We start from the raw sequence: 112,130 nt of genomic DNA on the forward strand, positions 1-112,130 counted from the left end.
GATCGATTTCGTCGATGAGTCGGTTCCGGGCTGGAGCACCGCCGCCCAGAACAGGATGCCCCATTCCTGGAAGGCCGGCAGCCAGACCCAGCTTTTGAAAGCCCAGATCGAGGCGATGCCCGAGGGCGGTCTTTTTGCCATGGTGGCACCGCCCAACCCGTTCCGTTGCCCACCCGGACCATACGAGCGTATCTCGATGGTCGCCCATGTCCTGCGCGACAGGAACCCGACCGCCAAGATCCTGGTGCTGGACCCAAAGAGCAGTTTCTCGAAACAGGCCCTGTTCGAGGAAGGCTGGGAAAAACACTATCCCGGCATGATCGAACGCATCGGCCCGGATTTCGGCGGCGCGAATGTGTCGGTCGATCCTGACGCGATGACCGTCACCGTGGATGGCAGCGTCGAAAAAGTCGATGTCTGCAATGTGATCCCCGCGCAAAAGGCCGGCCATATCGCACAGGTGGCGGGGCTGACCGACGGGTCGGGCTTTTGCCCCATCGTTCCGGCCACGATGCAAAGCCGCATCGACGAGACCGTTCATATCCTGGGCGATGCGACCATTGCCGGCGACATGCCCAAGTCGGCATTCTCGGCCAATAGTCAGGCCAAGGTGGCGGCCATGGCGGTGCGTGCCGCGCTGACCGGTAGCCGCGCGTTTCCGGCCAAGTTCTCGAATACCTGCTGGTCGTTGATCGATACAGATGACGGGGTCAAGGTCGGCGCCTCTTATCAGGCGACCGAGGAAAAGATCGCCAAGGTCGACGGCTTCGTTAGCCAGACCGGCGAGGATGCGGGCCTGCGCAAGGCGACCTACGAGGAATCGTTGGGCTGGTATGCGGGAATTACGGCCGATATCTTCGGCTGAGTTGGCGTATGTCAAACGACCCCGGCTGAAAGGCCGGGGTCAGATGTCCGCGCGGCGCTTTTGCTGAGGGGTGAATGCGCCATAGTTGCCGGATGCGAAAACCAGGGGCGGGCCTGAACGGCGGGCCGCCTCTTCGACCAGACCGACCACTATAGCGTGGTCGCCGCCGTCGTGGTGCGCGACCCTGCGGCAAAGAAAGCGCGCGATCCAGCCCTGCGCCAGCAGCGGCGGCGCGCCCTCTGTCGTCTCGGTTTCCAACCCCGTGAAATCCAGCCCCGAACAGGCAAATCGCGTCGCCAGTTCCTGGTCCTGCGCACCCAGAACATGGATTGCGAACCGGTCCGCGCCGGTCATCGCTTCAAAACGTCCAGAGGCGCGGGCGGGTGACCATAACACCAGTGGCGGGTTCAGCGAAACCGAGGCAAAGCTGTTCGCGGTCATGCCGACGGGGCCGTCTGGGCCGGTGACCGTCACGACCGTGATACCCGTGGCAAAGGCTCCCAGCGTATCACGGTATTGTCGTTCGGTGTCCGGGCCCGGGATGAAACGCTCCATCTCTCGATCTCCTGCATTTGCGTCGGGCGGGCACAACCGCCTCGCCGGGGGGGCAAGATGGGCCAGAACTGCCCCATCGGCAACCATTCCCCGCGTCATAAAAGGTTCAAGCAACCTTAACAAACCCGTCGCGGGGCACCGGTAGGCACCACCACGTCTGAAAAGGGGGTGGCATGCTTCTGAGCGTTGAAAACGTATCGAAGGTCTTTGGCGGGAACGTGGCCGTGGATTCGGTCAGTTTCAGTATCGAAAAGCCTGCCTTTGTCGGGATCATCGGCCGTTCTGGCGCGGGCAAGTCGACCTTGTTGCGCATGGTCAACCGTCTGACCGATGCCAGTTCGGGCGCGATCCGTTTCGAGGGGCGCGATGTGCTGTCGCTTGGCGGAAGTGCCAAGCGCGCTTGGCAATCGGATTGCGCAATGATCTTTCAGCAGTTCAACCTCGTGCCGCGGATGGACGTGGTGTCGAACGTGTTGCACGGCACGCTCAACCGGCATTCGGCTTTCGCGACCTTCTTCAACCTCTATCCGACCGCCGACATTCACCGCGCCATCGATATCCTTGACCGGCTGGGCATTGCCGAACAGGCCGCGAAACGTGCCGAGGCCCTGTCTGGCGGCCAGCAACAGCGCGTCGCCATCGCCCGCGCGCTGATGCAGGATCCCAGGATCATCCTGGCCGACGAACCCATCGCCAGCCTCGACCCGATGAATGCGCAAGTGGTGATGGATGCACTGCGCCGTATCCACGAGGAAGACGGTCGTATGGTCGTTGCCAACCTGCACACGCTGGACACCGCGCGACGCTATTGCGACCGGGTAATCGGGATGCGCGCGGGCCGGATCGTATTCGACGGCACGCCCGGACAACTGACCACCGGCGTGGCGCGTGACATCTACGGCGCCGACGCCTCGTTCAGCGAAAGCGCGACCTCTACCTCCATCGAGGCGCTGGATGCCAATGCCCGTGCAATGATGGAAGAGGCCGAGCTTCTCTGACCCGTCACGAGTTTTCCTGCCCTCGCGTCTGACCGGGGGCTCAATCCAACCGGAGAGTAGACGATGAAAACCCTGCTTGCGGCCCTCGTGGCCACCACCGCCCTTGCCGCCCCGGCACTTGCCCAGGATATCAAGGAATTCCGTATCGGCATCCTGGGCGGCGAGAATGCCCAGGACCGCCTGAACTCGAACGAGTGCCTGCGCCAAAAGACCGAAGACCTGCTGGGCGTCGAGACCAAGCTGTTCGCTCCGGCCGATTACAACGGCGTGATCCAGGGCCTGTTGGGCGGCACCATCGACATGGCCTGGCTGGGTGCGTCGGGCTATGCCAAGACCTATCTCGAAGATCCCGAGGCGGTCGAGCCGGTGCTGGTCAAGGTCAATGTCGACGGTGGCTACGGCTATCACTCGATCGGTTTTGCCCGCAAGGATAGCGGCATCACCTCGCTGGCCGACATGAAGGGCAAGAAATTCGGCTTCGGCGATCCGAACTCGACAAGTGGCTACCTGATCCCGTCGATCGAGATCCCGCAAGCCACCGGCGCAAGCATGGAGTCGGGTGATTATTTCGGCGAGGTGGTTTTCACCGGCGGTCACGAACAGACCATCGTCGCGGTCAATAACGGCGATGTGGATGCCGGCGTGACCTGGGCCGACGGTCTGGGCGCCTGGGAAGACGGTTATAATTCCGGCGCTTTGCGCAAGGCGGTTGATGCGGGTCTCGTCGACATGAACGACCTGGTCGAGATCTGGAAATCCAAGCCGATCCCCGAGGGCCCGATTGTGCTGCGCAAGGCGCTGCCCGAAGACGTGAAAGTAAAGATGACCGCGCTGATGGCCTCGATGCCGTCGATGGATTACGACTGCTATTACGCGGTCGCGGCCGGTGACTCCAAGGGCTTCATGCCGATCGGCCACGACGCCTATACCTCGATCGTCGAGGCCCGCAAGGCCAAGTCGAATTAAGGCGCCGATCTTTCGCACGGGCCCGGGGCGCTACCCCCGGGCCCGTCGCGCATATCCAGGGGATATCCCAGATGGCAGATACCGTGACCCAGGGTGCGCCCGGCGCCCTTGACATGCGTGAACACTACATGGCGCTGACGCGTCGCCGCCGCCTCTATTCCGGGGTGATGCTGATCGTGTTCGTGGCGTTGATGGCCTCGGGCTTCGTGGTAGCCAACGATCGCAATGCCGGCGGGTTCTGGGATGGCATCCACAATATTTTCGCCTTCCCTGCGATGGTGATCGCCGAGACGAGCGGGAAATTGATGCTCTTGCCTGCCCACCTGGCGCATTTCTTTCCCTCCCTGGTCGAGACGATCAACATCGCGGCCGTTTCCACGCTGGTGGGCGGGGGGCTTGGGATGATCCTGTCGCTTTTGTCGACGCGCGGCCTGGCCCGGTTCCCGCTCCTCATCCCGTTATTCCGCCGGATCATGGATATCATGCGCGCGGTGCCCGAGATCGTGATCGCGCTGGTCCTGATCTTTATCCTGGGCGGTGGCCCGGTGCCCGCGATGATCGCCATCGCGTTCCACACCGGCGGCGCTCTGGGCAAGCTGTTTTCCGAGGTCAACGAAAACGCGGACACGAAGCCGCTGGACGGGCTTGAATCGGTTGGCGCCACCTGGATGCAGAGGATGTATCTCGGCGTGATGCCGCAGGTCGCCCCCAATTACCTCAGCTACGCGCTCCTGCGCTTCGAGGTCAACATCCGCGCCTCGGCGATCCTGGGCTTTGTCGGCGCGGGCGGCATCGGCTACGAGTTGAAGAATGCCATGTCCTGGGGGCAGGGGAAATTCGACGAGGCTGCCGCAATTTTCTTGCTGCTCTTTGGCGCGATCGTCTTTTTCGACCAGGTATCCAGCCATTTCCGTAACCGCCTGACGCAGGGGAGGCCCGTGTCGTGACTCAAACCGCTGCCCTCAAGATACAGGCTGCGGGGCTGATCTCGCGCAAGCGCATGCTCGCCATTGCCCTGCCTGTCGCGATCCTTGCCTATCTCGCCTATATCGCGGTCGCCTTCGATGTCCCCGGTCTTGCCGAACGGGCCCGCCTCGACAATGCCCGCACCCTGGTCGCCGACAGCTACAGCTATAAGACCCATGTCAGCCGCGACAACCGCTCGGGCGAGGTCACCGTCGCCATCGAGGGCGAGCGCAAGGGGACCTACGCTCCCGATGCGCCGCCCGCCTGGGTATCGCGCGAGGGCGACATGACCGTTATCGACCTTGGCCACGGCCATGTCGTGACCTATACGCCCGACGGTCTGACCTATGCCGTGCCCGGATACGGGCTGATCGAGGCCACGATCAGCCGTGCGCGTGGCGTTCAGGCCAACCTGGGCGACGATCTGCCCGACTGGATCAGCCTGTCGAAAAACCGTTTGGCCATCACGACGGATGCCGGCCGCGTCAGCCTCACCCGGAACCGGACCGAGGTGTTCCGCTACTTCATGGGATGGGAACTTTTCTTTTTCACCCTCGACAGCCCTTACCACGGGCATTCCCTTGCCGAGATCGCCTTCGGCCAGCGCCTCGATCCCGACCGTGACAACCTCGTGGGCGCCTGGCAGGACTTCTGGGCCAACCCGATGTGGCGTCATGCCGAGGTCGCCTGGGCAATCTTCGAGACGATCCTGATGGCCTTCCTTGGCACGATGGGCGCGGCCCTTGTGGCCTTGCCGATGGCCTTCCTCGCGGCCCGGAACTTCACGCCGATCGGCACGCTGCGCTTTGGCATACGCCGGATTTTCGATTTCCTGCGCGGGGTGGACGGGCTGATCTGGACGATCGTGCTGTCGCGCGCTTTCGGCCCCGGCCCGATGACCGGCGCGCTGGCGATCCTGACCACCGATACCGGGAGCTTCGGCAAGATGTTTTCCGAGGCACTGGAAAACGTCGACGGCAAACAGATCGAGGGCGTGCAATCCACCGGCGCGCCGGTGCTCAGCCGGTACCGGTTCGGTGTGATCCCGCAGATCACGCCGGTGCTGTTGTCCCAGGTTCTTTATTACCTGGAATCGAACACACGCAGCGCCACGATCATCGGTGCGATCACCGGGGGCGGGATCGGCCTGCTTCTGACCCAGGCCATCATCACCCAGAAAGATTGGGAAGAAGTGACCTATTACGTCGTTCTGATCCTGCTGATGGTCATGCTGATGGACTGGCTTTCGGGCCTGTTGCGCCGCCAACTGATCCGCGGCGGCAGGAGCTGACGCCGTGCCCTTCTTCTTGGTGAAAATACCCCCGCCGGAGGCATGAAATCCTTGTCGCAACGAAAGCCGTCCCAATGCCCAGACTGAACGCCGACACCCCGGTTCTGCATCCCGACTGCACGGTCTCGAATTGCCGGTTCGGTCGCTATGTCGAGATCGGCCAGGGATCGCGCCTGCTCAATTCCGAGATCGGCGACTATTCCTATTGCGACCGCTATGCCGACATTGCCAATACCACGGTCGGCAAGTTCGCCAATATCGCCAGCTTTGCCCGGATCGGGCCCACCGATCACCCGATGCAGCGCGCCAGCCTGCACCACTTCCTGTATCGTTCGGCCGACTACTGGGATGATGCCGAGGACGATAGCGCCTTTTTCGCCCATCGCGCCGGCCGCCGCGCCCATATCGGGCATGACACATGGATCGGGCATGGCGCGGTGATCCGGCCCGAGGTGTGCGTGGGCGACGGGGCGGTCGTGGCCGCGGGCGCGGTGGTCACCCGCGACGTGCCGCCTTACATGATCGTGGCCGGTATGCCGGCCCGGCCCCTGCGAGAGCGCTTTCCCGCGCCGGTGGCAGAGCGTCTGATCACGCTGGCATGGTGGAACTGGGACCATGCCCGCCTGCGCGCCGCGCTTGCAGATTTCCGAAGCCTCGATATCGAGGCCTTTCTTGAAAAGCACGACGGTTGACGCAATAGGCGCGCCGCAGTCAAGCGATCCGCGGGATGATGAACAACGTCAAGTGCTCGCGGTGCCGGGTGTGCGGCATGTGGGGGCCGAACTACCCCTCGCGCAGGGTCACGGCGCCAGGTCGACCTGCATCATTCCGCGGCCATGTCCAGGCTGTGGATGCGATGGGCGAAACGATGCGCGGCCTCGCCGGCTAGATAGGTCAGCCGCCCGCCCGATATCGTCATCTCGACCGCACGGGTTTCGGCGTTGACCACGCAAAGATCGGCCCGGCGTCCGAGATCAAGCCGCCCCCTATCGGGCAGGCGCAGGATTTCCGCCGGTTTCTCGGAGATCATCGCCCAGGCCCGCGGCAGCGAGGCCAGCCCGAGATCAACAAGCGTCCAGGCGGCATGGGGCAGGGCGGGATAATAATAATCCGACACCAGCGCATCGCAAAGGCCCTGCGCGATCAGGTCCGCCGCGCAGGCATTGCCCGCTTGCGATCCGCCGCGCAACACGTTGGGCGCCCCCAGCAGCACGGGGTCGTTCATCGCCTTGGCCGCCGCCGCCGCCCGGCGTGTGGTCGGGAATTCCGCTATCCGCGCACCGATCATCGAGAACCGCTCGCGGGTCTCGCCATCGGGGTCGTCATGACTGCCATACAACACGCCCATTTCGTCGAACGCATCGGCGAGCCGGCACAGGTGGCGGGGGACTTCCGGGGCGCGGGCCTGCGCCTCGGCCACTTGCGCGAGGTAGTCTTCGGGGCTACGCCCGGCCTGCCGGGCCCAATGATGCAGCAGGTCGGGGCGGGTGCGGGCAAGTTCTGCAACCTCGTCGAGATGATTGTTGAACACGACATAGCCGATCGCGTGCCGGCGTACCGCGTCAAGCAGCCGGGCACCGGACTCGACCATGTGGGTTTCACAGCGGATTTGCAGGCGCAGGTCGGTTAGCATTCGGGGACGGTAATCGTCGAGTGCGGCCATGACCGCTTCGGCATGATCGGGGCCGCGATGTCCGCCCTCCCATGACCAACCTTGGGCCAGCCATGCGGTGGTCACGCCGTTGGCCGCGGCTTCGCGGTCGGTGGCGGCCAGGCCGACGGCCAGGTCGAAAAGGGCGCCCGGTCGCGGCGAGACGTGCCGTTCGAACGCATCGCCATGCAGGTCGACGATACCAGGCAATATCAGATAGCCCGACAGGTCCACCTCGGGCAATGGGCCCTTGGTGATGCGTCCCTCGGCAACGGAAAGCGAGCGGCGCTGCATCTCGCCGTCACGAAGGATTTGTGCGCCCGTAAAGCGCAGGGGCTGCAAGAGCTGGGGCATTCACGCTGCTCGGAAGTTGATTTTCATTGTGGATAACGCGACTCTGTATCGCCGATGTGACACCAGGTCCGGTGTCGCGACTATCCACTCAGTCCGGCGTCACGACCAGGCTGACGCGATCGCCTGCAAACCAGGTGTGACCATATTCGACGGGCCGGCCTTCGGGGTCGATGTTGATGCTGACGGCGCGCAGGATCGGGGCGCCTTCGCGCAGGGCGAGGTGCAGCGCTTGCGTCGGGGTGGCGTGTTTCGCCGTCAGCCGGGTCGAGGCGCGGGTATAATCGGCAATACCGAAGCGAGCCAGCGCGGCGGTCACCGAGCGGGTTTCGGAAAGCGCCTGGGGGAGGCCGGCAAAGCGGTCGGCGGGGAACACGCTTCGGAAAAGGGCCAGCGGTGCGCCATCGGCCAGCGAAACGCCCTCGTAGACATGGACGGCTTTTCCGGGAGAAAGGGCGAGAGCCTCTGACTCGCGCGCGTCGGCACTGCGCGTTTGTATGGAAAGTATATTTTTATCAGGCGCCTGTCCGGCGGCTTTGAGGTTTTGGTGAAACCGGACGCGTCGCCCTAGCGGATAGTCGGTGGGCCGAGCGGCAACGAACGCGCCCGCCCCCCGGCGCGCATGTACCAGCCCGGCCTCGGCCAAGTCTGCCAAGGCTCGGCGTACCGTGTGCCGGTTAACCCCGTAACGGCGGGAAAACTCCGCCTCGGTCGGCAGCTTGTCCCCGTGGCGGTAACGTCCGGCGGCGATATCGGCGCGCAGGTCATTGGCGATCGAGATCCAGAGGGCGGTGCGTCCCATGTCATCAAATCTTCACGAGGGTCGGGCTTGTGCGACTCGCGGGCCGGGCGTATGGATTTGTCTAGTTGTATATAAATCTGGACAAATCGGCAAGGTGTCTATGATGGAACTCGACACGCGGCAGGGCTGGATGGGCCTTCTGGCCCGGGCCCCGGCGGATCGGCTGGAAAGCCTGTGGATAAATCTGGGTATGGACTTGCCGGACTTCGCGTGGTTGCGGGCGCCGGAAACCGGCGGTGTGATGGTGCGCGGGCGCATGGGGGGCACCGGGGCGCCCTTCAACCTGGGCGAAATGACTGTCACCCGATGCGCGATCCGCCTGGAGCCGGGCAATGTCATCGGCCACGCCTATGTGCAGGGGCGCGACAAGTCCAAGGCGCGGCTGGCCGCAGTGATAGATGCGCTGATGCAGACATCCAGCGGGCCCGACCTGCGCGCGCGCCTGCTGGTGCCGCTGGCCCAAGAGATGGCCGCCCGCGCCCAGGGCCGCGCCGAGCGGGCCGAGGCGACCAAGGTTACCTTTTTCACCATGGTTCGCGGAGAGGATTGAGGTATGGACGACGTAACGAACCAGGCCTTGGCAGGCGGCTTTCAGGATGCCCCGTGCGAGGCTGCGCGCGCCTTTCGTGCAATTCTCGACGCCATGGCCCGGCCGGGGCGTATTCACCCGGTGACGGGGGTGCGTCCGCCCGCGCCGTTATCGGTGGCGGCAGGAACGGTTTTGCTGGTGCTGGCCGACGGCACCACGCCGGTTCACCTGGCGGGTGCGTGCGATACGCCACAGCTTCGCCAGTGGTTGACCTTCCACACCGGCGCACCGATCGTGCGCCGAGAAGAGGCCGCCTTTGCGGTGGGCCGATGGGCGGAACTGATGCCGCTTGAGAGCTACCGCATTGGCGTGCCGGATTATCCCGACCGTTCCGCCACGCTGATCGTGGAACTCGATGCGCTGGCCGATACCGGTGCCCGGCTGACTGGCCCCGGCATCAGGACCGAGCACCGCCTCGACCTGCCCGAGACATCCGCATTGCGTGCCAATGCCGCCCTGTTCCCGCTGGGGGTTGATTTCATCTTTACCGCCGGGGGCCGACTTGCCGCGCTTCCCCGCACCACATGCGTGGAGGATGCCTGATGTATGTGGCGGTCAAGGGAGGCGAGCGCGCCATCGACAATGCCCATGCCTGGCTGGCCGAGGAAAGGCGCGGCGATCAAGCTGTTCCCGAACTGGGCGTGGCGCAAATCCGCGCGCAATTGGCGCTGGCGGTCAACCGGGTGATGGCCGAGGGATCGCTTTACGATCCCGATCTCGCGGCGCTGGCGATAAAGCAGGCGCGCGGCGACCTGATCGAGGCGATCTTTCTCATCCGGGCCTACCGCACGACCCTGCCCCGGTTGGGGGAATCGCGCCCAGTCGATACCGGGGCGATGGCCTGCGACCGGCGCATTTCCGCGACATTCAAGGATGCACCGGGGGGACAGGTCCTGGGGCCGACCTTCGACTATACACACCGTTTGCTGGATTTCGAACTGGCCGCCGAGGGCGCGGCGCCCCGCGCACGGACTGCTCCCGCGACCTCCGAGCCCATGCCGCGCATTACCGATTTCCTCAACCGTGACGGGTTGATCCAGCCCGAGACGGTATCGGACGCGGCCCCGCCCGACCTGACCCGCGAGCCGCTTGAATTCCCCGCCAACCGCGCGCTTCGGCTTCAGGCGCTGGCGCGAGGCGACGAGGGGTTCTTGCTGGGAATGGCCTATTCGACACAGCGTGGATACGGGCGCAACCATCCCTTTGTGGGCGAGCTGCGCGTGGGTCGCGTCAAGGTCGAGATGGATATTCCCGAACTCGGTCTTGCCTGCGAGATCGGTGAGATCGAGCTGACCGAATGCGAGACCGTGAACCAGTTCAATGGCTCCAAGACAGAGCCGCCTCAATTCACGCGCGGCTATGGGCTGAGTTTTGGCCATACCGAGCGCAAGGCGATCTCTATGGCGTTGGTGGACCGCGCTTTGCGCTGGGAGGAGCTGGGCGAGGAGGATACTGGCGCGGCGGCGCAGGATGCCGAGTTCGTGCTTTACCACGCCGACAATATCCAGGCATCGGGTTTCCTGGAGCATATCAAGCTGCCGCATTACGTGGATTTCCAGTCCGAGCTGGAACTGGTGCGCCGCATCCGTGCCGAGGCCGAAGCCCATGCCGACACGGAGGCCGCACGATGAAGGTCTCAGTCCTGTCCGGTATCCACCAGCCAGCCGCCCGGACCGGCCACCTCATCGGGCAGCAGTGCCACGAGCCCCGCGCGCAAAAGGCCAACCGTCAGCAGGCTGAGGGCGATCTGGTCGAAGGTCACGGTGACGATCCACGCCATCGGGTATTCTCCTCGGCTTTTGTGCTTCTGGAATCCCATGAGAAACGGGCCGAAAAATGACGCAAAGCGATCAATACAATTTCGCCTACCTAGATGAGCAGACAAAGCGGATGATCCGCCGCGCCTTGTTGAAGGCCCTGGCGGTCCCCGGCTATCAGGTGCCGTTTGCCAGCCGCGAAATGCCCATGCCCTATGGTTGGGGCACCGGTGGCGTGCAGGTTTCGGCGGCTGTCCTGACCCCCGAAGACAGGTTGAAGGTGATCGACCAGGGCGCGGATGACACCACGAACGCGGTCTCGATCCGCAAGTTTTTTGAAAAGACGGCGCGCGTGGAAACAACCGGTCATACGGTCGAGGCAACGGTCATCCAGACCCGTCACCGCATCCCCGAAGAACCGCTGGGCGAAGGGCAGATCCTCGTCTATCAGGTGCCGATCCCCGAACCACTGCGCTTTCTTGAACCGCGCGAGACCGAGACGCGCAAGATGCATGCGCTGGAGGAGTACGGGCTGATGCATGTCAAGCTTTACGAGGATATCGCGCGGCACGGCGAAATTGCCACCGCCTATGCCTACCCGGTGAAGGTCGAGGGGCGCTATGTCATGGACCCCTCGCCGATACCGAAATTCGACAACCCCAAGATGGAAATGGCCGCGATACAGTTGTTCGGGGCCGGGCGGGAACAGCGTATCTATGCGGTGCCGCCCTACAGCCGGGTCGAGAGCCTCGATTTCGAGGATCATCCCTTTTGCGCCAGCAAGGCCGACCACCCCTGTGCGCTGTGCGGGGCGTTGGACAGCTACCTGGACGAGGTCATCATGGATGATGACGGTGGGCGCATGTTTGTATGTTCGGATACCGATTACTGTGCCGCAAGGCAGGCCGCGGGGCATCTGGGCGCGATGGCCGCGTCCGATGGACAGGAGGAACGGAGATGAGCACGGCGAGGTCTTTCGACGAGGTCGGCCAAGAGGTTTCCGAAAAGTCCTGGCACCGGGCCAAACCGCTGTTGTCCGTCCGGGGGGTTGCGAAATCCTACGATGGACGGGTCGGTTGCGCAGATGTCAGCTTTGACCTCTACCCGGGCGAGGTGATGGGCATCGTCGGCGAGAGCGGCTCTGGAAAGTCCACGCTGTTGAATTGCCTGGCTGGGCATTTGACGCCCGACCGCGGAGAGATCCTGTTCGATAGCCGCGCCGGGGGGCTCAGGGACACGCAGGCGATGAGCGAGCCCGAGCGTCGCATGCTGGCACGAACGGAGTGGGCCTTTGTCCACCAGAACCCCCGCGACGGGCTGCGCATGGGCGTCAGCGCGGGTGGCAATGTGGGCGAGCGGCTGATGGCTGTGGGGGCGCGCCATTACGGTCGAATCCGGGCCTCTGCGATCGATTGGCTGGACCGGGTCGAGATTGCGGCCGACCGGGTGGACGATAGGCCCTCGGCCTTTTCCGGTGGCATGCAGCAACGCTTGCAGATCGCGCGCAACCTGGTGACCGGGCCGCGGCTGGTGTTCATGGACGAACCCACGGGTGGGCTGGATGTCAGCGTGCAGGCGCGGCTGCTGGACCTGGTGCGCGGTCTGGTGCGGGAAATGGGGCTGTCGGCGATCGTGGTCACCCATGATCTTGCGGTGGTGCGCTTGCTGGCCGACCGGCTGATGGTGATGAAGTCGGGCCAGGTGATCGAGGCCGGGCTGACCGACCAGGTGCTTGACGATCCCCAGCACGCTTATACCCAGCTTCTGGTCAGCTCAGTTTTGCAGGTCTGAGGGCGGGGCCCGTGTCACGGCCGGGGCCGTGGGTATTTGGACCAAGAAGAAGGAGAGGGCCATGATCGAAATCGACGGCGTGGGCAAGAGTTTCATCCTGCACAACCAGGGCGGTGCGGTAATCCCGGTGATGGCGGGCGCCCACCTGGTGGTCGCGCCGGGCGAATGCGTTGCGTTGACGGGCAGTTCGGGGGCGGGCAAGTCGACATTGATGCGGATGATCTATGGCAATTATCGCGCGGCGCAGGGGCGGATCACCGTGGGCGGCGTTGTCGTGACCGGGGCTGAGCCGCGCACGATCATCGCGTTGCGGCGTCACGTGTTGGGCCATGTCAGCCAGTTCTTGCGGGTCGTGCCGCGTGTGCCCACCATCGAGGTAGTGGCCGAACCGTTGCGTTTGGTGGGGGTGGATGCGCGCGCGGCGCACGACCGAGCCGCCGACCTGCTGGCACGGCTCAACATCCCCGAGGCGCTTTGGGGGCTCAGCCCAACGACCTTTTCGGGGGGGGAGCAACAGCGGGTGAATATCGCGCGCGGATTTGCCCATGATTTTCCCGCGCTGTTGCTGGACGAGCCAACTGCAAGCCTGGATCCTGTCAACCGCGCCGTGGTGCTGGACCTGATCGAGGGCGCCAAGGCCCGGGGCGCGGCGATCGTGGGCATCTTTCACGATGCGGCGGCGCGCGCGCAGGTTTGTGACCGCGAGGTGGATGTATCCGCCTTCGCGGTGCGGGCTGCGTGATGGCGGGGCGTCTTTTCGCGGTTGTCGGGCCATCGGGGGCGGGCAAGGACACGCTGATGGAGGCGGTCCATGCGCGTCGGCCCGATCTGCGGCTGGTCCGGCGGGTGATCACGCGTGCTGTGGAGGCAGGTGGAGAGTGCTTTGAGCCGGTCAGCGAGGCGGTTTTTTTCCAACGGCTGGCGGCGGGGGATTTCGCGTTGCATTGGCGGGCACATGGCCTGTTCTATGGTATCCCGGCCCGGATCGACGATTGGCTGGCACGTGGGGAGGACGTGGTGTTCAACGGCTCGCGCGCGGTTCTGGGTGCGGCGGCGGCGCGCTATCCCGAACTGCGCGTCGTGCATGTTACCGCGCGGCCCGAGACATTGGCCCGTCGCCTGAAGGGGCGCGGACGCGAAAGCGCGGCGGATATTGCCGCTCGCCTGACCCGGGCCGATTACGCATTGCCCGAAGGGCTGTGCATCGTCGAGATCGCCAATGACGGAGCGTTGGCGCAGGCGGTCGAGGCGTTCGCCGCCGCGTTTCAGCCCGACAGGGTATAACGATGCAGATTATGGAAACGCCCGGTCTTGTCCTCGCCGAACAGGCACAGGCTTGCGATCCGCAGGGGGCTTTCGATGAGCGGCGCCAGCACCGGGGCAAGCACGCCGCGCGTGGCCTCGGCCTCGTCTTCGCGCAACGGGCCTGTCAGCGTCATGTGAAAGCGGAACTCCTCCATCACGTAGGGGTAGCCCCAGCGTTCCAGAAGGCGCTGTTGCCTTGTGCTCAGCCGATCGGGATTGCGTTTCGCGATCTCGTCGGGGGTGGGGGCGGCGCGAAATCCATCCAGCGCCTCGACCACGCTTCCTGCCAGCGCGCCCAGCCGTGTCATGTCCCCGCGCGGGGTCAGCGCCAGGAACCCGCCAAGCCGCGACAGGTGCAAACCGTCCAGAAGGACAGGGTGCAACTGTGCCGCCAGCGCCGCGGCAGACCGGTGCAGCACGCCGATATCACTGCCTTGTGCCAGGTGGAAAGGGGCCTTGAGTGTACCGTGGAAGCCGTAGCGGCGCGGCGTCTCGGTCAGTTCCGAAACGGGGCGTGGCAAGCCCTGGATCGCGAGATGGGGCCGTGCCTTGCCCGTTTCGGCATCCCAACCCAGCCAAGCCGCGCCGAAATCGGCCAGCGGGCCGGGCTCGGGTGCGTAATAGATCGCGTAACGCCTGTAACCTTCCATCGGATGCCTTACCTCCCGCATGCGCCCCGGCGCTGTTCCTGTCCTGCCGCAATCCGTACCTCGCATCAAGGAGTAGCTTATGTCTGACCTCGTGCTCGCCAATGCCCGGCTGGTGCTGCCCGGCGAAGTCGTGACCGGATCGGTCCATGTCCGCGCGGGTCGGATCGCCGGGATCGCGATAGGTGCCGCGCTGCCTGGGGGGGCGGTGGATTGTGGCGGCGACATGGTGATGCCGGGCCTGGTCGAGTTGCATACCGATAACCTGGAACGCCATATCCAGCCCCGGCCCGGTGTCGACTGGCCCCATGCGAGCGCCATCGTGGCCCATGACGCGGAATTGGCCAGCGTCGGCATAACCACCGTATTCGACGCGATGCGTGTGGGTTCGATCCCCTCGGGCAAGAGCCGCTATGCGCCTTATGCCCGCCAATTGGCGAGCGAATTGCTTGAATTGCGGACGCGATCGGCGCTGAGGATCAGTCATTTCCTGCACCTGCGCGCCGAGGTCTGTTCCGAGACACTGATCGACGAGATGGCCGGGTTCGGCCCCGAGGATCGGGTCGGCATCGTCAGCCTGATGGACCACACCCCCGGTCAGCGGCAGTTTCGCGACCTGTCCAAGCTCAAGGCCTACGTGATGGGCAAGAACAACCTCACCGAGGCCGAGTTCATCGAGCATGTCGCCAACTTGCAGGAACTGCGCGACCGCCACGGCGCGGCGCACGAACGCGCCGCTGTCGCCGAGGCGCGGCGCTATGGCGCGATCCTGGCCAGCCACGACGACACCTCGGCCGAGCATGTGGCGGTCTCGGCCGCCCACGGCATCCGGCTGGCCGAGTTTCCCACCACCATCGAGGCCGCGCGTGCCTGCCATACCCACGGGATCGCGGTGATGATGGGGGCGCCGAACCTGATCCGGGGAGGATCGCATTCGGGCAACGTTGCCGCGCGAGATCTGGCCGAGGTGGGGTTGCTGGACATCCTGTCATCCGATTACGTGCCCTCGGCGCTCTTGCTTGCGGCGGTGCGGCTGGGCGATCTTTGGGGGGACATGGCGCGCGGCATCGCCACAGTGACCCGCGCACCGGCCGATGCTGTCGGGCTGAGCGACCGAGGACGCCTGGAAGAGGGCGCGCGCGCCGACCTGATCCGCGTGGCGCGGCTTGCCGGGGCGCCGGTGGTGCGGGCAAGCTGGGTGCAGGGCCGACGCGTGGCCTGATCGATACCGCGCTCCGGCCCGAGGGCTCGGGCCGGAAGCTCTCTCAGGCCAACGGTTCGCGTGGCAGGGCCCGGCCCTCTTGGGAGAGTGCCTCTTCGAGTCGCGTCAGCCGGCGGCGAAACCGAGGTGCATTCTTTTCGCGAACGGTGTGGCGGCAGACCAGCGCCGCACGCCAGGTCTGCCCGTCCGCCTCGAGACGGGCGGAAAGGGCACGCAGGTAGGGCATGTGACAGCGGCGTGCGCGAAACAGCCGGTAAAAGACCATAGGGGTCAACTGTCCCTCGCCCGCGGCATCGATGAGTTCGGGCAAAACGCCCATTTCCATCAGTTGGGCCTCGATCGCGGGGCCGGTCAGCGGGGCACGCAGGCGCGTGACGTTCGTTCCATCGAACAGGGCCGAATGCATCGCATCGAGTGTTTCCGACGGATCATGTATCACATAGACGTGGTCCGCGGCCTCGGCCATTGCCGGACCATAGCCATAGCGCGAGGTGAAATCCAGCCGCCGCGCCGTGCGATACCGGCCATCCCATCCCGCCCGTTCCGGGTCCAGCGTGGCCTGCGGGGCCAGTGCGATTACGGTCGAGCCGGGCGCAGTCACGGAAAAGGCCGCGGCTGCATAGCCGCACATGCCCGCGCCATAGAATATCACGCGGTCGTACTCGTCGAAGAACCCTTCATCCACCAGCCTGTCGAAATAGGCATAGACCGCGGGATCGCGAAACCAGGTTTCGTTTGCCGCCACCAGTGTCAGGCGCGACCAGCCCGCAGCTTCGGCCAGTGTTTCGGCAAGTGGCACGGGGCGGGGGCGGGTATCGCGGATCTGCCTGGCCCGTTCGAACGTGACCAGCAGGATCGCGTCATCGGCAACATGGATTGCGGCGTAGTCCGGGCCAAGAGGCTCCAGCGTGGCACCCTGCGGCAGGTCGGCAAGACAATCATACCAATTGTCCTGCACCCTTTCGATCCCGGCCTGGTCTTTCATGCGTTCTCCATCCTGCGCAACCATTCTAGCGTTCCCTTGGACGCGATGAAAGCTGAGACTGTTCCCGCCATCTTCCTGCCGGGTCATTGGGGCGGAATTTCGGTCCGGGCATGGGAATTTCGGGAAATCCCGCGCGGCGGTCAGCCGCGCGCAGTGCTTGCTGTAAGCCCTGCCATGCCGATCAGCGCACCACCGCCTGCCCGGCTCATGGCTCGCAAAACGCCGGGGCGACGTATCCGTGCCCGCAGGCGATCGGCCAATAGCGCATAGGCCAGCGCGTTCAGCGCCGCGAGCGAGACGAAGCTGCCGATCAGTACCGCGAATTGCAGACCAAGCGGTGCCTCGGGCCTCAGGAATTGCGGCACGAACGCAATGAAGAAGGCAATGGATTTCGGATTAAGCGCGGTGACCGCGGCGGCATGGCCAAAGACCGCCCGCGCCGGGCGTTGCGCGGGGTTCACCTCCTGCGGCAGGACCGGCGGGCTGCGCCAGAGCTTGATGCCAAGATACAGCAGGTAAAGCGCGCCGCCCCATTTCAAAACGGAAAACAGCGTGGCCGAGGCCAGCACAAGCGCCCCAAGCCCCGCCAGCGACGCGCTCATCGCGACCAGGTCGCCCAAGGCCACACCCAAGGCCATCGCCACCGCCACACGTCGACCCTGGCTCAGCGAATAGGATATCACAAGCAGGATCGTCGGGCCCGGAATGATCAGCAAGACCATGGATGCGACGCCGAAGGCCAACCAGAGATCCAGGGGCATGGGCATCTCTCCTCTCGTCGCCATTCATCCATGCTGGCGCGCTCCGCGCAAGACCCAAAGCTTGACCACGCGCCCCCTTCGTGCAGTTCTTCTCATGGGGAGGATCGGACATGGATGACAGGATCGGCTCGATCGATGCCGTGCAGGCCCTGTTGGCGAAACAGGATTACGTCTGCGGGCGCGCGCTGGCGACCGTGACCTTCCTGTCGATCCGCCTCGGAAAGCCGCTCTTTCTAGAGGGCGAGCCCGGCACCGGCAAGACCGAGATCGCCAAGGCCATCGCCGCCGCGTTGGGCCGCCGGCTGATCCGGCTGCAATGCTACGAGGGGCTTGATTCCGCCAGCGCGGTCTACGAATGGAATTTCGCCGAACAGATGATCGCGATCCGTACCGCCGAGGCCATGGGCTTCGAAGGCGCGGGCGCGGACCGCCAGGCGCTCAAGGACGAACTCTTCTCGACCGAATACCTCATCGAACGCCCGCTGCTGCAAGCGATTCGCCCCCAGGTCGAGGGCCCGCCGGTGCTGCTGATCGACGAGATTGACCGCACCGACGAACCCTTCGAGGCCTTCCTGCTCGAGGCGCTCAGCGACTTCCAGGTCACGATCCCAGAGCTCGGCACCATCCGCGCGGAACATCCCCCCATCGTGATCCTGACTTCGAACCGCACCCGCGAGGTGCATGACGCGCTGAAACGCCGGTGTCTCTACCACTGGGTCGACTACCCCAGCTTCGACCGCGAACTCGACATCCTGCACGCCCGCGCCCCCGAGGCCGCCGATACCCTCTCGCGCGAGATCGTGGCCTTCGTCCAGAAGCTCCGCGTTCAGGATCTTTTCAAGAAACCGGGCGTGGCGGAAACCATCGACTGGGCCAAGTGCCTGCTCGCGCTCGACGTGATCGACCTCTCGCCGCAGGTCATCGCCGACACGATCGGCGCGCTTCTGAAATACCAGGACGACATCCAGCGGATCGAGGGCTCCGAGGCCAAGCGCCTGCTCGACGAGATCCGCGCCGAACTTGCCCCTGCCTGATCCTTCTTCTTGGTGAAAATACCCTCGGGGGGTCCGGGGGGCAGACAGCCCCCCGGCCTCCCCGCCAAAGCCCGAGGCCCGAATGGCAGACCTCCCCGCGCTCCAGATACCCGAGGATGGCAAGCTTGCCCATAACGTCCTCCATTTCGCGCGGGCCCTGCGCCTGGCAGGGCTTCCCGTCGGTCCGGGCCGGGTGATCGACGCGATCCGTGCGGTCGAGGCGGCAGGATTTTCTGAAAGGGGCGATTTCTACCATACGCTCGCGGCATGCTTTCTCTCGCGCCCCGAGCACCGGCAGGTCTACGACCAGGTGTTCCGGCTCTACTGGCGCGACCCGCGCTTTCTCGAACATATGATGAGCCTGATGCTGCCCGCGATGCGTGGTGTTGCCGAGGATCGCAAGGCGCGTGCGGCCGAGAAACGTGCCGCCGAGGCGTTGCTCGACGGGGCGGGCAGGCCACCCGACCTGCCGGTGCCCGATGAGAGTGGCCAGCAGGTGGAAATCGACGCGCGCCAGACGCAATCCGCGCGCGAGCGGCTGAAAACGCTTGATTTCGAACAGATGAGTCTGACCGAGATCGCCGAGGCCAGGCGAATGCTGACAGATCTGCGTTTGCCCGTGCCGCCGATCCGCACCCGCCGCACCCGCCCGGCATCGCACGGACAATTGCCCGATTGGCGCGCCACGATGCGCATGGCGCTGCGGCATGGGGGGGAGTTACGCGATCTTTCGTTCAAAAATCGGCGTGTCCGCTGGCCAAACCTGGTTGTCCTTTGCGATATCTCCGGCTCGATGTCGCAATATTCGCGCATGGTGCTGCATTTCGTGCACGCCGTCGCAAACAACCGCGGCGCGGGTTGGGACAGGGTTCATGCCTTCACCTTCGGCACGCGTCTGACCAACATTACCCGTACCTTGGCCAACCGCGACGTTGATGCGGCCCTGGCCGCGGCCGGCGCACAGGCGCCCGACTGGGAAGGGGGGACGCGGATCGCCGCTGCACTGCATGCCTTCAACCGCGACTGGTCGCGCCGGGTTCTTGGGTCGGGCGCGGTTGTCCTGCTGATCACGGACGGTCTTGACCGGGATGCCGGTGATCGGCTGTGCGCCGAGATGGAGCGGCTGCACCTGTCCTGCCAGCGCCTGATCTGGATCAACCCGCTGTTGCGTTGGGAGGGGTTTGCACCCAGGGCGTGTGGCATTCGCGCGATGCTTCCCCATGTGGATTGCTTTCGCGCGGGCCATTCTATCCGGGCGCTTGAGGATCTGGCCGCGGCGCTATCAAGTGCCCGTGACAGTGGCGAGCGCGACAGGATGTTGGCGCTGATGCGGAATTCCTGACCTGTTTGATCTGGATCAAGGTGACGTCTTCATAAAATATGCATCTGAAATACATGCTTTGTGGAAGTGCAGGGTTTCCCGTCCTGTCGAATGCTTCTGCGGGCGATCCCTGTGCCTTTTCCCAGCACAGGCGTCATGGCGCCAAGGGCCCTCCCTCCCGCGGTGCCGCTTGTTTGAAACGCCGTGGGACCTCCCTCCCACGGCGTTTTTTCATTTTTGGTCAGTGTCGCCGTGACTCGGCCAGGGACAGCGCCAGCGATGCAAGGATGCATCCGGTAAGAAGGTAAAGCCCCCAGGCGGTTTCGACTCTCGCAAGCCCGATCCCCTTGACCAGAACGATGTAGAGGGCAATCAGGAATATCTCGGCCATTGCCAGCTTGCCCAACAGGTGCAACGCAGGCAGCAATCTCGGCGAGGCGAGTCCGAACTGGATCAAGGCCAGCCCAAGGGTTTTCATGTAAGGCGCGAACAGCGCGAACAGCGTCACCAGCAGGGCCAGTGCCACATCGGTGTCCCAAAGTGCTTGCAGCCCCGAGATGACCGAGATTTCCGCCAGTCCGAACAGCGGTAACACACCTGCACGCAACAGCGGCGCGAACCAGGCGACTGGAAACAGGATCAGCAGGGCCAGGTTGGCCAGTCGCGGGTCCAGCAGGGGGCGAAGACGCCCTGCAAACCTCCTGCGCGGCTCCGGTCCGTTCACCGCACTGCCTCGATCGGCCCCGTGGCTCGGCCATGGATGAACTGGTCGACATAGGGGTCGCCGCTGGCATCCATCCGGCCTACCGGTCCGGTCCACTGGATCACCCCGTCATGCAGCATCGCCACGTCGTCCGCGATCGCGCGCACAGAGCTCATGTCATGGGTTATGGTGACGGCGGTCGCGCCCATTTCGACCACGATCTCGCGGATCAGTTCGTTGATGACGCCTGCCATGATCGGGTCCAGCCCGGTTGTTGGCTCGTCGAAAAAGATGATTTCGGGTTCGGCGGCGATGGCGCGCGCCAGGCCGACGCGTTTTTGCATGCCCCCCGACAATTCCGCGGGGTAAAGCTCGGCAACCTCGGGTTTTAGCCCGACGCGCCGCAATTTCTCGATTGCGATCTCGCGCGCCTCGGCGCGCGGGCGTTTCCGGGCTCCGCGCAACAGGCGAAAGGCAACATTTTGCCAGACGGAAAGCGAATCGAACAGTGCGGCCCCCTGGAACAACATCCCGAAGCGCGCGAGAAAGGCATCGTGGTCACCTTCGGCCACGTTGCGTCCATCGACCCTGATCTGGCCCGAATCGGGGGTCACAAGCCCCAGGATGCATTTCAGCAGGACGGACTTGCCGGTGCCCGAACCGCCGATGATCACCATGCTTTCGCCTCTTGGCACGCTCAGCGTCACCCCCCGCAGGACGTGGTTGGCACCAAAAGCCTTGTGAACGTTGGCCAGCTCGATCATGCGGTAAAGAACAACTCCGTCAAAAGGTAGTTGGCTGCCAGGATCAGGACAGAGGCCGTAACCACCGCCGATTTGGTCGCCCGGCCCACGCCCTGTGCGCCCCGGCCCGAATTCATACCGAAATAACAGCCGACCAGCGCCACCAGAAAGCCGAAGACCGCCCCCTTGATCAGGCCCGAGGTCACGTCCCAGAGTTCAAGAAAATCGGCGGTGTTTTCCAGGTAGGCGGCCGGGTTGAATCCAAGCCGCCCGGTGCCGACAAGGTAGCCGCCGAAAATTCCGATGGAATCGCCTACCGCCACCAGAACCGGAACCGAAATCGTGGCGGCCAGGACACGCGGCACGGTCAGATAACGCATCGGATCGGTCGATAGCGTCACCAGCGCGTCGATCTGCTCGGTCACTTTCATCGTGCCGATCTCGGCGGCGATGCTGCTGGCCACCCGCGCGGCGACCATCAGCCCGCCCAGCACGGGCCCCAGTTCGCGGGCCATACCGATCGCAACGATAGAGGGAACAACCTGTTCGGCATTGAAGCGTGACCCGCCGGCATAGATCTGCAAGGCCAGAGCCGCCCCTGTAAACAGCGCGGTCAACCCAACAACCGGCAAGCTGTTATAGCCGATGGTCCAGGCCGCGTTCAGGAATTCGCGGATATAGAAAGGCGGGCGCAGCGCTGCTGCAAGGGTGGCGACACAGAACAGGCCGATCCGCCCCAGCGCGGAAAGCCCGCCCAGCGTCGAGCGACCCAGCGCGGCGACCGGCGCCAGGATCATGCGACGCCGCCTCCCGTATAGCGCCGCTTGTAACGCGCGCCCAACGAGGTCAGGATTTCATAGCCGATGGTGCCTGCGGCCGCCGCCACGTCATCGACGCTCTGGTCCTTGCCGAGAATGTCCAGCGCCAGCGGCCTTGTGGACAGATGCGAGATGTCGACGGTGATCAGGTCCATCGAGACACGCCCGACGATGGGGCAGGGCACACCTTCGTGGAACATGTGGCCGCGATTTCCCATCGCCCGGATCAGCCCGTCGGCGTATCCGGCTGCGACCGTGGCGATGGTACAGGTCTCGTCCACCGTCCAGGTACAGCCATAACCGACCGACTCGCCCGGTTCGATCTCGCGGATCTGGATCACCGGCAGCGACAGGTGTACCACCGCTTGCGCCCGGTTAAAGGGCTGGCCGCCGTAAAGCCCCACGCCGGGACGGGTGATGTCGAAATGATACTCCGTTCCCAGCAGAATGCCGCCCGTTGCCGCCAGCGATCGCGGCACGCCGCAGCCGTCGGTCAACTCGCGAAAGACCTTGAGTTGGGTCGCGTTCATCGCGCTGCCTGGTTCGTCGGCGCAGGCGAGGTGACTCATGATCAGGGCGGGACTGGCCTGCAAGGCGATGTCAGATACGGCCACCCATTCGGCAGGCTCCATCCCGAGACGGTTCATGCCGGTGTCAAGCTGGATGCCGAACCGATGGCCCGGCAATGTTTCCATGTGGCGGGTAAGTTGCTCGACCGAGTTCAGCATCGGAATCAGTTCGAGATCACCGATCATGTCGGCATCGCCAGCCATATGGCCGGAAAAGACGAAAATCTCGGGTCCTCGCCCCAGCGCCTGTCGGATCGCCGCGCCTTCTTCGGCGGCGGCGACGAAAAACCGCCGCGCGCCGGCCTGCGCCAATGCGCGCGCGACCTGCGCCGCACCCAGGCCATAGCCATCGGCCTTGACCACGGCGCCGCTTTCGACGCCCGCGCCGCTGACGCGGTCGAGTGCTGTCCAGTTGCGCACCAGCGCATCGAGATCGATGGTAAGAGAGCCTGTTGCCATGGCTCGGGTTTCGACCGCCATGCGCCCAAGGTCAAGCGGGATTTACGCGAAACCCTCGGCGTCACTGCCCTGTTGCCAAGGGCGCACGAGATTTCCAAACCTTGTAAAGCGGCCCTCGAAACTCAGTTCCACCGTGCCGATCGGCCCGTGACGTTGCTTGCCGATGATGACCTCGGCCTTGCCGTGACATCGTTCCATGACCTCCTGCCACTTGGCCATGGCCTCTAGATTGTCCTCGCCGGGTTTTTCGCGTTCCTTGTAATACTCGTCGCGGTAAACGAACATGACTACGTCGGCATCCTGCTCGATCGAGCCGGATTCGCGCAGGTCGGAGAGTTGCGGGCGCTTGTCCTCGCGGCTCTCGACCTGGCGCGACAGCTGCGACAGGGCGACCACCGGGATATCCAGTTCCTTGGCAATGGCCTTAAGGCCCTGCGTGATCTCGCTGACCTCGTTGACCCGGCTATCCTTGGCTGTCGCCGGGCGGACAAGCTGAAGGTAGTCGACGAAAAGCGCATCCAGCCCGTGCGTGCGTTTCAGCCGGCGCGCGCGCGCGGCAAGTTGGCTGATCGGTAGGGCGGGCGTGTCGTCGATGTAGAGTGGGCAAGCCTCGAGCGCCTTGGCGGCCTCGACAAAGCGGCGAAACTCTGCTTCGGTCATGTCGCCGCGGCGGATCTGTTCGCTGGGCACTTCCGATGCCTCGGACAGAATCCGCGCGGCAAGCTGCTCGGCGCTCATCTCGAGGCTGAAAAAGCCGACGACCCCGCCCTCGACCGCCCCTTCAGAGCCATCGGGCAGGGCGCCGCGCCGATAGGCCTTCGCGATGTTGAAGGCAACATTGGTGGCCAGGGATGTCTTGCCCATAGAGGGTCGTCCGGCCAGGATCAGCAAGTCCGAGCGGTGAAGCCCGCCCAGTTTCTTGTCGAGGTCGATCAGCCCCGTCGATACGCCCGCCAGGCCGCCCTCGCGCTGGTAGGCGGCATTCGCCACGTTCACTGCATCGGTCACCGCGCGCAGGAAAGACTGGAACCCGCTTTCGGTCTGCCCCTGCTCGCCCAGCTTGTAGAGCGCCTGCTCGGCCTCGACGATCTGGGCCTTGGGTTCCGAAGAGATGTCGATCTTGGCCGCCTTGTCCGAAATATCGCGCCCCAGCAGGATCAGCTCGCGTCGGATCGCGAAATCATAGATCATCTGCGCGTAATCGCGCGCCGCGAATGACGAGATCGCCGCCCCCGCCAGACGGGCAAGATAGGCCGGGCCGCCGAGTTCCCTGAGACCCTCGTCATCCTTGAGAAAGGCCTTCAGCGTGACCGGCGAGGCCAGCGCATTGCGCTGGATGCGCGCCGCTGCGATCTCGTAGATGCGCTGATGCACCGGTTCGTAGAAATGATGCGACTGGATGATCGAGGCGATCCGATCGAAGATGTCGTTATTCGTCAGGATAGCGCCCAGCAATTGCTGCTCTGCCTCTATCGAATGAGGCATGGTCTGGCCCGACTCATCGTCCCCGCCCCCGGGCTGGATCGCTGAAATCTCGTTCATCGCATGTCCGATTCTGCCGCTAGGCCGCTGGTATGGGCCGGGACGACGGCCCGTTCAATCTGGATAAGCTGTGGACGTATTGTGGATAGTTTCGCCGCCACATATTGCGCCGATGAGGGCCGATGCGTCAATATTCTGGGTGAGCTGTGGCGCAAAGGGCACGCGCGGCCGGGCAAATTTCCCTAGTCCCTGCGCCGGGCCTCCTGCCAGGCGCGCGGGGCCCGCAAAAAGCAATCGACTTCGCGCAATGTATTTTCATCGAAACTGCCCTGCGCGCGGGCCTCTTCCAGCACGTCCCACCAGGTGCACAGGTGATGCAGCCTGACCCCATGATCGCCGAGAGTTTTCTCGGTTTCACTGAAGATGCCGTAGTAGAAGATCACGGCGGTATGCGCACAACTGGCCCCGGTCTCGCGGATCGCGTCGACGAAGGACAGTTTCGATCCGCCATCGGTGGTCAGATCCTCGACCAGAAGCACCCGCTGACCTTCACGCATTACGCCCTCGATCCGGGCATTTCGGCCGTAACCCTTGGGTTTCTTGCGGATATAGGTCATCGGCAGCGCCAACCTTTCGGCAACCAGCGCGGCAAAGGGAATACCTGCGGTCTCGCCGCCCGCGACGTTGTCGAAGGCTTCGAAACCGGCCTCGCGCATCACGGTCACGGACAGGAAATCCATTAGCGTGGCGCGGATGCGCGGATAGGAAATCAGTTTGCGGCAATCGATATACGTAGGTGAGGGCAGGCCGGAGGCCAGCGTGAAGGGCTCGTCCGCGTTGAAGTGGACCGCGCCGATTTCCAGCAGCATCCGGGCAGAGAGGCGCGCGATCTCGGTCTTGTCGGGGTAGGAGGTAGGAATCATGGCTGGTCCTGCTTTGGTCCAAATATCCTCGCCGAAGGCGTCATGCCCGAGGCCGCCCAAAGGCGGCACGGTTGGAATTTGGGTATTTTTTCCAAGAAGAAGGGCCCATCAGGGCATTTCCACCCGCCAGTGCAGCGGGAAACCGGGGTCGAACAGGGTCACCGGACCCGCGCCGGTCTCGATCCTGGGCGGGTAGTCGACCGGGGGCCCCTTGATCAGCGTGATCGCCTGTTCGTTCGGTGCCATGCCATAGAAGGCGGGGCCGTTCAGCGATGCGAAGGCCTCGAGCCGGTCAAGTGCGCCCTCGCGTTCGAACACCTCGGCAAGGCAAGACAGCGTGTTGGTCGCCGAGAAGATGCCGGCACAGCCGCAGGCGCATTCCTTGGTCGGGTCGGTGTGAGGCGCGCTGTCGGTGCCCAGGAAGAATCGCGCATCGCCCGAGGTCGCCGCGGCCACCAGGGCGTCGCGGTGGCGGGCGCGCTTGGCGACCGGAAGGCAGTAATAGTGAGGCTTGATCCCGCCCACCAAGATGTGGTTGCGGGTGATGACCAGGTGATGGGTCGTGATCGTCGCGCCGAGACCTGTCTCGTTCGCCTTTACATATTCCACGCCATCGGTTGTCGTGACATGTTCCATGACCACGCGCAGGCCCGGCGTTGCGCGCCGGATCGGATCGAGAACGCGGTCGATGAACACCGCCTCGCGGTCGAAAATGTCGACCTCGGGATCGACCACCTCGCCATGCACGCAGAGCGGGCAGCCGATCTCGGCCATTTTTTCGAGGACTTCTCGGACCTTGTCGAAATCGGATACGCCGCTTGCCGAGTTGGTCGTGGCGCCTGCCGGGTAGAGTTTCACCGCCGCGATCAGACCGCTTGCATGGGCCGCGGCCACGTCCGCCGGGTCGGTCTCCTCGGTCAGGTAGAGCGTCATCAGGGGCGTGAAATCCGCCCCCTCGGGCAGGGCGGCGAGGATGCGGTCGCGATAGGCGGTGGCGTCGGTGGCGGTCACCACCGGCGGGACCAGGTTCGGCATGACGATTGCGCGGGCGAAGTGCCGCGCGCTTTCGGGCAGTACGCCCTGCATCATTGCGCCGTCGCGCAGGTGCAGGTGCCAGTCGTCGGGGCGACGGAGGGTCAGGATTTGTGTCATGGACAGGGCGATAGCCGATCGGGGCGCGGCGGGCCAGTCCCAATGCGCCGCAAGAATCCGGTGCGCGGAAGGCCGCGCACCGGTATTGGGATCACTTCAAGATCGAGCGGCCGGCATAGACCGCCGTCTCGGCCAGCATTTCCTCGATGCGGATCAACTGGTTGTATTTTGCCAGCCGGTCCGAGCGCGACAGCGAGCCGGTCTTGATCTGCCCGCAATTGGTGGCCACGGCCAGATCGGCGATGGTGGCGTCCTCGGTCTCGCCCGAGCGGTGGGACATCACGTTGGTATAGCGCGCGCGATGGGCCATATCGACGGCGGCCAGGGTTTCGGTCAGGGTGCCGATCTGGTTGACCTTGACCAGCATCGAATTGCCCACGCCCTGCGCGATCCCATCCGCCAGGCGCGCCGGGTTGGTCACGAACAGGTCGTCGCCCACCAGCTGGACCTTGTCGCCGAGTTTTTCGGTCAGCAGTTTCCAGCCGTCCCAATCATCCTCGGAACAACCATCCTCGATCGAGATGATCGGGTAATCGGCGCAGAGTTTCGCCAGGTAGTCGACATTTTCGGCGGCATTCAGCGACAGGCCCTCGCCCTTCATCTCGTATTTGCCGTCCTTGAAATACTCGGTCGAGGCGCAGTCGAGGGCCAGGTAGATGTCCTCGCCTGGCTTGTAGCCGGCCTTTTCGATGCTTGTCAGGATGAAATCCAGCGCCTCACGGGTCGAGGACAGGTTGGGGGCAAAGCCGCCCTCGTCCCCGATGCCGGTATTGTGGCCCGCGGCCGCCAGTTCCTTTTTCAGGGTGTGGAACACCTCGGAGCCCATGCGCACCGCATCGCGGATATTGCCGGCGCTGACCGGCATGATCATGAATTCCTGGATGTCGATCGGGTTATCTGCATGTTCGCCGCCGTTGATGATGTTCATCATCGGCACCGGCAGGGTGCGCGCCGAGGTGCCGCCGACATAGCGGTAAAGTGGCTGGGCGGTGAAGTCGGCGGCCGCCTTGGCGCAGGCCAGCGACACGCCGAGGATCGCGTTGGCGCCCAGCCGGCCCTTGTTGGGGGTGCCGTCCAGGTCGATCATGGCCTGGTCGATGGCGACCTGTTCGGTCGCGTCCATGCCCACCAGTTCCTCGGCGATCTCGCCGTTGACGGCGGCCACGGCCTGCAAGACACCCTTGCCGAGATAGCGGGCCTCGTCGCCGTCGCGCTTTTCCACGGCCTCATGCGCGCCGGTGGAGGCGCCCGAGGGCACGGCGGCGCGGCCCAGGGTGCCGTCCTCCAGGATCACGTCCACCTCGACGGTGGGGTTGCCCCGGCTGTCCAGGATTTCGCGGCCGACGATATCGATGATGGTGCTCATGGGGGGCTGTCCCTTCATTGCTGCACTTGCACGGTTGACGCCCTTCTAGCGCCGGGGAGGGGCGAGGAAAAGAGGCAGGGCAGCGCAGTCAGCGACCATGCGCCTTGCGCGACAGGCGTGCTTCGCGCCACAGCGTGTAAAGTCCCGATCCGATGATGATCGCAGCGCCCGCCAAGGTCAGTGCGTCGGGTCGTTCACCAAATACAAGAACACCGATGACCAGCGCAAAGATCAGCCTAGTATAACGAAATGGCGTAACCACCGCGACCTCGCCCACGCGCATCGCCTCGACGATGGCATAATAGCCCGCCACCCCCATCACCAGCGCACCGGCAAGCTGGACCCAGGTGGCGGTGTCGATCGGCGCGGGGCCGTCGCCGAAAGCCATAAGCACCAGCCCAAGCGGTATCAGCATGCAAAAGGCATAGGTCGCCAGCTGTAGCGAGCCCACACTGCGCGGCGTGGCCCGGGTGGCAAGGTCGCGCAGCGCCAGGCCCATCACGCCCATCACCGCGAAAAGCGAGGCAGGGTCGAAGCCCGCAAGCCCCGGCCGCACGATCAGCAAGACCCCGAAAAAACCGATGCCGATCGCGCTCCACCTTCGCCATCCGACCTGTGCGCCAAGAAACACCGCCGCCCCCAACGTCACGGCCAGAGGCGTTGCCTGGAGGATCGACGAGGCCACAGACAAGGGGGTAAGTGCCAGCGCGTAGACGAAACCCAGCGTTCCCATCACCTCGCCCGCGTTTCGAAGGATTACCGGGCGGGTCAGCAGCGCGCGCGACCAAAGGCGCTGGCCCCTTGCCAATGCCATCGCCGCGAAGGCAAGCCCGCCGCCGGTTCCCAGAATCGCCAGGATCTGGCCGACGGGCAACTGGTCGGCGACGCGCTTGACGAACATGTCCTCCAGCGCAAAGCCGGCCATCGCCGCGACCATCAGCGCAATGCCGCGCAGGTTTTCCATCTCGGGAATCCTCAAGGGTTGTACTCCCGCTTAGCCCGCGTGCCAAGCGGGGGGAAGGGGGATCAGCCCTTTTTCAACGGCAGGCCGTAAAGCTCTAGCCGATGACCTTTCAAGGCATAGCCCAGCCTGGCGGCGATACGTTCCTGCAGCGCCTCGATCTCGGGATCGTAAAACTCGATTACCGCGCCGGAATTAAGGTCGATCAGGTGATCGTGGTGGTCGCGCTCGGCATCTTCATAGCGGGCGCGGCCATCGCCGAATTCGTGTTTTTCAAGAATGCCCGATTCTTCGAACAGCTTGACGGTACGATAGACCGTGGCGATCGATATCTTCGGGTCCACCGCCGAGGCGCGGGCATAGAGTTCCTCGACATCGGGATGATCGGCGCTGTCTTGCAAGACGCGCGCGATAACCCTGCGCTGGTCGGTCATGCGCAGGCCCTGGGCCTCGCAGCGGGAAATGATCGTATCCGGCATCGCGTCTCTCGTTTTGGGCCGCTGGTTTAGCCCTTGCGGGCCTCTGGTGCCAGCCCCAACAGCCCCGGTCAGGTGCCGCAAAAAGTCTGGCGCACCACTTGTTCGGGTCGTGGCGGTGCGCGAAAGTCTATCCGGTCGGGCCGATCCGCGTAAGGGGTGGCCAGCAGGTCGAGCAGCGTCTCGAATGGTTTGAAATCGTCCTCCATCGCGGCTGCGATCGCCTCCTCGATCCTGTGGTTGCGCGGAATATAGGCGGGGTTTGCGGCGCGCATCCGGCCATCTTGGACATGCCGCCTGTCGCTCTCGCGCGCAAGCCGTGTCTGCCAGCGCATGGCCCAGTCCGCGCCCGCCGGGGTGTTGGAAAAGGGGGGCTTTCCCTCGGCAATGGCGCGGAAGCCGTTGGTGAAATCGGTGCCTTGCGCAGCCATCAGGTCCAGGAACCCGTGGATCAGCGACGCATCGTCATCCTCGGCACGCGCAAGCCCGAATTTAGGACGAAAGACGCTGAGCCATGCATCACGAAAGACATCGCCAAAGCCCTCGATCGCGGCGGTGGCAAATGCGATCGCACGTTCCTGGTCGGTGTCGATCAGCGGCAGCAGGCAGGTGGCAAGCTGGGCCAGGTTCCAGACCGCCATATCCGCCTGGCGCGCATAGGCGTAGCGGCCCATGTGGTCGATGGAACTAAACACCGTGTCGGGATGATAGCCGTCCATGAAGGCGCAAGGACCGAAATCTATCGTCTCGCCCGACACCGCCATGTTGTCGGTATTCATAACGCCGTGGATAAAGCCCACGCCCATCCATTGCGCGATCAGCCGCGCCTGCGCGCCGATCACAGCGTTCAACAGGTCCAACCCGGTTTCGGCCTCGGGGTAATGGCGGGTGATGACATGATCGGCCAGCACGCGCAGGGCGTCGGTGTCGCCGCGCACGGCGAAGTACTGGAAGGTGCCCACGCGGATATGGCTGGCCGCCACGCGGGTCAGCACCGCGCCGGGCAGGCGGGTGTTGCGCCAGACATCCTCGCCCGTCGTCACCGCGGCCAAGGCCCGGGTGGTGGGGATGCCAAGGGCATGCATGGCCTCGGACACGATGTATTCCCGCAGCACCGGACCCAGCGCCGCGCGACCGTCCCCCGCGCGGGAAAACGGCGTCCGGCCCGCGCCCTTCAACTGGATGTCGCGGCGGCGTCCCTGCCGGTCCAGGACCTCGCCCAGCAGGATGGCGCGGCCGTCGCCCAGTTGCGGCACGAAATTGCCGAACTGGTGGCCCGCATAGGCCTGCGCCAGGGGGGCTGCGCCCTCCGGCACATGATTGCCGGCCAGCATCGCCACGCCATCCTCGGAGGCGAGGTGGTCGGGGTCGAGGCCCAGTTCCTCGGCCAGTGTGGTGTTCAGCCGGATCAGACGCGGCGCGCGGACCGGCTGCGGCGCCTGCCGGGCGTAAAACGTCTCGGGCAGGCGGGCATAACTGTTGTCGAAGGGGATCTGCAGGGTCATGGGGCAGAGATAGGGGCGCGCTGGCAATTTGCGAAGGGAGGGGCGAGGTTTCGCGCCTTGATCCTGTGCGCGCGGCACCTGCCCGGGCGGGCGCATCGCGTGGGACGGAGCCAGATGGAGACCGGTTCGGGAGAATGACCAGCGGTTCACGCTGGTCCGCGTTGCAGAGGCGCCCACGTTGGACAGGCAGGCGGCGTCGGGGGAGAGACGGGCAGGAGAGGTTTGCTATCCGGGTGGGAGAGGCTTGCTATCGGCTCAGCACGTCGCCCAACGCCTGCAGCATGTCCAGGCACTGGTCCAACTGGTCGAAGGTCACGAATTCATCGGGTTTGTGGGCCTGCGCGATAGAGCCCGGCCCGCAGACTGCCGCGGCACAGCCCAGCCCCTGGAACAGCCCCGCCTCGGTCGAGAACGGGACCGTTTCGGCATGGTCCTGCCCGGTCAGGTCCATCAGCAGTGCGCGCGCGGCGCTGTCTTCCATCGGCTCCAGCCCCGCGACCTCGCCGATCACCTCTGTCAGGATCTCTGCCTCGGGCATCACGCGGCGCATCGCGGGCAGCAGGGTTTCCGTGACATGCCGGTCCATCTCCTCTTTGACGAACCTTATGTCAGAGGCTTGCACGGGCCGCATTTCCCATTCCACCTCGGCGCGGCCCGGGATCACGTTATGGGCGTGCCCGCCGGCGATCCGGCCCAGGTTTACCGTCGTCCAGGGCGGGGTGAAGCGGCTGTTGTCCGGCGCGCGGGTCTTCAGCGCCTCGGCCAGCTCCATCAGGCGGGTGACGTAACGCACGGCGGCCTCGGCGGCGTTGACGCCCGCCTCGGGGTTGGATCCGTGCCCCTCTTGCCCGTGAAACCGCACGGTGTATTCGCAACAGCCCTTGTGCGCCTCGACGATCCGCATCTCGGTCGGCTCGCCGATCAGGGCGATGTCGGGGCGGATGCCGCGCGCGGCCAGTTCCGCCACCAGCGCCTGACCGCCCAGGCAGCCGACCTCTTCGTCATGGGTGAAGGCGAAATGCAGGGGTTTTTTCAGGTCCAGCGCCGCATAGGTCGGCGCCATCGCCAGCGTGGCCGCGATGAACCCCTTCATGTCGGAGGTGCCGCGCCCGTAAAGCCGTCCCTCGGCCTCGTGCAACCGGAACGGATCGGTGGACCAGTCCTGGTCGGTCACCGGCACAACATCCGTATGGCCCGACAGCACGATCCCGCCGCCGGCCTCGCGCGGGCCCAAGGTGGCGAACAGGTTGGCCTTGTGCCCGCCCTTGTCATGAAACAGGTCCACATGCGCCCCCAGATCGCCCAGCATCGCGGCGATATGGACGATCATTTCCAGGTTCGACTCGCTCGAAACGGTGGGAAAGGCCACCAGGTCGGCCAGGATCGCGCGGGTCTGTTCCAGCGTGGGCATCAGGTCTTCACGTACAGCTTGCGGGGCCGGTCGCACAGGCATTCGGCCGGGCCATCCTCGCGGATCAGGATCGGCTCGGTAATCTCCAGCCCCCAGTTTTCCATCCAGAGCCCGGGCATGAAATGAAAGGTCATACCGGGTTCCAACTCGGTTTCATCCTCTGGGCGCAGGGAAATCGTGCGCTCGCCCCAGTCGGGCGGGTAGCTGATGCCGATGGGATAGCCGCAGCGCGCGCCCCGCTCGATCCCGGCCCGTTCCAGGGGTGCGGCCAGCGCATTGGCCACGTCGCAGGCCCGGTTGCCCGAACGCGCGGCGTCCAGCCCCGCCTCGATACCCTCGATCAGCGCGGCCTCGGCGGCGCGGATGTGATCGGGTGGCGTGCCCAGAAACACGGTCCGGCAAAAGGGTGCGTGATAACGACGATAACAGCCCGAGATTTCAAAGAAGGTCGCTTCTCCCGACGCGAACTTGCGCCCGTCCCAGGTCAGGTGCGAGGCCGCCGCATCCGCCCCCGAGGGCAACAGCGGCACGATGGCCGGGTAATCGCCCCAGTCGCCATCCAGCCCGGTCAGCGCGTCGCGGTAGATATCGGCGACGAGTTCGTTCTTGGGCAGGCCGGGTTCGATCCGTGCGACCACACCGTCGATGATCTTTTCCGAGATCTTCGCCGCGCGGCGGATGAAATCGAGTTCCTCGTCGGATTTCACCGTGCGCTGCCAGTTGACCAGTGCGGTTGCATCGACCAGCTCGGCCTCTGGCAGCGACTCGCGCAGGGTGAGATAGGCTTTGGCGGAAAAATAGTAATTGTCCATCTCCACGCCGATCCGTTTCGCCCCGTAGCCCAGATCGCGAATGATCGAGGCCAGGTGCTGCATCGGGTGACGTGTCGCGGATTGCACGTAATCGTCGGAGTAATGCGTGATATGGACGCCGGCCATCCAGACTGTGCGCACCGCTCCGTTCGCGTCCATCCGCCGACCCCACCACATCGGGTCCGCATCATGAAAGATCAAAACCCCCTGGTGAACGTAGAAGGACCAGCCGTCATAGCCCGTCAGCCAGGCCATGTTCGACGGGTCCTCGACGAAAAGAAGGTCTATGCCGCGCACGTCCATTGCGCGTCGTACCAGCCCCAGGCGCCGCTCGTACTCGGCCAGGGAAAACGGTGCGCGGCCCTCGCTTGCGTAGCCGAACTGGACGATTTCCTCTGTCATGGGCGGGCTTGCTCCTGCTGGGCGTGACGGTGGCCATCGCGAATTCGCTCATCTGAAGAGGGCGACGCTGTCCCGTCAAGGCCGGAAGAAACGGACGGGGGTAGAGAGGTCTGCCGATCTGCGATATGTGTGGCACGACGGCCCCGCGCGAGCGCGCCGGCCCAGATTCTGGGGAAACCGGCCCGTTTTGCGGGGGCGGAGCGAAACCCGCCTTGCGGGGCGGAAAGCGGTGCGGGCGGTCAGGATGTTGGGGGCTGCCAGCCCGGCAATACAGAAAGGATGCGCCATGCTGAAAAACGACATGCTGGAACAGTGGGACCGGGAGAATTTCTTTCATCCCTCCACCCACCTGGCGCAATTTGCCCGCGGCGAGGCCCCGCAGCGGATCATCAGGGGCGGCGAGGGCGTGTTTATCGAGGACCGGGAGGGTAACCGGCTGTTGGATGCGTTCGCGGGGCTTTACTGTGTGAACGTGGGCTATGGCCGCCCCGAGATCGCCGAGGCCATTGCCGCGCAAGCGCGCGAGCTGGCCTATTACCATGCCTATGTCGGCCACGGCACCGAGGCCTCCATCACCTTGTCAAAGATGGTGATGGACCGCGCCCCGGCGCATATGTCCAAAGTCTATTTCGGCCTCAGCGGGTCGGATGCGAATGAAACCAACATCAAACTTGTCTGGTATTACAACAACATCCTCGGCCGGCCGGAAAAGAAGAAGATCATCTCGCGCTGGCGCGGCTATCATGGTTCCGGCCTGATGACAGGGTCGCTGACGGGGCTGCACCTGTTCCACAACAAGTTCGACCTGCCGCTGGATCGGGTATTGCATACCGAACCGGCCTATTTCTATCGTCGCCCCGATCCCGACATGTCCGAGGCCGATTTCGTAGCCTTCTGCGCGGCCGAGCTTGAGGCGCTGATCGAACGCGAGGGCGCGGATACCATCGCGGCGTTTATCGGCGAGCCGGTCATGGGGACGGGCGGGATCGTGCCGCCACCTGCAGGCTATTGGGAAGCGATCCAGCCGATCCTTGACGCACATGACATCGTCCTGATCGCTGATGAGGTGGTGACGGGGTTCGGGCGTTTGGGCAGCATGTTCGGTTCGGACCATTACGGGCTAAAGCCCGATCTCATCACCATCGCAAAGGGTCTGACCTCGGCCTACGCGCCTTTGTCTGGATCGATCGTGTCAGACAGACTGTGGAAAGTCCTGGAACAGGGCACCGACGAAAACGGCCCGATCGGCCATGGATGGACCTATTCGGCGCATCCGATCGGGGCTGCGGCGGGGGTGGCCAACCTCGGGCTGATCGACGACTTGGGGCTGGTCGCGAACGCGGCCGAGACAGGCGGCTACTTGACTGCGGCGATGCGCGATGCAGTGGCCGGGCACGACCATGTGGGCGAGGTGCGCGGCGAGGGGATGCTCTGTGCGGTCGAGTTGGTTGCCAACAAGGATGCGCGGACCTTTTACGAGACACCGGGCAAGCTTGCCGGCGCGGTGGTCGCTGAAATGGCCAAGCACGGGGTGATCGCGCGGGCCATGCCGCAGGGCGATATCCTCGGATTCGCCCCGCCGCTCTGCCTGACCCGCGCAGAGGCCGAGCAGGTGGTTGCCGCAACGGCCAGGGCGATCCGTGCGGTGCTGGACTAAGAAAATTAACATGCCCCCGGCAAAAGGGCCGGGGGCATGTCGCGATGCCATTCAGTCCGAGCAGAGCCGCGCGACCAGCATAAGCGGCCAGTTTTTCCTTGAAAGATCGGGAATGCGGAAGGCCGCGCCCATGTGTTCTTCTTCGTCGGTATAGAGGCTGGGCGTGACGACCACCGGAAGGCCCGCGCCCATTGCCGAGTGCAGCCCGATCCGGCTGTCCTCGAAGGCGACGCAATCGCGCGGTGGCAGGCCGAGCCGTTTGAGCGCCAACAGGTAGATTTCAGGATCGGGTTTCTTGCGCGCGACCTCGTCGCCCGAGGCGATCACCGGGAACAGATCCGCCGCTGCCTTGCCCCAGCAGGCCTGCGTCAGGGCCTCGACATTGGGCCGCGAGGTCGTGGTGGCCAACGCCAGCCGCATGCCGGCCTCGCGCGCCTTTTCCACCAGGTCGGCGATGCCGGGGCGCAGCGTAACATGGCCCTGCGCAATCAGATGACCATAGCGCGCGGTCTTGTCCTTGTGCAGCGCCCTGATCTCGTCATCGGTCAGCTTGCGCGCCGTGTCGGCCAAGCTGAACTGGAAGGCGGCAATACGTTCCTTGCCGCCGCCAGTTTTCAGAAGAACGCGATAGTCGTCCTGGCTCCAGTTCCAATCGAGGCCCCACTCGGCGAAGGTTTCGTTGAACGCCCGCCGGTGGATTTCCTCGGTCTCGGCGAGTGTTCCGTCGACATCGAAGATCAGTGCGTTCAGGGTCATCGCAACTCGTCCGCCAGGCGTGCCACGATGGCCACCAGGACGTCGAAATCCGAGAAACGCGCATCCTGGGGAATGTCGTCCACGTCCTCGGCCTTGTGATATCCTTCGGTGAACAGGGCAAAGCGCATCTTGGCCTTCCAGGCGCATTCGGCGTCGATCTCGCTGTCGCCGACATAGACCGCGGCATCGGCACCCAGCTGGTCCTTGACGGCCAGTGCCATCGCCGGGTCGGGCTTGTTGACCTCCAGCGTGTCGCCGCCGACGACAGAACCGAAGAAATGGTCGATGCCGAAGGCCTTCAGGATGTCGCGGCTGGGGCCTTCGGGCTTGTTGGTGCACACGCCCATGGCCCAGCCCTCGTCCCTGAACTGTTCCAGCGCGTCCTCGACCCCCGGATACAGCGTGGTCAGCGTGGCCGGGTCGGCCTCGTAGTGCCGCAGGAAGGTTTCCAGCATCGCGCCGTGGCGCGACTGGTCCAGACCGCGCGCCTCGATGACCCGCTCGATCAGAACGGACACGCCATTTCCGATAAAGCTGCGAATGGTGGCGAGGTCCAACTCGCCGTCGCCGGTTTCGGCCAGGGTCTTGTTCACGGCGGCATGGATATCGGGCGCGCTGTCGATCAGCGTGCCGTCGAGGTCGAAGATGATGGCCTTCTTCACGCGGCGTCCTTCCATTTGATCGAGCATCCCATCGACGGGATCTGCTCTTGCGGTCCATGGCCGGTTTCGGCCACCTGTTTCATCGCCTCGAACAGATCGCGGCGCAGGTCCGGCGGGCCGGCCTGCTTGCGCGAGGCATCCAGCCGGCCGCGATATTGCAGGCCCAGCCCGGCGTCGAAGCCGAAGAAGTCCGGGGTGCAAACCGCGTCATAGGCCTTCGCCACCGACTGATCCTCGTCATAGAGATAGGGGAAGGGGAGGTCCAGTTCCCGCGCGACCTCCTTCATCCTGTCAAAGCTGTCTTCGGGATAGGCGTCGGCATCGTTGGAACTGATCGCTGCGACACCGATGCCCATGGCCTGCAATTCCTTCGCGTCGCGGATGATCCGGTCGCGCACCGCGATCACGTAGGGGCAATGGTTGCAGATGAACATGATCAGCGTGCCCTTCGGCCCGCGCACATCCTCCCGTGTCCAGGTTTTCCCGTCCGTGCCGGGCAACGCGAAATCCGGGGCCTTCCAGCCGAAATCGCAGATGGGGGTCGAAACGGCCATTATTCGAACTCCATTTCCGTATAGACGACGCCCGCGTTCTTGGTCGCCAGTTCCTCGAACGTGTCCAGGTGGGCATAGGGGCTTTGGTCGACATAATAGGCATCGTCCAGCGATCCGCCAGCGTCCAGGTGTTCGCCGATCTTGCCCCGCAGGTAGGTCAGGTAATCATGGGTGTAACGCCGCACCTGGGCCATGTTGGTCGGGTGCCCGTGGCCGGGGATGACGTAAAGCGCGCCCAGCGGCTCGAACGCCTCGTTCCAGGTCTCGATCCAGCAGGACGTGCAGGTTTCGGCAAAGATCGGCGGCATGCGTTGGTGGAACGCCACGTCGCCCGCGATGATCAGCTTCTGTTCGGGCAGCCAGACGGAAATGTCGCCCTCGGAATGGGCCGGGCCCAGGTACAGCACCTCGATCTTCATCCCGCCCATCTCGATATCGTAGCGGTCGGTGAAGGTGATGTTGGGGCCGACCGCCTCGGTGCCCTCGGCATTCTCGCGGGCGTATCGTTTCATCCCTTCGAGGATCTGAAAGGCGTTGTCCTCGAACACTTTCTTGGCCTCTTCATGGGCGAGGATATCGACGCCCTGTGCCGCCCAATAGCTGTTGCCTAGCATCGCGTGGCCCTGGCCGTTTTCGTTGATCACCAGTTTCACCGGCTGATCGGTGACGGCCTTGATCTCGTCGTGCAGGGCCTCGGCGAGCCTTGCATTGGCGCCGCCATTCACGACGATCACCCCGTCGCCGGTCACGATGAAGGACAGGTTGTTGTTGTGGCCCGCGTTTTCATAGGTCGGCGGGGCGGTCGCGCCGATCGCCGAAAAGACATGCGGGATCACCTCGACCGGCTTTTCGTACAGCACGGATTGGGGATACTGGTCTGGGATGTCCTCGCTGGCAAACGCAGGGGCGGCCAGCAAGGCACAGAAAAGTGCTTTGCGGATCATGGTTGAACTCCTCCCTTATGCGGCAAGCATAGACGCATTCATATTTGTGAGGCTAGGGGGAAGAGACGCCGCCGAGGTACCCGAGGGCGGCTTGTCGGCTGGCCGGCGTAAATCCGCAGCATCGCAAAGGGACGCTGCGGATGTTTGGGTCTGGCCACGTCGTGCATGTTGCGCGGCCGGTCCGCGCCCGGGCGTCGGGCGCGGTCGTCGGTTCGCGTCTTAGGTGGTTTTCTGCGCGGCCTCGGCCGCCTCGCGGATGGCGCGAATGTTCTGGCCATAGACCTCGGGATTGTCGACCGACCCGCCCTTGAACACCGCCGAACCCGCGACGAAGCAATCCGCCCCGGCCGCGACCAGCGGGCCCACCGTCGTGGGGTCGACCCCGCCATCCACCTGGATGTGGATCTCGCGATCCCCGATCATCTCGCGGATCTGGGCCACCTTTTGCACGCTGGAGGGGATGAACTTCTGCCCGCCGAAGCCGGGGTTCACGCTCATCACCAGAACCATGTCCACCAGGTCCAGGAGTTCGGAAATCACGTTCGCAGGGGTGCCTGGGTTGAGGCTGATGCCGCATTTCGTGCCGGTCGCCTTGATCGCCTGCAAGGTCCGGTGCGGGTGCGGCCCTGCCTCCCAGTGTGCGACGATCATGTCGGCGCCGGCCTCGGCATAGGCCTCGATATAGGGATCCACCGGCGCGATCATCAGGTGAACGTCCATGAAGGTCTTCACATGGGGACGGAACGCCTTCACCGCGGGCGGGCCGAAGGTGAGGTTCGGGACGAAATGCCCGTCCATCACGTCCACATGCACCCAATCGGCGCCTTGCGCCTCGATGGCCTGAATCTCCTGCCCGAAATTGGCGAAATCTGCCGACAGGATCGAGGGGGCGATCTTGATGGAGCGGTCAAACATCCTTGGGGTCCTCCCGAAGTGGTCATGGGGTGCGTGGGCCGGAAGGGAAGGGAAAACCACCCGGCCCACGCCTGGAAAACTGGGCGCCTGCTTACGCGGCGACGCCCAGCTTTTCGCGCCAGCCCGGGTAGAGCTTGTCGGCGTCGTTCTGGAAGCTCTCAAACGCGCGGGCCAGTTCCTTGTGATCCTTGGCGTAATCCACCAGGTTCACGCCGGCCTTCCACGCGTCATGCGCCTGGCCCAGCGACTTGGCCCCGGCGGTGCCGCCATCCACGTGACCGAAGGCGCCGCCGCCCGAGGTCTGGATGATGTTCGAATGGCCCAGGTTGTCGAAAAAGCCCGGCAGGCGCAGCGCGTTCATGCCGCCCGAGATGATCGGGGTGGTCGGCTTCATGCCCTGCCAGCCCTGCTTGTAGAACGGGCCCTGCGCCTCGTCCTGCTCCAGCATGAAGGCGATGGCCTTGTCGGCGGCGTCGCCTTCCATCTTGCCAAAGCCCATGGTGCCGGTGTGGATGCCCGAGGCACCCGACAGGCGGCTCATCTTGCAGTGCACGAAGGCGGTGTAGCCGCGCTTGGACTGGGGCGAGGTCACGGCGCCGTGGCCGGCGCGGTGGTAGTGCAGGAACTGGCCGGGGAAGTTGCGGCGGGCGACCGTCACGGCGGTCGGGCCGGCAACATAGCCGTCCACCAGGAAGGCCACGTGATCGGCGTCGGGGCCGAAGGCTTCGAGGATGAATTCGCCGCGGGCGATCATCTCGGCCGGGTCGTCGGCGGTGATGTTGGCCGAGAACAGCTTGGCCTGGCCGGTTTCATCCTGCGCGCGCTTCATCGCGTCGGCGACCAGGGTGATCGTGTCCTTCAGCGGGGCGAAGACCTGGTTGCCCTGGGGTTCGTCGTTCTTGATGAAATCGCCGCCCAGCCAGAATTCATAGCAGGCATCGGCGAAGGGCTGCGGGCGCAGGCCGAGCTTCGGCTTGATGATGGTGCCCACGACCATGCCGCCATTGGTGACGTCGCGGTCCAGCACGCGCCACATGTCCTGGATGTTCATCGACGGGCCGTCGAACAGGCGCAGATAGGCGGGCGGCACGTAGAAATCGTGCATCTTGGCGTATTCGACGTCGCCCATGCCCTGGTTGTTGCCGATGGTCAGCGTCAGGAAGGAGGCCAGCATCGCGCGGCCATCGATGATGTTGCGATCGAACAATTCGATGGGATAGGCGATCTTCATCAGTTCCTTGTCGGGGTCGATTTCATACACAAGGGCGTCCACGCCCTTGGTGAAATCGTCCGTGGTGCAGACCTCGACATTGGTGCCGGTGGAGCTTTCGGCGGCGAAGTGGGCGGCGACGGACAGGTAGTCGCCAAAGCCTTCTTTCGGCTTCATGATATAGGCGCAAAGAACGTGGCGCCCGCCTGCGATGAGCGATTTTTCGTCAAGGTCAAGACGCGCGTAGCGATTTGACTGGTCCATGTTGAGTCCTCCCGGGGGGTTCAGATTCCTGTGGTCGCGCGTTTCCGTGTGGATCGGGCGACCCGGCGGTTTCCGGCGCCGGGTCGCCCTCCCTTGTCAGTTAACCTTGGGGTCAAGGCTGCCGTCTGCGTAACGCTTGGCCATGTCGTCCATCGAGATCACGTCGATTTTCGAGGCATTTCCGGCGGTGCCGAACCGCTCGAAACGGTCGAGGCACAGCTTGGTCATCTCTTCCATTGCCGGGATCATGAACTTGCGCGGGTCGAACTCGGTGGGCTTGTCCTTGGCGACCTTGCGGAACTGGCCGGTCAGCGCCATCCGGTTGTCGGTGTCGATATTGACCTTGCGAACGCCCGACTTGATGCCGCGCTCGATTTCCTCGACCGGCACGCCATAGGTCTGGGGCATCTCACCGCCCGACTCGTTGATCAGGTCTTGCAGGTATTGCGGCACGCTTGATGAGCCGTGCATCACCAGGTGCACGTTCGGGATCTTGGCGTGGATCTTCTCGATCTGGCTGATGGCCAAGGTCTCGCCCGTCGGCTTCTGGCTGAACTTGTAGGCGCCATGGCTGGTGCCGCAGGCAATGGCCAGCGCGTCGACCTTGGTCAGCTTGACGAATTCGGCGGCCTCATCGGGATCGGTCAGCAACTGCTCTTTCGAGAGCTTGCCTTCCGCGCCCGAGCCGTCCTCTTTCGCGGCTTCACCGGTTTCCAGGTTACCCAGAACGCCCAGCTCGCCCTCGACCGAGGCGCCGACCCAGTGGGCCATGTCCGCCACCGCCTTGGTGATGGCCACGTTGTAATCCCAGTCGGCCGGGGTCTTCATGTCTTCCTTCAGCGAACCGTCCATCATCACCGAGGTGAACCCATGCTTGATCGCGCTCAGGCAGGTCGCCTCGTTATTGCCATGGTCCTGGTGCATGCAGAGCGGGATCTTGGGGAACATTTCGCTCAGCGCCTGGATCATGTGGCGCAGCATGATGTCGCCCGCATAAGAGCGCGCGCCGCGGCTGGCCTGCATAATCACGGGGGCGTCGCATTTTTCCGCCGCTTTCATGATCGCAAGGCCTTGCTCCATGTTGTTGATGTTGAAGGCCGGGACGCCGTAGCCATGTTCGGCCGCGTGATCCAGGAGTTGCCGCAGGGTAATAAGAGCCATCGATGTCCTCCGTCAGGCTGCGTGTTCTTTGCGTTCCAGTGCTGAAAGACCCGGCAGGGGCCGGCCCTCCAGCCATTCGAGGAATGCCCCACCGGCGGTGGAGACATGGGTGAAATCATTCATGACGCCGGCTGCGTTCAGCGCAGCCATGGTATCCGCGCCGCCCGCGACCGAGACACACAGGCCTGCGCGACTTTGTTCGGCTACGGTCTGCGCCAGGGCGTTGGTGCCAGCGTCGAAAGGCGGGGTTTCATAGGTGCCCATCGGTCCGTTCCACAGGATCGTGCGCGCACCGCGCAGGATTTCCCGGTAACGCGCCACCGTGTTGGGGCCTATATCGAGAATGCGTCGGTTCGCGCGAATACCACCCAGTGGCACCGGATAGGCGTTTACCCCCCGCCGCTGAAATGCGGCGACGACGAAATCCTCGGGCAGCATGATCTCGCAACCCGCCACCATGGCCAATGCCGAGATTTCAAGAATTTCCTCGGCGTGTTCGGGTTCGATGAACGAGCGGCCTATGGAATAGCCACGGGCGAACAGAAAGGCATTTGCCAGCCCGCCGCCCAGCAGGATCGTGTCGATCTTGGGCACAAGCCGTTTCAGCACGCCCAGGCGCGGTGCCACGCTGCCACCGCCGATCAGCGCGACCGAAGGGTATTGCGGATCGGTCAGCGCCCCGCCAAGCGCGCTGAGTTCCTGCATGAACAACGGTCCCGCGGCCACACGGTCGGCTGCGAGGACAGCGGATGTCGTCGAGGCATGCCCCCGGTGACAGCAGGAAAAGGCGTCGTTGACATAGACATCGCCCAGCCGTGCCAGTTGTGCCCCGAGCGATGGGTCGTTGCGTTCCTCGCCCCGTTCGAACCGCAGGTTCTCGCACAGCATCACCTCGCCCGGCTCCATCAATTCGCTGGTCCGTTCCACGAGAGGCCCGGCGCAGGTGTCGTTGAAAATCACCGGACGCCTCAGCGCCCGCTCAAGCGCGGGTTTCAGCCGCTCTGTGGTCAGCCGGGGTGTCAACTCGCCCTCTGGGCGCCCCAGATGCGTCAACACCACGATGCGCGCGCCTTGGTCCAGAAGCGGTTTCATGCCCTCGGCGAAGCGGGCGATACGCGTGGTATCGCCCAGCCCCTCATGCGTCAGCGGCACGTTCAAATCGGCCCGCACCGCAAGGCGCTTGCCCGCAACATCCAGCGATGTCAGGGGCGTCGGCGCCATCAGATCAGCGCCCCCATCGCGACGGCGGTGTCCGACATGCGGTTGGAGAAGCCCCACTCGTTGTCGTACCAGGTCAGGATGCGCACCATGGTGCCGTCCATGACCTTGGTCTGGTCCATGTGGAAGATCGAGGAATGCGGATCATGGTTGAAGTCCATGCTGACCAGCGATTCCTCGGTATAGCCCAGAACGCCCTTCATCGGGCCGTCGGCGGCGGCCTTGATCGCGGCGTTCACTTCCGCGACGGTGGTGTCGCGGTTGGCCTCGAACACCAGGTCCACGACCGACACGTTCGGGGTGGGCACGCGGATGGCGACGCCGTCCAGCTTGCCGTTCAGTTCCGGCAGCACCAGGCCCACGGCCTTGGCGGCCCCGGTCGAGGTCGGGATCATGCTCATCGCCGCGGCGCGGGCGCGGTACAGGTCCTTGTGCATCGTGTCCAGCGTCGGCTGGTCGCCGGTATAGCTGTGCGTGGTGGTCATGAAGCCGCGCTTGATGCCGATGGCGTCGTTCAGAACCTTCGCCACCGGCGACAGGCAGTTGGTGGTGCAGGACGCGTTCGACACGACCACGTCATCCTTGGTCAGGGTGCCATGGTTCACGCCGTAAACGATGGTCTTGTCGGCACCGTCTGCAGGCGCCGAGACCAGAACGCGCTTGGACCCGTTTTCCAGGTGCATCGCGGCCTTTTCGCGCGCGGTGAAGATACCGGTGCATTCCATCGCGATGTCCACGTCGCCCCAAGGCAGGTCCTTGGGGTCGCGGATCGCGGTGACCTTGATCGGGCCGCGGCCGACGTCGATGGTGTCGCCGTTCACCGTCACGGTGCCGGGGAAACGGCCATGAACGCTGTCATAGCGCACCAGGTGGGCATTGGTTTCCACCGGGCCCAGGTCGTTGATCGCGACCACCTCGATATCGGTGCGGCCCGATTCCACGATGGCCCGCAGCACGTTGCGGCCGATACGGCCGAAACCGTTGATAGCAACTTTCACAGTCATGTTAGACCCTTCTTACTTGATCAGGTTCTTGGCGGCATCCGCCACGGCCTCGGCAGTGATGCCGAAATGCTTGTATAGGTCCCCCGCCGGTGCCGATGCACCGAAGGAGGTCATGCCGACGAAGGCAGAGTTCTGGCCCAAGAGCGGTGCCCAGCCCTGTTCGATCGCGGCTTCCACGCCCACGCGGGGCGCATCGCCCAGCACGGATGCCTTGTAGGCGTCATCCTGCGCGGCGAAAAGCTCGAAACACGGGGCGGAAATCACCGCAGCCTTGATGCCAGACTGGGCCAACAGGTCGGCCGCCTTCATCGCGATCTCGACCTCGGAGCCAGTGCCGATAAGTGTCACGTCACGCGCACCATCGGCCTCGCGCAGGACATAGGCGCCCTTGGCCACCATGTTTTCCGTCACATGCGCGGTTCGCAGACAGGGCAGGTTCTGGCGAGACAGCGACAGCATCGAGGGGGTGGCCTTCATTCCCAGCGCCGCCTGCCATGCCTCGGCTGTTTCGACCACGTCGGCGGGACGGAAAACGTTAAGGTTGGGCATCGCGCGATACGAGGCCAGCACCTCGACCGGCTGGTGCGTCGGGCCATCCTCACCCAGACCGATGGAATCGTGGGTCAGCACGTAGATCACCCGAATGCCCATCAGCGCGGCCAGGCGGATCGCGCCGCGGCCGTAATCGGCGAAGATCAGGAAGGTGCCGCCATAGGGAATGAAGCCCCCGTGCAGCGCGATCCCGTTCATGATCGCGTTCATGCCATGCTCGCGCACGCCGTAACGGATGTAGTCACCCGAGAAGTCGGCGGCCGTGACATCTCTCATGCCGCCGGTCTTGGTCAGGTTCGACCCCGTCAGGTCGGCCGAGCCGCCCGCGGTGTTGGGCAGGGTGGTGTTGATCACCTCCAGCGCCATCTGGCTGGCCTTGCGGGTGGCCACCTTGGGGGCATCCGCCGACAGCTTGGCCTTGTAGGCGTCGATGGCCGCATCCAGCGTCGCGGCATCGGGATCTGCCATCGAGGTCTCGAATGCTTCCTTGCCTGCATTCGCAGCCAAGCGAGCCTCCCATGCTTCGCGCGCGGCACGGCCGCGGGCCGATACCGCATGCCAGGCGTCATAGACATCTTGCGGCACGGTGAAGGGCTCGTGCGGCCAATCCAGCGCCTTGCGCGCGGCGGCGATTTCTTCGTCGCCGAGGGGGGCGCCATGCACGTCATGGGTGCCCTGCTTGTTGGGCGCGCCAAAACCGATGATGGTGCGACAGGCGATCATCGAGGGTTTGTCGGTCACCGCGCGGGCGGCTTCGATTGCTGCGGCGACGGCTTCCTTGTCGTGGCCGTCGACCGATTGCACATGCCAGCCGGCGGCCTCGAAGCGCATCTTCTGGTTCATCGAAGTGGACACATCGGTAGAGCCGTCGATGGTGATCTGGTTGTCGTCCCACAGCACGATCAAGCGCCCCAGCCCGTGATGGCCGGCAAAGTCAATCACCTCGTGGCTGACGCCCTCCATCAGGCAGCCGTCCCCGGCGATCACGTAGGTATAATGGTCAACGAGGTCATCACCAAAGCGGGCATTGTGCATCCGCTCAGCCAGCGCCATGCCGACGGCCGCCGAAAAACCCTGGCCCAGCGGGCCGGTGGTCACCTCGATGCCCTTGGCGTGGCCGTATTCCGGGTGACCGGCGGTGCGATAGCCCATCTGGCGGAAGTTGCGCAACTGGTCCATGTCCATGTCGTCATAGCCCAGCAGGTGGTTGATCGCGTAGACCAGCATCGAGCCGTGGCCCGCGCTCATCACGAAGCGGTCGCGGTCGGCCCATTTGTCGGCGCTGGGGTCGATCTTCATGAAGCGGTTGAACAGTACCGCGGCGATGTCCGCGGTGCCCATTGGCGCGCCCGGATGGCCGGAATTGGCCGCCTGGACGGCATCCATGGACAGGGCCCGGATGGCATTGGCCATCAGGTCTTCGGCAGAGGTGTCGATCTGGGTGGGGGCGTTCATTGTCGGTGCCTCCTCAGGCGCGCTTTGATTCAGAGACGAGACGCTCGATCATCGGCGTCAGGATAAGCTGCATCGCGAGGTCGAGCTTGCCGCCGGGGATCACGATGGAGTTGGCGCGGCTCATCCAGGAGCCGTCGATCATCGACACGAGATACGAAAAGTCGATACCGCGCGGATTCTTGAAGCGGATCACCACCAGACTCTCGTCCGGGGTCGGGATCCAGCGGGCAACCAGCGGGTTCGAGGTATCAACCACCGGCACGCGCTGGAAGTTGATGTCGGTCTCGGTGAATTGCGGGATGATGCAATGCACGTAGGAATGCATCCGGCGCAGGATCACGTCGGTCACCGCCTCGGTGGTATAGCCGCGCTTTGCCTTGTCGCGGTGGATCTTCTGGATCCATTCGAGGTTCACGACCGGCACCACGCCGATCTTGAGATCTGCATATTTGGCGATATTGACCTCGTCATTGACCACCGCGCCATGCAGACCCTCGTAAAACAAAAGGTCAGAGCCATCCTCGAACGGCGCCCACTCGGTAAAGTGCCCCGGCGGTACGCCGTATTTCTCGGCCTCTTCGTCATCATGTACGTAATGGCGCGTGCGCCCCTTGCCGGTATCGCCATATTCGCGAAAGACACGCTCCAGTTCGGCCAGCTCGTTGGCGTCGTAGCTGAAATGGCTGAAACCTGTATTGCCGGCCGCGTATTGCCGGTCGAGTTCTGCCTTCATGTCCTTGCGGTTGAACTTGTGAAAGGCATCGCCTTCGATCGAGACAGCGTTCACGCCTTCGCGGCGGAAAATCTGGTCGAACGTATGCTTGACGGTCGAGGTGCCGGCCCCGGAGGAGCCCACGACGGAAATGATCGGATGTTTCTTGCTCATGACTGTCCTCCCGGGAACATTTAGGCGCGGAACAGGCCGCGGTTGCCGAACAGGGCGTTGACCTCTTGCTCGGGCAGGTCGTGATAGGCGGCCACGCGGCTGACCTTGTCCTTGGAACCGAAAACGAAGGGCGTGCGCGCGTGCAGCTTGTCTGCGGTCTTGGACAGGATCGGGTCCTGCGCATCCGTTGCGCTGCCCCCGGCTTGTTCGATGACGAAACCGATCGGGGCGCATTCATAGATCATCCGCAGGCGCCCGCGCTCGTATCCCTTGCGCGAGTCGCCGGGGTAGAGGAACACGCCGCCGCGGGTCAGGATGCGGTGGGTTTCGGCCACCAGCGACGCCACCCAGCGCATGTTGAAATTACCCTCGCGCGGGCCATCCTCACCTGCAAGACAGTCGTCGATATAGGCGCGGATCGGCTTTGGCCAGTGGCGGTAGTTCGAGGCGTTGATCGCGAATTCACGCGATGTCTCTGGGACTTTGACCGCTTCTTCGACCAGCACGAACTGTTTGGAGTCTGGGTCGAGCAAGTATTCCTGAGTGCCCTTGCCGAAGGTGACGACCAGCATGGTCTGGGGGCCATAGATGATATAACCTCCGCCGATCTGTTCGCTGGCCGGACGCAAGAAAGAGGCGTTACCGTCCTCTTTGGCGTCAAAGATCGAAAAGATGGTGCCGATCGACACGTTGACGTCGATATTGGAGGACCCGTCCAGCGGGTCGATGGCAAGGGCGAACCGGCCATTGGGGTCGAGTTCAACCACGTCATCCTGTTCTTCCGAGGCGTACCAGCGCACGTCAGCGGTCTTGAGCTTTTCAGCAAAGGCGTCATCGGCCATCACGTCCAGCGCTTTTTGCGTATCGCCGCCAAGGTTCTCGCCCACCGACGCGGCGAGCGCGCCGCCGAGCGGGCCGCGCTGGATCGTGCGGGCCAGTTCGGTGCCGACCTCGCAAAGTGCGTTCATCAGGGGCAGAAGCTCTGTGGGGATATGCTGCAAATCCCGGATCGGGTTTTCGTTTTGCATAATTTCCTCCCGAATCTGACGGCAGGTTGCCGCTACGGGTTGCTAGTTGAAAACGACGAATGTAGAGAATTTAAAAACCCCGAAGATGACGTAAGAAAAATTTAATACGCGTGCCATGCCCCGTCCCGAAGCCGTAACTTTCAAGCAACTCAGGGCCTTGCAGGCGGTGGCCGAACATGGCTCGATCACCGCCGCGGCTGAGGCAATCCGTCTCACCCCGCCCGCGGTGCATTCCCAACTGCGTCAGCTTGAGACCAATTTCAACGCCCGCCTGATCGAACGCGGTGCCCAGGGCGGCACGAGGCTGACGAGCCAGGGCGAGGCGGTGCTGGTGGGCGCGCGCGCCGTCGAGACAGCCCTGATCGCTTGTGCCGATCATGTTCGGGCGATCAACGAGGGCAAGGAGGGGATGGTGACCCTTGGTGTCGTGTCGACCGGTAAATACTTCGCCCCGCATCTCGTGGCCGAGTTACAGCGCGTCTATCCCACGGTCGACGTGATCCTGCGGGTGGGTAATCGCGATGCCATCGTCAACGCCTTGCAGACTTCCAGTGTCGATCTTGCGATCATGGGCCGTCCGCCGCGCGCACCCGAGGTGCAAGCCACCGTTCTGGGCCCCCATCCCCATGTTCTGATCGCGCCGCCCGGTCACCCGCTTGCCGGGCAGGGGCGGGTCACGCCCGAGGCGATCCTGGCGCAGACCTTTCTTGCCCGCGAGGAAGGATCGGGTACGCGCATCCTGATGGAGCGGTTTGTCGAGCGGCTGGCACGCGGTCGCCCGGCGCGGATCGTCGAACTGGAAACCAACGAAACGATCAAGCAGGCGGTGATGGCGGGGCTGGGTGTCGCCTTTATTTCGCGCCACACGGTGACCGACGAGCTGCACCTTGGCAGGTTGGCGGAACTTGAGGCCGACATGCTGCCCCTGGTGCGCCAATGGTTCCTTGTCCACCGCAGCGACACACCGCTCAGCCCGGCGGCCCGGCGCATCCATGGTTATATCGTGGAGAAACAGGGCGCGTTCCTGCCGCGCTGACAGGACGGGGAGCGCATCTTCTTGGTCGCGTTGGGCAACATGGTCCCGGCGCGGCACGAGGATGCCGGCGCCGGCAAGCCGTGCGGAAAGACTGCCGAGAGAGGTGAAAACGCGGGTGCCCTGGCGCCCGCGTTCCGTGCCCGTGTCGGGTCAGCCGTCGAAATCGACCTCTTCGACCAACCGCAACGCATCGCCGCGTCGTCCAGCCAGGTCCATGAGGTTGACGTCGTCGGGTACAAAACTGCCCCAGCTTGCCACCAGGTCCGAAGGGGTGGTGCCCGGCGCGACGGGGTATTCAAAGACCTCGGAGGCATAGATCTCCTGGGCCTGTTGCGAGGCGAGGAACTCCATGAAGGCCAGCGCATCCTCGCGGTTTGGCGCGGCGCTGGTCATGGCCACACCCGAGACGTTCACATGGGTGCCGCCACCCTCGAAACTCGGGAACAGGACGTTGATGCTTTCGGCCCAGGCCTTTTGTTCCTCATCGGCCAGCATCTGGCCCATGTAATAGGTATTGCCCAGGCTGATATCGCATTCGCCGGCCCATATTGCCTTGACCTGCGCCCGGTCATTGCCTTGTGGCTTGCGTGCAAGGTTCGCCTTCACCCCTTCCAGCCAGCTGCGGGTCTGGTCCTCGCCATGGTGGTGCAGCATCGCGGCCACCAGCGCCAACGTATAGCTATGCGTCCCCGAGCGGGTGCAGATGCGGCCCTTCCATTTCGGATCGGCCAGGTCCTCGTAGGTCGTCACCTCTGCGGGGTCCACCCGGTCGCGAGACGCATAGACGATCCGTGCGCGGGTCGTCACGCCGAACCAGTTCAGGCCAGGGTCACGAAAGGCGGCGGGGATGTTTTCGTTCAGCACCTTGCTTTCGACGGGTTGGGTGACGCCGGCCGCTACCGCCTCTGCAAGGCGCGAGATATCGGTTGTGAGTATGATGTCGGCGGGGCTGCGCGTACCCTCGGCTTGCAGCCGTTCGACCATGCCCTTGCTGAGAAAGGCGACGTTGGTCTTGATGCCGGTCGCCTCGGTGAAGGCCTCGAGCACAGGATTGATCAGTTCGGGCTGGCGATAGGAGTAGATGTTCACATCGGCCCGGGCCGCTGGAGCGAGTGTCGCGGCTGCAAGGCAGGCAAGAAGCGTCGTACGAGGGCTCATCGTTGATTCCTGTTCTTGAAGTTTGCATTTCCGAACACAAGAAAGCCGACAAAAATAGTCAGGTCAATACATGATTGTTTCAGTCGGAATGATTTTGCCTCGACCCACGCCTCACGCGAAACTGCGGGCGGTAGTTTGCGTGGCCAGCATGTAACACATGATCTGCCGGGGATCGTCGTGGCGGCTGTGCGCCGGTACCTGTTCCTGCCTAGAGTCCGCGGCTCGAGGTGCGAGCCTGGTCCGGCTCTGGTTCGAGCCCGTAAATGTCATGGTGCTTGTAGACAGTGCCATCCGCGGCGGGAAAAACCCGCAAGTAGCGGATCAACACCGGGATCGCGGGCGCCTGAACCTCCTTGGAGGGCGGCGTTTCGGCCATCGCGCGCACCCAGTCCAGATCACGCTCAACGATCCAGGCGATCAGCTCGTCCCAGCGCTGCACCCGGATACAGCCATGCGACAACGCCCGTCCGTCGCGTGCAAAAAGGCCGCGCTGGTTGGTATCGTGCAGGTAGACCAGCATTCCGGGGTCCAGTCGCACCGCGGCCAGGCCAAGCGGGTTGTTGCGCCCGGGCGGCCAGACCTTGTCCTCGTAATTCTCGAATTCGATCATGTCAGGTGTCGGACGCCATGTCGGCCGAAACGTCACCCGGCTGACATGAGTATCGACAAGCGGAGTCGGGTTGCGGGGCGAGCCAACGATGATCCGGCTGCGCATCACGGGTACCCCGTCCTCGAAGGCGACCAGTTCATAGGCGGGGACGTTGACAAGGATAGCCTTGCCGGAAGGCAGGACCAGCGGCGAACCGAGCCGTTTCATAAGCTGTTCGAACTCGGACAGCGCGCGCGAGGGCGGTTCGTCCATGGCGGAGACGCCAGGTTGCAGGGGCGTGCAGGCCGCCGTCAGCCCCAGCATGACGAGCAGGAGAAACCTGTAGGTAAAACGTAACGGCACGCGCATCCCCCACGGAAAACCGTGGTCAAACAGTAGGGGCAGAGCAAAGACACGGCAAGCTGGCAAAGGGGCGGGCCTGGGTCGGATGCGCCCCGCCGTCATCGTCCTCGCGTGGCAGGACCAGCCCTCAGGGTATCTTGCCGGCTTTTTCCTCGGCCTTCGCCTCGTTCCACAAGGCGTCCATCTCGGCGAGGTTCGAATCCTCGGGCCGCTTGCCGAGTGTGGCAAGCTTTGCCTCGATCACGCGGAACCGGCGGGTGAACTTGGCATTGGTTGCGCGCAGGGCGTCCTCGGGTTCTATGTCTAGATGCCGGGCGAGGTTGGCCACCGCAAACAGCATGTCGCCGAATTCCTCGACCATCTCGGCCCGTGTCAAGCTATCGCGCGCCTCGGCCAATTCGCGCGCCTCTTCGGCGATCTTGTCAACGACCTGTGCCACCTCGGGCCAGTCGAAGCCCACGCGCGCCGCGCGCTTTTGCAGCTTTACCGCACGCGTCAGCGCGGGCAGGGCGAGCGCGACATCCTCCAGCACGCCCCGCGCCTTTCTTGCCGCGCGTTCGTGTGCCTTGATCGTTTCCCAATCGCGAGTCTGCTGGGCGGCGGACTTGTCGCGGCTTTCATCGCCAAAGACATGGGGATGGCGAGCGACCATCTTGTCGGCAATTGCGGTGGCGACGGTGTGAAAGCTGAACAGGCCCGCCTCTTCACCCATCTGGGCGTGATAGACAGTCTGCAACAGCAAATCGCCCAACTCGCCCTCCAGCTCGTCCCAGGCCTCTCGTTCGATCGCGTCGGCGACCTCGTAGGCCTCTTCGATCGTGTAGGGCGCAATCGAGGCGAAATCCTGTTCTATGTCCCAGGGACACCCTGTTTGCGGGTCGCGCAGACGGCGCATGATTTCCAGCAGGCGCGGCAGTCCGCCTTGCGGATCGTGGACCAGGGCATCGGATTCTTCTGGTGTCATCGTGGGCCTCCGTTTCGTGATTGCCCGGACTTGGGCAAATAGGCAGGCCGATGTAAAGGCGGGGCTGGCCTTTGCCTGTGCGACGGGTATCGTGCGGATCAAACGGAGGGTTGAATGGCACTGGAAGATGCAAAAAGCCAGGTCGACACCGCGATCACCCGCAAGGGACGGCGCGGCATGGCCTACGAAAATGCCTTTGGCGGGGTGACCTCGTTTATGCGCCGCAGCCTGAGCAAGGACTTGCTTGGCGTCGACCTGGCCGTGACCGGTATTCCCTTCGACCAGGCGGTGACCAACCGCCCCGGCGCGCGGCTGGGGCCTCGCGCGATCCGCGAGGCCAGCAGTTTGCAGGCTTTCGATGCGCCCTATGGCTGGGACTACAATCCGTTCGAGGTCTTCGACATCGTCGATTACGGCGATCTGGCCTTCGATTACGCTGCGGTGGCCGATTTCCCGGCCACGTTGCAGGCCCATATCGCCGGCATTCTGTCGACGGGCGCGGGGTGTATCGCGCTTGGGGGTGATCATTCGATTTCCTTGCCGATCCTGCGGGCCCATGCGGCCAGGCACGGGCCGCTCGCCCTGGTCCAGTTCGATGCCCATACCGATACCTGGGCCGATGACGACCCGGCCCGCATCGATCATGGGACGATGTTCGGCAAGGCGGTGCGCGAGGGTTTGATCGACCCGGCGCGCTCGGTCCAGGTGGGGATCCGCACCGACAATCCCGACCCGATGGGGATCGCCATCCTCGATGCGCCATTCGTCCATGAAAACGGGCCTGCCGCCTGTGCAGCGCGCATCAAGACAATCATCGGCGATGCCCCGGTTTACCTCAGCTTTGACATCGACGCGCTGGACCCCGCTTTTGCACCAGGCACCGGCACGCCGGTCTGGGGCGGACTGGCAAGCTGGCAGGTGGCGGCGATATTGCGCGCTCTGGCGGGGCTGGACATCGTGGGCGGCGATATCGTCGAGGTATCTCCGCCCTATGACACATCCGCGATCACCGCGATTGCCGGGGCGCATGTGGCGGTTGAGCTGATCTGCCTCTGGGGCTGGACGCGTCGGCCTGTAAATGGAGAAAAGCAATGAAAATCGTCTGGATTCTGGGCATTCTCGTGCTCATCGCGGCGCTGGTCAGCCTGTCGGGCGCGCTCTATTTTCGGCGGGTGGCCGATGATCCGACGACCTGGCATGTCGACCCGCTGACAGCGGTCAAGCCCGGCAGCCCCAACGCGGCGCTGATCCGTCCGCAAGGGGGGGATGCGGCGGCCCCTGTCTATCCGGTGACGCCGCAGGCGCTGGCCGAGGCGCTGGACGAGGTGGCGCTGGCTGAGATGCGCACGCGGCGCATCGCTGGCGAGGCAGATGCGCTTTGGGCGACCTATGTCCAGCGTTCCGCCCTCTGGGGCTTTCCCGATTACATCTCGGTCAAGGTCTTTGCCACCAATGGCGGGGCCAGCTATGCCGCTTTTTCCCGCGCCCGCTTTGGCCGGTCGGATCTGGGGGTTAATGCAAGGCGCCTCGCGCGCTGGCAGGCGGCGCTGGATGTCCGCCTGGCCCCTTGACCACGCCGCGCCTTCGGGCGAGGAAGCGCCATGGTTCCCCTTGAGAAACTCGATCAGATCACCCAACGCTTCGAATACCTCGAGGCACGCCTCGCTCAGGGGACTGCGGGGGGCGATTTCGCGCGTCTCGGCCGCGAATATGCCGAACTCAAACCGGTCGCAGAACAAATCGCCGCCTATCGCGGCCTGCTGGAAGACATCGCCGAGGCCGAGGCCATGTTGTCCGACCCCGAGATGCGCGCCCTTGCAGAAGAGGAATTGCCTAAGCTCAAGGCCAGCCTGCCCATGATGGAGCAGGCTTTGCGCGTGGCGCTTTTGCCAAGGGACGCGGCAGATGCGCGACCGGCGATGGTGGAAATCCGGCCCGGCACCGGTGGCGAAGAGGCGGCGCTGTTCGCGGGTGACCTGTTGCGCATGTATCAGCGTTATGCCGAGGCGCGCGGCTGGAAATTCACCATCCTTGAGGAAACCCAGACCGAGCTTGGCGGCATCAAGGAAGTGGTCGCCAACGTGCAGGGCGAGGGCGTCTTTGCCCGGCTGAAATACGAATCGGGCGTTCATCGTGTTCAACGGGTTCCCGAAACCGAATCCGGCGGGCGTATCCACACCTCGGCGGCGACCGTCGCCGTGTTGCCCGAGGCCGAGGATGTCGATATCGATATCCCCGCCGCCGACATCCGCATCGACACGATGCGCGCCAGCGGGGCAGGCGGACAGCACGTCAACACCACCGATTCCGCGGTGCGTATCACCCACCTGCCCACCGGCATCGTGGTGACCAGTTCCGAGAAATCTCAGCATCAGAATCGCGCCATCGCGATGTCGGTCCTGCGCGCGCGACTCTACGACATGGAACGCCAGAAGGCCGCCGCCGAGCGTGCTGCAACCCGCAAGTCGCAGGTCGGCTCAGGCGACCGCTCCGAGCGCATCCGCACATACAACTTTCCCCAGGGCCGGATGACCGATCACCGTATCAACCTGACGCTTTACAAGCTCGACCAGGTGATGGCGGGCGATCTCGACGAGGTGATCGACGCCCTGATCGCCGACGACCAGGCCACCATGCTGGCCGAGATGGAGGCATGACCGGGTCACAGGCGCTGGCCCGCGCGGTCGCCCGTCTTCGGGCCGCGGGTGTTCCCGATGCGCCGCGCGACGCGCGCCGCCTTTTGGCCCATGCCCTGGCTATCGACCCTGGCCGACTGACGCTGGTTCTGCCCGATCCGCTGGAGGAGGGGGCGGCGAACCGGTTCGCGGCCGCGACCCTGCGCCGGGCCGCGCGCGAACCCGTGTCCCATATCATTGGCTCCCGCGCCTTTTATGGGCGGGATTTCGGCGTGACGCGCGATGTTCTCGACCCGCGCCCGGAAACCGAAACCCTGATCGCGGCGGCCCTGAGCGCGCCGTTCGAGACGGTTCTCGACCTGGGCACTGGATCGGGGTGCATCCTGCTGACGCTGCTGGCCGAACGGCCCGGCGCCACCGGCCTCGGCGTCGACATCTCCGAGGCTGCGCTGGCGGTTGCGCGAGACAACGCGGCGCGGCTGGAGGTCGGGAGGGCGGATTTTCATCGGGCGGACTGGTTCGCGGGCATCACCGGGCGGTTCGACCTGATCGTATCCAATCCGCCTTATATCGCGCGTGACGAAATGCAGGGCCTTGCCCCCGACCTCTTGCATGAACCGCGCGGCGCGCTGACCGACGAGGCGGACGGGCTGAACGCCTATCGCGCCATCGCCGGGGGTGTCGGCCATCATCTTGCGCCGGCCGGTCGGCTGCTGGTCGAAATCGGTGCGGGCCAGGCCGCGGGGGTCGGTGCGATCTTTGTGGCGGCCGGGCTTGAAATCCGGGCCGTCCACCCCGACCTCGATGGCAGGGACCGCGTGGTCGAGGCCGCCATGCCGCGGCCAGGAGAGTAGCAGAAATGCGACGGCTTCGCCGTACGGCTCGGCAAATGGCCGCAGGTGGCGTATTTTACACTTGTCAGCGTCGGGCGGCCATGCTTAGTCAGAAGCGCGCTTGGAGGGGCCGGGGTGGCCCGCAGCGCAACAAAAGCCAGACACAAGTCGGCACTTGAACACCGGACAGGGCACCTTTTCCGCCCGCGCGCGCCGCGGCTCCTGTCGGACAACGTCAAGACAAGGCTGGAAACCAGACTGAACATGAGATCATCCAAGTCACGTTCGCGCTCCAAGTCGAACCGTTCGCGGTCGATGGGCAATATCGTCAACCGCGTCTTCGACAGCTCCGGCCCGGAGGGCAAGGTGCGCGGCACCCCGCAACAGATCATCGACAAGTACAACCAGCTTGCCCGAGATGCGCAATTGTCCAACGACCGGGTCGCTGCCGAGAACTTCCAGCAGCATGCCGAGCATTACCTGCGCCTTCTCGGCGAGGCCCTGCGCGAGCAGGAAGCGCGCCGCGAACAGCAAGAGGCCCAGCAGGGCCGCGAACGTGGCCGCGCGCGCGAAAACGGCCCCGAGGACGATCAGCCCGCCCCTGAAACCCGGCGTGCCGACGATCCCGACACCGCCCCCGCCGTCCAGGACATGGCCGAGGGCGCAGAGGTGATCGAGTTCGCCGAAGGCGAAGAAGACAGCACGCTCGTCGACACGCCCGAGGAAAAACCCGCCCCCAAGGCCCGCCGCCCGCGCAAGCCGCGCAGCCCGGCAAGACCGGCCAGGGAAAGCGTTCGTGCCGAGGACCAGCCGACAGAGGCCGAAACCCCGGCCGCTGAATAGCGCGGCCGCGGGACTAGCCCGCCAACATCCGCGCCAGCGCACAGAATTGCGCGATCGAAATCTGTTCTGCCCGGTCGGTCGGTGCGATCCCCGCAGCTTCCAGAAGTCCCTCGATCTCCGGCGAAAGTCCCTTCAGGCTGGCCCGCAACATCTTGCGCCTCTGCCCGAAGGCGGCTGCAACCACCCGCTCCAGCACTTCCGGATCGGCCGGGTAGCGCGGGGCGGGCAGGGCGGTCAGGTGAACCACCGCCGAGGCCACCTTGGGTGGCGGCGTGAATGCTTCGGGCGGTAGCCGCATCACGATCTTCGCATCGCTTCGCCATTGCGCCAGCACCGCCAACCGTCCATAGGCCTTCGATCCGGGCAGGGCCACGATCCTCTCGGCCACCTCGCGCTGGAACATCAGCGTCAGGCTTTCCCAGAAAGGTGGCCAATGCGCGGGTGTCAGCCAACGCACCAGCAATTCCGTGCCCACGTTATAGGGCAGGTTGGCAACGACCTTGATCGGCGGGCATAAATGGGCTGTCACGTCCAGTCTCAGCGCATCGGCGTTGATCACCTCCAGCCGCCCGGGATAGGCGGCCGCGATCTCGGCCAGCGCGGGCAGGCAGCGCGCATCCTTTTCCACCGCGAGCACCCGGCGTGCGCCCTCGGCCAAAAGCCCCCGCGTCAAACCGCCCGGTCCCGGCCCCACCTCCAGCACATCCGCGCCGGCCAGTTCTCCGGCCGACCGGGCGATCTTGGCGGTCAGGTTCAGGTCCAGCAGGAAATTCTGCCCCAGTGCCTTCTTGGCGCTCAGCTCATGCGCCGCGATCACCGCGCGCAAGGGGGGAAGGCCGTCGATCGCGCTCATGGCTGTCCTTCTTCTTGGCTGAAATACCCGCCGGGGGTCCGGGGGTGGCAAACCCCCGGCGTCCTGCCAGGGGCGACGACCACTCATCCGGCGCGCGCCCGCGCCATACGCGCCGCCATCTCCAGGGCGGCGATCAGACTTGACGGATCGGCGCGTCCCGTCCCCGCGATATCAAAGGCGGTGCCGTGATCTGGCGAGGTACGGATAAAGGGCAGGCCCAGCGTCACGTTTACGCCACCCGCGAAATCCAGCGTCTTGATCGGGATCAGCGCCTGGTCGTGATACATGCAGATCGCTGCGTCATAACCCGCGCGCGCGGCCGGGTGGAACATGGTGTCGGCCGAAAGCGGCCCGTCAATGCACAGTCCATCTGCGCGCAACCGTTCCAGCGCCGGGACGATCAGGTCGATCTCTTCGCGTCCCATCGCGCCGCCTTCGCCTGCATGCGGGTTCAGGCCTGCCACGGCCAGCCGCGGCGCCGCGATGCCGAAATCTCGGATCAGCGCGGCATGGGTTATGCGGATTGTTTCGTTCAAAGCCCGCTCGGTCAGCGCGCCCGGCACATCCCGTATCGCGATATGGATCGTCACCGGCACCACCCGGAGTGCCTCGCAGGCCAGCATCATCACCACCCGGTCCACGCCTGCCAGGTGCGCCAGGTACTCGGTATGGCCGGGATAGGAAAAGCCCGCACCGTCCTGAAGCGCCTTCTTGTGGATCGGCGCGGTGCACAGCGCGCCCGCGCGTCCCGATTGTACAAGGTCCACTCCGCGGGCAATGGCCTCGATCACGCCGGCCGCGTTCTCGGGGGCAGGGCGGCCCGGCCTTGCCGGGGCGGGGAAATGCAATGGCAGCACCGGCAGCGCGCTCGCTGTGACATGCAGCGCCTCGGCGGGGTCGTGGATCTCGGCATGTGCGGTCCCCTCGGGCAGGTGTCGCGGATCACCGATCCATGCAAAGGGCAGACGCGCACCAAGGGTTTTCCAGGCCTTTACGGCGATCTCGGGGCCGATGCCCGAGGGTTCGCCACAGCTCATCACGATGGGACGTCCGGTCATGGTTCGCGGATGATCGCGGCGGCGCGCAGCTCTGCAAGATAGCTGTCGGCGTAGGATACGAGGCGCTGGTTTTGCAGCATCTGGCGAACCTGCCGACGGTCCACGTCGCCCTCGCCCAGGTCCGGTGTGCGCGCGCACATCATGAGCAGCACCGTGGTTTCGGGCGTGCTGAGCCCCAGCGAGGTCTCGCCCTCGTCCAGGCGGGCGATCTCGCGCGCGATCGCCTCGGGCACCTCGCCCACGGCCCGTGTTTCGCGGATAAGCCTGTCCTCGGGCTGGCCGAGGGCCACGCCGAACAGGTCGTCGCAGGTGTCGATCTCGTGGCGCAGCTTTTCGGCGGCCGCGCGGGAGTTTCCGGGCATGAAGTAGCGTGCGTATTCCACCGCAACCGCGCGGTTTCCCGCGTTGTCCGATCCCTGGGCGGCCTGTGCGATCGCGCGGTCGATCTCGGCCTCTGTGATCTGCAGCCGGGGCGCAAAGCGGGCCTGTACCGCCTGCCGCCATGCAATGCCCGAGCCCACGAAGTCGCGAAAGGTCTCTGGAGATATCCCCTGCTGGCCCAGCAATTCGATCAGTTTTTCGGTGGGCAGATTCCCGCGCGCGGCGAACTCGTCCATCCCGGCGCGCACCGCCTCATCATCCGGTATCGTGCCTGTCGCGCGTGCTGCCTGCATGCGCAGGCGGTCGTCGACAAGGAGGTCGAGTGACTTGTTCACCAATTCCTCGGGCGCGCCCAGCACGCGCATGAACCGTATCCGCTGGTCCAGCTCATAACCGGTGATAATGGTGTCGTTGACGATAAGACGCGGCGCGAAAAGGCCGCCCTGCTGCGCCGTGCCTGGACCGGCCGTGATCAGGGCGAGGCCCGCCGCCGCCAGCCATAGCGTCACTCGCGTCATGCTCTTCCTCCGTTCTGTCCCGGCATCAGGGTGTGCAGCGCCGGGTATATTGGCCCGTGCCAGCCCCCGCGCCGAACCCGCCAAGCGAGACCGTCAGGCCGAAATCGGTTGATGGGTCCACAGTAGTGGATGAGGTAAAGCGGCGCGAGAGGGAAAGATCGACCGTGATGCACTCGTTGCGGTATTCAAGGCCCAAGCTCGCACTTGCGGTATCGCCTGCCACGAAATCATAGCGCCAGTCGGTCTTGCCGGTCCAGTTGTCGCGAAAACGATAGGCCGCGTCCAGCACCCATTCCGAGCGGTCCTCGGGGCGATTTTCCGCCAGGTTTGCCTCGGCCCAGAGAAGGCTTGAGCCAAGCTCCAGCCTGTCGGAAAACCAATCCACGCGCAGGTCGTTTCGCGTCACCCCATTCCCGTCCAGCAGCATGCGATTGGCGAGGATCAGGTTGCCTGGAAGGTCGAGTTCGACCGCGGCCAGCCAATCCGAGTGAAGACCATCAAGCCCCGAACCGGGGGCAAACTGGCCGAGGTCCGCCTCGCGCCAGACCCGCCCGACGAGCAGCGCCAGAGACCAGCCGGAGGGATCGTGCCGGGTCCAGCCAATACCAAGATTGGCACGCAGGCCCGCCTCGCGCGCGTCTTCTCCGGCAAAGCGCGTCAGGGAAAACAGGTTCGCGTCGTCGAACTCCACCAGCACGCTGTCCTCGTTCGGGATGGTGCCGTCATCCTCGCGGCTCCAGGCCAATTGTACGACCGGTTCCAGCACATGGATTGCGCCGTCGCGCCCGGTCCGCGCCAGGGGCCAGCGCAACTCGACCGCGGCGGCCGGCGTCAGCCGCGTGGTCTCACCTGCAAGCAGGACATCGTCGGCCACTTTGACATGGTCAAGCGACAGTTCGGCAAGCCCGCCCAGAACCAGCCCCGGACCGATGACGCGCCGTCCTTCCCAATCGACGACGGCCGAGATGCGGCCGATATCGATCCCCTGTCCATAGGGATCGCCGTCGCCAAAGGGGACGCCGAGTGGCAGGTCGAACGCATCCTCCGAGCTGCGCCAGGCCCCATGCGCCGACAGTGTCAGCCCCGCGATTCCCCCCAGCCCCCGCGGTACGAAGCGGCGCCGGTAGACGAGATCGCCTACCAGCGCGGGTATCGTGGCGTTGGTTTCGGAATCGCGCAATGTCTTGAAATGCACGATATCGGCCGTGATCAACTCGTCCCTCCGGGCGCGGGTCAGCGATAGCGCGCTATCCAGCCGGTCCTTGTCGGAATAGTCGTAATCCAGCAGGTAGGCCGAGTCGGAACTAGCCTCGATGTCATAGCTCAGCTTGAAATCTCGGGGCAGGTTGAACACGCCGTCCGCAAACAGGTAATAGCGCGTTTCTCCGTCCAGCAGGTCGTCGCGACTGATCGCGCCCTCGACGCGAAGATCGCCGCTTGCAAGCGCCTGACGGTAGCGCAATTCCAGCGTTCGGGTATTTCCGGTCGACAGGTATGGGGTAAGCGTGAGGTCTCGGTGCGGCCCGAGCTTGAGAAAGAAAGGTATCTTGAGCCCGGTGCCAAGCTGGTTGGTCGCGCGCAATTCGGGCACCAGAAACCCCGTGGCCCGCTTTAGCGTCGGATCGGGCAGGCGAAGGCGCGGCAGGTAAAAGACAGGCATGCCGGCAAGTTCGAGGCGTGCATGATCGAAATAGAGCTGTCTTTCTTCCTGGTCGTGGATGATCCGTCTGGCGCGGATCTGCCAAAGCGGAGTTTCCTGCATCGCGCAGACCCGGCAGGACGAGGCAACCGTCCGATCCAGCAGGGTGTATCGGCCGGCAACGCGCTGGATATCGGCGGCGGCGAGTTGCAACTGCTGGCGTAGAACCATCCTGGCAGAGTACAGGATTCCCTCGGTCAAATCGGTGGTTAGCGCAGCGCTATCGGCCAGCAATACCGTGTCCTTGCCGGTGATCAGAGCGATCGGTCCCTCGATGGACAGCGTTTCCGCGTTTCGGTCATAGACCAGGCGGGCGGCGCGCAGCCGGGTGCCCTTGTAGACGATCTCGACATCGCCTTCGGCCACGAGCGTGGACATATCGCCCACGCTGATCCGGTCTGCGACAAGTGTGGCGGGTTCTGGCATCTCCTGCCCGGTGACGGGCAGAGCCAGCGCGCAGAGCGCCGCCAACATGAGCAACAGCCGCCGCATCAACCGTCCTCCAGTTGCAGCAGCACGCCAAGCGACATCAGGATACCGGCGGCAGGCGGGCTCCATGCGGCCAGCACGACCGGGATCTGTCCGATCTCTCCCAGCACCTGCGCGAAGTTGCGCAGGAAGAACAGCCCAAGCCCCAGCCCGAGCGCCAGCATCACCATCGTCCCGGTGCGCCCGAACCGGGTGTGGCGCATGGTGAAACTGGCCCCCAGCAGAACCATCGCCGCAAGCAACGCAGGTTGTGCGATTTCCATGTGCAACCAGACCTGGTGCATTCGCGCCGAGAAACCCGCGCGTTGTAGCCCCTCGATAAAGCCAGGCAATTCCCAGACCGGGATCGCGGCAGGGCTGGCAAAGCTGTCCCTGATCCTTTCGCGGGTCAGATCAGAGGGCAGCGCAAGACGACCATGCAGGCCTGCCGCGGCCTCGGGGTTGGGAATGCCTGGGCCAAAATCCCAGCGTTTCGCATCCCGGATATCCCAGCCTTCGTCTGTCAGGGCGGCTCGGGCAGCCTCGATCCTCAGCCTCGGGCTGCCGTCGGGGGAAAAGCCAAGGAAGGTGACATCGGTGAATTCGGTGCCATCCGCGTTGGAGCGTGCGGCGCGGATCACCATCTGTCCGCGCGCACTTCCCTGTCTTAGCCACAGCCCCTCTGGGCTGACCGAAAGGACCGAGGCATCTGAGCGGGCATAGCGGTTGGACACGACGTCATATTTCTTGGCGGTCGCCGCGACGATCGGGTTGACAACCGCGACCGCGACCGTGCCCAGCACCAGCGCGGCCACCAGAGGCGCGGCAAGGCTGCGCAGGGCCGAGCGGCCCGCGGCGCGCGTGACCACCAGTTCCGAGGTGCGCGCGAGATCGAGAAACAGCGCCACCGTCGCCAGCAGGACGATCAGAGGCAAAAGCGCGTAAAGATCGCCTGGAACCTTGAGCGCCGAAAGGTGTAGCGCCTCTGCTGGCCCAATGACGCCGATCTCGAACCGGCGGAGCTGTTCGACCATGTCGATCAGCAAGAACAGGATCGCGAAAACGCCGCTCACCCCCAGAAACACGAGGGCGAACTTGCGCGCGAAATAGAGGTGTAAGGTCATGCCCGGGTCTCCCCCGGCAGGCGCCGCCGCCGGCCTGAGAGCGTGATCAGCAAGGCGCCCATCGCGATACCTAGGCCCGGTGCGAGGTAGCTGACCATCCACAGGCTTGCATCGCGCCTGGCCATATCGGCCGCAGAGTTGTCGACGAGGTGGACCCCGATCAACAGCACCACCGCCAGCGCGATCTGCCGTCCGACGCCAAACCGTGAAAACCCGCCCAGCAAGAGCGCCCCATAACCGATCAACGCCCCTGCCACTGCGAGAAGAGGTGCGGAAAAGCGGGCATGGGCCTCTTGCAGAGCTTCGGCGCGCGTCGCCCCGGTCGCCCGCAGCAAGGCGTGTGGCGGATCAAGAAGCGTAAGCGTGGACTGGACCCTGAGCCGCTGTGGCTGGGGTACGCGGGCGGCCAGCAGAGCGCCAATATCATAGGTGAAATCGTCAAAACCCGCAGTCGACAGACGCCGCGTCTCATGGATGAGGACCTGCGCCATTCCGTCGAACATTACCAGCTTGGGGCCGGTCTCGCTCTCGACGAGCAGGGCGCGCTTGGCGGTGTAGGTGGTACGCCGGTCCTCGCGCCGCGCATCCGACAGGAACATGTCGCGCAATTCGCCCGCCGGGGTAATTTCGCGGATGTAAAACGTGATGCCGGGGGCGGGGTGGAGGAACTGCCCTTCTGACATGAACCGGGCGGTGATATCGCGAGAAATCTCGTTGCTTCGCTCGGAAAGCTGGGCCTGGCTGGCCGGCACCAAGGCATGGGTCAGAACCGAGGCGATCAGCGCCACGATCGCCCCGAAGACCAGCACTGGCCGCGCGAGCCGCCAGGGGCCGCAGCCGACCGCCTGCATCACAACCAGTTCGCTTTCGTTGGTCAAGCGGTTCATCACCTGGATCGTCCCGGCAAAGGCGGCCAGCGGTAGAACCAGGCGGATTATATTGGGCAGGCCGAGCGCGGTGAATTCAAGGAATACAAGCGCCGATTGCCCGTCGCCGATCAGTTGTTCAAACAGTTTGACCGCCTGGTTGAGCCAGTAGATCGACACCAGGACAAGCGCGAAGAAGCTGAACAAGATGGTCAGCTGCGACAGCATATATCTGTCGAATCTGGGCACTTATCCCCCCAAGGATAGCGGTTTCGCGAGACACTAGAACAATCGGCAGTGGTCGAAAACTGCTATCTGGTCAAGTTCGGGACAGAACACTAGGTAGAGGGCAACCAACCGGAATACGGAGCCAGCCATGACCACGCCCATCGCCATCACCTTTGCCGAAACCGATCTAGACGCGATCCAGGCATCGCCGGGCCGGGTCGCGGTTCTGGTCGATGGCGAGGGGCGGCTTGATCCCGGTGCGCGGCGGGTCAATCGGCTCATGCGCGGGGCACTTGCGCGCTTTGTCGAAAGTGAGGCGTTTTCCAAGTTGAAACCGGGCGAGGCGGTCGCGCTGGCCTATCCGGCGGGCATGGCTGCGCAGGCAGTTGACGTGGTCAGGTTGGACCGGCGCCCCGCGCTGGACGAGGCCCGCAAGGCGGGCGCAGCACTGGCCCGTGCGCAGGGCAAGGCCGATCTCCTGGTGCTGGCCGGATCGAATTCCCGCGCCGGCGACATCGCCTTTGGCTTGGCATTGCGCGGCTACAGTTTCGATGCGCACAAGACCGGCGAAAAGGTCGTTCCGGGTGCCGTCAGGGTGATGGCCGCCAAGCCCGAAGAAATCGCGGCCAAGGCCGGTCCCATGGCGGCAGTGGCCGAAGGCGTGTTCTTTACGCGCGACCTTGTGAACGAGCCTGCGAACATCCTGACCACCGACGATTTCGCAGCGCGTCTGGCCGCGATGCAGGAACTGGGGCTGGAGGTCGAAATCCTCGAAGAGGAAGATCTGGCAAAGCTCGGGATGCGGGCGTTGTTGGCGGTGGGCCAAGGTTCGGAGAGCCCCTCCAAGGTCGTGGTGATGCAGTGGCGCGGCGGTCCGGCCGACCAGGCGCCACTGGCGCTGGTCGGAAAGGGCGTTGTGTTCGATACCGGCGGCATCTCGATCAAGCCCGCGCAAGGCATGGAAGAGATGACCATGGACATGGGCGGCGCCGGTGTCGTGGCCGGGGTGATGCGCGCGCTGGCGCTGCGCAAGGCACGGGCCAACGTGGTGGGGCTGGTCGGATTGGTAGAAAACATGCCCGACGGTCGCGCGCAGCGCCCCGGCGATGTCGTCAGGACGATGAAGGGCGACACGGTCGAGGTCATCAATACCGACGCCGAGGGCCGGTTGGTGCTGTGCGACGTTCTTTGGTACGCGCAGGAACGTTTTGCGCCGGCGGGGGTGATCGATCTTGCCACGCTGACCGGCGCGATCATCGTCGGGCTGGGGCACCACAATGCCGGTGTATTTTCCAACGACGACACGCTCTGCGCCGCGTTCCTCAAGGCCGCCGGGGCCGAGGGCGAAGGCGCATGGCGGATGCCGTTGGGCGCGGCCTATGATCGACAGCTTTCTTCGCAGATCGCCGATATGAAGAACGTGGGCGGGCGCAGCGCCGGCTCGATCACCGCCGCGCAGTTCCTGCAACGCTTCGTCAAGGAGGGGTGCCCCTGGATTCATCTCGACATCGCGGGTGTTGCCCGCGTGAGCGAGGAGACGACGCTGGCGCCCAAGGGGGCGACAGGCTGGGGCGTGCTGGCCCTGAACCGCCTCGTGGCGGAACGATTCGAGATGTGATGTACTGGCGACCCGGTGCGTCCACGCGTGGTATGGCTCTCCGCCTGGCCATGCCGAATTCGTTCCGCTGATCCGTCACCGCAAGGATGCTGCCCATGGGCACCGCGCTGTTCTATCACCTGACCCGCCGCCCGCTTGAAGCGACCCTGCCAGTGCTTTTGGAGAAATCCCTTGCGGCAGGTTGGCGCGTGGCGGTGCGGGGAACGGATGAGAACCGGCTGGATTGGCTGGACGAGCGCCTCTGGATGGACGACGGGTTCCTGCCGCACGGCCGGGCGGGCACTGGTTTCGATGCCGATCAGCCCATTTTGCTCACCACCGGGCCGGAAATGTCTAATGATCCGGTCTGCCTGATGGCCATTGACGGAGCAGAGATCGAGCCAGAGCTGGCCAGGACGCTGGAGCGGGTCTGTATCCTGTTCGACGGTAACGATCCCGTGGCGCTGGACGATGCCCGTGCCCAATGGCGGGCGCTGACGGGTGCGGGAATCACTGCGCAATACTGGTCAGAGGAGTCGGGGCGCTGGGAAAAGAAGGCGGAAAGCGCCTGAGCCCCGCTATAGCAAGCCCCGCGAACCTTGCGATTCGCGGGGCTCCCTCCTCCCTGGAGGTGCAGATGGATACTTAGTCCATCTGCTTGAAGTGAAACTCGCCGCCCTCTTTCAGGCCCGATGGCCAGCGCGAGGTCACCGTCTTTGTCCGCGTGTAGAAACGGAAGGCGTCGGTGCCATGCTGGTTCAGATCGCCAAAGCCCGATTTTTTCCAGCCGCCAAAGGTGTGATAGGCAAGCGGCACCGGGATCGGCACGTTGATGCCGATCATGCCCACGTTGACCCGGGCAGCGAAATCGCGCGCGGTGTCGCCGTCGCGGGTGAAGATCGCGGTGCCGTTGCCGTATTCGTGGTCCATGGCGTAGCCAAGGGCCTCTTCGTAGGTCTGGGCGCGCACGGTAGACAGCACCGGGCCGAAAATCTCCTGCTTGTAGATCTCCATATCGGTCGTCACCTTGTCGAACAGGGTGGGGCCGACGAAATAGCCGCTTTCATAGCCCTGCAGCGTGAAGCCGCGGCCGTCCATGACCAGCTTGGCGCCCTGTTCCACGCCGCTGTCGATCAGGCCCAGGACGCGTTCGCGGGCCTGCGCGGTGACCAGCGGGCCGTAATCCACGTCATTGCCCGAGGTATAGGGGCCGACCTTCAGCTTTTCGATGCGCGGCACCAGCTTTTCGATCAGGCGGTCGGCGGTCTCGTCGCCCACGGGTACCGCGACCGAGATCGCCATGCAGCGTTCGCCCGCCGCGCCATAGCCAGCACCCACCAGCGCGTCGGCGGCCTGGTCCATGTCGGCGTCGGGCATGATGATCATGTGGTTCTTGGCCCCGCCGAAACATTGCACGCGCTTGCCGTTGGAACAGCCGCGCCCGTAGATGTATTCGGCGATGGGGGTGGAACCGACGAAACCGATCGCCTGGATCGTGGGGTTGTCGAGGATGGCGTCGACTGCCTCCTTGTCGCCGTTGACGACCTGAAGGATTCCGTCGGGCAGGCCGGCCTCTTTCAACAATTCGGCCAGCATCAAGGGCACGGACGGGTCGCGTTCACTGGGTTTCAGGATAAAGGCGTTCCCGCAGGCCAGCGCCGGGCCCATCTTCCACATCGGGATCATGGCAGGAAAGTTGAACGGCGTGATGCCCGCGACCACGCCCAGCGGCTGGCGCATCGAATACATGTCGATGCCGGGGCCGGCGCTGTCGGTGAACTCGCCCTTCAGAAGGTGCGGGGCGCCGATGCAGAACTCGATCACCTCGAGGCCGCGTTGCACGTCGCCCCTGGCGTCGGGGATGGTCTTGCCATGTTCCGCGGACAGCGCCTCGGCCAGCTTGTCCATGTCGCGATTCAGAAGCCGGACAAATTCCATCATCACCCGTGCCCGGCGCTGGGGGTTGGTGGCGCCCCAGGCGGGCTGGGCGGCCGCAGCGGCGGCAACGGCAGCATCAAGCTCGGCACCGGAGGCCAATGCCACGCGCGCCTGAACCTCGCCCAGCGCGGGGTTCATCACGTCGACAAAACGCCCCGATTGGCCTGCCACATGTTGGCCGTTGATGAAATGGCCCAGCTGTTTCATTCGTGTTCTCCCGGTCGTTCCCTTGCCCCCTAGGGCTGTCGCGATAAGGATAGCCTTGCAAAATTGCGGAGTGAAGCGGCAGTTTTCCAAAAGTGTTTTGCAAAAATGACAGGATAGGGCCGATGAACTGGGACGACATGCGCCTGTTTCTTGCGGTAGCACGTACCGAAAGCCTGACAGCCGCCGGCAAGGCGCTGCGGTTGGACCCGGCCACGCTCGGGCGGCGTATCTCTCGGCTTGAGGATGTATTGGGGTGCGTGCTTTTTGTTCGGTCGCCGCGCGGTTACGGCATGACCGAGGCGGGAGAACGCCTGATGCTGCGTGCCGTGCAGGCCGAACAGGCGTTGAACGAGGGCATGGAGGATTTGCGCGGGCAGGAAGGGCAGTTGACAGGCTCTGTCCGCATCGGGGCGCCCGACGGGGTAGCGAATTTCCTGTTGCCGCAGGTTACGGCCGCGATTTGCGACGCCAATCCGGGACTTGAGGTGCAAATCGTGGCACAGCCGCGGATCTTCAACCTGTCACGTCGCGAGGCGGACATGGCGATTGCCGTCAGTCCGCCCAAGACAGGGCGCCTGAGCGTTCAGAGAATCACCGATTACCGTCTGCATCTTGCGGCGCATCGCGAATATCTTGCGCGCCATCCACCGATCCGCTCGTTGGCCGATGTCAGCGGGCACAGGATCGTGGGCTATATCCCTGACATGATTTTCGACAGCGAACTGGACTACCTGTCAGAGATCGGCGCCGAGCGGGTTGCGCTGGCGTCGAATTCGGTGGCGGTGCAATTGAACTGGCTGCGCGCGGGCGCGGGCCTGGGGATCGTGCATGATTTTGCAATGCCGTTTGCCGAGGGTGTGCAAAAGGTATTGCCCGAGGCGGTGCAGTTACGGCGTCGTTTCTATCTCGTGCGCTACGGGGATGATCGCAAGATCGCGCGGCTGTCGCGCTTCGCCGGACTGCTGGCCGAGGGGGTGCGGGCGGAACTGGCGCGGCTGGAGGCGCTGGCCTGAATGGCAAGGACATGCTGCGCTTGCAAAATCGCGCGCAATATAGTTGCGTGCGCCAGAACCACCGCAGGAGGGTTTCATGCGCATCGGTCTTTACCCTGGCACGTTCGACCCGGTCACCTTGGGCCATGTCGACATCATTACCCGCGCCTGCGCGCTGGTTGACAGGCTGGTGATCGGCGTCGCGATCAACCGCGACAAGGGGCCGCTTTTCAGCCTGGAAGAGCGTGTCGAGATGGTCGAGGCAGAATGTCGCAACTTGGGCCAGAAGACCGGGACCGAGATCGTCGCGCATCCTTTCGATAACCTGTTGATCGACTGTGCCCGCGATGTGGGCGCCACGATGATCGTGCGGGGTCTGCGCGCGGTTGCCGATTTCGAGTACGAATTCCAGATGGTCGGCATGAACCGCGCGCTGGATGCCTCGATCGAGACGGTATTCCTGATGGCCGATGCAAGGCGACAGGCAATTGCATCCAAACTGGTCAAGGAAATCGCGCGGTTGGGCGGCGATGTGTCCAGCTTTGTCACGCCCCATGTACGCGACAGGCTGGTGGCAAAGTTCAGCTAGGCTGTCAGCCTAGCGCCAGAACGCCATGTATTCGATCAGGTCGGCAAGCTTTCGCGCCAGAAAGACCGAACCGGAAAATCCATTGAACAGGTAATCGATGGCAAAGGCCAGGGCGATGGACCCAAGCAGGATGATCGAGGTCGTGTTGTTCATTCCTGTTTCCCGCCGGTTTCGCATGGCCAGAACATGGCGCGCTCGGGCCCCGCAGGCATAGCAGCCCTGCCAGCGGACTCAAGCTTGCCCGGTAAGCCCTTGACCGCAAAGGGGGGCGCATTCCCTCGGGGCTTCGGATAAAATTAGTGCAATGCTTCGCATGTCCGATTCGCAGTTCGGGCCGACGGGGTGGGGTAAACGGTAGGCCGGGGAACAGGCAGCGATGAGCGATATTTCCGAACTGGAACGGCGGATCACCGCCGCGCTGGAGCGCATAGGGGCAGGGCTTGACGGGCTGGAGCGGATCGTGCCCGACCGCCCCGACGCCGCCGAACAAGAGGCGCTGCGCGAAGCGCTGGAGGCCGAGCGGACGGCCAATGCCCAGCTCAACGAACGCGTCAAGGCGATCCGGGAACGCCAGGAAAGCCATGTCGAGCGGCTTGAGGCACGGGCCGCCGAGATGAAACAGCGCGTCGAGACGCTTGAGGCCGAGATTGACCAGTTGCGCGCCGTGAACGCCCGCCTGCGCGAGACCAGCACGGCATTGCGCGCGGCCAATGCCGAGGGCCTGGGGGATGCGCAGGCGATCGACGCCGCCATGCAGGCCGAACTTGATGCGTTGAATGCGCTGCGGGCGGGCGACCGGGCCGAGCTTGAGGCGATCCTCGCAGAGATCGCGCCGCTGGCAGAAAAGGGAGAGGCCGATGCCTAACGTCGAGATCGAGATCGGCGGCCGTACCTATGAGGTCGCCTGCAAGCAAGGCGAGGAATCCTATCTTCAGGCTGCGGCCAAGGCGCTGAATACCGAGGCCTCGGCCCTGGTTTCCCAGATCGGCCGGTTGCCAGAGGCGCGGATGCTGCTGATGGCGGGTCTGATGCTGGCCGACAGGACCGTCTCTCTGCAAGAGCGGGTTTCCGCGGCAGAGGCTCGGCTGGCCGAGTTGGAAAATATCCCGGCCCCCAAGCCCGAGAGGGTAGAGGTGCCGGTCATCCCGCGCGCCGTGACCGACAGCCTTGCAGAACTGGCAGCCCGTACCGAGGCGTTGGCCGAGCAGGTGGATGAAAAGCTGCGTTCCGAGGAAACCTAGCGCCGCAGCACCGTGATGAGTGCTTCAAGTGCCCGGCGCAGGGGATTGGGCGCGGTGATGTCACCCGGCTGTGGGTAATAGAACAGCCGTCCTGTTTCCACGTCTTCGACATACCCATCCATGCCATAGGCCAGCGGAAACAGCACGCTACGCGCCATCGTGGTGGCTGGAAGGAAGGGAGGGGCGCCCAATGCGTCGTAAATTTCCAGCCGCGCGGTACAACCGGCAAGCCGTTCGGCAAGGCGTGGCGGTACATCGGAAGGCAGGCGACGGGCCAGCGCATCCGCATCTGCGGCCACTTGAGGATCACGCGCGATTTCCAGCGCGGCGGAGACGGGGCCGCGCAAATCGAGCTGAGCAACCCAGCCTTCGGTGTGGCGGTGCTGCGCGGACCTCACCTCGCATGCGAGTGGCCCGCGCAGATAGCGGGCCACTCGATCAAGGCTCAACTCATGCCCGGTCGGGCCGTACCAAAGGCGCGCGCGCAGCATGGCTAACCTCAGCCGTTGGCAGCACGGATTTTTTCGGCAGCTTCCTTGTCATAGGCGACGCCCTTGTCGTCGAAAAGCTTGTCCAACTCGCCCGACAGGGTCATCTCGGTGATAATATCGCACCCGCCTACGAATTCGCCCTTGACGTAAAGCTGCGGAATCGTTGGCCAGTCAGAGAAATCCTTGATCCCTTGGCGAATATCCTCGTTTTCGAGAACATTCACATCCCTGAAGGCGACCCCCATGAAGCCGAGCACACTGGCGACGCGGCTGGAAAAGCCGCACATCGGTGCGCTGGCGGTACCTTTCATGAAAAGCACGACATCGTTGTTCTCGATGGTTTGTTTGATCTGCGTTTCGGCGTCGGACATAGGGATCACTCCGGGGCTTTGGTGGTCAGGGCAAGCGCATGGAGTGCCGCGTCGGCACCATCCATCTGCTCTTTCAGCGCGGCGTAAACTGCGCGCTGTTGCTGTACGCGGTTCATGCCGCGAAAGCCTTCGTCGATCACCTCGGCGGCGTAATGGTTCCCGTCGCCGGCGATGTCGGTAATTGTGATCTGCGCATCTGGGAATTTTGCGCGGATAAGGGATTCGATGTCTTCGGGCGCAATGGCCATTTGCGTGCGTCCTTCCTGTTGCCTCTCAAGATGTAAGGGAGGGTCGGGGCAGGGGCAAGCGGTCAGCGCCGCCACTCTTCGCGCAGCAGGCCATAAAGCATGAGATCGGCGATATCCCCAGCCGGCCGACCCCAGTGGCGGCGCAACGTCCCCTCGTGGACGAACCCTGCCCGTGCATATGTTTTCTGTGCGCGCAGGTTGTCACCGGCAACGTCCAGCCAGATCCGCCGTGCCCCAAGCCTGTCGAAGCCGTGGGCGATCAACGCCCGCAGTAACGGTTTGCCCATGCCCGTGTCCGGCGAGGCCAGTGCCAGGCGGCGCAGTTCCACCCGGCCCGCGGGATTTCCAATCTCGGCGAACAGGGCAAAGCCCTGCGCCGCGCCGTCCTGTTCCCAGATCACCAGATCGCGGTCGGGGGCGGCGATATGCGCGGCCAGTGCCGCGTCATCCTCGTCGAGGATGAAGCGCGCGTTTTCCGGCCGCGCCGCGATGGCGTGGATGAAAGGAAAGTCGTCGCGCCTTGCTGGGCGGATGGAACCGGTCATTGGCCCCGCGCTATCATCCGAGCGCGGCGGCGAAGGCGGTCCGGTAGCTGTCAGACAATTCGGCGAGCGGGGCCGCACTTCCGCCGAAGCTGACCATGTCGCCGCCGAACCGGCCGATGGTGGTCAGCGGCACGCCCGCCTTGCCCGCCTCGACCATAAGCGCCTCGGCCGCATCGAAGGTCGTCGCGACCAGGTAACGGGCCTGGTCCTCGCCGAACAGGCTGGGCGTATCGCTGGCATCCAGCGTGATGCCGATCCCAGCGGCCTCGGCCATCTCGAAGGCCGCCAGCGCGAGACCGCCATCCGCAAGGTCGGTCGCCGCCGCGATCAAGTGCCGGTTGGCGCGCAGGAATTCGCCGTTTCGCCGTTCGGCGGCAAGATCGACATGGGGCGCGTCCCCGTCTTCGCGGTTGAACACCTCCGCCAATAGTGCGGACTGGCCCAGATGCCCGGCGCTTTCCCCGATCAGCAGCGCCAGGTGGCCCTCCTCGGGCAGGCCCGAGATCAGGTCGTCGAGATGGGTCAACAACCCGACTGCGCCGATTGTGGGCGTGGGCAGGATCGGGGCGCCGTCCGTTTCATTGTAAAGCGACACGTTGCCCGACACGATCGGCATGTCCAGCGCTGAACAGGCCGCGCCGATGCCCTGGATCGCGCCGACGAACTGGCCCATGATTTCCGGTTTCTCGGGATTGCCGAAATTCATGTTGTCGGTGGTGGCCAGCGGTTTCGCCCCTACCGCGCAGAGGTTGCGATACGCCTCGGCCACGGCCTGCTTGCCGCCCTCGACGGGGTTGGCGCGCACGTAACGCGGCGTCACGTCCGAGGTGAAGGCCAGCGCCTTGTCGGTCCCGTGCACCCGGATAACGCCCGCGCCCAGGCCGGGACGGCGGACCGTGTCGCCCATCACCTGGGTGTCGTATTGTTCATAGACCCAGTGTTTCGCGGCGTAGTTCGGGCTGGAAATCAGCGCCTTCAGCCCGTCTATGGGATCGATTCCCGGCACGTCGTCCATCGTGGGGGCAGGGGAAGTTTCGACCCAGGGGCGATCGTATTCGGGGGCCGATGAGGCGAGTTTCGACAGCGGCAGGTCAGCCCAGCATTTGCCCTGGTGCATGATCACGAAACGATCTTCTGGCAGGGTCTCACCGACGATGGCGAAATCCAGGTCCCACTTTTCAAAGATCGCGCGTGCCTCGGCCTCTTTCTCGGGACGCAGGACCATGAGCATCCGTTCCTGGCTTTCGGACAGCATCATTTCATAGGCGGTCATCGCGGTTTCGCGCTGGGGCACGGCGTCGAGATCGAGCCGGATGCCCAGGCCGCCCTTGTCGCCCATCTCGACGGCCGAACAGGTCAGCCCCGCGGCGCCCATGTCCTGAATGGAAATCACGGCACCCGAGGCCATGAGTTCGAGGCAGGCCTCCATCAATCGCTTCTCGGTAAAGGGGTCGCCGACCTGCACCGTGGGACGTTTCTCCTCGATGCCCTCGTCGAATTCAGCGCTGGCCATGGTTGCCCCGCCAACGCCGTCGCGGCCCGTCTTGGCGCCGAGATAGACGACCGGCATGCCGACGCCGCTGGCGGCCGAGTAGAAGATCTTGTCCGCATCTGCCAAACCGGCGGCGAAGGCATTCACCAGGCAGTTGCCATTATAGGCGGGATGAAAACGCACCTCGCCGCCCACGGTCGGCACGCCGAAACAGTTGCCGTAGCCGCCCACGCCCTCGACCACGCCATGCACCAGTTGCCGCGTCTTGGGGTGATCGACCTGACCGAAGCTGAGAGCGTTCATCGCCGCGATGGGCCGCGCGCCCATGGTAAAGACGTCGCGCAGGATGCCGCCCACGCCGGTCGCCGCGCCCTGGTAGGGCTCGATGTAGCTGGGGTGGTTATGGCTCTCCATCTTGAACACCACCGCCTGGCCGTCGCCGATATCCACCACGCCCGCGTTTTCGCCGGGCCCACAGATCACCTGGGGGCCCTCCGTCGGCAGGGTGCGCAGCCATTTCTTCGACGATTTGTAGGAACAATGCTCGTTCCACATCGCCGAAAAGATGCCCAACTCGGTAAAGGTCGGCGCCCGGTTCAACAGCCGCAGGATCTCGGCATATTCGTCGGGCTTGAGGCCGTGGGCTGCAATCAGGTCCTCGGTGATCTCGGGCTCGGTCATGGTCGGGTCGACTCCTCGGCTGGATGGGCCCCGTTTAACGGGTAAGTGGCCGGGACGAAAGAGACCAGCGCAGTCCAGCATCGCGCATCGAATACCGCGCCAAACGATGATGGCCATCTGGCGGCACGCGGCCGATTGCGGTGCGAACAAAAAAAGGCCGAGCAGAGCTCGGCCCAAGTCCAACAGGGAGGTAAAGACGAAAACGCTGCTTTCGCCTTCGTGACGTCAATTATGCCTCAGGATTAGGCGGTTCAATACAAAAACATTCGGAACTCGAACATGCCCGTTATGCGTGTGACACATATCTCACATTTCGAGGCCGTCTTTTTGCCGCTGGCGCTGTTCGGTGATCTGTTCGAGGATGAACTCACGGAATGCGGCAATGCGGCGCGATGCGCGCAACTCTTCGGGATAGGCGAGGTAGACGGGAACCTCGTTCGATTCCACGCCATCAAGCACGCGCACGAGCTGCGGATGGTCTTCGGTCACGTAATCGGGCAGCACCCCGATGCCAAGCCCGTTCAACGTCGCCTGAAGCACGCCGAAATAGTTGTTCACGGTTAGCGTCGAACGGATCGAATGCGTCATCAGTTCATGCACCAGGCGCGCGCCGGCGCTGACTTGTGTCGAGGTGGTATTCTGACAAATCAACCGATGCGGGGCGAGGTCATCCATTGTTTCCGGTGTGCCATGGGCGTCCAGATAGGATTGCACCGCGTAAAGCCGCATTCTGACGGTCATCAGGCGAAGTCGGACAAGGTCGGCCTGGCTGGGTTCTTTCATGCGGATGGCGACATCTGCCTCACGCATCGGCAGGTCGAGTACTTTTTCCTCAAGCATCAGATCGATCTTGAGATCGGGGTAGCGCCGATAAAGAAGCGGCAGGCGCTTGGCCAGCCAAAGCGAGCCGAACCCGGTGGTGGTTGTCACCCGCAGATCGCCGAATACTTCTTCCACACTGTCGCGAATGCGCGCGACGGCCGCATCCAGCCGCTTGTTCATCGCCGTGGTGGCGTCGAACAGCAGTTCGCCCTGTTCGGTCAGGATCAGCCCGCGGGCGTGCCGGTGAAACAGCGTGGTGCCCAAGCTTTCCTCAAGCGCGCGAATCTGCCGTGAAACGGCCGATTGCGACAGGTTCAACGTTTCGCCCGCATGGGTCAGGCTACCCGCATCCGCGACGGCGTGGAAAATTCTCAGCTTGTCCCAGTCCATGGCCTTGATCCTAACCGATCGCCGATCCGTCCGAAACCGATACCGTTCCGTCCTAGCGGTCGGGCCTTGGCGATTGCAAATGCATCTTGTCTGAAAATTCACTTTGTAGGTCATCGATTTTGACCTAATGTTCGCCGCGAAGCAAGGCGACACCGAAGGAGGATCGGGATGGGTTTGCAACAGATCAGCCTGAAGGACCGCTACGACCTGTTCAAATCTACCGTGTTGTTGAACGGCACCCAGGCCCTCGTCCGGCTCATGCTGATGCAAAAGGCGCGCGACCGGACGGCGGGGCTGAACACTGCCGGTTATGTCACCGGCTATCGCGGCTCGCCGCTGGGGGCGGTCGATATGCAGATGGCGCGCGCGGGCATGGAATTGCAGGCCGCCGACATCGTCTTTCAACCCGGCCTGAACGAGGATCTGGCAGCCACCGCGCTATGGGGTACGCAACAGGCGGAACTGCGCGGTGAGGGGAAACATGACGGTGTCTTTGGCCTTTGGTACGGCAAGGGGCCGGGGGTGGACCGCTCGGGTGACGTGATGCGCCATGCCAACATGGCGGGTACCTCGCGCCATGGCGGGGTGATCATGGCCATGGGGGACGACCACACCGGCGAATCTTCGACCACCTGTCACCAGTCGGACTGGGCGATGGTGGACGCCTACATGCCGGTTCTCTCGCCTGCCGGGGTGCAGGAAATCCTGGATTACGGGCTTTACGGCTTTGCCCTGTCGCGCTTTGCAGGCGTCTGGGCCGGGCTGAAGCTGATGAAGGACACGGTTGAGGTGACATCCGTGGTCGATGGTCGCCCCGACCGGATGGCCTTTGTCACGCCGGAGTTCGACATGCCCGAGGGCGGGCTGAACATCCGGCTGGGCGATCACTGGGTCGCGCAAGAGGCCCGGATGATCGACCACAAGCGCTTCGCGGCCGAGGCTTTCGCCCATGCAAACCGCATCGACCGGCGCGTCTGGGGTAGGCCGGGGGCCAAGATCGGGCTGGTCGCGGCGGGCAAGAACTGGCTGGATCTGGTCCATGCGCTGGGCCTTCTGGGGATCGACGAGGCGCAGGCGGAACGGCTGGGGATCACCACCTACAAGGTTGGCCAGACCTTCCCGCTGGACATGAAGGGCTTCACCGAGTTCGCCGAGGGGCTGGACCTGATCGTGGTGGTCGAGGAAAAGCGCAAGCTGATCGAGGTCCAGGCGAAAGAGGCGATCTTTCACAACCGCCGTGGCCGCCGGATCTATGGCTGGAAGAACGATCGCGACGAAGAGCTTTTCCCTACGCGCTATGCGCTGGACCCGGTGATGATCGCCGAAAAGCTGGGCGCTATACTGATCGAGGAAGGCCGCGGGAGCGAGGCCCTGCGCGCGGCGCTGGCCCGCATCGAGGAAAGCCGCCGCGCAGACAATGCCGAGGAACTGGCCGCCCGGCTGCCCTATTTCTGCGCCGGCTGCCCGCACAACACATCGACGAAACTGCCCGAGGGCTCGCGCGCCTATGCCGGGATCGGCTGCCACATCATGGCGATGTGGATGGATCGCGAAACCAGCGGCTATACCCATATGGGGGCCGAAGGCGTGAACTGGGTGGGCGAGGCGCCGTTCTCGACGCGCGCGCACGTGTTCCAGAATATCGGCGATGGAACCTATAACCATTCGGGACGCCTGGCCATTCATGCCGCCATCGCCGCGAATACCAACATCACCTACAAGATCCTTTACAACGATGCGGTTGCGATGACGGGAGGGCAGGGCAACGACGGTGGTCTGTCTGCGCAACAGATCGTGGCCGAGCTGGTGGCCGCAGGCATTAAAAAGGTCGAGGTCGTCTATGATGAAAAAGAGGATATAGATCCGCGCAGCTTCCCGGCCGGGGTCGTCTGCCATCCGCGGGCCGACCTGATGGCAGTGCAGGAAAAGTTGCGGGAAATCAGTGGCGTGACGGCCATCGTTTACGTTCAGACCTGCGCCGCCGAAAAGCGGCGCCGGCGCAAGCGCGGCACCTTTCCCGACCCCGATACGCGGGTCTTCATCAATACCGATGTCTGCGAGGGCTGCGGCGATTGCGGGGTTCAGTCCAACTGCGTGGCCATCGTGCCGGTGGACACCGAACTGGGCCGCAAGCGCGCCATCGACCAGTCCGCCTGCAACAAGGATTTTTCCTGCCTGCAGGGGTTCTGCCCGTCCTTCGTGACCCTGAAGGGGGCGAAGCTGCGCAAGCAGGCCAGCGCCGAGGTCGAAATCGGCGCCTTGCCAGAGCCCGCGCTTCCCGAAATCGAGGGCACCCACAACCTGGTGATCACCGGGGTGGGCGGCACCGGCGCGGTGACCATCGGCGCGATCCTTGCCATGGCGGCCCATCTCGACGGCAAGGGCGCAGGCATGATGGAAATGGCCGGCCTCGCCCAGAAGGGCGGCGCGGTGCATATCCATTGCCGGATCGCCAACCGGCCCGAGGACATCGCCGCGATCCGGGTCGCAACCGGCGAGGCCGACGCGGTGATCGGCGGCGATCTGGTTGTCACCGCAGGCGCAAAGACCATCGGGTTGATGACCACGGGGCGCACGGGGGCCGTGGTCAACAACCACGATATCGTCACCGGCGCCTTCACCCGCGATCCCGAATTCCGAATTCCCTCCGATGGGTTGCAGGTTGCACTTGAGGCTCGCCTGAAGGATCGGGTGACATTTTTCGATGCCACCGAGCTTGCCCGGCGCCTGATGGGCGACACGATCTTTGCCAACATGATCGTCACCGGGGCGGCATGGCAACACGGATTGATCCCGCTCAGTTTCGAGGCGATCGACAAGGCGATCGAACTGAATGGCGCGGGTGTTGAGGGCAATCGCCGCGCGTTCGAGATCGGTCGCTGGGCGGTGCTGCACGCGGCAGAGGCTGTGGCGCTGACCACGGCGCGGACGGTTGAAAAACCCAAAAGCCTGGAAGAACAGATCGCCTTCCGCGCCGATCATCTGCGCGCCTACCAGTCGGCCCGGCTTTCACGACGCTATCGCCGTCTGGTGGCGCGGGCCGACGACCCCGCCCTGCGCGCGGCGATCGCAAGGGGCTATCACAAGCTGCTCGCCTACAAGGATGAGTACGAGGTTGCCCGGCTGCATCTGCAAACAGCCGACAAGGCGCGGGCCGAATTTGACGGCGCGTTGCAGATCACATGGCACCTTGCGCCACCTTTCATGCCTGGCAAGGATGCGCAGGGACGGCCGGTGAAACGTGCATACGGGCCGGCGGTCGAGTATCTGTTCCGCGTGCTGGCCGGGATGCGCCGGGTGCGCGGCACGCCGCTGGATCCCTTTGGCTGGCAGGATGAGCGGCGGCGCGAACGTGCGCTGATACGGCAATACGAGGCCGATATGCGCGAGGTGCTGGCGATGCAGGGCCCGGCGACGCGGGAGGCGGCCATTGCACTGGCCGAATTGCCGCTGTCTATTCGGGGGTTCGGTCCAGTCAAACTGGCCGCCGAGGCCAAGGCGGCCGAACAGCGCCTGACCCTTTTGGCAGAGATCCGAGCGGCGGGGGGCGCCCCGCGCGCGGTGGCAGCCTAGAGATATCGGGAATCCTTTGCGCCGCGCCCGTTTTGGTATAGCCCCGCTCTGTCCGGCGCGAGACTGGGGGCTGGAGACATGCGATGCGCAACGACGTCGCGCGCGACATAAGTTACGCTGGCTCGGCCCGCACAATCGGCGGGCGGGCTATGATCCGGGTCGTGGAAAACGCGACCGGTCGGATCGGGCTTATACGCCGGGCTCGCGGCTACGAGGCCGAGATCGAGGCCGGGCGCGATTTCTGGGACGTAATGGTGGAGCGCTATGGGCTTTGTCTTGACCTTGCCGGAGGCAGCCTTGACCATATCCCCGCCCAAGGGCCGCTGATCCTGATCGCCAATCATCCCTATGGTATCCTCGACGGGTTGATGATGGGCCATATCCTGTCGCGTGTCCGAGGCGATTTCCGTATCCTCGCCAACTCGGTCTTTCGCAAGGCCGAGGCGCTCAGCGGAGTGGTTCTGCCGATCAGTTTCGACGACACCCGTGCCGCGTTGGCCGAGAACTTGGCGACGCGCCGCGCGGCGCTTGACCACCTCGCCCAAGGCGGGGCCATTGGCGTCTTTCCCGGCGGCACTGTCTCGACGGCGCTGAAACCCTTTTCCTGCCCGATGGACCCAAGCTGGCGAGGTTTTACCGCGCGGATGGTGGTCAAATCGCGGGCCGCCATTGTGCCGGTCTATTTTGACGGTCACAATTCGCGCCTGTTCCAGTTGGCCAGCCATCTGCATTCCACTCTGCGCCTGGCGCTTTTGATCAAGGAGTTCCGCGCCCGCGTCGACGAGCCGGTGCGCGTCGTGATCGGACAACCGATCGCGCGGGCACGGCTTGACGCGCTTGGGGGGAATACCAAAGCGATGATGGATTTCCTGCGCAAGGCGACCTATGAATTGTCGCCGAGGCCTCTGAAGTCGTTCGATTACGGCTATGAGTTCGATCACAGGCACAGGGCATGAGACAATGGCGGTTGGTGTTTTCGATTCCGGTCTGGGCGGTCTGACGGTGCTGGACGCGGTTGCGCGTCGTTTGCCCGAGGTTCCGTTCGTCTATTTTGGCGACAACGCGCATGCGCCCTATGGCACCCGCGATGCCGAGGATGTCTATCACCTGACCACCGAAGCAGTGACGCGGCTGTTCGATTCGGGGTGCGACCTGGTGATCCTGGCCTGCAACACCGCGTCCGCGGCCGCGCTTCGCCGGATGCAGGAAAGCTGGATTCCAGAGGGCAAGCGCGTGCTGGGTGTTTTCGTGCCCCTCATCGAGGCCCTGACCGAACGGCAATGGGGCGACAATTCTCCCCCCCGCGAGGTTGCGGTGAAACATGTCGCGCTGTTTGCCACGCCCGCGACGGTGGCCTCCCGCGCGTTCCAGCGGGAACTGGCCTTCCGCGCCATTGGCGTGGATGTCGAGGCCCAGCCCTGCGGCGGGCTGGTCGATGCAATCGAGGCCGGCGACGAGATGCTGGCAGAGGCCCTGGTGCGATCCCATGTCGAGGCGCTGAAGCGGCGGATGCCGCACCCGCAGGCGGCGATCCTGGGCTGTACCCACTACCCGTTGATGGAGCACGCCTTTCAGCAGGCCCTGGGCTCGCAGGTCAAGGTCTATTCGCAGGCCGATCTCGTGGCCGAAAGCCTCGCCGATTACCTGGTACGCCACCCCGACATGCTGGGAAGTGGCACGCAAAGGATGTTTCTGACGACTGGCGATCCGACGATCGTGTCCGACAAGGCATCGCAATTCCTGCACCGGCGCATCGAATTTCGCGCCGCATGATTGCGGTGCCGCATTCATGCGCCTAAACTCCTTGAAACGCTGCGGAAAGAACCATGACCTACAAGATCGCCATTCTGGGCGCCTCTGGCTATACCGGGGCGGAACTCGTGCGCCTGATCGCCACTCATCCGGGGATGGAGATCGTCGCGCTTTCGGGTGAACGCAAGGCAGGGTTGGCGATGTCCGCGGTGTTTCCACACTTGCGTCACCTCGATCTGCCCGACCTCGTCAAGATCGAGGAAATCGATTTCGCAGGTGTCGATCTGGCCTTTTGCGCGCTGCCGCATGCGACAAGCCAGGCGGTCATCAAGCAATTACCGAGCAACCTTAAGGTGGTCGACCTGTCCGCCGATTTCCGGCTGCGCGACCCGGTGGCCTATGAAAAATGGTATGGCAAGCCCCACGCAGCGCTGGAGTTGCAGAAAGAGGCCGTCTACGGCCTGACCGAATTCTACCGCGAAGATATCCGCTCTGCGCGTCTTGTCGCGGGCACGGGCTGTAACGCAGCGGCCGGTCAATATGCCCTGCGCCCGCTGATCTCGGCGGGGGTGATCGACCTGGACGATATCGTGATGGATCTCAAGGCCGGGGTATCCGGTGCGGGCCGCGCGTTGAAGGAAAACCTGCTGCACGCGGAACTTTCCGAGGGATTCCATGCCTATTCGGTGGGCGGTACGCACAGGCATCTGGGCGAGTTCGACCAGGAGTTTTCCGCGCTCGCCGGCCGACCGGTCGAGGTGCAGTTTACCCCCCATCTGATTCCCGCCAACCGGGGCATTCTCGTGACCACCTATCTGAAAGGTGATCCGGGACAGGTGCATGAATGCTTGGCAACGGCCTATGAAGATGAGACTTTCATACAGGTTTTGCCGATGGGCGAGCATCCTTCGACCAGGGCCGTGCGCGGTTCGAATTTCGTTCACCTGGGTGTTGTTGGCGACCGGAGGCCAGGGCGGGCGATCGTGATCGTGGCGCTGGACAACCTGGCGAAAGGGTCCTCGGGGCAGGCGATTCAGAACGCCAACCTGATGTTGGGGATCGCGGAGGAGACGGGGCTGATGCTGGCCCCCTGCTTCCCCTGATGGAGAAGAAAAGATGCGTGGATTGAAAAAACAGCGGCGGATTCAGATCATCGTGGTGGCCTTCGTGGCACTGGCCCTGTCGACCGGGTTGGTCGGCTATGCGATGAGGGACGGGATCAACTTTTTCCGCTCGCCCAGCCAGATCGCAGAGGCACCGCCCGCCCCGACTGAGACCTTCCGTATCGGCGGCCTCGTCGAGGCCGGAAGCCTGCAACGCGGGCAGGGCGAAACCATACGTTTCAACGTGACCGATGGCGGCGCAACTGTGCCTGTCAGCTTTACCGGCGTGTTGCCCGATCTCTTTGCCGAGAACCAGGGGATGATCGGCACCGGGCAACTTGTCGACGGCGTGTTCGTGGCCAAGGAAATCCTGGCCAAGCATGACGAGAGCTACATGCCCAAAGAGGTCGTTGATGCGCTCAAGGAGCAGGGCGTCTATCGCCACATGGAAGAGGACACCGCACCGAGCGGTACCTAACAGCCTCGTTAACCGATCTCGTTGACAGTTCCCCCGGTCTGAAACATCGACCGGGGGTTTGTCATGAAGACAGTCCAGGAACTTGCCCGCGCGATCGTGGCGCGCGAGGGCGGCTATGTGAACGATCCAGACGATCCGGGGGGCGCGACGAACCATGGCGTGACACTGGCCACGATGCGCGGGCTGGGTATCGACCTGACCGACGATGGGCAGATTGACACGCGTGATGTGAGGGCGTTGGAACCCGATCAGGCGGTGGCAATTTTCGTGGAGCATTATTTTCGCGCTCCCCGGATCGAGTTGTTGCCAGAGCCGTTACAGCCGGGCGTTTTCGACATGTATGTGAACGCCAGCGCCAATGCCGTGCGGATTTTGCAACGTCTGTTGAACGAGATGGGGCAGGCGGTGCGCGTGGATGGTGTGATAGGACCGCAGACGGCGGAGGGGGCACGGGCCGCGGCACGGGCCGCGCCGAACCACATTGCCGATGCCTATGGAATAGCCCGTCGCAATTATTACTACGCGCTGGCCGATAGGCGCCCGGCCAGTCGCAAATATGCCCGCCGCCGCGATGGTGGAAAGGGCGGCTGGATTTTGAGGGCTGAGGAATTCATTTCGCCTCGCTACCATCTGAGCGAGGCCGATCATCGTGCGCGGGTGGCGGCATGGGACTGATTGACGGGGTTTTCGAAACCGTTTTCGGTGCGGGGCGCAACGCGATAGCCGAAACGGCCGAGGTGTTTCGGATCAATGCCGATTCCGCCGATGCCCGCGCGGCAGAGGCCCAGGCTGCGGCGCTTGCCCAGTTCGCCCGCGAATTCGGCCAGCCCTCGCGTAGCCCGTTCGATCGGGTGATCGACGGGCTGAACCGGTTACCGCGCCCCGCGCTGGCACTGGGAACGGTCGGGCTGATGGTGGCGGCGATGGTCGATCCGGTCTGGTTCGCGACGCGGATGCAGGGGTTGTCGCTGGTTCCCGAGCCTCTTTGGTGGTTGCTGGGCGCAATCGTGAGCTTTTATTTCGGGGCGCGCCACCAGGCCAAGGGACAGGAATTTCAACGCGCATTGGCCGCCACGCTGGCGCAGGCCCCGGTGGTGGCGCAAAATATCGCGGCGTTGCGTGTGTCCCCCGCGACCTCTGCCCCCGCTGAACCAGTTGCTACGGCTCCCAATGCCGCGCTCGCGGATTGGCGCGCGCAGTCCTAACGCCCTTCAAAGCGCGGGCGGCGCTTTTCAAGAAAGGCGACCACGCCTTCCTTGAAATCATGTGTCGCCCCGCACAGCCCCTGCAGTTCGGCTTCCAGCGAAAGCTGCGACTCGAGGTCATTGGCAAAAGAGGCGCGTATCGCCCGTTTCAACTGTTGGTAGGCCACTGTCGGCCCCTGGGCAAGCAACGCGGCGCGGGCGCGCCAATGAGCGTCGAACCCGTCCTCGGGGACAGCCTCCCAGATCATTCCCCATTCTGCGGCCTGCCGCGCCGGAACCGGCTCTGCAAACAGGGCCGTGCCCATCGCGCGGGCAAACCCCACCTGACGAGGCAACCAATAGGTGCCGCCCGCATCCGGTATCAGCCCGATCCGTGTAAAGGCCTGTAGGAATATTGCGGCCTCGGAGGCGATCACGACATCGGCCGCCAGCGCCAGGTTCGCGCCGGCCCCGGCCGCCGGCCCGTTGACGGCGGCAATGGTCGGGATCGGGCAGTCGAACAATGCCCTCAGCATCGGTTCATATTCATCGCGCAAGGTGCGTTCGAGGTCGATATTGGCGACATTCGCACCGTCGCCCAGATCCTGCCCCGAACAAAAGGCACGCCCCGCGCCTGTCAGCACAAGAACCCGCGCATGATCTGGCGCCTCGCGTACCGCATCGAGGATTTCGGCACGCATCTGGGTGTTGAGCGCGTTCATCACCTCTGGACGGTTCAGCTTGAGCACCGCCACGTCGTTTTCGACCGTCAGATCAATTACCTTGTAGACCATTGCCGAACTCCTTTCCGGTCGCGTGCGCGTTACCTTACAAGGATCGCAGGCGCGGAAAAGAGGCGACAAACGGGCGGATAGCTGAGATCAGCGCCCCAGGATTTCCTTCAGCCGTGCCTCTTCATCCGGGCTTAGCTGCTCGGGGGCGGTAATGGAGCGACGATTACGACCGCGAATATAGAAAAGGGCCACGCCGAAACCGATCAACAACATTGCCGGTCCGGCGATGTAGAGGAGCAGGTTGGACCCTGTCACGGTGGGTTTCAGCAAGACGTATTCGCCATAGCGGTCGACGAGGTAATCGATCGTCTCCTCATTGCTGTCCCCCGCGGCGATCCGGTCGCGCACGAGCACGCGCAGTTCTTTGGCCAGCGATGCGTTCGAATCGTCGATATTCTCGTTGCGGCAGACCAGGCAGCGCAGTTCCTTCGATACCTCGCGGGCGCGGGCCTCAAGTGCCGGGTCGTCCAGCATTTCCGAGGGTTCCACGGCAATAGCCGGCCCCGCAAGCATCAGCGACAAGACGAGGATCAGACGTTTGAACATCATGCTTACTCCGCCGGCATTGGGGCCGCGCCCCGTTCCTTGCGCGCACCGGCGGCGACGCGCACGCGCCGGTCGCTGAGGCTTAGCATCCCGCCCAGCGCCATGATCAGGGCACCGGCCCAGATCCAGTTCGCGAGAGGCTTTATATAGGTACGGATCGCCCAGCCACCGCCATCCTGCGGGTCGCCGATGGCAATGTAGATATCGCGAAGCAGCCCGTTATCCAGCGCAGCCTCGGTTGTCGGCATGCCAGCCACGGGATAGACCCTCTTTTCGGGCAATAGCGTGGCAACCTGTTCATCGTTCTTCCATGCCGATACCGTCGCCGTCGTCGAGATGTAGTTCGGTCCCTCGATCCGTTCGACCGTTTCCAACACGATTTCGTATTGGCCGACTTCGAACCGCTCGCCCAATTGAGCCACGCGGATATCTTCTTGTTGCCAGGCCAGCATGCCAGCGATCCCGACCATAGTGATCCCCAGCCCCGAATGGGCCACCGCCTTGCCCCAATCCGACCGGGGCAGGCGCGTCATGCGCAACAGCTTGCCCGCGACGGGCCCGCGACCGGCCCTGATCCACAGGTCGACAAATGCGCCAGATACCAGCCATGCGCCCAGCGCCACGCCAACCGGGCCCAGCGCGGAGCGACCCGTTTGCAGGGCAAAGACAAGCCCCCCAAGCGCGACGGCCAGCACCAGCGCCGGTGCCATCTGACGCAGCGCGCGCCCCATGCGGGCGCGTTTCCACGGCATCACCGCGCCGATCGGCAGGATCAACCCAAGCGCCACCATGAACGGGGTGAAGGCCATGTTGAAAAACGGCGCTCCGACCGAGAGTTTGCGGTCAAATGCCATCTCGGCGACCAGCGGCCAGATCGTGCCGATGAACACGACGAAGGCAGAGACAGCCAGCAGGATGTTATTGAATACAAGAGCAGATTCGCGACTTACTAGTCCAAAGACGCCTTTTGCCTCCATCGCGCTGGCCCGAGCCGCATATAGGGTCAATGCGCCCCCCATGAACACGCCCAGGATCAACAGCAGGAACACGCCACGCGTGGGATCGGTGGCAAAGGCATGAACCGAGGTGATGATGCCCGATCGGGTGATGAACGCGCCGACCAGCGAAAAGCCGAAGGCGACGATGGCCAGAAGGATGGTCCAGCTTTTCAGCGACTCCCGCTTTTCCACGACGATGGCGGAATGCAGCAGGGCGGCCGCGATCAGCCATGGCATGAAACTGGCGTTTTCTACCGGGTCCCAGAACCAGAAGCCGCCCCAACCAAGTTCGTAGTACGCCCACCATGATCCCAGCGCGATACCGATCGTCAGGCAGATCCACGCCGCCAACGTCCAGGGGCGCACCCAACGGCCCCAGGCCGCGTCAACGCGCCCCTCTATCAGTGCGGCCACCGCGAAGGAGAAGCAGATCGAAAGACCAACATAGCCGAGATACAGGAAAGGTGGGTGAAAGGCGAGGCCGGGGTCCTGCAGCAGCGGGTTCAGATCCTGCCCGTCAAAGGGCGGTACTGCAAGGCGTTCGAATGGGTTCGAGGTAAACAGCACGAATGCCATGAAAGCCGCGCCGATCGAGCCTTGCACCGCCAGGACGCGGGCACGAAGCGTCGGCGGCAGTCCGCCTCCGAACCACGCCGCCATCGCGCCGAACAGCGTCACGATCAGCACCCACAAGAGCATGGAGCCCTCGTGATTTCCCCAAACACCCGAAACCTTGTAGATCATCGGTTTCAGCGTGTGCGAGTTTGCCACAACGACGCTAAGCGAAAAGTCCGAACTGACAAAGGCATAGGTCAGCGCGCCAAAGGATAGTGCGACCAGCAGGAACTGCGCTATCGCGGCCGGTTCGGCCATGGCCATCCAGCCGCTCCAGCCCTTGTGAGCGCCGATGAGAGGAATCACCATCTGCACCAGCGAGACGGCGAAGGCGAGGGTCAGGGCAAAGTGGCCAAGCTCGATAATCATGATGTCGTTCTAACCCTCGTCCCGCGCCGCGCCAATGGGATTTGCGCGCCGCCCTGATCCCGGTGACGCAATCGTGAGCGTCGCGTCAAGGCGGGTTGCGCCCCGGGGTAGCTGGGCTAACCTTGTGACGGGCAACGATAGCGGGCGATCATGCATGTTCCTTTTACCGTGGGCCGGGCGCTTGGGGCGCTGGCGCTCTGGGTTCTCGTGGCTATCCCTTCGGGGGCACAGGATCTAAGCGCGCTGGCGCGCCCCGACATGGCGCGCTCTGCGATCGTTGGCCTGTCCGGCGGGGGCGTGAAATTGACGCTGGATCTCAGCCAGCCGGTCCCTTACCGCCTTTTCACGCTGGCCGATCCGCCCAGGCTTGTCGCCGATTTCCGCGAGGTAGATTGGCGCGGGGCCGACGCAGTTGACCTGATCCGGACTGACAGGGTGGATACTGCGCGGGCAGGTGTCGTGCGGCCGGGCTGGTCGCGGCTGGTGCTTGCGCTGAGGGGGCCGCTGGCCGTTCACAGCGCCGAGATGCGTTCCGATCCTGTCACCGGGCGCGCGCGCCTGACACTGGATCTCTTGCCCGTCGATCCCGAGAGTTTTGCGGCTCAAGCCCGCGTGCCGCAAACCGCGCTTTGGGGTCTTCCAGAGCCCGAAACCCTGCCGCCGCCACGTCGTCGTCCCGATGGCACGCGGCCCGTTCGGGTGGTTCTTGATCCCGGCCATGGCGGAATTGATCCAGGCGCCGAGCACGCGGATGTGCGCGAGGCCGACCTTATGTTGAGTTTCGGCCGAGAGTTGCGCGATGCGCTGCGCCGGGCGGGGTTCGAGGTGGTGATGACGCGGGATGCCGATATTTTCGTGCCGCTGGAAACCCGGATCGATATTGCGCGCCGCGCTCATGCGGATGTGTTCCTGTCGCTGCATGCCGATGCGCTGGCAGATGGGCACGCTTCGGGGGCCACGATCTATACCCTTTCCGAGACCGCATCGGACAAGGCGTCAGCTCTGCTGGCCGAACGGCATGACCGTGATGCCCTGCTGGCGGGTGTGGACCTTTCGGGTCAGGATGACGTGATCGCCAAGGTCCTTATGGATCTCGCCCGGACAGAGACCACGCCGCGCACCGACAGGCTTGCCGATGCGCTGGTGGCGGGGTTGAAACAGCATGCCGGGCATCTGTACAAGAAACCGCGCCTTTCGGCGAGTTTTTCCGTGCTCAAGGCACCGGATATTCCCTCTGTGTTGATCGAACTGGGCTTCCTGTCTTCGGCAGGGGATCGCGATCGCCTGTCCTCGCCCGAATGGCGTCAGAAAGCGGCAAGGGGAATCGTCGCCGCACTGGTCGACTGGGCGGCAGAGGATGCCGCGCAGGCGGGTCTGTTGCGGCGTTGAGGGGATCGCTCCCGCGGAAGTGAGAGTAAAACCGCCCGCAGCGCCTGAAATTCCGGCAGCACCGCTTTGACCGGCGGGTGCGTCACGCGTATACAGGGCCGACCAGAAATCGGGGGGCACGGCGCGTGGTCCGGTTCATTTTTTCCTTTCTCGGGGCGGTCATCAGTTTCCTGACCCTCGGCTTTCTGGCCGGGGTGCTCATGATCGGGGCGATCTTCTGGATGTATGCCCGAGATCTACCCGACCACGAGGATCTTGCCACATACGAACCCAAGACGATCAGCCGCATCTACTCTGGCGAGGGGCGATTGATCGATGAATTCGCCGATGAACGGCGCCTTTTCGCGCCTGCCGACGAGATGCCGGATCTCGTGAAAAACGCCTTTATTTCGGCGGAGGACAAGAATTTCTACAGCCATCACGGCTATGATGCCCGCGGGATCGCGGCCGCTGTGATCGACGCGGTCAAAAGCAGGGGGCAGAACGTGCGCGGGGCCTCCACCATCACCCAGCAGGTGATGAAGAACTTCCTGCTTGGGGGCGAACGCACCGGCGAGCGCAAGGTCAAGGAACTCATCCTCGCTACACGCATCGAAGAGACGCTGTCCAAGGACGAGATCCTGGAACTTTATCTCAACGAGATCTTCCTTGGGCAGAATTCTTATGGCGTGGCTGCCGCCGCGCAGACCTATTTCAACAAGACCTTGGCCCAGTTGCGCCCCGAAGAGGCCGCCTATCTGGCCGCTCTGCCCAAGGCGCCCTCGCGCTATCACCCGGTGCGCGAATATGATCGCGCACTGGAACGACGCAATTTCGTGCTGCGCGAGATGTTCGAGAACGGATATCTCGACGAGCCGGCCTACCAGGCCGCCCGTTCTGCGCCGCTCAGGACGGTTCAGAACGGCGACTATCCACCATTCGCCGCAAGCCTTCCGCCGCGCGATTATTTCACGGATGAAATCCGCCGGCAGTTGAGCGCCGATTTCGGCGAGGGAGAGTTTTTCGGCGGTGGCCTAAGTATCCGCGCCACGATCGACCCCGAGCTTCAGGCCGCGGCCGCGCGCGAACTGCGCCTGGGGCTTGAGCAGTACGACCGCGGCCAGGGGGGGTGGCGTGGCACAGGCAAGGCGATCGACGTGGGTTTGCTGAATGACGAAACGCGATGGCGCGAGGCGCTTGGCGCAACCGATGTCGCGCGCGATATCGATCTGGGCGGGCGCTGGCATCCGGCGGTCGTGCTGGATGTCGAGGATCAGCGCCTTGTGATCGGCGTCGAGGATGTCGAGGGTCACGTCGAGGTTCCGCGCAAGGACATCGCTTGGATGCGCGGCACGTTTTTCGACAATTTCAAGCCGGGCGATGTTGTCCATGTCCGGCGCATGACCGACGACGATGGCAGTTTCCTGAGATGGAGCCTGCGGCAGGTTCCCGAAATCCAGGGCGGTTTCGTCGCGATGGATGTCAATACCGGCCGGGTTCTGGCGATGCAGGGCGGGTTTTCCTACCAGCATTCGGTTTTCAACCGCGCCACGCAGGCCACGCGCCAGCCCGGGTCGTCCTTCAAGCCTTTCGTCTATGCCGCAGCGCTGGATAGCGGCTATTCGCCCGCGACAATCGTCATAGACGCCCCGATCGAGGTCGATACGGGCGAGGGGATATGGCGCCCGCGCAATGCCTCGAACAAGTTCTATGGGCCTACCCCCTTGCGCACCGGGATCGAGCAGTCGCGCAACCTGATGACCGTGCGACTTGCCAAGGAGGTGGGAATGGAAACGGTCGCCCACTATGCCGAGCGATTTGGCGTGTATGACCGGCTTGAGCCCTATCTTGCCAACGCCCTGGGCAGTCAGGAATCCACCGTGTACCGGATGGTCGCGGCCTATGCGATGTTTGCCAATGGCGGCGAACGGGTGGAACCGACGTTGGTCGACCGGGTTCAGGATCGGTGGGGCAGGACGATCTATCGCCACGATCCGCGCCGCTGCGTCGAATGCAGCGACCCCGAACTGCCTGAAGGCCGCGCGCCGAGACTGGAATCGGATCGCGAGCGGGTGATGAACGCGATCACCGCCTACCAGTTGACCTCGATGATGCGCGGGGTCGTCGAACGCGGCACCGCGGCGGGCAAGATCGACCTTGGCGTGCCCACCGCGGGCAAGACCGGCACCACCAATGATGCCCGCGATGTCTGGTTCGTGGGCTTTACCTCGAATATCGTGGCGGGGTGCTACATGGGCTTCGACCAGCCGCGCAGCCTTGGTCGCGGAGCCTATGGCGGCACGATGTGCGCGCCGGTCTTCGACGGCTTCATGCAGGTCGCGACCGAAAAATACGGGGGCGGGCCGTTCAAGGTGCCGCCAGGGGGACGTTTCATCAAGATCGACCGTTATTCCGGCGCCCGCCTGCCTGACGATGCACAGGGCCCCAACGTGGTGGCAGAGTATTTCCGCGATGGCGAGGAGCCGATCTTTGGCGTCGGGGCCTGGATCGATGGCGGCTTTGCGATGGGGTCCGACCTGCCGTTGTTCGAACCCGGCGAGGTCGACCAGGCACGGGAGGTAACGACCTCGACGGGCCGCAAGGCCACAGTGGGACCCAAGGCCAATTTCGGCACGCTTTCGTCGGGCGGGCTTTACTAAGCTTGCCCGTCCCGCCGCCAGCGGCTATCACCCCGGTCTGAACGACAGGCAACGAGGCATCGCTTATGCGTGCAGAGGCGCAGAACACCGTTGAGGATATCCGTAAATCGCTGACCCTTCTGGCCCAGCGCTTGGACTGGACGACGGCCGAACACCGGCTGGAAGAGTTCAACGCGATGACCGAGGATCCCGATCTGTGGAACGATCCCGAGCGGGCGCAAAAGCTGATGCGCGACCGCCAGGCGCTGTTGGACGCGATTTCCACCTACAAGGGCATTTCCCAAGAGCTTGAGGATAATATCGAGCTGATCGAACTGGGCGAGATGGAGAAGGATACAGAGGTCGTGCGCGAGGCCGAGGCCGCGCTCAAGGCGCTGCGGGAAAAGGCCGCGCAAAAGGAACTGGAGGCGCTGCTCGATGGCGAGGCGGATGCCAACGACACGTTCCTCGAAATCAATTCCGGTGCCGGAGGCACGGAAAGCTGTGACTGGGCCTCGATGCTGGCGCGGATGTATGTGCGCTGGGCGGAAAAGCACGGCTACAAGGTCGAGTTGCAATCCGAGTCGCCAGGCGAAGAGGCGGGGATCAAATCCGCGACCTACAAGATCTCGGGCCACAATGCTTATGGCTGGCTGAAATCGGAGTCGGGCGTTCACCGCCTGGTACGGATCTCGCCCTATGACAGCGCGGCGCGGCGGCATACCTCGTTCTCGTCGGTCTGGGTCTACCCGGTCGTTGACGACAACATCGAGATCGAGGTGAACCCGTCCGATATCCGGGTCGATACCTATCGGTCCTCGGGGGCGGGCGGACAGCACGTCAACACCACCGACTCGGCGGTGCGGATCACCCACATCCCCACCGGAATCGTGGTGACCAGTTCGGAAAAATCCCAGCACCAGAACCGCGACATTGCCATGAAGGCACTGAAATCCCGGCTTTATCAGATGGAATTGGACAAACGGAACGCTGACATCCAGGCCCAGCACGAAGCCAAGGGAGAGGCGGGGTGGGGTAACCAGATCCGGTCCTATGTCCTGCAACCCTACCAGATGGTAAAGGATCTGCGCACCAGCGTCGAAACCTCTGATACCCAGGGCGTGCTGGACGGTGATCTCGACCAGTTCATGGCAGCCACCTTGGCGCTGAAAGTATCCGGAAAGAGCCGCGCCGAGGCGCAGGCCGACGACTGACAAGTGTCGGGTCAGCTTTTACAGAATTAGGTTTCGGGCCCTGCAGGGGCGGGTAATCCGCCTTTCCTCGGCTTTACGAGAGTCACCGGCCAGACAAGACAAAGCCGACACGGGAAGTTCCCGCGCCGGCCATGCCATGAAACCCGTTCTTCCCGATATCACCCCTTCGGGGCGGTGTCCGACGGTTTCGCGGCGGGGGCGGCCTGTTTCGGCTGTGCCTGCGGCTGCGGCACCGGTTTGCGCCCGGTGTTCAGCGGATCGTCCTGGCGCTGTACCGAGCCTTCGAAATGGGCTCCGCTTTCGATGGCGATGGTCTTGTGGATGATGTCGCCCTCGACCCGCGCGGTCGAGGTCAGGCGTACCTTTAGACCCCGAACCCGGCCGATAACACGGCCGTTGATGACAACATCATCGGCCACGCATTCGCCGCGCACGGTGGCATTCTCGCCCACCGTCAAAAGATGCGCGTTGATATCGCCGTCGATCGTGCCCTCGACCTGGATATCGCCGGTCGTCTTGAGATTGCCGGTCACGACGAGGTCCGAGGACAGCATCGAGGCGGGCGGTTTTGCCTTGGGCGTGCTTGCCGCGGGAATATCGCCGGCCGGGCGAGGCGCGGAAGACGATTCCGGCAGTTTCGGTTTGTCCGACGCGCCGGCCTTGGGGCCGGGCTCGTTGATCCTGCTTTTAGAAAACATTTCTGGCTGCCTTGATATAGGTCATCGGGTTCACGGGTTTACCGTCGACGCGCACCTCGTAATGCAGATGGGTGCCAGTCGAGCGTCCGGAATTTCCCATATCACCGATGCGATCCCCGCGCGAGACCCTTTGCCCGACCTTGACCCGGATCGAGGACAGGTGTGCATACCGGGTTTCAAGTCCGAATTCATGGCGGATACGGATCATCCGGCCATAGCCCGAAACCCAGCCGGCCTTTTCCACTATCCCATCGGCGGTGGCGTAGATCGGCGTGCCGTGGCCCGATGCGAAATCGACGCCCTCGTGCATCCTGTATGTTCCGCTGGTGGGATGGCGCCGCATCCCGAACGGGCTTGTGAACCTGTAGGCTGAGCGCAGCGGTTGTGCAAAGGGAAGCTTTTCGGCGGCGATGCGGTAAAGATTGATATCGTCAAGCCGCGACAGGACGGCCTGGGCGCGCAACTCTTCGGCGCTGGCCTCGGCGTTACCCTTCGACGACACCGCCACCGCGGTCAGCGGCCCGCCGGTGCCCGAATAGCCCCGGCGCACCTTGTCGATCAGGTCATCGGTAGACAGGCCTGCCGAACGGAACATCTTGTCGAGCGGCGCAATCGAAACGGACAGCGCCTCTTCGAGCGAGGAAAAGATGCGGTCGTTGCGTTCGCGCAGCAACTCATGCTCATAGGCGAGGGCCTCGGCAAGTTCGTAGGCGGCAGAGGCATCGGCGGCCATGGTTTCGCGCTCTGTCACGGCCAGGTTCAGAGCGTCCGACAGAAAGGCGAGAGTGGCCTCCATATCCGCGCGATGAAGCCCATCGGTCGTTTCCGGCGTTGCGCCGTCAAGCCGCGCCTCAAGCTCGGCGGCGGTCTCGCGCAGTCTGTCGCGTTCCGACAGGGTCTTTCGCAGGGTTGACTGGATCACCCCGATGCCGGTCTCTAGCTCGCGCCGGCGTTCTTCCGAGGCCAGCAGTTCGGACTGCATCTTTGAAACTTCGGCCATCGCCACGTTAAAGCGATCCTGCGCGGCACGAACCTCAAGGGCATAAGCGTCACGCTCTGCGGTGACATCATCCAGCCATGTCTGGTAAAGCGCCTGTTCGCGCTTGGCCAGTTCACGCAGGCTGGATGCGCCGACCCCGTCCATCAGGATCAGCGCCGTCGCGATCATCGCCCAGGCCACCATCGCGGCGCTGCCGGCAAATCCCACCATTTGCGCCAGTGGAGAGATGCGAACAAAACGTGTTGCCTGTTCCGATCTCAGAAACAGCCGTTGTTCAGGAAGATAGCGCTCCAGCGCCACGTTGATGCGGTGAACAAATCGCCCCGTCAAAGCCCCAGCCTCATCTGCCCGTTTTTTCCAGATCAGACATGCCCTACAAGGCCGCCTTGATAGCGTTTGCCTAGCCAGCATGCCGTCCGCTTGCAAGTTTTTATACTTGTTTAACCGGAAACCGCTGATCTGAACAGACAAATCGGCAAGATACCGCCGATCGGTCGGGGCATGGGGCAGTCAAGGGCGCTGGTCCGCGCCCCGCGCGGCAGCGCCTAAAGCGCGCGCACAGCCTCAAGCACCTCCTCGGCATGGCCGGGCACCTTGACCTTGCGCCAGATCCGCGCGACCCGACCTTCGCGATCGATCAGGAAGGTGCTGCGCTCGATGCCCATGTAATTTTTGCCATACATGGATTTCGCGACCCAGGTGCCGAAACGTTCGCAGACATCGCTCGCCTCGTCGGACAAGAGGGGCACCGACAATGCGTGCTTGCAGCGGAACTTGTCGTGTTTTGCCAAGCTATCCTTGGAGATGCCGAACACTCGCGCCCCGGCGGCCTCGAATTCGGGCAACATGCCAGAGAAGGCGATGGCTTCCTTCGTGCAGCCGGGCGTGTCATCCTTGGGATAGAAATAGAGAACCACGGGCGCGGGGCGCAGGGCTGAAAGCGTGACCTCAGCACCACCATCCTGGGGCAGGGTAAAATCGGGGGCGGTCTGGCCGATGTCGATCATGGCGGTCTTGTTCCTGGGGTTTGAGTGGGTCTGAAAAGAAAATGACGCGATGCGCCAGACAATAGGTGCGATGCGCAAGCAGGCAAGCAGGCGCCGGCCGTGCCGGACCCGGAACCATTTGGAATGACCGAGCAAGACAGACAGAGATACCCGAACCCGGACCAGTTGCATCGCCGTTTCGGCCTGTGGCTTTTGCTGAGTCTCGCCATGCTGGCGGGGTTGGCGGGGCTGGGTGGGCTTGCGTTGACAGGGCGTATGGTGGCGATGCCTGACTGGGTCACCGCCAGGATCGAGGCAAGGCTGAACGCCGAACTGGCCCCAGCCGCGCTGGGGCTTGAGGGTGTGGAGGTGATGGTCTCGCGCGCGACCGGAGTGCGGGTAAAATTCACCGGTGTCACGGTGATCGACGCGGCAGGGCGTTACATCGCCCGGTTGCCCGAACTCGATGCCGATATTTCGCCGCGCGCGCTGGCCGAGGGGCGTCTTGGCCTGCGCCGCGTGGCGCTGGGCGGGGCAGAGGTAACGCTGCGGCGGGCGCCCGACGGCCGGTTCGATCTTGCGCTGGGTGCCGCCACGACGCCGATCAGCGCGGCACGCAGTCTTGCGGAACTTCTGGATGAACTTGACCGCGCGCTTGGCAGGCCGGGTCTTGCCGATATCGAGGCATTGAGCATCGAGTCGCTGGCGCTGAGCTTCGAGGATGCCCGCGCGGGGCGCATGTGGCGGCTGGAAGGGGGGCTGTTGACGGTCGAACAGGATGCCCGCGAGGTCGCATTGCGCGCCTTTTTCTCGCTGCGCGGGGCGGACGACATCCAGTCTGAACTGGCCTTCAGCTTCGTATCGGGCAAGGGTAGCCCGGCGGCCCGCTTTTCGGCCAACTTTTCGGATGTTCCGGCGGCGGATGTGGCCAGCCAGTCTCCGGCGCTGGCCGCGCTGGCGCTGCTTGATGCGCCGATTTCGGGGGCCGTGCGCAGCGAGATGTCGCCCAGCGGGCTTTTGGGGCCGCTCAACGCGACGCTGGAAATCGGCGCTGGCCTTTTGCGCCCGGCGGGCGGCGCGCCGCCGATCCGGTTTTCGGCCGGCAAGTCCTATTTTACCTACGATCCTGACAATCGCCGGCTGAACCTCGACCAGATCGCGCTGGATACCGCCGTGCTGCGCCTGACTGCCGAGGGCCATGCCTATCTCGAAGGCATGGCAAGCGGGTGGCCCGATCGGCTGGTCGGTCAACTGGCGTTTCGTTCGGTGGCGCTGGACCCGGCGGGTATGTTCGAGCGCCCCGTTGTCTTTGACGGCGGGGCGATGGACATCAGGATCGATCTCGATCCGCTGATCGCGACAGTTGGGCAGGCGGTGCTGCTGGAGGGCGGGCGCGCCTATCGGATCAACGGCACCGTGCGCGCGCGGCCCGAGGGTTGGCAGGTGGCGATGGATGCCCGGATCGACGAGCTCGACGAGACGCGACTTTTGTCGCTCTGGCCGGTCGATCTTGTGCCCGAAACCCGCGAGTGGTTCGCGCGGAACGTGCTCTCGGCCAAGCTTGGGGATATTCGCGTCGCAGTGCGGCACAGGCCGGGAAAACGCGCCGAGCTGACGCTTGCGCATGAGTTCCGCGAGACCGAGCTGCGCTATCTTGCCACCATGCCGCCGATCAGCGGGGGGGCTGGCTATGCCATGCTGCACGGCGCGGCTTATACGCTGGTCGTTGAAAAGGGCACAGTACGTGCGCCCGATGGCGGAATGCTGGATTTGGCCGGCTCGGTCATGCAGGTGCCCGATGTAACCAGCGGCAAGACCCCGCCTGCCGAGTTCACACTCAAGGCCACCAGCACCATCCCCTCGGTCCTGTCGTTGCTGGATCTGCCGCCACTTCGTATCGCCTCGGGCGCCGGGATCGGCCCGGATATGGTCACGGGCCGGGCCGAGGTGCGGGCGGTCTTGCGTATGCCGCTTAAGAACGGGCTGATCCCCGATGACGTGGACTATGACGTCAGTGCGATCCTGAGCGATCTCGGCTCGGACAGCCTGATTCCAGGCCTGCCCCTTTTTGCCGACCGGCTGGACCTTGGCGCGCGACCCGACGCGATCTCGATCCGGGGCGATGCGCGGTTGGCGGGCATCCCGCTGAGCGGCAGATGGCAGATGGTGCGCGATGATCGTGGCGAGATGCAGGCCGGCGTGACGGGTCGTCTCGCGCTGTCGTGGGATACCGCCGCGGCGCTCGGGCTTGAGATGCCTGCGGGCAGCCTCTCGGGAGAGGCAGAGGGCCGGTTCCGCGTCGAGCTGCCGCGCACCGGCAAATCCCGGTTCACGCTCGAGTCCGATCTCAAGGGGCTGTCGGTTGCCCTGCCGGGTTTTGGCGTGAGCAAGGCTGCCTCGACCGCAGGCACTTTGTCGCTGCGCGGTGATCTTGGCGGGACGGGCGCGATCGACCTGCTGACGCTGTCCTTGCCGGGCCTGCATGCCGAAGGGGGGGGGCGGCTTTCGGTCGATGGTGGCCTTGCCGAGGCCCGTTTCGAGCGGGTGATGCTGGGCGATTGGCTGGATGCGACAGTGGTTCTGACCGGGCAGGGCGCCGGTCGTGGGCCGCGCGTGGCGATTGCCGGCGGGATGGTTGATCTGCGCGGGCGTGAGTTGAGCGGGGTGGGTGCGCTACCCGCGGGCGGCGATGGACAAAGTATCGACCTGGCGCTGGATCGGCTGCGGATCAGCGATGCGATGGAGATCACGCAGGTAAAGGGGCGGCTGTCTACGCTTGGTGGGCTCAGCGGGCAACTTGCCGGGCGGATGGGCGGGACGACGCCGGTCACGCTGACTCTTGTTCCTGCCGCGGGAGGCGGTACCGCCTTGCGCCTGCGTTCTGCGCGTGGTGGCGAGGCTCTGCGCGATGCGGGTGTCTTTGCCCGCGCGCGTGGCGGTGACCTCGATATTGTCCTGCATCCCACCGGCTTGCCCGGCGGGTATGACGGCCAGCTTCGGCTGACGGGTGCGAACCTCAAGGGGATGCCGGTGCTGACGGAACTGTTGAGCGCGGTGTCGGTCGTCGGAATCCTGGAACTGATGGAGGGCGAGGGCCTGGTCTTTTCAGAGATCGAGGCGCGCTTCGGGTTGACGCCGGATCATGTCGAGATCAGGAACGCCTCTGCGATCGGGCCGTCACTGGGCGTCTCGCTTGACGGGGTCTACGGCTTTGGGAGCAACCGGCTGGACATGCGTGGTGTGATTTCTCCGATCTACCTGCTGAACTCGGTGGGCTCGGTCCTGACCCGCAAGGGCGAGGGGTTGTTCGGCTTTTCCTTTCGCGTGACCGGAAATGCCGACAGCCCGCAAGTTCGTGTCAACCCTTTATCGATCCTGACGCCGGGGATGTTTCGCGAAATATTTCGCGGCGCGGCGCCGAAGGTGCAGCAATGAAACTGTCCGATTTCGATTTCGATCTTCCCGAGGTGCTGATTGCGACCCGTCCCGCGCGCCCGCGCTCTGCCGCGCGGTTGCTGGTGGCCGAGGGCGATGCGATGCGCGACCTGCACGTATACGACCTGGTGAAGGTCTTGCGCCCCGGAGATCGATTGGTGCTGAACGATACCCGCGTCATTCCCGCGCGTCTGAGCGGTGCGCGGACCCGCGAGTCCGGCCAAGGGCCGGTGACGGCGCGGATCGAGGTGACGCTGATGGAGCCCGCGCCCGTGGGACGCTGGCGGGCGATGGCCCGCCCCCTGCGCAAGCTCAGGCCGGGAGAGCGGATCGTCTTTTCCGAGGCGCTGTCGGCCGAGGTCGTTGAGCGCGGCCCCGAGGATGTCACGCTGGCCTTCAACCTTGAGGGTGAGGCATTCGAGGCCGCCCTTGCCGAGGCCGGAGCGATGCCGTTGCCGCCCTATATCGCGGCCCGGCGCGCGGCGGATGCGCAGGATCGGGACGATTACCAGACCGTCTGGGCCACGCGCCCCGGCGCGGTGGCCGCGCCGACCGCGTCGTTGCATTTCGACCCGCCGCTGTTGCAGGCGCTGGCCGGGCGGGGTGTTCTGTTCACCCATGTCACGCTGCATGTCGGGGCGGGGACATTCCTGCCGGTTAAGGTCGATGACGTTGAAGATCACAAGATGCACGCCGAATGGGGCGAGGTCACCGAGACGGCTGCGGCCGAGATCAATTCGACCCGTGCCGCCGGGGGGCGGATCATCCCCGTTGGTACCACCGCGCTGCGCCTGATCGAAAGCGCGGCCGCCCCGGACGGCACCGTGCACCCTTGGCAGGGCGAGACCGATATCTTTATCCGCCCCGGCTATCGCTTTCGCGTGGCTGACGGGTTGATGACCAATTTCCACCTGCCCAAATCCACGCTGATGATGCTGGTTTCCGCGCTGATGGGAACTGATCGTATCCGCCGCCTTTACGCCCATGCCATAAAGACGGGGTATCGGTTCTTCTCCTATGGTGACGCCTCGTTGCTGGTCCCCGAGGATGAAACACGACACGGGCAGGTCGCAGAGAGACAACACCGCGGCGGTGCCCCCGCCTAGTCAGGCAGCCGGGAGACAGGAAAGGACGGGCACGACGTGGTTCAGGTACTGGCAAGTTCTTGGGCATTGCTGCTGGGCATGCTGTTGCTGATGGTCGGCAATGGTATCCAGGGTACGCTTCTGGGTATTCGCGGCGGGATCGAGGGATTTTCGACCTTCGAGATGTCGCTGGTGATGTCGGCCTATTTCGTGGGCTTCCTCGGGGGCTCGCGCCTGGCGCCCGGACTCATCCGGCGGGTGGGGCATATCCGGGTCTTTGCCGCGCTTGCCTCGCTCATCTCGGCGGTGCTGATCCTGTACCCGGCGCTGGCCCATCCGATTTCCTGGACCATCGGCCGGGTGCTGATCGGGTTCTGTTTCTCGGCGGTTTACGTGACCGCTGAAAGTTGGCTGAACAACTCTGTCACCAACGAAACGCGCGGCCAGGCGCTGTCGCTTTACATGATCGTTCAGATGGCCGGCATCGTCAGCGCTCAGGGCCTTCTGTTGGTGGCCGATCCGGGGGGGTTCATCCTTTTCATCATCCCCTCGGTGCTGGTGTCGATCTCTTTCGCGCCGATCCTTCTGTCGGTCAGCCCGACGCCGGCCTTCGAAACGACCAAGCCGATGTCCCTGCGGGAACTGGTTCGTATCTCGCCCACGGGGGCGGTCGGCATGTTCCTGATGGGCGGTGTCTACTCGGCGCTGTTCGGGATGGCCTCGGTCTTTGGGACCGAGGCGGGGATGTCGGTCGCCGAGATTTCGGGGTTTATCGCGGCGATCTATATCGGCGGGCTGTTGTTCCAGTTTCCCATCGGCTGGTTGTCTGACAGGATGGACCGCCGGACCCTGATCGTGGCCGCTGCCGCGACGGGGGGCGCAGCCTCTGCCGCGGCCATGGCCGTAGGGGGCAGTTTCGCCGCGCTGGCGGTGGCGGGGATGCTGGTGGGCGGGATGTCGAACCCGCTTTATGCGTTGTTGATCGCCTACACCAACGACTATCTCGATCGCGAGGATATGGCCGCGGCCTCGGGCGGGATGCTGTTCATCAACGGGGTGGGGGCGATCATCGGCCCGATCCTGACCGGCTGGATGATGGGGGTGATCGGGCCGCAGGGCTTTTTCCTGTTCGTCTCGATCCTGATGCTGTCGCTTGCCGCCTACGCCGCCTACCGGATGACCCAGCGCGCCGCCGTCCCGGTTGACGAGACCGCGCCTTATGCGCCGGTCCTGCCCACCGCCAGCCCGGTCGCTGTCGAGGTAGCCCAGGAGGTCGCCATAGAGAATGCAGAAGAGGCCGCAGATGACGCTTCGCCGTCCCCTCCCAACCCGTGAAGCGCTTGCGCCCACATTCTTAATCTGAAACGATCCTGACGACGGCGAACAGGGTTTGGGCAGGAGGAGAAACATGTCGCGCCAAGAAGAGATCATCCGCTTCTGGCTGGAGGACGTGGGGGCAAAGGGCTGGTACGCGGCCGATCCGCAGATCGATGCCGAGATCGTCACCCGTTTCAAGCCCGACTGGGAAGCCGCCCATGCGGGCGATCTGCATGACTGGCCGACCAATCCGCAAGGGACGCTTGCCTTTCTGATCCTGACCGACCAGTTTCCGCGCAACATGTTCCGCGGGGACTGGCGGGCCTTTGCCACCGATGCGCTGGCAAGGGCGGCGGCGAAACAGGCAATCGACCAAGGGTTCGACACCCGCTATCCCGAGCCCGAGCGGCAATTCTTCTACATGCCACTCATGCATTCGGAATGCCTGATGGACCAGGACCGTTGCGTGCGCCTGATGCTGACGCGGATGTCCCAGACGGGGACGGAAAACCTGCTTCATGCCAAGGCGCACCGGGAACTCATCCGACGCTTCGGACGTTTTCCGTTCCGTAACGACGCGCTGCATCGCGGTTCATCCGACGAGGAACGGGCATTCCTCGATGCGGGGGGCTATGGCGCCTGCGTGGCAGAGATGCGCGCCACGATCTGAACCCTTTCCACCGCGCCCGCGTGCGGTGCGACCGTTTTCAACGTGACAGGAGCCCGCGCCATGGCCACGAAGAGTTTCGACATGATCGTGATCGGGGCTGGCCCCGGGGGATATGTCGCCGCGATCCGCGGCGCACAGCTTGGCCTGAACGTCGCGCTTGTCGAACGTGAAAACCTGGGCGGCATCTGCCTGAACTGGGGGTGTATCCCCACCAAGGCGCTGTTGCGTTCCGCCGAGGTTTTTCACCTGATGCATCGCGCCGCAGAGTTCGGGTTATCCGCCGAAAGGATCGGCTATGACCTCGACGCGGTGGTGAAGCGCTCGCGAAAGGTGGCACGGCAGCTCAGCTCCGGGGTGGCCCATCTTCTGAAAAAGAACAAGGTCAGTGTGATCATGGGCGAGGCGGCGCTGTCGGCCCGTGGCTGCGTTAAGGTGACAACCGAACAAGGGGTGCAAGACCTGACCGCGCCGGCTATCGTGCTGGCCACGGGGGCACGCGCCCGTCGCTTGCCGGGCCTGGAACCTGATGGCAAGAGGGTCTGGGGGTATCGCCACGCGCTGCAACCGCCCCATGAGCCAAGGAAATTGCTTGTTATCGGATCGGGCGCGATCGGGATAGAATTCGCAACTTTCTTCAACACGCTGGGCGCCAAAACCACCGTGGTCGAGGTGATGGAGCGTATCCTGCCGGTCGAGGATGCCGAGATCGCGGCGCTTGCGAAGAAGCAGTTCGAGAAACAGGGGATGACAATTCACGAGGGCACGACGGTCAAGCATCTGGATCGCCGTGACGACGGCGTGACCGCCCATCTGGACCACGGCGGCAACGTTGAAAGGATCGAGGTCGATACAGTGATCTCGGCGGTCGGCATCGTGGGTAATGTCGAGGATCTCGGGCTTGAGGCGCTGGGCGTCAGGATAGAGCGCACCCATGTCGTGACTGACGAATTCTGTCGCACCGGGGTCGAGGGGCTTTATGCCATTGGCGACGTGGCCGGGGCGCCGTGGCTGGCACACAAGGCCAGCCACGAGGGCGTGATGGTGGCAGAACTGATCGCGGGGGGCCATCCTCATCCCGTCAGGCCCGAGGCAATCGCCGGCTGCACCTATTGCACCCCGCAGATCGCCAGCGTCGGGTTGACCGAGGCGCAGGCGAAAGAGCAGGGGTTCGACGTCAAGGTCGGCCGCTTTCCGTTTGTCGGCAATGGCAAGGCGATCGCGCTGGGCGAACCCGAGGGTCTGGTAAAGACGGTATTCGATGCGACGACCGGCGCGCTTTTGGGGGCGCACATGATCGGCGCAGAGGTGACCGAGCTGATCCAGGGCTACGTGGTCGGCCGCAAGCTGGAAACCACCGAGGCCGAGTTGATGGAAACGGTTTTCCCCCATCCCACCCTCAGCGAGATGATGCATGAAAGCGTGCTGGATGCCTGGGACAGGGCGATCCATTTCTAGCCGGGCCGCCAGTGCCTACCCAGCCCGTGCGCACCCAAAAAGATTCGGAGGACGTTACCTTTCTACAGGTAATCCGGCCCCCTGCCATTCGCGGAAGGCGCCAAGGTTGTAGACCTTGTCATATCCCAGCTTTTTCATCGTCCGCGCGGCCATTCTGGATCGCGCACCGTTTTCACAATACAAAACATAGCTTTTAGCACGATCAAAGACCGGGTCATGGTCGGGGCTTTTCTCATCCGCCCTCTGGCGGATCGAGGCAAGGGGCACCTTCAGCGCGCCCTCGCACTTGCCTGATCGGGCGATCTCGCGCGGTTCGCGCACATCGACCAGCACGATCCTGCCTTTCCGGGCCAAGCGCCATGCATCGACAGGGGACATTTCGTCGACTGGAGGAAATATCTTTTTGAAAAAGGACCCGGGATTGAACAAGCTCCATCCTCCGGTTTCGAGGTTTCGGCAGGTTTGGCCGTCGCACGCTGTGGGGTGGGGCGGCCGTACCCGCCTGGCCGCGCCTGTTTCTAACGCTCCAACGGCAGCTTGGCGTTCAGCCATTCGCGGAAGGCGCCCATGTTGTAGACGTCCTTGTAGCCCATCTTGAGCAACATGCGCGCCGCGGCCAACGCGTCATTCCCGGTCTCGCAATAGACGGCATAGGTCTTTTCGGGATCGAAGGCGGGATCGTAATGCGGACCGCCCCGGTTGGCTGCATGCCGGACCATGTGCATGGGGATATGGATCGCCCCCTTGCATTTGCCAAAGCGTCGTATTTCGTGTTCGGCACGCACGTCGATCAGCACGATTTCTCCCTTTTCGGCGAATTCCGCGGCCTCGCGGGCACGGATTTCCTCGACATAGGGGTATACCTTGCCCATGAGTTCGACCCATTTGAACATGGCGCGTCCTCCTGTTGCTCGCCCTTGGGCGCGACTATAAGTGCCCGTGGCCGATTGTTAAGCCGCAATCGCAAGACAGGGCGCCGCAGGGCGGGTGTTCGCATCCTGTTCCGTTTTTCCGGTTGGGAATCGGGCGCGTATCCCCTATCTGTTCAACGGATATTCCGGGGACAGTCATGGCCGATTTGAAACGGATCGAGGTGCGCGGCGCGCGCGAACACAATCTCAAGGGCATCGATGTGGATATCCCGCGCGATGCGCTGGTGGTGATTACCGGGCTGTCGGGCTCGGGCAAGTCCAGCCTTGCCTTTGACACGATCTATGCCGAGGGACAGCGCCGCTATGTCGAGAGTCTGTCGGCCTATGCGCGACAGTTCCTCGACATGATGCAAAAGCCGGACGTCGACCATATCTCGGGCCTCAGCCCCGCGATCTCGATCGAGCAGAAGACGACCAGCAAGAATCCGCGTTCGACCGTGGGGACGGTCACGGAAATCTATGACTACCTGCGCCTTTTGTTCGCCCGCGCGGGCACGCCCTACAGCCCTGCCACGGGCCTGCCCATCGAGGCGCAACAGGTGCAGGACATGGTCGACCGCGTCATGGCGATGGAAGAGGGCACCCGCGCCTATCTGCTGGCCCCGATCATCCGCGACCGCAAGGGCGAGTATCGCAAGGAATTCATTGAGTTGCGCAAGCAGGGGTTCCAGAGGGTCAAGGTGGATGGACAGTTCCACGATCTGGACGAACCGCCCAGCCTGGACAAGAAGTTCCGCCACGACATCGACGTGGTGGTGGACCGGATCGTGGTGAAAGAAGGGATTGAAACCCGTTTGGCAGATTCTTTCCGCACAGCGCTGGATCTTGCCGACGGCATCGCGATCATGGAAACCGCCCCGCGCGAGGGCGACCCCGAGCGCCATACGTTCAGCGAGAATTTCGCCTGTCCCGTCAGTGGATTTACCATCCCCGAAATCGAGCCGCGGCTGTTTTCGTTCAACGCCCCTTTCGGCGCCTGTCCCGATTGCGATGGGCTGGGGGTCGAGCTTTTCTTCGATGAACGTCTGGTTGTGCCCGACGCGGCGCTGACCGTCTATGACGGGGCCATCGCGCCCTGGCGCAAGGGCAAGTCGCCCTATTTCCGCCAAACGATCGAGGCCATCGCGAAGCATTACGAGTTCGACAAGGATACCGCGTGGAAAGATCTTCCCTCCCATGTCAAACAGGTGTTCCTCTATGGCTCGGGGGACGATGAAATCCCGTTCCGCTATGACGAGGGCGGGCGCGTCTACACCGTGACCCGCCCCTTCGAGGGGGTGATCCCCAACATGGAACGCCGCTATCGCGAGACCGATAGCAACTGGGTGCGTGAGGAGTTCGAACGCTATCAGAACAACCGCCCCTGCCATAGCTGCGGCGGTTACCGCCTGCGACCAGAAGCCTTGGCGGTAAAGATCGCCGGGCTGCATGTCGGCGAGGTGGTGCAGATGTCGATCCGCGAGGCCCATGACTGGTGCCGGCAGGTGCCCGACAGCCTGTCGAAACAGAAGAACGAAATCGCCCGCGCGATCCTGAAGGAAATTCGCGAACGCCTCGGCTTTCTGGTCAATGTGGGGCTGGATTACCTGACGCTGTCGCGCAATGCGGGTACGTTGTCGGGCGGCGAAAGCCAGCGCATCCGGCTGGCCAGCCAGATCGGTAGCGGGCTGACCGGGGTGCTGTACGTTCTGGACGAACCCTCGATCGGGTTGCACCAGCGAGATAACGGGCGGCTGTTGCAGACGCTTAAGAACCTGCGCGACCAGGGCAATAGTGTGCTGGTGGTCGAACATGACGAGGAAGCGATCCGCGAGGCCGATTACGTCCTGGACATCGGCCCAGGGGCCGGCGTGCATGGCGGACAGATCGTGGCCCAGGGCACGCCCGCCGAAATCGCGGCTGATGCAGCCTCTTTGACCGGGCAATACCTGTCGGGCAGCCGGGAAATCCCCGTGCCCGCCGAACGCCGCCCCGGCAATGGCAAGACATTGACCGTGGTCAAGGCCACCGGCAACAACCTCAAGGACGTCACCGTCGATTTCCCGCTGGGCAAGTTCGTCTGCGTCACCGGCGTGTCGGGCGGCGGCAAGTCGACCCTGACCATCGAGACCCTGTTCAAGACCGCCAGCATGCGCCTGAACGGGGCGCGCCAGACGCCCGCGCCCTGCGAAACGATCAAGGGCCTTCAGCTCCTTGACAAGGTCATCGACATCGACCAGCGGCCTATCGGCCGCACGCCCCGGTCAAACCCTGCCACCTATACCGGCGCCTTCACGCCAATCCGCGACTGGTTCGCCGGCCTGCCCGAGGCCAAGGCGCGCGGCTATAAACCAGGGCGCTTCAGCTTCAACGTCAAAGGCGGGCGCTGCGAGGCGTGCCAGGGGGATGGTGTCATCAAGATCGAGATGCATTTCCTGCCCGATGTCTATGTCACGTGCGAAACCTGTCATGGGGCCCGCTATAACCGCGAAACCCTTGAGATTCAGTTCAAGGGAAAGTCCATCGCCGACGTTCTGGACATGACGGTCGAGGACGCGCAGGAGTTCTTCAAGGCGGTGCCGTCGATCCGCGAAAAGATGGATGCGCTGGCGCGTGTGGGCCTTGGTTATATCAAGGTGGGCCAGCAGGCCACAACGCTATCGGGCGGCGAGGCGCAGCGGGTCAAGCTGTCAAAGGAACTCAGCAAACGCGCGACGGGCCGCACGCTTTACATCCTCGATGAACCGACAACTGGGCTGCATTTCGAGGATGTGAAGAAACTGCTGGAGGTGCTGCATGAACTGGTCGATCAGGGCAACAGCGTGGTGGTGATCGAGCACAATCTCGACGTCATCAAGACCGCGGACTGGATCATAGATATCGGACCCGAGGGGGGGGATGGCGGCGGACAGATCGTGGCAGAGGGCCCCCCCGAAGAGGTGGCCGCCGTCGAGCGTAGCCATACCGGGCGCTACCTGAAAGAGATGTTGAAACCCCGGCGCCACGCTGCGGAATAGATCAGGCCGCGCGCGCCAGAACACGAGCCTCGAATCCGCGCAGGGTCGGGCGGGCCGGGGGGCCGTAGCCTGCCCATGTCTCGGGGTCGAGTTGCGGGAAAAGCGCGAGGATCTCGGCCTGCACCGCGGCGTCGAACCCGGCCATGGTCATCGGGCCGGGCAGATAACTTTCGCTCCAGACGCCATGGGCGCGCACGATCTGGTGGCAGTCGAACAGCATATGGTAATAAGTAACGTTGCCGGGGTAGGCCACGACGTGGATGCCGCTGAACTCTGCCAGATCCCGGGCGCGGGCCAGGACCTCGGGGTCGCCGAATAACAGTTCTGCCTGCGCATGTTCGATCAGGATGCAATGCTGTTGCGATACCCACAGATCCCGGGTCGCGCCTAGCCGTCCGCGCGCGATGCGCACCGGGGCGTGTCGGCCCTCTGCCGGAACGGTTGATCCGCCGATCCAGCGGATCGGTTGCGCCCCGTGATCGCGGGTCAGCACCAGGTCGCCGGCGCGCAGGTTCTCGACCCGTCTCGGGCCATCGGGCGTGTCGATCAGGGTGCCGCCGACGAAACAGGGCATCTGGTTGATCTTGACGATGCCGCGATCAGCGTTGCCGGTGTCATCGCTGATCGAGTAGTTGAAATAGACCGTCTCGATGTCGCCATCGCCCTGGATGGTAAAGGTGCCATCCGCGTTCAGCGTCACGCTCTGGCCTGTGCCCAGCGTGAGGCTGTCGCCCGCAGTGACCGCAACCCCGTTGATATGGGTCACCGTCAGCGTGCCCTGACCGATATCGTTGTCCAGCACGTCGATTACGCGTGCCTCGTCTGGGCCCAGCCTGACCTCGTCATCCAGCGCGATGATCTTGGTCTGGGCGCTGTTGCCCGCGATCAGAACCGAGGTGTCATACTGGTCGTCCAGCACGTCGGCCACGCCGATGATCAGGGTGTTGACCTCTCCGGCATTGACCGGTGCATTGAATGACAGGGTGACGGTAAACCCGTCCATCTCGGTGTTGAACTGGTCGCCGGTATTGTCGATGTAGAGGTTGGCGGTGTCATCGCCGTTGATGTTGTTCACCGAGGCGGTGCCGTTGCCGATGGTGATCGTTGCTTGCACCCCGTTTACCCAGGCGCCGACAACATCGTTATACTGGCTGTTGACCCATTCGGGATATTCCTCCGAGGCGATTACGAAATCGAGGGTCAGCATCTCCCCGTCGGGGATGAAATCGATTTCGAGAAAGGCCGCGTCATAGGTCGCTGTGCCCGCCAGCGAGTTGAAAAGCGGGTTTCCGTTCGGACCCGATGTATTGGTCGAGGTGGTCGTGGACTGGTTGGTGTTGGATGAACTCCACCAGTTGCCGCGATTGGTGAAGTCGTCGACGCGGCCGGTGCTGAGGATGACACCGGAATCCCCGGGCGCCACGCCCGGGCTGATCGTGTCTGCATCCGTATAGATGCCCGATGATCGGGCGTCGCCGGTATAGCTTGCCGAAACGACCGTGACCCCATCACCGAAGATTTCATTCGCCATTTCCTCGGCAGTTGCCTGCCGATCAATGGGCAATTCCCTCGCGATTGCCATGACTTGCTCTGCCTCGTGCCATCCCGTTTGGTCGGGGTCGGCAACTTATTGTTTCAGGCAGAAATGGAGTCTGAATGTGGCAATTTTGGGGCGCGTTGTCTCAAAGGTGTTAAATTTTGTCTCTTGTGGTTTATGTCGCTCGTCAGGGTGATGAGGGCATGACGAGGTTACGGGCCGATCCCCCGCACCCGTAGACGGGTGCCGAGGGCGGCCCGATCCGGCGGTGTGCCTAGTGCGTCTTGCAGGTCTTTATTCCCACGATCGAGTATAGCGGGCAGGTCGCCAGAACGCCGGTCGCCAGCGGAATGACCCCCAGCCAATAAGCGTAGCGTAGTACCGAGTCGGAATCGTTGAGGAAAAAGCCTGCGATCAGGCCTACGCCTACGATGATCCGGGAAATGCGGTCGATGCCGCCCACGTTCTTTTCAAACATTCAGCTACCTCCTGTTGCGGTAGGGCCGTGGCATGGCCCAGCCGGGTGACGATGACCCATCATAACACATGGCGCCGTGGCCGGGCCACGACGCCATGCGAATACATCGTCTTTCACCGCGCCGCATCAAGATGGGCGCGACCGCTCGGGACGCTTAGTCCTTCGGGCAGGTGTTCAGACCGATCACGTTGTACAGCGGGCAGGATTTCATCAGGCCGGTGGCCAGCGGCACGATGCCCAGCAGCCAGATCCAGCTGGGATCGGTGAGGAACGCCCACATCAGCAGCATGACAGCGCCAATGACGATGCGGGCGGTGCGGTCCATGCCGCCAACGTTCTGTTTGAACATGAGGTTTCTCCAACTCTCGGGAATAGATAACCGCCCGACTCATTCGGGCGTATGACAGGACGATGACGCAAGGCGGGCGCGCTGTCTGTGACTCAGTCACGAAGCGGTGCCGGTCGCGGCCAGTTGCGCCAGCCCGGCCGGATCGGTCAGTGTGACCACGCCCCGGTCAAGCCGCACCAGCCCCCCCTTTGCCAGCGCATCCAGCCGACGGGACACCACCTCGCGCGCGGTGCCGATTCGGGTGGCGATTTCATGGTGCGTGGCATGAACCGCGCCATTCTCGGCTCTTTCAAGAAGGTCGGCGGCCAGCCGGCTTTCGACCTTTTGAAAGGCGACCCTTTCGAGCAGGGACATGACCGATTGCAGCCTCTGCGCGAAGGCTCCGAAGACGAAATGGCGAAAGGTCGGGGACTGGTCCATGAGCGCGAGAAACATCTCGCGCGGCAGCAGGACAGCCTCGCAATTGCTGACGGTTACTGCTTCGCCGGTGTAATCTTCGCCCCCCAAAAGTCCTAGCGTTGATTGCACGCAGGACTGTCCCGGCTCGATCCCGTATAGCAGGATCTCGCGCCCCGTTGGGCCGATCAGGAAGACATCGACCCTGCCCGACAAGAGGATCGTGAATCCGCGCGCGGCCTCGCCGGGGCAGAACAGCACCTTGCCCTTGGGCAGGCGCAGGATGGGCAGGTTTTCGAGCCGGGCGGCGATGCCCGGCTCCAGCCCTTCCAGTCCGGTTGCGCGCGCGATCCAGCTCATCCCCGGCCGCGCCTTTCGAACCGCGGCAGCATCGCGGAAAAGTCGCGCCCCGCGCCGTCCTCTTGTTCGACGAAGGCGGCGTAAAGCTCGGCCGCGCGGGTGCCCATGGGCGTGTCGGCGTCCACCGCCTCGGCTGCCTGGCGGGCCAGGCGCAAATCTTTCAACATCAGATCCGCGGCAAAGCCTGGTTTGTAGTCATTGTCGGCCGGACTTTGCGGGCCGACGCCGGGGGCGGGGCAATAGGCGTTCATGCTCCAGCTATAGCCCGACGAGGTGGAGACCACGTCGAACATCTTTTCCCGATCCAGCCCTAGCTTGTCGGCCAGGGCAAAGGCCTCGCAGGTCACGATCATCGTGGCGCCCAGGATCATGTTGTTGCAGATCTTGGCCGATTGCCCGGCGCCCGAGGCGCCGCAATGCACCGCCTTCTGGCCCATGATGTCGAACAGCGGCTTGACCTTGGCGAAGGCCTCTTCGCTGCCGCCGGCCATGAAGGTCAGGGTTCCGGCCGTGGCGCCGCCGACGCCGCCCGAAACCGGCGCATCGACCGCGCCAATGCCCACCCCCGCGGCTTGTTCGGCCACCGCGCGGGCGCTGTCGACATCGACGGTGGAACAGTCCAGATGCACCGCGCCCTGGTCCATCCCCGGCAGGATCTCGTCCGCCACCTTTCGCAGGATCGCACCATTGGGCAGCATGGTGATGACCACGTCCTGCCCCTTGGCGGCCTCGGCCGCACTGGCCGCTGCCGTCACGCCCTCGGGGCAGAGGGCGGCCAGGTCGAAGCCCGTCACCGCATGTCCCGCCTTGGCAAGGTTGGCGGCCATCGGCGCGCCCATGTTGCCCAACCCGATAAACCCGATCTTCATGTCAATTCCTCCTCCAGATCCAGCCCGTCATCCCCCAGCGGCGCCAGCATCTGCGCCACCTCTTCTTGCGAAACGGCGGTCAAGGCGTGATGGCGCCAGCTTGGGCTGCGATCCTTGTCGATAATGGCGGCGCGCACACCTTCGAGAAAGTCCGAATGTTGCGGCGCGCGGTAAGTGAAACGGTATTCCAGCGCAAGCGCGTCGCGGATCGTGGCCCGTGGGGTCAGACGGTTCTGCATCTCGATCGTGCAAGCGATGGCCAGCGGGCTGCCGCGGCCCAGGCGTGTCAGCGTATCTGCGGCAAAATCGGACCCGTCCGCCTGCAAGGCTGTTACGATCGCGGATAAAGTGCGGGGAGCGAACAGGCGGTCAACCTCCTGCTGCAACGCGGGCAGATCGCCTTGCGGCGCGCTGGTCGCGGCCCTCAAAACCGCATCCGCATCCCCGGTTTCAACCAGTTCGGCGCTCAGCGCGGGCCAGTCGGCCTCGGGCACGAAATGATCGGCGAACCCGGCATGGATCGCGTCACCCGGCCCCATTCGGCGCCCGGTTACGCCCAGGTAGACCCCCAACCTTCCCGGTGCATGTGCCAAGAGGCCCGAGCCGCCCACATCCGGCACCAGCCCTATGCCGCATTCTGGCATCGCAACCTGCGCGGTTTCGCCCACCACCCGGTGCGATCCGTGACACCCCACGCCGACGCCCCCGCCCATGGTGAAGCCCTGCATCAGGCTGATCACGGGTTTGGGGTATTCGGCGATCTTGGCGTTCATCCGGTATTCGTCGCGCCAGAATTTCTGGCCATAGGCGTAATCGCCCTTGGTGCCGGTTTCATACATCACGGCGATGTCGCCGCCCGCGCAGAAGGCCCGGTCGCCCGCGGCGTCGATCAACATCAGCGCGACAGAGTCGTCGTCCCGCCACCGGTCCAGCGCCGCCTCGATCTCAAGGCACATCGGATAGGTCAGCGCGTTCAGCGCCTTGGGCCGGTTCAGCGTGATCCGGCCCGCGCGTCCCTCCTTGCGGATCTCGATATCGCTCATCCGCGCGCCTCCAGCATCTGTCGGGCCACGATCAGGCGCATGATCTCGTTGGTGCCCTCCAGGATCTGGTGTACCCGCAGGTCGCGCACGATCTTTTCGATCCCGTAATCGGCCAGATAGCCATAGCCGCCATGCAGTTGCAGGCACTGGTCGGCCACGCGACTGCCGGCCTCGGTCACGAATTTCTTGGCCATGGCGCAGAATTTCGTCGCGTCCGGCGCGCCCTGGTCCAGTTTCCACGCGGCCTGCCGCAGGAAGGTGCGGGCTGCCTGCAGCTCGATCTCGCAATCGGCCAGGCGGAATTGCAGTGCCTGGAACTGGTCGATGGGGCGGCCGAAGGCCTTGCGCTCGCCCATATAGGTCAGCGTGGCGTCCAGCGCGGCCTGTGCGGCACCCAGCGAACAGGCCGCGATATTCAGCCGCCCGCCATCAAGCCCCATCATCGCGTATCTGAAGCCCTTGCCTTCCTCGCCCAGCAGGTTCGCCGCCGGAACCGCGCAGCCGTCGAACTGGACCTGCCGCGTGGGTTGGGACCGCCAGCCCATCTTGGCCTCCAACCCGCCAAAGGACAGGCCCTCGGCCCCGTCCTCGACGATCAGAGAGGAAATCCCGCGCGGCCCGTCCTCGCCCGTGCGGGCCATCACGATATAAGCGTCCGAATAGCCGCCACCGGAGATGAACGCCTTGGTCCCGGTCAGGGCATAGCCGTCATTCGTCCGTTCGGCCCGGGTTTTCAGCGCCGCCGCATCCGATCCCGATCCCGGT

Annotated in this window: 109 protein-coding genes (2 of these 109 running past the window's edge); 45 read left to right on the forward strand and 64 right to left on the reverse strand. The window is 64.0% G+C overall.

The features are described from left to right. Positions 1-865: the 3' portion of an NAD(P)/FAD-dependent oxidoreductase gene (locus EV663_RS02265; protein ID WP_132950127.1), read on the forward strand. The gene continues 401 nt to the left of window position 1, outside the view; only the last 865 of its 1,266 coding nucleotides appear in the window; the start codon falls outside the window, past its left edge; its stop codon occupies positions 863-865. 39 nt (positions 866-904) lie between these two features. On the opposite strand, the gene EV663_RS02270 is transcribed toward EV663_RS02265, so the two are convergent. Further along, positions 905-1,420 (reverse strand): flavin reductase family protein, encoded by a 516-nt coding sequence (locus EV663_RS02270; protein WP_132950128.1) that lies wholly within the window; start codon positions 1,418-1,420, stop codon positions 905-907. A 173-nt stretch (positions 1,421-1,593) separates the two neighbouring features. Between EV663_RS02270 and phnC the strand changes: the two genes are divergently transcribed. The 5 genes from phnC to EV663_RS02295 all read left to right on the forward strand — a co-directional run bounded on the left by phnC (position 1,594) and on the right by EV663_RS02295 (position 6,333). Beyond that, entirely contained in the window at positions 1,594-2,418 is an 825-nt protein-coding gene (phnC, locus tag EV663_RS02275; protein WP_132950129.1) for a phosphonate ABC transporter ATP-binding protein, read from the forward strand. A gap of 63 nt (positions 2,419-2,481) precedes the next feature. Further along, a complete protein-coding gene (gene phnD, locus EV663_RS02280; RefSeq protein WP_132950130.1) occupies positions 2,482-3,384 on the forward strand; it encodes a phosphonate ABC transporter substrate-binding protein in 903 nt (300 codons plus the stop codon). 71 nt (positions 3,385-3,455) lie between these two features. After that, a complete protein-coding gene (phnE, locus tag EV663_RS02285) occupies positions 3,456-4,331 on the forward strand; it encodes a phosphonate ABC transporter, permease protein PhnE (protein WP_132950131.1) in 876 nt (291 codons plus the stop codon). 53 nt (positions 4,332-4,384) lie between these two features. Further along, positions 4,385-5,641 carry a phosphonate ABC transporter, permease protein PhnE gene (gene phnE / locus EV663_RS02290; protein ID WP_132950413.1) on the forward strand — a complete coding sequence of 419 codons (1,257 nt, stop codon included), beginning with the start codon at positions 4,385-4,387 and terminating at the stop codon, positions 5,639-5,641. A 74-nt stretch (positions 5,642-5,715) separates the two neighbouring features. Beyond that, entirely contained in the window at positions 5,716-6,333 is a 618-nt protein-coding gene (locus tag EV663_RS02295) for an LbetaH domain-containing protein (RefSeq protein ID WP_132950132.1), read from the forward strand. Between the two features lie 131 nt (positions 6,334-6,464). Here the strand turns inward: EV663_RS02295 and EV663_RS02300 are convergent, their stop codons facing one another. Both EV663_RS02300 and phnF read right to left on the reverse strand, forming a co-directional pair. Then, entirely contained in the window at positions 6,465-7,646 is a 1,182-nt protein-coding gene (locus EV663_RS02300) for an alpha-D-ribose 1-methylphosphonate 5-triphosphate diphosphatase (RefSeq protein WP_132950133.1), read from the reverse strand. A gap of 88 nt (positions 7,647-7,734) precedes the next feature. Continuing rightward, complete coding sequence (phnF, locus tag EV663_RS02305) at positions 7,735-8,445, reverse strand: phosphonate metabolism transcriptional regulator PhnF (protein WP_132950134.1); 711 nt, start codon at positions 8,443-8,445, stop codon at positions 7,735-7,737. Positions 8,446-8,545: 100 nt separating this feature from the next. Between phnF and phnG the strand changes: the two genes are divergently transcribed. Genes phnG through EV663_RS02320 form a run of 3 tightly spaced genes read left to right on the forward strand, consistent with a single transcriptional unit; the run spans position 8,546 to position 10,665 of the window. Next, positions 8,546-8,995 (forward strand): phosphonate C-P lyase system protein PhnG, encoded by a 450-nt coding sequence (gene phnG, locus EV663_RS02310; RefSeq protein WP_132950135.1) that lies wholly within the window; start codon positions 8,546-8,548, stop codon positions 8,993-8,995. Between the two features lie 3 nt (positions 8,996-8,998). Further along, positions 8,999-9,577, forward strand: a complete 579-nt coding sequence (gene phnH, locus EV663_RS02315; RefSeq protein ID WP_132950136.1) for a phosphonate C-P lyase system protein PhnH — start codon at positions 8,999-9,001, stop codon at positions 9,575-9,577. After that, positions 9,577-10,665, forward strand: coding sequence for a carbon-phosphorus lyase complex subunit (locus tag EV663_RS02320; protein WP_132950137.1), 1,089 nt, complete (start codon positions 9,577-9,579; stop codon positions 10,663-10,665). The genes phnH and EV663_RS02320 overlap by 1 nt, the downstream gene beginning before the upstream one ends. A gap of 5 nt (positions 10,666-10,670) precedes the next feature. On the opposite strand, the gene EV663_RS15550 is transcribed toward EV663_RS02320, so the two are convergent. Further along, on the reverse strand, positions 10,671-10,814 hold the full coding sequence (locus tag EV663_RS15550; RefSeq protein ID WP_165910108.1) for a hypothetical protein: 144 nt from the start codon (positions 10,812-10,814) through the stop codon (positions 10,671-10,673). Between the two features lie 56 nt (positions 10,815-10,870). On the opposite strand from EV663_RS15550, the gene EV663_RS02325 reads away from it, so the two are divergent. The 4 genes from EV663_RS02325 to phnN all read left to right on the forward strand — a co-directional run bounded on the left by EV663_RS02325 (position 10,871) and on the right by phnN (position 13,866). Continuing rightward, positions 10,871-11,752 (forward strand): alpha-D-ribose 1-methylphosphonate 5-phosphate C-P-lyase PhnJ, encoded by an 882-nt coding sequence (locus tag EV663_RS02325; protein WP_132950138.1) that lies wholly within the window; start codon positions 10,871-10,873, stop codon positions 11,750-11,752. Further along, positions 11,749-12,582 carry a phosphonate C-P lyase system protein PhnK gene (gene phnK / locus EV663_RS02330; RefSeq protein ID WP_132950139.1) on the forward strand — a complete coding sequence of 278 codons (834 nt, stop codon included), beginning with the start codon at positions 11,749-11,751 and terminating at the stop codon, positions 12,580-12,582. Before EV663_RS02325 ends, phnK begins: the two co-directional genes overlap by 4 nt. A gap of 61 nt (positions 12,583-12,643) precedes the next feature. Continuing rightward, complete coding sequence (gene phnL / locus EV663_RS02335) at positions 12,644-13,324, forward strand: phosphonate C-P lyase system protein PhnL (RefSeq protein ID WP_132950140.1); 681 nt, start codon at positions 12,644-12,646, stop codon at positions 13,322-13,324. Further along, a complete protein-coding gene (gene phnN / locus EV663_RS02340; RefSeq protein WP_132950141.1) occupies positions 13,324-13,866 on the forward strand; it encodes a phosphonate metabolism protein/1,5-bisphosphokinase (PRPP-forming) PhnN in 543 nt (180 codons plus the stop codon). The genes phnL and phnN overlap by 1 nt, the downstream gene beginning before the upstream one ends. On the opposite strand, the gene EV663_RS02345 is transcribed toward phnN, so the two are convergent. Next, positions 13,848-14,537, reverse strand: coding sequence for a DUF1045 domain-containing protein (locus tag EV663_RS02345; RefSeq protein ID WP_132950142.1), 690 nt, complete (start codon positions 14,535-14,537; stop codon positions 13,848-13,850). The genes phnN and EV663_RS02345 overlap by 19 nt on opposite strands. Positions 14,538-14,616: 79 nt before the next feature. Between EV663_RS02345 and EV663_RS02350 the strand changes: the two genes are divergently transcribed. Beyond that, positions 14,617-15,756 (forward strand): alpha-D-ribose 1-methylphosphonate 5-triphosphate diphosphatase, encoded by a 1,140-nt coding sequence (locus tag EV663_RS02350; protein ID WP_132950143.1) that lies wholly within the window; start codon positions 14,617-14,619, stop codon positions 15,754-15,756. A 43-nt stretch (positions 15,757-15,799) separates the two neighbouring features. Here the strand turns inward: EV663_RS02350 and EV663_RS02355 are convergent, their stop codons facing one another. Further along, positions 15,800-16,741 (reverse strand): phosphoadenosine phosphosulfate reductase, encoded by a 942-nt coding sequence (locus EV663_RS02355; RefSeq protein ID WP_207904389.1) that lies wholly within the window; start codon positions 16,739-16,741, stop codon positions 15,800-15,802. 140 nt (positions 16,742-16,881) lie between these two features. Then, entirely contained in the window at positions 16,882-17,502 is a 621-nt protein-coding gene (locus EV663_RS02360; protein ID WP_132950144.1) for a LysE family translocator, read from the reverse strand. A gap of 110 nt (positions 17,503-17,612) precedes the next feature. Between EV663_RS02360 and EV663_RS02365 the strand changes: the two genes are divergently transcribed. Beyond that, positions 17,613-18,536: an AAA family ATPase gene (locus tag EV663_RS02365; RefSeq protein WP_132950145.1), complete on the forward strand. Its 924-nt coding sequence runs from the start codon at positions 17,613-17,615 to the stop codon at positions 18,534-18,536. Positions 18,537-18,618: 82 nt separating this feature from the next. Further along, a complete protein-coding gene (locus EV663_RS02370; protein ID WP_132950146.1) occupies positions 18,619-19,878 on the forward strand; it encodes a vWA domain-containing protein in 1,260 nt (419 codons plus the stop codon). Positions 19,879-20,098: 220 nt separating this feature from the next. Here EV663_RS02370 and EV663_RS02375 read toward each other — a convergent pair whose 3' ends face one another. The 13 genes from EV663_RS02375 to EV663_RS02435 all read right to left on the reverse strand — a co-directional run bounded on the left by EV663_RS02375 (position 20,099) and on the right by EV663_RS02435 (position 33,639). After that, entirely contained in the window at positions 20,099-20,581 is a 483-nt protein-coding gene (locus EV663_RS02375; RefSeq protein ID WP_425057103.1) for a paraquat-inducible protein A, read from the reverse strand. Then, complete coding sequence (locus EV663_RS02380) at positions 20,578-21,324, reverse strand: ABC transporter ATP-binding protein (RefSeq protein WP_132950147.1); 747 nt, start codon at positions 21,322-21,324, stop codon at positions 20,578-20,580. The genes EV663_RS02375 and EV663_RS02380 overlap by 4 nt, the downstream gene beginning before the upstream one ends. Beyond that, positions 21,321-22,100, reverse strand: coding sequence for an MlaE family ABC transporter permease (locus EV663_RS02385; protein ID WP_132950148.1), 780 nt, complete (start codon positions 22,098-22,100; stop codon positions 21,321-21,323). The genes EV663_RS02380 and EV663_RS02385 overlap by 4 nt, the downstream gene beginning before the upstream one ends. Continuing rightward, complete coding sequence (gene alr / locus EV663_RS02390) at positions 22,097-23,149, reverse strand: alanine racemase (RefSeq protein ID WP_132950149.1); 1,053 nt, start codon at positions 23,147-23,149, stop codon at positions 22,097-22,099. The genes EV663_RS02385 and alr overlap by 4 nt, the downstream gene beginning before the upstream one ends. A gap of 42 nt (positions 23,150-23,191) precedes the next feature. After that, positions 23,192-24,691 (reverse strand): replicative DNA helicase, encoded by a 1,500-nt coding sequence (locus tag EV663_RS02395; RefSeq protein WP_132950150.1) that lies wholly within the window; start codon positions 24,689-24,691, stop codon positions 23,192-23,194. Between the two features lie 182 nt (positions 24,692-24,873). After that, positions 24,874-25,554: an orotate phosphoribosyltransferase gene (locus tag EV663_RS02400; protein WP_132950151.1), complete on the reverse strand. Its 681-nt coding sequence runs from the start codon at positions 25,552-25,554 to the stop codon at positions 24,874-24,876. Between the two features lie 108 nt (positions 25,555-25,662). Continuing rightward, on the reverse strand, positions 25,663-26,706 hold the full coding sequence (pyrC, locus tag EV663_RS02405; protein WP_132950152.1) for a dihydroorotase: 1,044 nt from the start codon (positions 26,704-26,706) through the stop codon (positions 25,663-25,665). A gap of 91 nt (positions 26,707-26,797) precedes the next feature. Beyond that, the gene (gene eno / locus EV663_RS02410; protein WP_132950153.1) at positions 26,798-28,072 is read right to left on the reverse strand and encodes a phosphopyruvate hydratase; all 1,275 of its coding nucleotides are present in this window, start codon (positions 28,070-28,072) and stop codon (positions 26,798-26,800) included. A gap of 88 nt (positions 28,073-28,160) precedes the next feature. Continuing rightward, positions 28,161-29,036, reverse strand: a complete 876-nt coding sequence (locus EV663_RS02415; RefSeq protein WP_132950154.1) for a DMT family transporter — start codon at positions 29,034-29,036, stop codon at positions 28,161-28,163. Between the two features lie 62 nt (positions 29,037-29,098). Beyond that, positions 29,099-29,512, reverse strand: coding sequence for a Fur family transcriptional regulator (locus EV663_RS02420; protein WP_132950155.1), 414 nt, complete (start codon positions 29,510-29,512; stop codon positions 29,099-29,101). A gap of 68 nt (positions 29,513-29,580) precedes the next feature. After that, positions 29,581-31,014 (reverse strand): protein adenylyltransferase SelO, encoded by a 1,434-nt coding sequence (locus EV663_RS02425; RefSeq protein WP_132950156.1) that lies wholly within the window; start codon positions 31,012-31,014, stop codon positions 29,581-29,583. A 247-nt stretch (positions 31,015-31,261) separates the two neighbouring features. Further along, a complete protein-coding gene (gene argE, locus EV663_RS02430; protein WP_132950415.1) occupies positions 31,262-32,425 on the reverse strand; it encodes an acetylornithine deacetylase in 1,164 nt (387 codons plus the stop codon). Beyond that, positions 32,425-33,639 carry a M24 family metallopeptidase gene (locus EV663_RS02435; RefSeq protein ID WP_132950157.1) on the reverse strand — a complete coding sequence of 405 codons (1,215 nt, stop codon included), beginning with the start codon at positions 33,637-33,639 and terminating at the stop codon, positions 32,425-32,427. The genes argE and EV663_RS02435 overlap by 1 nt, the downstream gene beginning before the upstream one ends. A 286-nt stretch (positions 33,640-33,925) precedes the next feature. Between EV663_RS02435 and EV663_RS02440 the strand changes: the two genes are divergently transcribed. Continuing rightward, on the forward strand, positions 33,926-35,296 hold the full coding sequence (locus EV663_RS02440; protein WP_132950158.1) for an aminotransferase class III-fold pyridoxal phosphate-dependent enzyme: 1,371 nt from the start codon (positions 33,926-33,928) through the stop codon (positions 35,294-35,296). Positions 35,297-35,347: 51 nt separating this feature from the next. Here EV663_RS02440 and EV663_RS02445 read toward each other — a convergent pair whose 3' ends face one another. The 12 genes from EV663_RS02445 to EV663_RS02500 all read right to left on the reverse strand — a co-directional run bounded on the left by EV663_RS02445 (position 35,348) and on the right by EV663_RS02500 (position 47,905). Then, positions 35,348-36,052 carry an HAD family hydrolase gene (locus EV663_RS02445; RefSeq protein ID WP_132950159.1) on the reverse strand — a complete coding sequence of 235 codons (705 nt, stop codon included), beginning with the start codon at positions 36,050-36,052 and terminating at the stop codon, positions 35,348-35,350. Continuing rightward, on the reverse strand, positions 36,049-36,714 hold the full coding sequence (gene gph / locus EV663_RS02450) for a phosphoglycolate phosphatase (protein ID WP_132950160.1): 666 nt from the start codon (positions 36,712-36,714) through the stop codon (positions 36,049-36,051). The genes EV663_RS02445 and gph overlap by 4 nt, the downstream gene beginning before the upstream one ends. Then, positions 36,711-37,268, reverse strand: a complete 558-nt coding sequence (locus tag EV663_RS02455) for a thioredoxin family protein (protein WP_132950161.1) — start codon at positions 37,266-37,268, stop codon at positions 36,711-36,713. Before EV663_RS02455 ends, gph begins: the two co-directional genes overlap by 4 nt. Further along, positions 37,268-38,212 (reverse strand): MBL fold metallo-hydrolase, encoded by a 945-nt coding sequence (locus EV663_RS02460; RefSeq protein WP_132950162.1) that lies wholly within the window; start codon positions 38,210-38,212, stop codon positions 37,268-37,270. The genes EV663_RS02455 and EV663_RS02460 overlap by 1 nt, the downstream gene beginning before the upstream one ends. A gap of 219 nt (positions 38,213-38,431) precedes the next feature. Next, positions 38,432-39,127, reverse strand: a complete 696-nt coding sequence (gene rpe / locus EV663_RS02465) for a ribulose-phosphate 3-epimerase (protein ID WP_132950163.1) — start codon at positions 39,125-39,127, stop codon at positions 38,432-38,434. A gap of 91 nt (positions 39,128-39,218) precedes the next feature. Continuing rightward, positions 39,219-40,601 carry a ribulose-bisphosphate carboxylase gene (locus EV663_RS02470; protein ID WP_132950164.1) on the reverse strand — a complete coding sequence of 461 codons (1,383 nt, stop codon included), beginning with the start codon at positions 40,599-40,601 and terminating at the stop codon, positions 39,219-39,221. 96 nt (positions 40,602-40,697) lie between these two features. Then, positions 40,698-41,762: a class II fructose-bisphosphate aldolase gene (fba, locus tag EV663_RS02475; RefSeq protein WP_132950165.1), complete on the reverse strand. Its 1,065-nt coding sequence runs from the start codon at positions 41,760-41,762 to the stop codon at positions 40,698-40,700. 12 nt (positions 41,763-41,774) lie between these two features. Further along, on the reverse strand, positions 41,775-42,983 hold the full coding sequence (locus EV663_RS02480) for a phosphoglycerate kinase (RefSeq protein ID WP_132950166.1): 1,209 nt from the start codon (positions 42,981-42,983) through the stop codon (positions 41,775-41,777). After that, positions 42,983-43,984, reverse strand: coding sequence for a type I glyceraldehyde-3-phosphate dehydrogenase (gene gap, locus EV663_RS02485; protein WP_132950167.1), 1,002 nt, complete (start codon positions 43,982-43,984; stop codon positions 42,983-42,985). Before gap ends, EV663_RS02480 begins: the two co-directional genes overlap by 1 nt. Before the next feature lie 12 nt (positions 43,985-43,996). Next, positions 43,997-45,991, reverse strand: a complete 1,995-nt coding sequence (gene tkt, locus EV663_RS02490; RefSeq protein WP_132950168.1) for a transketolase — start codon at positions 45,989-45,991, stop codon at positions 43,997-43,999. Between the two features lie 13 nt (positions 45,992-46,004). Then, positions 46,005-46,877 carry a phosphoribulokinase gene (locus tag EV663_RS02495; RefSeq protein WP_132950169.1) on the reverse strand — a complete coding sequence of 291 codons (873 nt, stop codon included), beginning with the start codon at positions 46,875-46,877 and terminating at the stop codon, positions 46,005-46,007. Positions 46,878-46,897: 20 nt separating this feature from the next. Next, positions 46,898-47,905 (reverse strand): class 1 fructose-bisphosphatase, encoded by a 1,008-nt coding sequence (locus EV663_RS02500; RefSeq protein WP_132950170.1) that lies wholly within the window; start codon positions 47,903-47,905, stop codon positions 46,898-46,900. A 115-nt stretch (positions 47,906-48,020) separates the two neighbouring features. On the opposite strand from EV663_RS02500, the gene cbbR reads away from it, so the two are divergent. Beyond that, positions 48,021-48,941, forward strand: a complete 921-nt coding sequence (gene cbbR, locus EV663_RS02505; protein WP_132950171.1) for a LysR family regulator CbbR — start codon at positions 48,021-48,023, stop codon at positions 48,939-48,941. Positions 48,942-49,091: 150 nt separating this feature from the next. On the opposite strand, the gene EV663_RS02510 is transcribed toward cbbR, so the two are convergent. The 3 genes from EV663_RS02510 to mazG all read right to left on the reverse strand — a co-directional run bounded on the left by EV663_RS02510 (position 49,092) and on the right by mazG (position 52,015). Then, entirely contained in the window at positions 49,092-50,099 is a 1,008-nt protein-coding gene (locus EV663_RS02510; protein ID WP_132950172.1) for a Fe(3+) ABC transporter substrate-binding protein, read from the reverse strand. A gap of 208 nt (positions 50,100-50,307) precedes the next feature. Beyond that, positions 50,308-51,051, reverse strand: coding sequence for a L,D-transpeptidase family protein (locus tag EV663_RS02515; RefSeq protein ID WP_165910110.1), 744 nt, complete (start codon positions 51,049-51,051; stop codon positions 50,308-50,310). Positions 51,052-51,178: 127 nt separating this feature from the next. Then, a complete protein-coding gene (gene mazG / locus EV663_RS02520) occupies positions 51,179-52,015 on the reverse strand; it encodes a nucleoside triphosphate pyrophosphohydrolase (protein ID WP_132950174.1) in 837 nt (278 codons plus the stop codon). 114 nt (positions 52,016-52,129) lie between these two features. On the opposite strand from mazG, the gene speB reads away from it, so the two are divergent. The 5 genes from speB to EV663_RS02545 all read left to right on the forward strand — a co-directional run bounded on the left by speB (position 52,130) and on the right by EV663_RS02545 (position 56,327). After that, complete coding sequence (gene speB / locus EV663_RS02525) at positions 52,130-53,110, forward strand: agmatinase (protein ID WP_132950175.1); 981 nt, start codon at positions 52,130-52,132, stop codon at positions 53,108-53,110. Then, entirely contained in the window at positions 53,107-53,586 is a 480-nt protein-coding gene (locus EV663_RS02530; protein WP_132950176.1) for a DUF1499 domain-containing protein, read from the forward strand. The genes speB and EV663_RS02530 overlap by 4 nt, the downstream gene beginning before the upstream one ends. Positions 53,587-53,616: 30 nt before the next feature. Next, entirely contained in the window at positions 53,617-54,672 is a 1,056-nt protein-coding gene (prfA, locus tag EV663_RS02535) for a peptide chain release factor 1 (RefSeq protein ID WP_132950177.1), read from the forward strand. Further along, positions 54,669-55,505 carry a peptide chain release factor N(5)-glutamine methyltransferase gene (gene prmC, locus EV663_RS02540; protein WP_132950178.1) on the forward strand — a complete coding sequence of 279 codons (837 nt, stop codon included), beginning with the start codon at positions 54,669-54,671 and terminating at the stop codon, positions 55,503-55,505. The genes prfA and prmC overlap by 4 nt, the downstream gene beginning before the upstream one ends. 243 nt (positions 55,506-55,748) lie before the next feature. After that, positions 55,749-56,327 carry a DUF4167 domain-containing protein gene (locus tag EV663_RS02545; RefSeq protein WP_132950179.1) on the forward strand — a complete coding sequence of 193 codons (579 nt, stop codon included), beginning with the start codon at positions 55,749-55,751 and terminating at the stop codon, positions 56,325-56,327. A gap of 13 nt (positions 56,328-56,340) precedes the next feature. Here EV663_RS02545 and rsmA read toward each other — a convergent pair whose 3' ends face one another. From rsmA to lptF, 6 genes are all read right to left on the reverse strand, one after another. After that, positions 56,341-57,180, reverse strand: coding sequence for a 16S rRNA (adenine(1518)-N(6)/adenine(1519)-N(6))-dimethyltransferase RsmA (gene rsmA, locus EV663_RS02550; protein WP_132950180.1), 840 nt, complete (start codon positions 57,178-57,180; stop codon positions 56,341-56,343). A gap of 83 nt (positions 57,181-57,263) precedes the next feature. Further along, positions 57,264-58,238, reverse strand: a complete 975-nt coding sequence (gene pdxA, locus EV663_RS02555; protein ID WP_132950181.1) for a 4-hydroxythreonine-4-phosphate dehydrogenase PdxA — start codon at positions 58,236-58,238, stop codon at positions 57,264-57,266. Further along, positions 58,235-59,137, reverse strand: coding sequence for a SurA N-terminal domain-containing protein (locus tag EV663_RS02560; protein ID WP_132950182.1), 903 nt, complete (start codon positions 59,135-59,137; stop codon positions 58,235-58,237). The genes pdxA and EV663_RS02560 overlap by 4 nt, the downstream gene beginning before the upstream one ends. Positions 59,138-59,162: 25 nt before the next feature. Further along, the gene (locus tag EV663_RS02565) at positions 59,163-61,328 is read right to left on the reverse strand and encodes an LPS-assembly protein LptD (RefSeq protein ID WP_132950183.1); all 2,166 of its coding nucleotides are present in this window, start codon (positions 61,326-61,328) and stop codon (positions 59,163-59,165) included. Beyond that, positions 61,328-62,428, reverse strand: coding sequence for an LPS export ABC transporter permease LptG (lptG, locus tag EV663_RS02570; protein ID WP_132950184.1), 1,101 nt, complete (start codon positions 62,426-62,428; stop codon positions 61,328-61,330). The genes EV663_RS02565 and lptG overlap by 1 nt, the downstream gene beginning before the upstream one ends. Then, positions 62,425-63,543 carry an LPS export ABC transporter permease LptF gene (gene lptF, locus EV663_RS02575; RefSeq protein ID WP_132950185.1) on the reverse strand — a complete coding sequence of 373 codons (1,119 nt, stop codon included), beginning with the start codon at positions 63,541-63,543 and terminating at the stop codon, positions 62,425-62,427. The genes lptG and lptF overlap by 4 nt, the downstream gene beginning before the upstream one ends. A 127-nt stretch (positions 63,544-63,670) precedes the next feature. On the opposite strand from lptF, the gene EV663_RS02580 reads away from it, so the two are divergent. Next, positions 63,671-65,140, forward strand: a complete 1,470-nt coding sequence (locus tag EV663_RS02580) for a leucyl aminopeptidase (protein ID WP_132950186.1) — start codon at positions 63,671-63,673, stop codon at positions 65,138-65,140. Between the two features lie 95 nt (positions 65,141-65,235). Next, the gene (locus EV663_RS02585) at positions 65,236-65,691 is read left to right on the forward strand and encodes a DNA polymerase III subunit chi (RefSeq protein ID WP_132950187.1); all 456 of its coding nucleotides are present in this window, start codon (positions 65,236-65,238) and stop codon (positions 65,689-65,691) included. Positions 65,692-65,764: 73 nt separating this feature from the next. Here EV663_RS02585 and EV663_RS02590 read toward each other — a convergent pair whose 3' ends face one another. Continuing rightward, positions 65,765-67,264 carry a CoA-acylating methylmalonate-semialdehyde dehydrogenase gene (locus tag EV663_RS02590; protein ID WP_132950188.1) on the reverse strand — a complete coding sequence of 500 codons (1,500 nt, stop codon included), beginning with the start codon at positions 67,262-67,264 and terminating at the stop codon, positions 65,765-65,767. A 122-nt stretch (positions 67,265-67,386) separates the two neighbouring features. On the opposite strand from EV663_RS02590, the gene EV663_RS02595 reads away from it, so the two are divergent. Beyond that, complete coding sequence (locus EV663_RS02595; RefSeq protein ID WP_132950189.1) at positions 67,387-68,277, forward strand: LysR family transcriptional regulator; 891 nt, start codon at positions 67,387-67,389, stop codon at positions 68,275-68,277. Between the two features lie 76 nt (positions 68,278-68,353). Next, the gene (gene coaD, locus EV663_RS02600) at positions 68,354-68,845 is read left to right on the forward strand and encodes a pantetheine-phosphate adenylyltransferase (RefSeq protein WP_132950190.1); all 492 of its coding nucleotides are present in this window, start codon (positions 68,354-68,356) and stop codon (positions 68,843-68,845) included. A 9-nt stretch (positions 68,846-68,854) separates the two neighbouring features. Here coaD and EV663_RS15555 read toward each other — a convergent pair whose 3' ends face one another. Beyond that, complete coding sequence (locus EV663_RS15555; RefSeq protein WP_165910111.1) at positions 68,855-68,998, reverse strand: hypothetical protein; 144 nt, start codon at positions 68,996-68,998, stop codon at positions 68,855-68,857. 223 nt (positions 68,999-69,221) lie between these two features. Between EV663_RS15555 and EV663_RS02605 the strand changes: the two genes are divergently transcribed. After that, positions 69,222-69,710: a hypothetical protein gene (locus EV663_RS02605; RefSeq protein ID WP_132950191.1), complete on the forward strand. Its 489-nt coding sequence runs from the start codon at positions 69,222-69,224 to the stop codon at positions 69,708-69,710. Beyond that, complete coding sequence (locus EV663_RS02610; RefSeq protein ID WP_132950192.1) at positions 69,703-70,086, forward strand: cell division protein ZapA; 384 nt, start codon at positions 69,703-69,705, stop codon at positions 70,084-70,086. Before EV663_RS02605 ends, EV663_RS02610 begins: the two co-directional genes overlap by 8 nt. Here EV663_RS02610 and EV663_RS02615 read toward each other — a convergent pair. The 6 genes from EV663_RS02615 to EV663_RS02640 form a co-directional block, all read right to left on the reverse strand. Beyond that, positions 70,083-70,577 (reverse strand): hypothetical protein, encoded by a 495-nt coding sequence (locus EV663_RS02615; protein WP_132950193.1) that lies wholly within the window; start codon positions 70,575-70,577, stop codon positions 70,083-70,085. The genes EV663_RS02610 and EV663_RS02615 overlap by 4 nt on opposite strands. A gap of 8 nt (positions 70,578-70,585) precedes the next feature. Further along, positions 70,586-70,948, reverse strand: coding sequence for a Grx4 family monothiol glutaredoxin (gene grxD, locus EV663_RS02620; protein WP_132950194.1), 363 nt, complete (start codon positions 70,946-70,948; stop codon positions 70,586-70,588). 5 nt (positions 70,949-70,953) lie between these two features. After that, positions 70,954-71,196, reverse strand: a complete 243-nt coding sequence (locus tag EV663_RS02625; RefSeq protein WP_132950195.1) for a BolA/IbaG family iron-sulfur metabolism protein — start codon at positions 71,194-71,196, stop codon at positions 70,954-70,956. Between the two features lie 62 nt (positions 71,197-71,258). After that, entirely contained in the window at positions 71,259-71,741 is a 483-nt protein-coding gene (locus EV663_RS02630; protein ID WP_132950196.1) for a GNAT family N-acetyltransferase, read from the reverse strand. A 13-nt stretch (positions 71,742-71,754) separates the two neighbouring features. Further along, on the reverse strand, positions 71,755-73,914 hold the full coding sequence (purL, locus tag EV663_RS02635) for a phosphoribosylformylglycinamidine synthase subunit PurL (protein WP_132950197.1): 2,160 nt from the start codon (positions 73,912-73,914) through the stop codon (positions 71,755-71,757). Between the two features lie 306 nt (positions 73,915-74,220). Then, positions 74,221-75,126 carry a LysR family transcriptional regulator gene (locus EV663_RS02640; RefSeq protein WP_132950198.1) on the reverse strand — a complete coding sequence of 302 codons (906 nt, stop codon included), beginning with the start codon at positions 75,124-75,126 and terminating at the stop codon, positions 74,221-74,223. 168 nt (positions 75,127-75,294) lie between these two features. On the opposite strand from EV663_RS02640, the gene EV663_RS02645 reads away from it, so the two are divergent. From EV663_RS02645 to EV663_RS02675, 7 genes are all read left to right on the forward strand, one after another. Further along, positions 75,295-78,699 (forward strand): indolepyruvate ferredoxin oxidoreductase family protein, encoded by a 3,405-nt coding sequence (locus EV663_RS02645; protein ID WP_132950199.1) that lies wholly within the window; start codon positions 75,295-75,297, stop codon positions 78,697-78,699. An 83-nt stretch (positions 78,700-78,782) separates the two neighbouring features. After that, the gene (locus tag EV663_RS02650) at positions 78,783-79,655 is read left to right on the forward strand and encodes a lysophospholipid acyltransferase family protein (protein WP_132950200.1); all 873 of its coding nucleotides are present in this window, start codon (positions 78,783-78,785) and stop codon (positions 79,653-79,655) included. A 4-nt stretch (positions 79,656-79,659) separates the two neighbouring features. Then, positions 79,660-80,472, forward strand: a complete 813-nt coding sequence (murI, locus tag EV663_RS02655; protein ID WP_132950201.1) for a glutamate racemase — start codon at positions 79,660-79,662, stop codon at positions 80,470-80,472. Between the two features lie 53 nt (positions 80,473-80,525). Beyond that, positions 80,526-81,554, forward strand: coding sequence for an N-acetyl-gamma-glutamyl-phosphate reductase (gene argC, locus EV663_RS02660; RefSeq protein ID WP_132950202.1), 1,029 nt, complete (start codon positions 80,526-80,528; stop codon positions 81,552-81,554). 13 nt (positions 81,555-81,567) lie between these two features. Further along, positions 81,568-82,032, forward strand: coding sequence for a cytochrome c maturation protein CcmE (gene ccmE / locus EV663_RS02665; protein WP_132950203.1), 465 nt, complete (start codon positions 81,568-81,570; stop codon positions 82,030-82,032). A gap of 63 nt (positions 82,033-82,095) precedes the next feature. Beyond that, positions 82,096-82,707: a holin-associated N-acetylmuramidase gene (locus tag EV663_RS02670; RefSeq protein ID WP_132950204.1), complete on the forward strand. Its 612-nt coding sequence runs from the start codon at positions 82,096-82,098 to the stop codon at positions 82,705-82,707. Beyond that, positions 82,698-83,237 carry a holin family protein gene (locus EV663_RS02675; RefSeq protein WP_132950205.1) on the forward strand — a complete coding sequence of 180 codons (540 nt, stop codon included), beginning with the start codon at positions 82,698-82,700 and terminating at the stop codon, positions 83,235-83,237. The genes EV663_RS02670 and EV663_RS02675 overlap by 10 nt, the downstream gene beginning before the upstream one ends. Here the strand turns inward: EV663_RS02675 and EV663_RS02680 are convergent. The 3 genes from EV663_RS02680 to EV663_RS02690 form a co-directional block, all read right to left on the reverse strand. Further along, positions 83,234-84,010, reverse strand: coding sequence for an enoyl-CoA hydratase-related protein (locus tag EV663_RS02680; RefSeq protein WP_132950206.1), 777 nt, complete (start codon positions 84,008-84,010; stop codon positions 83,234-83,236). The genes EV663_RS02675 and EV663_RS02680 overlap by 4 nt on opposite strands. An 87-nt stretch (positions 84,011-84,097) precedes the next feature. Then, positions 84,098-84,556 carry a cytochrome c-type biogenesis protein gene (locus EV663_RS02685; RefSeq protein WP_132950416.1) on the reverse strand — a complete coding sequence of 153 codons (459 nt, stop codon included), beginning with the start codon at positions 84,554-84,556 and terminating at the stop codon, positions 84,098-84,100. Between the two features lie 5 nt (positions 84,557-84,561). Beyond that, positions 84,562-86,538, reverse strand: a complete 1,977-nt coding sequence (locus EV663_RS02690) for a heme lyase CcmF/NrfE family subunit (protein ID WP_132950207.1) — start codon at positions 86,536-86,538, stop codon at positions 84,562-84,564. A gap of 150 nt (positions 86,539-86,688) precedes the next feature. Between EV663_RS02690 and EV663_RS02695 the strand changes: the two genes are divergently transcribed. The 3 genes from EV663_RS02695 (at position 86,689) to prfB (ending at position 91,759) form a co-directional block, all read left to right on the forward strand. After that, positions 86,689-87,927, forward strand: coding sequence for an N-acetylmuramoyl-L-alanine amidase (locus tag EV663_RS02695; RefSeq protein WP_132950208.1), 1,239 nt, complete (start codon positions 86,689-86,691; stop codon positions 87,925-87,927). 125 nt (positions 87,928-88,052) lie between these two features. Next, a complete protein-coding gene (locus EV663_RS02700; protein ID WP_132950209.1) occupies positions 88,053-90,566 on the forward strand; it encodes a penicillin-binding protein 1A in 2,514 nt (837 codons plus the stop codon). 65 nt (positions 90,567-90,631) lie between these two features. After that, the gene (prfB, locus tag EV663_RS02705) at positions 90,632-91,759 is read left to right on the forward strand and encodes a peptide chain release factor 2 (protein ID WP_132950210.1); all 1,128 of its coding nucleotides are present in this window, start codon (positions 90,632-90,634) and stop codon (positions 91,757-91,759) included. Between the two features lie 158 nt (positions 91,760-91,917). On the opposite strand, the gene EV663_RS02710 is transcribed toward prfB, so the two are convergent. The 3 genes from EV663_RS02710 to EV663_RS02720 all read right to left on the reverse strand — a co-directional run bounded on the left by EV663_RS02710 (position 91,918) and on the right by EV663_RS02720 (position 94,464). Then, positions 91,918-92,457: a bactofilin family protein gene (locus EV663_RS02710; RefSeq protein ID WP_132950211.1), complete on the reverse strand. Its 540-nt coding sequence runs from the start codon at positions 92,455-92,457 to the stop codon at positions 91,918-91,920. Further along, positions 92,447-93,787 carry a DUF5930 domain-containing protein gene (locus EV663_RS02715; RefSeq protein ID WP_132950212.1) on the reverse strand — a complete coding sequence of 447 codons (1,341 nt, stop codon included), beginning with the start codon at positions 93,785-93,787 and terminating at the stop codon, positions 92,447-92,449. The genes EV663_RS02710 and EV663_RS02715 overlap by 11 nt, the downstream gene beginning before the upstream one ends. A 215-nt stretch (positions 93,788-94,002) precedes the next feature. Beyond that, the gene (locus EV663_RS02720; protein WP_132950213.1) at positions 94,003-94,464 is read right to left on the reverse strand and encodes a peroxiredoxin; all 462 of its coding nucleotides are present in this window, start codon (positions 94,462-94,464) and stop codon (positions 94,003-94,005) included. Between the two features lie 123 nt (positions 94,465-94,587). Here EV663_RS02720 and EV663_RS02725 point away from each other — a divergent pair, with 123 nt between their 5' ends. The 5 genes from EV663_RS02725 to lpdA all read left to right on the forward strand — a co-directional run bounded on the left by EV663_RS02725 (position 94,588) and on the right by lpdA (position 102,405). After that, positions 94,588-97,878 carry an AsmA-like C-terminal region-containing protein gene (locus EV663_RS02725; RefSeq protein WP_132950214.1) on the forward strand — a complete coding sequence of 1,097 codons (3,291 nt, stop codon included), beginning with the start codon at positions 94,588-94,590 and terminating at the stop codon, positions 97,876-97,878. After that, complete coding sequence (gene queA / locus EV663_RS02730; protein WP_132950215.1) at positions 97,875-98,984, forward strand: tRNA preQ1(34) S-adenosylmethionine ribosyltransferase-isomerase QueA; 1,110 nt, start codon at positions 97,875-97,877, stop codon at positions 98,982-98,984. Before EV663_RS02725 ends, queA begins: the two co-directional genes overlap by 4 nt. A 36-nt stretch (positions 98,985-99,020) precedes the next feature. Next, positions 99,021-100,298 (forward strand): MFS transporter, encoded by a 1,278-nt coding sequence (locus EV663_RS02735; RefSeq protein ID WP_132950216.1) that lies wholly within the window; start codon positions 99,021-99,023, stop codon positions 100,296-100,298. 73 nt (positions 100,299-100,371) lie between these two features. Then, positions 100,372-100,950, forward strand: a complete 579-nt coding sequence (locus tag EV663_RS02740; protein WP_132950217.1) for a DUF924 family protein — start codon at positions 100,372-100,374, stop codon at positions 100,948-100,950. 60 nt (positions 100,951-101,010) lie between these two features. Next, the gene (gene lpdA / locus EV663_RS02745) at positions 101,011-102,405 is read left to right on the forward strand and encodes a dihydrolipoyl dehydrogenase (RefSeq protein WP_132950218.1); all 1,395 of its coding nucleotides are present in this window, start codon (positions 101,011-101,013) and stop codon (positions 102,403-102,405) included. 54 nt (positions 102,406-102,459) lie between these two features. Here the strand turns inward: lpdA and EV663_RS02750 are convergent, their stop codons facing one another. Further along, on the reverse strand, positions 102,460-102,783 hold the full coding sequence (locus EV663_RS02750; protein WP_165910113.1) for a rhodanese-like domain-containing protein: 324 nt from the start codon (positions 102,781-102,783) through the stop codon (positions 102,460-102,462). A gap of 140 nt (positions 102,784-102,923) precedes the next feature. After that, a complete protein-coding gene (locus EV663_RS02755) occupies positions 102,924-103,298 on the reverse strand; it encodes a rhodanese-like domain-containing protein (protein WP_132950220.1) in 375 nt (124 codons plus the stop codon). 176 nt (positions 103,299-103,474) lie between these two features. On the opposite strand from EV663_RS02755, the gene uvrA reads away from it, so the two are divergent. After that, complete coding sequence (gene uvrA / locus EV663_RS02760; protein WP_132950221.1) at positions 103,475-106,333, forward strand: excinuclease ABC subunit UvrA; 2,859 nt, start codon at positions 103,475-103,477, stop codon at positions 106,331-106,333. 1 nt (position 106,334) lies between these two features. On the opposite strand, the gene EV663_RS02765 is transcribed toward uvrA, so the two are convergent. The 7 genes from EV663_RS02765 to EV663_RS02795 all read right to left on the reverse strand — a co-directional run. Beyond that, a complete protein-coding gene (locus EV663_RS02765; RefSeq protein ID WP_132950222.1) occupies positions 106,335-107,915 on the reverse strand; it encodes a Hint domain-containing protein in 1,581 nt (526 codons plus the stop codon). 229 nt (positions 107,916-108,144) lie between these two features. Next, the gene (locus tag EV663_RS02770; RefSeq protein WP_132950223.1) at positions 108,145-108,348 is read right to left on the reverse strand and encodes a YgaP family membrane protein; all 204 of its coding nucleotides are present in this window, start codon (positions 108,346-108,348) and stop codon (positions 108,145-108,147) included. 154 nt (positions 108,349-108,502) lie between these two features. Further along, on the reverse strand, positions 108,503-108,697 hold the full coding sequence (locus tag EV663_RS02775) for a YgaP family membrane protein (protein WP_132950224.1): 195 nt from the start codon (positions 108,695-108,697) through the stop codon (positions 108,503-108,505). Between the two features lie 96 nt (positions 108,698-108,793). Then, a complete protein-coding gene (locus EV663_RS02780; protein WP_132950225.1) occupies positions 108,794-109,453 on the reverse strand; it encodes a Crp/Fnr family transcriptional regulator in 660 nt (219 codons plus the stop codon). After that, entirely contained in the window at positions 109,450-110,322 is an 873-nt protein-coding gene (gene mmsB / locus EV663_RS02785) for a 3-hydroxyisobutyrate dehydrogenase (protein ID WP_132950226.1), read from the reverse strand. The genes EV663_RS02780 and mmsB overlap by 4 nt, the downstream gene beginning before the upstream one ends. Further along, positions 110,319-111,365 carry an enoyl-CoA hydratase/isomerase family protein gene (locus EV663_RS02790; RefSeq protein WP_132950227.1) on the reverse strand — a complete coding sequence of 349 codons (1,047 nt, stop codon included), beginning with the start codon at positions 111,363-111,365 and terminating at the stop codon, positions 110,319-110,321. The genes mmsB and EV663_RS02790 overlap by 4 nt, the downstream gene beginning before the upstream one ends. Then, positions 111,362-112,130, reverse strand: partial view of an acyl-CoA dehydrogenase family protein gene (locus EV663_RS02795; protein ID WP_132950228.1) — the 3' portion only. Its footprint extends 377 nt past the window's final position; the window shows 769 of its 1,146 coding nt (coding positions 378-1,146); its start codon lies off the right edge, out of view — the gene reads right to left on this strand; the stop codon is at positions 111,362-111,364. The genes EV663_RS02790 and EV663_RS02795 overlap by 4 nt, the downstream gene beginning before the upstream one ends.

The sequence above is a fragment of the Rhodovulum bhavnagarense genome, from assembly GCF_004343505.1.
GTDB classification, from domain to species: Bacteria; Pseudomonadota; Alphaproteobacteria; order Rhodobacterales; family Rhodobacteraceae; genus Rhodovulum; species Rhodovulum bhavnagarense.

Excerpts from the sequence above, each read along its gene's own strand:
- EV663_RS02755 (WP_132950220.1), bottom strand. The coding sequence starts at position 103,298 with ATGTTCAAATGGGTCGAACTCATGGGCAAGGTATACCCCTATGTCGAG.
- EV663_RS02295 (WP_132950132.1), top strand. The coding sequence starts at position 5,716 with ATGCCCAGACTGAACGCCGACACCCCGGTTCTGCATCCCGACTGCACG.
- tkt (WP_132950168.1), bottom strand. The coding sequence starts at position 45,991 with ATGAACGCCCCCACCCAGATCGACACCTCTGCCGAAGACCTGATGGCC.
- phnE (WP_132950413.1), top strand. The coding sequence starts at position 4,385 with ATGCTCGCCATTGCCCTGCCTGTCGCGATCCTTGCCTATCTCGCCTAT.
- mazG (WP_132950174.1), bottom strand. The coding sequence starts at position 52,015 with ATGACACCAGAAGAATCCGATGCCCTGGTCCACGATCCGCAAGGCGGA.
- alr (WP_132950149.1), bottom strand. The coding sequence starts at position 23,149 with ATGGCAACAGGCTCTCTTACCATCGATCTCGATGCGCTGGTGCGCAAC.
- EV663_RS02775 (WP_132950224.1), bottom strand. The coding sequence starts at position 108,697 with ATGTTCAAACAGAACGTTGGCGGCATGGACCGCACCGCCCGCATCGTC.
- EV663_RS02580 (WP_132950186.1), top strand. The coding sequence starts at position 63,671 with ATGACCACGCCCATCGCCATCACCTTTGCCGAAACCGATCTAGACGCG.
- EV663_RS02790 (WP_132950227.1), bottom strand. The coding sequence starts at position 111,365 with ATGAGCGATATCGAGATCCGCAAGGAGGGACGCGCGGGCCGGATCACG.
- prfB (WP_132950210.1), top strand. The coding sequence starts at position 90,632 with ATGCGTGCAGAGGCGCAGAACACCGTTGAGGATATCCGTAAATCGCTG.
- pyrC (WP_132950152.1), bottom strand. The coding sequence starts at position 26,706 with ATGACACAAATCCTGACCCTCCGTCGCCCCGACGACTGGCACCTGCAC.
- EV663_RS02770 (WP_132950223.1), bottom strand. The coding sequence starts at position 108,348 with ATGTTTGAAAAGAACGTGGGCGGCATCGACCGCATTTCCCGGATCATC.
- phnF (WP_132950134.1), bottom strand. The coding sequence starts at position 8,445 with ATGGGACGCACCGCCCTCTGGATCTCGATCGCCAATGACCTGCGCGCC.
- cbbR (WP_132950171.1), top strand. The coding sequence starts at position 48,021 with ATGCCCCGTCCCGAAGCCGTAACTTTCAAGCAACTCAGGGCCTTGCAG.
- EV663_RS02585 (WP_132950187.1), top strand. The coding sequence starts at position 65,236 with ATGGGCACCGCGCTGTTCTATCACCTGACCCGCCGCCCGCTTGAAGCG.
- mmsB (WP_132950226.1), bottom strand. The coding sequence starts at position 110,322 with ATGAAGATCGGGTTTATCGGGTTGGGCAACATGGGCGCGCCGATGGCC.
- argC (WP_132950202.1), top strand. The coding sequence starts at position 80,526 with ATGACCTACAAGATCGCCATTCTGGGCGCCTCTGGCTATACCGGGGCG.
- phnL (WP_132950140.1), top strand. The coding sequence starts at position 12,644 with ATGATCGAAATCGACGGCGTGGGCAAGAGTTTCATCCTGCACAACCAG.
- EV663_RS02545 (WP_132950179.1), top strand. The coding sequence starts at position 55,749 with ATGAGATCATCCAAGTCACGTTCGCGCTCCAAGTCGAACCGTTCGCGG.
- phnK (WP_132950139.1), top strand. The coding sequence starts at position 11,749 with ATGAGCACGGCGAGGTCTTTCGACGAGGTCGGCCAAGAGGTTTCCGAA.
- EV663_RS02640 (WP_132950198.1), bottom strand. The coding sequence starts at position 75,126 with ATGGACTGGGACAAGCTGAGAATTTTCCACGCCGTCGCGGATGCGGGT.
- EV663_RS02400 (WP_132950151.1), bottom strand. The coding sequence starts at position 25,554 with ATGATTCCTACCTCCTACCCCGACAAGACCGAGATCGCGCGCCTCTCT.
- phnH (WP_132950136.1), top strand. The coding sequence starts at position 8,999 with ATGGACGACGTAACGAACCAGGCCTTGGCAGGCGGCTTTCAGGATGCC.
- EV663_RS02460 (WP_132950162.1), bottom strand. The coding sequence starts at position 38,212 with ATGATCCGCAAAGCACTTTTCTGTGCCTTGCTGGCCGCCCCTGCGTTT.
- EV663_RS02345 (WP_132950142.1), bottom strand. The coding sequence starts at position 14,537 with ATGGAAGGTTACAGGCGTTACGCGATCTATTACGCACCCGAGCCCGGC.
- phnN (WP_132950141.1), top strand. The coding sequence starts at position 13,324 with ATGGCGGGGCGTCTTTTCGCGGTTGTCGGGCCATCGGGGGCGGGCAAG.
- EV663_RS02425 (WP_132950156.1), bottom strand. The coding sequence starts at position 31,014 with ATGACCCTGCAGATCCCCTTCGACAACAGTTATGCCCGCCTGCCCGAG.
- EV663_RS02750 (WP_165910113.1), bottom strand. The coding sequence starts at position 102,783 with ATGTCCCCTGTCGATGCATGGCGCTTGGCCCGGAAAGGCAGGATCGTG.
- eno (WP_132950153.1), bottom strand. The coding sequence starts at position 28,072 with ATGAGCACCATCATCGATATCGTCGGCCGCGAAATCCTGGACAGCCGG.
- purL (WP_132950197.1), bottom strand. The coding sequence starts at position 73,914 with ATGACCGAGCCCGAGATCACCGAGGACCTGATTGCAGCCCACGGCCTC.
- EV663_RS02445 (WP_132950159.1), bottom strand. The coding sequence starts at position 36,052 with ATGACCCTGAACGCACTGATCTTCGATGTCGACGGAACACTCGCCGAG.
- EV663_RS02420 (WP_132950155.1), bottom strand. The coding sequence starts at position 29,512 with ATGCCGGATACGATCATTTCCCGCTGCGAGGCCCAGGGCCTGCGCATG.
- EV663_RS02495 (WP_132950169.1), bottom strand. The coding sequence starts at position 46,877 with ATGAGCAAGAAACATCCGATCATTTCCGTCGTGGGCTCCTCCGGGGCC.
- gap (WP_132950167.1), bottom strand. The coding sequence starts at position 43,984 with ATGACTGTGAAAGTTGCTATCAACGGTTTCGGCCGTATCGGCCGCAAC.
- EV663_RS02605 (WP_132950191.1), top strand. The coding sequence starts at position 69,222 with ATGAGCGATATTTCCGAACTGGAACGGCGGATCACCGCCGCGCTGGAG.
- EV663_RS02680 (WP_132950206.1), bottom strand. The coding sequence starts at position 84,010 with ATGGTCTACAAGGTAATTGATCTGACGGTCGAAAACGACGTGGCGGTG.
- EV663_RS02615 (WP_132950193.1), bottom strand. The coding sequence starts at position 70,577 with ATGCTGCGCGCGCGCCTTTGGTACGGCCCGACCGGGCATGAGTTGAGC.
- EV663_RS02395 (WP_132950150.1), bottom strand. The coding sequence starts at position 24,691 with ATGAACGAGATTTCAGCGATCCAGCCCGGGGGCGGGGACGATGAGTCG.
- EV663_RS15550 (WP_165910108.1), bottom strand. The coding sequence starts at position 10,814 with ATGGCGTGGATCGTCACCGTGACCTTCGACCAGATCGCCCTCAGCCTG.
- lptG (WP_132950184.1), bottom strand. The coding sequence starts at position 62,428 with ATGACCTTACACCTCTATTTCGCGCGCAAGTTCGCCCTCGTGTTTCTG.
- EV663_RS02765 (WP_132950222.1), bottom strand. The coding sequence starts at position 107,915 with ATGGCAATCGCGAGGGAATTGCCCATTGATCGGCAGGCAACTGCCGAG.
- EV663_RS02360 (WP_132950144.1), bottom strand. The coding sequence starts at position 17,502 with ATGCCCCTGGATCTCTGGTTGGCCTTCGGCGTCGCATCCATGGTCTTG.
- EV663_RS02270 (WP_132950128.1), bottom strand. The coding sequence starts at position 1,420 with ATGGAGCGTTTCATCCCGGGCCCGGACACCGAACGACAATACCGTGAT.
- EV663_RS02675 (WP_132950205.1), top strand. The coding sequence starts at position 82,698 with ATGGGACTGATTGACGGGGTTTTCGAAACCGTTTTCGGTGCGGGGCGC.
- EV663_RS02370 (WP_132950146.1), top strand. The coding sequence starts at position 18,619 with ATGGCAGACCTCCCCGCGCTCCAGATACCCGAGGATGGCAAGCTTGCC.
- EV663_RS02470 (WP_132950164.1), bottom strand. The coding sequence starts at position 40,601 with ATGGACCAGTCAAATCGCTACGCGCGTCTTGACCTTGACGAAAAATCG.
- EV663_RS02610 (WP_132950192.1), top strand. The coding sequence starts at position 69,703 with ATGCCTAACGTCGAGATCGAGATCGGCGGCCGTACCTATGAGGTCGCC.
- prfA (WP_132950177.1), top strand. The coding sequence starts at position 53,617 with ATGGTTCCCCTTGAGAAACTCGATCAGATCACCCAACGCTTCGAATAC.
- coaD (WP_132950190.1), top strand. The coding sequence starts at position 68,354 with ATGCGCATCGGTCTTTACCCTGGCACGTTCGACCCGGTCACCTTGGGC.
- EV663_RS02780 (WP_132950225.1), bottom strand. The coding sequence starts at position 109,453 with ATGAGCTGGATCGCGCGCGCAACCGGACTGGAAGGGCTGGAGCCGGGC.
- EV663_RS02720 (WP_132950213.1), bottom strand. The coding sequence starts at position 94,464 with ATGATCGACATCGGCCAGACCGCCCCCGATTTTACCCTGCCCCAGGAT.
- lpdA (WP_132950218.1), top strand. The coding sequence starts at position 101,011 with ATGGCCACGAAGAGTTTCGACATGATCGTGATCGGGGCTGGCCCCGGG.
- EV663_RS02320 (WP_132950137.1), top strand. The coding sequence starts at position 9,577 with ATGTATGTGGCGGTCAAGGGAGGCGAGCGCGCCATCGACAATGCCCAT.
- speB (WP_132950175.1), top strand. The coding sequence starts at position 52,130 with ATGGCACTGGAAGATGCAAAAAGCCAGGTCGACACCGCGATCACCCGC.
- EV663_RS02565 (WP_132950183.1), bottom strand. The coding sequence starts at position 61,328 with ATGCGGCGGCTGTTGCTCATGTTGGCGGCGCTCTGCGCGCTGGCTCTG.
- EV663_RS02560 (WP_132950182.1), bottom strand. The coding sequence starts at position 59,137 with ATGACGCGAGTGACGCTATGGCTGGCGGCGGCGGGCCTCGCCCTGATC.
- EV663_RS02645 (WP_132950199.1), top strand. The coding sequence starts at position 75,295 with ATGGGTTTGCAACAGATCAGCCTGAAGGACCGCTACGACCTGTTCAAA.
- EV663_RS02530 (WP_132950176.1), top strand. The coding sequence starts at position 53,107 with ATGAAAATCGTCTGGATTCTGGGCATTCTCGTGCTCATCGCGGCGCTG.
- EV663_RS02325 (WP_132950138.1), top strand. The coding sequence starts at position 10,871 with ATGACGCAAAGCGATCAATACAATTTCGCCTACCTAGATGAGCAGACA.
- EV663_RS02480 (WP_132950166.1), bottom strand. The coding sequence starts at position 42,983 with ATGGCGCCGACGCCCCTGACATCGCTGGATGTTGCGGGCAAGCGCCTT.
- EV663_RS02595 (WP_132950189.1), top strand. The coding sequence starts at position 67,387 with ATGAACTGGGACGACATGCGCCTGTTTCTTGCGGTAGCACGTACCGAA.
- EV663_RS02625 (WP_132950195.1), bottom strand. The coding sequence starts at position 71,196 with ATGGCCATTGCGCCCGAAGACATCGAATCCCTTATCCGCGCAAAATTC.
- phnE (WP_132950131.1), top strand. The coding sequence starts at position 3,456 with ATGGCAGATACCGTGACCCAGGGTGCGCCCGGCGCCCTTGACATGCGT.
- EV663_RS02650 (WP_132950200.1), top strand. The coding sequence starts at position 78,783 with ATGCGCAACGACGTCGCGCGCGACATAAGTTACGCTGGCTCGGCCCGC.
- phnC (WP_132950129.1), top strand. The coding sequence starts at position 1,594 with ATGCTTCTGAGCGTTGAAAACGTATCGAAGGTCTTTGGCGGGAACGTG.
- EV663_RS02510 (WP_132950172.1), bottom strand. The coding sequence starts at position 50,099 with ATGAGCCCTCGTACGACGCTTCTTGCCTGCCTTGCAGCCGCGACACTC.
- phnG (WP_132950135.1), top strand. The coding sequence starts at position 8,546 with ATGATGGAACTCGACACGCGGCAGGGCTGGATGGGCCTTCTGGCCCGG.
- grxD (WP_132950194.1), bottom strand. The coding sequence starts at position 70,948 with ATGTCCGACGCCGAAACGCAGATCAAACAAACCATCGAGAACAACGAT.
- EV663_RS02670 (WP_132950204.1), top strand. The coding sequence starts at position 82,096 with ATGAAGACAGTCCAGGAACTTGCCCGCGCGATCGTGGCGCGCGAGGGC.
- EV663_RS02500 (WP_132950170.1), bottom strand. The coding sequence starts at position 47,905 with ATGCAAAACGAAAACCCGATCCGGGATTTGCAGCATATCCCCACAGAG.
- EV663_RS02685 (WP_132950416.1), bottom strand. The coding sequence starts at position 84,556 with ATGTTCAAACGTCTGATCCTCGTCTTGTCGCTGATGCTTGCGGGGCCG.
- EV663_RS02690 (WP_132950207.1), bottom strand. The coding sequence starts at position 86,538 with ATGATTATCGAGCTTGGCCACTTTGCCCTGACCCTCGCCTTCGCCGTC.
- EV663_RS02380 (WP_132950147.1), bottom strand. The coding sequence starts at position 21,324 with ATGATCGAGCTGGCCAACGTTCACAAGGCTTTTGGTGCCAACCACGTC.
- rpe (WP_132950163.1), bottom strand. The coding sequence starts at position 39,127 with ATGTTTGACCGCTCCATCAAGATCGCCCCCTCGATCCTGTCGGCAGAT.
- EV663_RS02435 (WP_132950157.1), bottom strand. The coding sequence starts at position 33,639 with ATGACAGAGGAAATCGTCCAGTTCGGCTACGCAAGCGAGGGCCGCGCA.
- EV663_RS02350 (WP_132950143.1), top strand. The coding sequence starts at position 14,617 with ATGTCTGACCTCGTGCTCGCCAATGCCCGGCTGGTGCTGCCCGGCGAA.
- EV663_RS02740 (WP_132950217.1), top strand. The coding sequence starts at position 100,372 with ATGTCGCGCCAAGAAGAGATCATCCGCTTCTGGCTGGAGGACGTGGGG.
- EV663_RS02455 (WP_132950161.1), bottom strand. The coding sequence starts at position 37,268 with ATGGCCGTTTCGACCCCCATCTGCGATTTCGGCTGGAAGGCCCCGGAT.
- rsmA (WP_132950180.1), bottom strand. The coding sequence starts at position 57,180 with ATGAGCGCGATCGACGGCCTTCCCCCCTTGCGCGCGGTGATCGCGGCG.
- fba (WP_132950165.1), bottom strand. The coding sequence starts at position 41,762 with ATGGCTCTTATTACCCTGCGGCAACTCCTGGATCACGCGGCCGAACAT.
- ccmE (WP_132950203.1), top strand. The coding sequence starts at position 81,568 with ATGCGTGGATTGAAAAAACAGCGGCGGATTCAGATCATCGTGGTGGCC.
- argE (WP_132950415.1), bottom strand. The coding sequence starts at position 32,425 with ATGCCCACGCTGGAACAGACCCGCGCGATCCTGGCCGACCTGGTGGCC.
- uvrA (WP_132950221.1), top strand. The coding sequence starts at position 103,475 with ATGGCCGATTTGAAACGGATCGAGGTGCGCGGCGCGCGCGAACACAAT.
- EV663_RS02440 (WP_132950158.1), top strand. The coding sequence starts at position 33,926 with ATGCTGAAAAACGACATGCTGGAACAGTGGGACCGGGAGAATTTCTTT.
- EV663_RS15555 (WP_165910111.1), bottom strand. The coding sequence starts at position 68,998 with ATGAACAACACGACCTCGATCATCCTGCTTGGGTCCATCGCCCTGGCC.
- EV663_RS02590 (WP_132950188.1), bottom strand. The coding sequence starts at position 67,264 with ATGAAACAGCTGGGCCATTTCATCAACGGCCAACATGTGGCAGGCCAA.
- murI (WP_132950201.1), top strand. The coding sequence starts at position 79,660 with ATGGCGGTTGGTGTTTTCGATTCCGGTCTGGGCGGTCTGACGGTGCTG.
- EV663_RS02300 (WP_132950133.1), bottom strand. The coding sequence starts at position 7,646 with ATGCCCCAGCTCTTGCAGCCCCTGCGCTTTACGGGCGCACAAATCCTT.
- prmC (WP_132950178.1), top strand. The coding sequence starts at position 54,669 with ATGACCGGGTCACAGGCGCTGGCCCGCGCGGTCGCCCGTCTTCGGGCC.
- queA (WP_132950215.1), top strand. The coding sequence starts at position 97,875 with ATGAAACTGTCCGATTTCGATTTCGATCTTCCCGAGGTGCTGATTGCG.
- EV663_RS02415 (WP_132950154.1), bottom strand. The coding sequence starts at position 29,036 with ATGGAAAACCTGCGCGGCATTGCGCTGATGGTCGCGGCGATGGCCGGC.
- pdxA (WP_132950181.1), bottom strand. The coding sequence starts at position 58,238 with ATGACCGGACGTCCCATCGTGATGAGCTGTGGCGAACCCTCGGGCATC.
- EV663_RS02695 (WP_132950208.1), top strand. The coding sequence starts at position 86,689 with ATGCATGTTCCTTTTACCGTGGGCCGGGCGCTTGGGGCGCTGGCGCTC.
- EV663_RS02725 (WP_132950214.1), top strand. The coding sequence starts at position 94,588 with ATGACCGAGCAAGACAGACAGAGATACCCGAACCCGGACCAGTTGCAT.
- EV663_RS02385 (WP_132950148.1), bottom strand. The coding sequence starts at position 22,100 with ATGATCCTGGCGCCGGTCGCCGCGCTGGGTCGCTCGACGCTGGGCGGG.
- phnD (WP_132950130.1), top strand. The coding sequence starts at position 2,482 with ATGAAAACCCTGCTTGCGGCCCTCGTGGCCACCACCGCCCTTGCCGCC.
- EV663_RS02355 (WP_207904389.1), bottom strand. The coding sequence starts at position 16,741 with ATGAAAGACCAGGCCGGGATCGAAAGGGTGCAGGACAATTGGTATGAT.
- EV663_RS02630 (WP_132950196.1), bottom strand. The coding sequence starts at position 71,741 with ATGACCGGTTCCATCCGCCCAGCAAGGCGCGACGACTTTCCTTTCATC.
- EV663_RS02710 (WP_132950211.1), bottom strand. The coding sequence starts at position 92,457 with ATGTTTTCTAAAAGCAGGATCAACGAGCCCGGCCCCAAGGCCGGCGCG.
- EV663_RS02365 (WP_132950145.1), top strand. The coding sequence starts at position 17,613 with ATGGATGACAGGATCGGCTCGATCGATGCCGTGCAGGCCCTGTTGGCG.